This window comes from Alteromonas sp. ABH4_453 (assembly GCF_056160665.1).
The window spans coordinates 115,344-230,686 of the sequence record NZ_JBSWXP010000008.1; the positions used below are offsets into that span (position 1 = coordinate 115,344).

A 115,343-nucleotide genomic window follows, 5' to 3' on the forward strand; every position below is an offset into this window, starting at 1 on the left:
TGAGCTTAAGCATATGACAACGCAGTTGACCAAAGGCGCTGTTCGCGTAGCTGTAGGAGACTCAACTGCAGAGCATGGCGATATCGAACAGAAGTGCTTCTTTGCAGACAATGTTGATAACAAAGATCAAATTTTACAATCTGAGCTAGTAAATCGTACCTACAACCAAGCTATCGTATTTACAGCTACCCGTGAAGATACCGATAGAATTGCGGCACTGCTTAACGAACAGAACTTAGAAGCTATTGCGCTTCGTGGTGATATGCTACAAAGCCAACGCGCAGCAGTAATGAGTGCGTTTGCTCGTGGACAGCACAGTATCTTAGTTACTACTGACCTCGCATCTCGTGGTCTCGACCTTTCAAAAGTTGGTTTAGTTGTAAACTTCGACCTTCCTAAAAACGCAGATGAGTATATTCACCGCATAGGCCGTACAGGTCGAGCAGGCCAAAAAGGCGAAGCATTCTCGTTGATTGGCCCACGCGATTGGAACAGCTTTGAAGGGCTTAAGAATCACCTTCAATATGCTTTAGAATGTTCTGCACACGACGAATTCGCTGCCTCGTTCAAAGGGTTTAAACCTAAGAAAAAAGTGTCGAAGCAATCAAATGCGAAAAATGGCAAAAAGCGCGTAGCGAAACCAGCTAAACCTGGCACTAAAAAGCGTGTCGATACCATGTCTGGAGAAGATATAGGTATGGTTCCTGTTAAGCGTAAACCGAGGCAGTCACTCTCCAATGAGGACGAGTGAATATAAGCTCAATCATTAACATCGGTTCCATCGCTAATCACATTTTTCGTTGCTTAGCGGTGGACAACAGCCCCATCGTTTTTAAGCACAAATTCTTACACTCTTTAGCTGTAATCACATCCCAACACATGCTGTAATTTGCATGTAAGTCATAGAAGTGTCTTACGGCGTCAATAGTTTCCCTAAGTATTTTGAAGCTCTTTAGGCTTTTGTAGAAAACGGATTTTACAAACATGAAAGCACTCAAGCTAGTACCAATATTGCTCGTCACTGTATTACTTGTTGTCGTATTTTTTTATGAAAAAATAATAGCCAGTGTATTATTGCCTCAATACATCGAATGGGCGTATGAAACTGACCAGAAAGGTCTTAAAGCTGGTATTCCATTAAACGAAAAAGAAAGATTACTCGCATCAAAGATAGGCATAAAACACCCCGAAAAGGTAAGAATAGTATACGTTGATGAAGTGCCCTACCCCTACGATAACCTTGCTTTGAAAGTATTCGGTGAAGCAGTTGGGCTAATTGGAGAAGGTATCATTAATAACGCACAGGTCTTTGGTTATTCAATTTATGCGCGTAAAGACTTTGTACTTAATAGACCCAAGCTAGCCCACGAATTAGTGCATGTGTTACAAATTGAACGCGCCAGTTTAGATAAAGTTGTCACCCAACACTTCTTCGACATGGCTGAATATGGTTACGACAAAGCCCCCTTAGAAGTCGAAGCGGCAAAGGCTAATAAGTTATACGGTGCTGATTGGTAGCCTTAACAAGATAGCTTACTTTTCTTATTTTCTTTAGATTTCTCTTTGGTTTAGTCTCAAAGTTCTGCTAAAAACAAGGAATGAATATTCAGATAACGCGGAATCGTCCCTCCCAAATCGCATGTTAGTTCATTCTTCGCATAAGTCGCCCAATTCTTAGTAAGTACTCTTAGAATAAATTTAACTTTTTCTGAATTAATTGTTCGCGCTCTTTTTCACTTAAGTCTTCTCTAGCTAGCAGAATATTTAAATGTTTAAGCGCGTCTTGTTTTCTACCGACTTTCAACAGAGCATCAACTAAATGAAACCTTGAACGATAAGTTGTTGGTTCTCGTTTGATGTTGTAGTTGAAATACTTTATAGCTTCTTCGGGGTTGTCTAAAAACGCGAGTTGACCAAGCCCTTCATCGAACACCTGCCACTCTTTGGGCTCAATTTTATACCCGTATAACGTTGACAGTTTACTAAAATGCTCGAGAAAACTCTCATACCCTTCAACAGATGCTTTATATGGTACTGACCATTGCGGGTATAAACCTCTAAGTGCGCCGATAACACCATAGATTTGTGTGACCTGATGAGGTTGGTCAAGCAGGTATTCAAAGTTGTAGCGCATATTAGGTATGTTTGACTTCGCGAATTCACTTTCTATCTTTTTAATGCTGCTAAGCATCAGAACCCCTTCAGGCGAATCGGATTCTGGGTTCCCCTCATTGCCGATATTCATGTAGAGATAATTTTTGTGTGTGGGATTATCCTTTATGAACTGAATAATGTCTGAAGCTGTTTTACCGTCGTTCCAAAATATGGAAGGGCTACTGGAAAAGTGTGCTTGAAACAGATAGGGCTTTTTATGGAAACTGTGCGCCACGAGCAAACCGCCGTAAGAATGACCTGATACAATCCTAAATTTCTCTGTTCTAAATTGCCGTTCTATAAATGGAATTACGTCTTGTTCAAAGAACAATAAATACTTATCTGCCCCACCACTATTCTCGGCATAATCTTTATCTTGTGACGGTGTGAAATCTCGTTCTCTGTTTCCTGTAGCAATACCGACAATAATCATTTGAGGCGCATTATTGTATCCATTAAGAGGTTCTAGTATGCCTGATACAAGTGGTAGGCCTACAGGGGCGTCTAACATGTAAAGCACTGGGTAGCGATAGTTTTGACTAAACTCACTTTCATATTTAAACGGCAGTTGCACATAGATATCAACCGTTTCGTTTAACACAGAAGATGAAATTGAAAAACTTTTAATAGGTAGATGCCGCTCGACTGCATTATCTTTAAATGACTCTGATTCCACGCAAAATGATAGCGTGATAAGCAATGAAAAAGTGCAGAGGTACTTAAGCATGTGACATCCGTATTTAAATAAAACTTCCTTAATTTGCGCTTAACATTAAAGCAATGCTTGTACAGTGTCTAGGTAGGCAAATGGTTTGAAAACCGAAAACCCTTGAGTTAAAGCCATAAAAAAACGGGTGCTTTACAAAGCACCCGTTTTGACGACTTCTTTTTGCGTAGCTACAAGCCTTTGAGACACACTCAATAGAGCGTACACAAAACTTAGTGATGATATGGTTTTCTAAGTAGAACTTAGTATTCCCACCATCCTTCTTGCCACCACTCCAAAAACTCTTCAAAGTCGATGTAACCATCGTCGTTACTGTCGATAAGCTTAAAGCCTTCCTGTACGTGGCTAGCTTTCGTTTTTGGTGAAATAACGGTTAGAAGTTCGATGAACTCCGGCAAATCGATTTGGCCGTTGCCATCACGATCGAAAAAGCTGAAGTCCTTTCTAATTTCTTCAATTTTAGATTCTGAAAGTTGAGTGCTCACTCGCATTCCTTATTTCAACTGCAATAAACACGAGTTTAACGCCCTTCTTTCTGACTGTCTACGCCTGATTTTCTTTTGCTTTAAGTGCGCGTAAACGTTGAGCTTCTGCTTTTTCCTTACGCTTTTGTTCCATAGTTAAACGCGCTTCGGTACCTACGTGCTCTTGTTGACGTTCTTTCGCTAGCTGAACTTGCTTTTCACGTTCTCTAAAGCGTGCAATTTGGTCGTCGGTATGCGTGCCGTAGCAATGAGGGCAGCTTACCCCTGGCTCATATTTACCGCTTTGTTTGTCTTCTTCAGTAATAGGAAGTCGACACGCGTAGCACTGTTCGTAATGACTCTTTTCAAGGTCGTGGTTTACCGCAACGCGATTATCAAAAACAAAGCAGTCGCCTTCCCACATAGACTCTTCTTTTGGCACATCTTCAAGATACTGTAAAATGCCGCCCTCTAAGTGATAAACCTCTTCAAACCCCTGCTCTTTCAAATACGCAGTCGACTTCTCACAGCGAATGCCACCGGTACAGAACATGGCTACTTTTTTGTTTTTTGACGGATCGAGCTCTTTTTCTACGTACTCTGGGAATTCGCGAAACGTGTCGGTTTTAGGGTCAATGGCGTTCTTGAACGTACCAATTTCTATTTCATAGCCGTTTCGGGTGTCAATTACCGTTACATCTGGGTCGCTTATTAGTGAATTCCAATCTTTAGGCTTAACGTAAGTGCCTACGGTTTGGCGAGGGTCAATACCTTCAACGCCCATTGTCACGATTTCTTTTTTAAGTTTCACCTTAGTGCGGTAGAACGGCTGTTCGTCGTGAAGTGATTCTTTGTAAGAGATAGGATTGATACGTTCATCGCTATTCAGGTAAGCGAGCAATGCGTCGATACCTTCGCGAGTACCTGAAACAGTACCGTTAATCCCTTCGTGGGCAAGAAGAAGTGTACCTTTAATGCCATTAGCTTCCATTGCATCTAGAAGCGGTTGGCGGATTTCTTTGAAGTTTTCAAGCGCAACAAATTTATACATTGCGCATACAATATATTTAGACATATTTTAACCTTTGCTGATTGGAGCGTAAGACCAGTGCAAAAATGCGGCGCGCAATATAACAAAAACAAGCAGTAAAAACTAGGCCGGATCACCTAAGAAGCTATTAGGTGTACTAAGCAATGTTCTGAAAGGACGATGAATTTGCTTGAGCCTGTTTGTTACTGCCGTTATTCGTAGCTCGGCCTTCGTCTTGTGCCGAGAGAATATCGTAAAGTAGTGTATTATCTTCTTTTAGGGTATTCGCATACCGTTTTTTTAGTCGCTTCTGCGCAGATAGACTACAGTTTTGTACGACGTCATCAGGTAGTCGTTTTGCGTCATCGGTTTGCGCGAGTGGTAATGGTTTCATGTGAAGGAACAGTCGCGCGTTCTCGAAATCTTTAGATGCTAAACTTGAATATACCTGCATATTCTCCCACTCGCTTTCATTAGCCGATAATGATGGCCGCTTGTAATGATTAAGCGACGTGAGTTGCGCATCTATGCTGGTATTTGTTTCCTTGTTATATGCTACCGTTTCAATTTCGAAAGGCTCAGCAACACTGTGCTGTTGCATGGCAAGATATAAAGAGAATAAAGCCCCATCAGACGACGCTCTAGCTAGTACACCGCTTCGCTCCCAGTAAATACTGGGGTCGATTGTTGCTTGCTCATTCGCTGGGGTTATAGGTGATGACATTCGTATAAAACGGTTTGTATATATACGTATGTTTTCGGCAAGATAATGTTTTTCTTAAGCTTATTTTTAAAAGTTAGATATACTTATTAAAAGTAAATGCTGCGCTCATTCACGGATTTGAAATGCAATTTAGCAACAAACAAGTATTGATTGTTGAAGATCAACGCCCTTTCCTACTACTTTTGAAAGGGTTAATGCATTCGATGGGGGCATCCGATGTAGTCACTAAATCTTCCGCTGAACAAGCTGTATCACTGTGCAAAAAGCATAAGTTCGATATTGTCATCTGTGACTTACATTTGGGTGCAGAGAATAAGAATGGCTATGAACTTATTGAAGAACTGCGTACTCGCAGGCTTATAAGCCCCACATCTGTTTTCATTCTTATCAGCGCTGATAGCGCGCGGCCTGTGGTATTAGGCAGTATAGAGCGGCGCCCCGATGACTTTCTGATAAAACCCTTCTCACAAGTACAACTAAAATCTCGCATTATTCGAGCTTGGCAGAAAAGACAATTCCTTCAGCATGCATTCAATTTAATTGAGCAAGGTGAGATTAATAGCGCGATAGACCAGATTGAAACGCTTTTAGAAAACCCGCGTCATTACAAAGGGCACTGCGAGCAGCTTTTAGTGGAACTCTATTGGCGAATATCACAGCCTGAGAAAGCACTTGATGTTCTGCGTGATTATATAGATGGAAAACCAGTTTTATGGGCGCAAGTTGCCATTGGAAAGTCTTATGTTCTTCTTAATGAATATGAAAAAGCGATATCGGTTGCCAAGAAAATATTGAAGCGCAACAGGTTCAATGCAGACGCTCATGATATGCTTGCACAGGCGCATCAGGCTTTGGAAGCTGGTGAAAAGGCATTAGAAGCGATAAAAGAGGCCATAAAGCTGTCTCCCTTTTCATTACCTCGACATTTTAAAGCCTGCGAAATTGGTCGTCAGAATGACGATTTGATATTAGCCGCTACGTCAAGCCAGGCTATTTGGGACTTGTCTAAACGCACTGTCAATAAGAAAAGCTTACACTGGTGCGGCATTATTCGAAGTTTACTCGATGTTGCTGAGTTTGCAGAAGATAAAAAGCAGCGCAACAAATATCAACAAGAAGCCTTGCTCACTCTCCAGCGAGGTAAGTTTGATGAACATTTACAAAAAATAGACAGAGAGTTCGATGTTGATATTTTTGGCAATATTGTAAATGCCAGAATAAGTGCGATAGACGGTAAATTAATCGACGCTAAACGTCATTTAAATACATCTCAAACACTACTAGACGATAAATATACCGAGGTTCCCACTGCTTTTATTCCCGATAGCATTAATGTTATGTACAAGCTGGGAGAATATGACGACGCGCTGCAGCTAGACTCTCTACTGTCATCCAGAGGTAACGAACTCGATCAAAATAGCGTGAGCATGCTAGAGGCACAGGCTAAAAACGCGCAGAAAAATCTAGCTAGTTACCAACAGTTTAACCGCGAGGGTATTCAACACTACCAACAGCAAGACTACGAACGAGCAAAAGCTTCGTTTGCCCTTGCTCAGGGTTTCGCCCCCGTTAATACAGGCGTTGCACTAAATCTGCTTCAATGCCTTCTTCAGATAGCCATACAAGAAGATAAGGCGGAAATTAAATTAATAAACGAATGTAAGCGTTTATTTAAGCTTATTGATGACATGACACTCAAAGCGCCGTACAAAGAAAAGTACGAAAACATTAGAGATGAACTTTCTAAGTATATTGGCTTTTGATAGCCAAGAGGCATATTAGTTTTTATAAAGCAAACCCACCTTTTCTATCGCTAGCAACTTGTTGCCTATGCCCATTACTCTTTGTCGCAAGCCGCTTAGACTAACATTAAATCTTACTTCTTTATTACCATGCTTAATTGCACTGTATATATATACATGCTATAACGCAATACCACACAGCCTGTGCCAGAAAATGCTCGTATCAATTATTTGGAGTCAAATACTAGGCTGTTTACTGTGATTGGCTAAAGGAAGTATACATCTGCGATGCATGACAGACTGATACAAAAACTTGAAATTTTATCCGATGCGGCTAAATACGACGCGTCTTGCGCGAGCGGTTCCGCCGGTAAACGACAAGCAGGGAAAACCGAGAAGACAGGTATAGGATCACTTACGGGAGGCTCGGGTATATGCCATAGCTTTACGCCTGATGGAAGGTGTGTTTCGCTGCTTAAGATACTTATGACAAACTACTGTATTTATGATTGTCATTATTGCATCAACAGGGTTTCAAGCAATGTGCAACGAGCACGTTTTACGGTTAAAGAAACGGTAGAATTAACCCTTAACTTTTATAAACGCAATTATATTGAGGGGTTATTTTTAAGCTCGGGGATCGTGGGTTCACCCGATATCACTATGGAAAGCATGGTACGAATTGCGAAATCGCTGCGCCTTGACCACGGATTTAAAGGATATATTCATCTTAAAACTATCCCGAATGCGTCGCCAGAATTGCAAGTAGAAGCAGGCCTTTACGCTGACAGGCTGAGTATTAATGTAGAAATGCCCACCCAGTCTTCGCTAAACAAGTACGCACCAGAGAAAGACCTTAACGATATTCACGGTTCGATGAATACGTTAAAAGAAAAAATCGCAGAACATAAAGTAGACAAGACATATTCTGGAAAACGCCTTCCCCGTTTCGCACCGGGGGGACAGTCTACGCAAATGATTATAGGTGCCGATGGGTCAAACGATAAAACCATTTTAGGTACAAGCGTAAAGCTCTATGGTGACCAAAAACTTCGTCGTGTGTATTACTCGGCATTTTCCCCTATTCCTGATGCTTCGGAAGTTTTACCGTTAAAACCGGCGCCATTGATACGAGAACACCGTTTATATCAAGCGGATTGGCTTTTGCGATTTTACGGCTTTGGCTTAGATGAAATCTTGCAAGATGACATGTTAGATATGGACTACGACCCTAAGCTTGCATGGGCACTTCGCAATCGTCACATGTTTCCGATAGATTTAAATAAAGCTGATAAGCAAATGCTACTGCGCGTTCCCGGCCTTGGCGCGCGAACGGTACATAAGATTCTATCTATAAGGCGTAATACCAAGCTCAATTGGATCGACCTTACAAAAATGCGTCTGCCCCTTAAAAAGTTGAAGCCTTTTATCAGCGTGGGAGATTACTTCCCTGATATCCATTTACTCGACAGTAATAATTTCGAGCTTCAGTTTAAACAGCCTAAACAGTTTGAGTTGTTTAGCGCTTAATCATGTTGTAAACGCAAATAAGTTCAGACACAGACTAATAAGTCGCTTTATATGAAGACCATTACCATTAATTCAGTACCTGGCTTTGATGAATGGCGCGAAGCCTCGCGTCGATGCATCGCTGAGCGTATTCGCCCTGAACATCTTATCTGGCAGAACCCGCATTCAGTACAAAACGATCTGTTTGGTAGCGGTGCTGAGCCATGCGAAAGCAAAATGCCGCGAATAATACCGCAGAGTAAACTTAGTATTCCTAAACCTACATTGATGCTTTTAAAGTACGCCCTATGCCATAACGATGAAAATCGATTTGCCTTGTGTTACCGGGTGTTATGGCGTGTAGTTTATGAAAATAAGCAGCTCATTCAAATGAAAACTGATGACGATGTTATTCAGCTTTTTGCTATGGCGAAAGCGGTAAAACGCGATGCATACAAAATGAGTGCCTTCCTACGGTTCAGAGAAATGAGCGTAGAGGGGCAAGAGCATTTTGTTGCATGGTATGAACCCGAGCATTTCAGTTTAGAAATAAAACTTAACTTCTTCCAAACCCGGTTTAAGAATATGCGTTGGTCAATTTTAACACCCTATCGTGCAGCGCATTGGGATACTGAAACCCTAGTACTAGAAGATAACCCTGATCCAAGTGTTGTACCCGATGACGATCGCATTGAAAAATACTGGCTGACCTATTACGCCAATATATATAACCCTGCACGTATCAAGACGAGTGCGATGTTGAATCAAATGCCTAAGAAGTACTGGAAAAACATGCCTGAAACGACACTAATAGACGATATGATCAAACAATCAGACAAACGCACCCGGAAAATGATAAATGCTTGTAAGAATATCTAGACTCTTGCACATAAGTTTTAAATGTTTGAGTAAGATGCTATGTAGATAAGAAGCGCAGGCTCTTATTTTCAGCCTTGAAAACTCTCTACAGTATCAATGAGATCGTCTATATTTTCGATAAGGGTCTCTCGCTGCTTACTAGTTAGCGTGGTAAAGAGCTCGGAGATTAACGTAGCGCTGACCGTCATATTGTGGGCGCTACTTTGCTTATAAATATCACTTTTATAGCGATCTGGATTTTGCATTAGGTCAATCATTTCCTCTTCGAAATTATCGTTAAATTTACGGGTTACAAATAGCTTTCGTGCCGCATTTTGTATATCTCTGCGATAGGTTAGCCAATCATCCCCCGTTGAAATGAACTGCGTAGAATACGTGGCCACTATTTGCTTTTGTTCGCTAGTTAGTTTTCCAATGCGTTCACTGACAGTCTCCTCTATGCGCTCAATACGATCTTCTAGCCGCTCTTCTTCAGACTTTTCTAGCGACTCTTTTCGCTCCTCTTCTTCTTCTTTGTTATCTTTCTCAAGCGCAGCAAAAAGCGTAACGACTTGCTCATCATCGAGCGTTTTTGCTATTTCTGCTAATTCAGGGCTTACTTCATCACGCACTCTTTCCCAATGAGCTCTTGCGTTTGCAAGATGGTCATGGACAGAATTTGAATCTAAACGCCCTTCTCTAATTTGACGTTTAATATCGAGAAGTTGAGCTTGGTAGCGTTTTAATTCAGAGGTTTTGTGCCAGCGTAGCCAATTTTGAAGATAGTCATCAAATTTTTCTTCTTGCTCATCTTTAAGCTCGATATAGTCGTCCATGTACCAATAAACCCACCAATCTAAGTTGTTGTAGGCCAGTTTTGAACTGCATGATGCAAGAAACATCAAAGAAATAAATACTACCAGTACACGCATAACTCATCCTTTTTTGTTAATTACGTTAGTTGCTGCAAATTCGCTTAGTTATGATTCAAAATAAAAAGCAGTCGTAAATGGTGAAGCGCTCATGTCGTCGTGCTGTTTAATTCTTTTCAGTTATTTAAATTCTTTAATTTCTTCGCAACACACATGCGCACTTTACGTCTTACTACCTTAACGCTACCTTAACTGTAGTGCTGATAAATAGAAGGATTTTAATGTGTCAAAACGTGTCGCAATTTTAACTTCCGGTGGCGACGCACCAGGTATGAATGCATGTATACGTGCTGCAATTATCGCATGCCAAAAAGCTAACTATACATTGCTTGGCTATAAACATGGCTACAATGGATTATTACAACAAGAGTATATTCCCCTATCACTCGACTCTACTCACAACTTGATTCAACAAGGCGGAACCATACTACACAGTGCAAGATGCAAAGAGCTTAAAACCCAAGAAGGCATTAAAAAAGCAGCTAACAATTTAATGAAGGCAGAGATTGATACACTTATTGTGATTGGCGGCGACGGCTCATTTCGCGGCGCAGCTGAATTAGGAAAAGAGTGGGACGGTCAAATTTTAGGAATACCTGGCACGATAGATAACGATATTAGTGGCACCGATGCAACCATCGGATATTTTACCGCTATTGATACAGCGATGAGTTCTATCGATAAAGTTCGTGATACTGCTGATGCATTCGAACGTATTTTTCTCATAGAAGTCATGGGCAGAAACGCGGGCTTTTTAGCATTGAATGCGGCGCTCTCATCTGCAGCTGACTATGTGGTGGTACCGGAATTTTTTGAATGTGCTGACAAAGAGATAGAAAAGATTGTTACCCAAATAAAAGCCCAGCGCGCATTGAAAGGACCGGTTAGTTTTATCGTTGTTGTTGCTGAAAACGTATGGCTCAAAGGGTTATCTGGGCTCACAGAAGAACTAATGAAGCATGATATTAGTGATGTCAGGCCGGTAACGTTAGGTCATGTTCAGCGAGGCGGTTCGCCTGTTGCCCAAGACAGGTTGCTCGCAACGACACTCGGCGAATTTGCGATAAGTCTTGTCGGCAGTGACATTACCAATATTATGGTGGGTGAAGTAAATCAACGCCCTGTTACTGTTCCTCTTCATAAAACATGGGAAAATACCAAAACCCTTAATAAAGCCCATGTTGACGCTATGCGTACACTTATGAATGGGCGATACAGCAGCTGGTAAAAATACAAGGCGACGTGTAAACAGCGCAAAACCGGTTTAATACAAAAAAGGCGTTGTTTGTTCAAAACAACGCCTCTCATATCCCCCTTTAAGCGACACTACATCTTCATGGCCGCTTTTACTTTATCTCGATGGCTTCGGCTAACTTTGAGCTCTGTATCGTTCTGAAGTATTAAGTGGTACTCGCCACTGATGTGACTGACTAGCTTTTTAACAAAACGAATGTTGGCAATGGCTGAGCGATGCACGCGAACAAAAAATTGAGGGTTTAGCTCTTGCTCAAGCTCTTTCATGGTTTTACGCATTATGTGCATGCCGTCTAACGCATGTACACACATGTAATCACCCGCTGCATCAATCCATTGAATGTCTTGAACGTTAACACGTGTCACTTCTGAACCATCTTTAATTGCTAATACGTCCGGATACGGGTTCGTTTCAACCGGCTCACCGTTTGCCAATTTACGTAAAATTTCCTCACAATCATCACCAGTTAACTCAGCCACAAGGCTGACAAGCTTTTGTGATTGCTCGTCCTGATGCTGTGTCGAGAAGTATTCGCGTACTTTATTTAACGCGGCACCTAAGCGTTCGTCGTCTGCCGGCTTTAACAGGTAATCTAGCGCATGCACATCAAAGGCTTTAATAGCGTAACTGTCATACGCTGTTACAAAAACAATCATCGGAATAGGCTGCTTCAGTTCTCGAAGCTTGTGAATAACTTGAAAGCCATTCAAGCCAGGCATTTGTATATCGAGAAACACTAAATCTGGGCGGTGCTGAGAAATGCTGCTTACTGCTTCAAGGCCGTTTTGACACTCACCAAGCACCTGTACATCATCATGACGTTCTAGCCTGGCACGAAGACCTCTCCGTGCTAAGGGTTCGTCATCCACTACAATGGTTTTTATCACTTGCTTTGTCATGTTATACGTCCTTAACTTCATACGGAATGCGAAGTCTAACTCGCACACCGGAAGGCTGATTGTGTTCTATAGAGAATGCAAAATTACGATGATAAAGGGATTGCAAACGTTCTTTTATATTGGCTAAACCTACGCCATTTTCACGGCTAAGGGAGCCGTCTTTAATATCCGCGCCTGGACCATTGTCAGCAACGTCCATCAACAAGTCATTACCAAATGTACGTGCTGTAATCGCTATACGACCACCATTTTCCATCTTAGATATGGCGTGCTTTATTGAGTTTTCAATAATGGGCTGCAAGATCATGCTCGGTACAAGTGCACTTTCACACCCTTCATCGATGTCCCATAGCACTTCTAGACGATCGTCAAAACGTACCTTCTCTATCTCTAGATAGAGTCGTAATGCCTTTATTTCCTGACCTAGCGGTACTCGCTTTATCGGGTCGTTGTCTAATGAATAACGTAGAAAGTCACTCAAACGCGACACCATCGCTTCTGCTGTGTCGTTCTCTTTTAAAAGAATAAGGGTTGAAATAGCGTTCAGTGTGTTGAAGAGAAAATGCGGGTTGAGTTGATAGCGCAACATCTTTATGTGAGCTTGGTGCGCCATGGTACTCGCCTTTAACGCGTTCTGCTTCTCTTTCTGAAGCATTTGGAAGTTCTTGATGCCAAAGTACACACCACTCCAACAACCCACCATTATTAGCGAGTTAATAGTGTTGGTAAAATACATATACCATTCGTCTGGGCGATATCCGTGCTTGTAGATTTCCCAGTAGTTAATGTTTTTTACCACGGCCCATAGCAAAGCAATTAAGTAGCACGACACAATCACTATGATGATCATGTTGAGCGGTGATTGCTTTCTTGCCCATCGATAGATGTAGCGAAGCGGAATGGTTAGCAACCATCCTGCATAGGCATTAAGCATGATGATGAAAACCCAAATGGGTCGAACATCATGGAGAAAAGATCCGATGTAATAAATTATTGCGAACCCTGCCCAGCCTGCACTGTGCAATGTCCAAAATAAACGTTCATTACTTTCTATTACACGCTGAAAGCGACTCACAATATTACCAATTTAAAAACTTATATGAAGATTATACGCAAGCCTTGCTACGACCCAAGCGCCTTGGTCGTGCCCCTTATGCTTCTTGTCGCAGGGCAAAATCTTGAAATTAGACATGTTTTGGCTATATCAATTCGCTGATTAAGCTCAGTAACTGATATTCATTCTTTTCAGCCAGTGCACCCACCACCAGGCTGGGCCAACCAGCAAGAAGCGCAAATCGTCAAAAAACGAAGGCTTTTTGCCCTCGATATGATGGCCAATAAACTGCAAAATCCACATAACGACAAACAGTACAAGAGAAAATAACCATACTGAGATACTGAAGTGGTCTAGAGTATTAACTGCACCGAAACACAGTATAGTTAAGAGGGTCATTGCAGCCCCAATCGGACCAGACAACATAAAATAATAATACAATACGGGAACCGCTATGATATGCGCCCAGGTTATATCAAACTGCGCTATCATTTCAGGTACCGGCAAACTCCAAAGCAAACCTATCGTTACGAAATAGATGCTGGGTACGGCAATAGCATGGATGATAACGTTGATCTTGTTTTGGTGGCTTTCACCGTACTGCATTAAAAGTCGCTCAATACTTCTCATGTAGATCCCCTTAGCCTGTTATTTTGATTATTATCTAAAGAGCACCCAACTATTGTTTTCCTACGTTAACAATGTGTGTCGGGACAACAGCGTTTTTATCAATTTTTCTTCACAGGTAAAGGCGAGCCCATAATAAACCACATCACTATCAAGCTTATGATTTTTAACTTTTGCAGTAAGCGCTACTTCTTTACCGTCCAACGAATAGTTTAGCTTAACCTCAGCTTCATCGAGCATTACCGGCCAATTTGGCTTGACCTGTAACGCAACCTTGCACCCTTTTTCACTTAAATCGATGATGATCCCCGTTACGTTTTCGTCACTGGGATAAACGTCAGCTTCTAACGTTACTGAAACACCAAGTTGAGCACGCTTTACAGCGCGAAGCCCTATACTTTCAATGCGTTTCGGAAAGGTTGTAATAAGTAAGCCTGATGGCTTGGAAAGCAATTTGAGCACTTTCACTTTAAATGCAATAACCTGGCCCGTGTCACCCTCAAGCACAGAACGCACCACGATATCGTTGCCAACAGTTAGAGCATCCCTAACGGTAATCCACTTCGCGGATGTTGGAATATGAAAAAGCAAACATTCATCAATAAGCATGCCTATGTAACCAGTCTTCACACGCTTTTGCGCTGCAGGCATAGCAATTTGTAAATCTACTGTATCGCCGGGTACTAGCGTGCGCAACGATTCCAAATTATCTTCGCTAAGTACGTTGCTTTGTATTTTATCAGCCATTTGTATTTGTTATTGCTGGATTTAATGTCATTTAACTCAATGTACGCATCAAATAAAAACTTATCAATACTACGATTGAAAACCATGTTCAATAAACGTAAAAATTGCCCCTTAGTAGCAGGCAATCTATTGGGATTAACTGAATAGGTTGATATAGTTGAGGGATAGTTTTGCTTATCTTTTCGGACGTTTATGACCTCTGCTCTTCGCTATACGTTAACTATTTCCAATTGGCGTGCCCATCAATTTACTGTCGCGCTGCAAATACCTGAGCATTCTGGCTCATCAATTGAACTTAGCCTTCCAAGCTGGATCCCGGGAAGCTACATGGTCCGCGATTTTGCAAAAAGCATAATCGAGCTAACTGCAAACACTTCTGAAGGTCATAGTACTGAAAATGTTGGCGATAGAAGCGTTTATAGCCTTTCGGTAACTAAGCTCGATAAACAAACTTGGCGTGTAGAAACAGATGGAAAACCATGTACGGTCGTTTACTCGGTTTATGCCAACGACTTATCTATTCGCTCTGCTTTTATGAACGACCAATATGCGTTTATAAATGGTACTAGTGCGTTTCTAAACGTTTCCGGCTTCGAGAGTGTGCCTTGTGAGGTAGACATTGAGCTTAACGACAGCGATTCAGCAATTGCAAATTGGAAGGCTTATACGTCTATGCCTTCTCGTTGTGAGAGCACAAGCCCTTCGCGGTGGCACTTCATAGAAAAAAATTACGATGAGCTCATTGATCATCCAATTTATGTGGGTATTGCAGACACTCACAGCTTTGATGTTGAAGGCATTACGTTCACATTACTTTTCTCAGGTAACAATAATATTGATTATGAGCGCATAGCAAATGACTTAGCGCCAATTTGCAAGCACCACCTAGACTTGTTTGGTGCTCCGCAACCTATTGATAAATATCTGTTTATGACATTGCTTGCCGACAATGGGTTCGGCGGTTTAGAGCATAAGTATTCTACAGCCCTTCTTTACCCGCGTTTTGATTTGCCACAAATAGGTGAAAATGAGAAAAAAACCGACAGCTACATCACATTCTTAAGTCTGTGCAGCCATGAATTTTTCCACACATGGCATGTAAAGCGCATTAAACCTAGCGTAATGGTGAAACCAGACTTATCTCAAGAAACATACACAAATCAGCTGTGGATTTATGAAGGCTTTACCAGTTTCTATGATGACGTCACCCTTGCTAGAGCCGGCGTTATCGAACCACAGAAATACCTCGATATTGTTGCGCAAAATGTCAGTCGACTTTTGCAAAACGCTGGTCGCTTTAAACAGAGTGCAGCAGAAAGTAGCTTCGACGCATGGACAAAGTTTTATAAGCAAGACGCTAGCGCTACTAACAATATTGTCAGTTATTACACAAAGGGTGGCATTATAGCCCTTGGGTTAGATTTACTCCTTCGTAAACAGTCAAACGAACAAGTGAATTTAGACACCTTGATGCAATTACTTTGGAAACACTATGGCGTAGAGGAAAAAGGTACGCCTGATGACGTGATCCAATCTTTATGCAAAACCCACTTCGATATTGACGTTTCAGAATACTTGAACCGCGTGGTGTATGGCACAGACGATGTAGAATTAGCGACATTGGTATCTGAGATGGGCGTGAATTACGCTATTCGTGCTCGCGTATCAGGTGAAGATAAAGGTGGTGTTTCCACGCTGCCTGTTATTAAAAATCAGCTTGGGGCCACATTAAAACCAGCCACTTTTGGGCTTACTGTAATACAGGTATTTGAAGGCCTTGCCGCTATGAAGGCAGGTATTCTTTTAAACGATGTCATCATTGCGTTAGACGGTCATATCGTCAATGCCCAGAAACTTCAACGCCTATTAGATAATGCTCAAACGCCAAAGGTAGAATTAACGCTTATTCGTGACGGGCGCCTTCTAACGCTGCCTCTCGAGGTAACTGAGGCAAGAAAAGAAATGGCTTACTTTGAAATCACTGATGAAGAAAAGCTTAATCTGTGGCTGGGGAAATAGCTCTGCCCTGTCACGTAAAAACTAAAAAGGCGCTTTGAGGAATTACCTGAAAGCGCCTTTTGCTATGTGGTTGTTTAAGCATAATCAAATTTATGATCTATGCGGTCTGATATTACTGTTCGGGCGACCCCGAAATGATAGTCTGTGGGTCCAAACGAGTCTTGCCCAAATTTATTCGCCAATCCAGATGCGGGCCAGTGGAACGCCCTGTCGATCCTATTGTACCAATCTGCTCGCCTTGCTGAACGGTTTCACCCACTTCTACCGTTATAGAATCCATGTGAAGAAACGTCGAAAACACGCGCATGCCGTGATCTAAAATAAGCGTGTTACCCGAGTAGTAAAGGTCATCAGCCATGGTGACGACACCATCAACAGGTGCATAGACGGGTGTGCCTGTTTTATTGGCAATATCCAATCCATAATGCGGCCACTTTGGCACACCATTTAAAATGCGCTGACTCCCGTACACACCAGAGATCACGCCTTTGGTAGGCCATTCAAACCGGGTGAATAATGCATCTAAATCAGTATTACCACCTCGCGCGTTTGCTACGTTGATATTGTCTTTTTTAATACGCGCCGTCACTTCTGCTGGCGGCGTAACCATTTTTTGCTCTAGCCCGTCAATTCGCTGAATGTTGTATTCGCGCTTTTCAAGGGTAATGTCACGCTGCCACTTTTGACCGTTATCTAACTCTACAACCAACGTTTGCTGCAGCGGTGCTTCTCTTTCAAAACCAACCACAAATTTTCCGTCTTTATTGATTTGAACGGTTTCGCCATTAAGCGTTACTTTGGCCCCTACGGGTGCCTGACCGCGAAGCAGAGCACCTTGGGTAAACTTGCCGTTTAGCGTAACTTCTATTTGCTCTTGACCTGATGAAACATTGATCTGGTCGTTTACCTCTAAAGCCGCAGAAGCAAAAGACATAGAAGCAGCAGCGCTCAGCACCAATGTACATTTCAATATACGTACTACTGCAACGTTTAATGTGCCCTTTGAAAGCATGAATGCCATAGTTAATTCCCTTCTCTATAACTAGCAGTAATCGAACGTTAACCTTTTACCGTGGCGCCTTTACCGACGCCCTCGTAAGCGATAACTTGGCAAACACCATCGGGTGTACGCTTTTTTTGCTCTTCCAAAAGGTATTGCGCCAAACACTCAACGGTTGAGTCGGTTTCAATGACTTCGCAATCTGACTTAGGAATGAGTAGTTCAAAATAGCCCTGTGACGACTCGTATGCAAAGCAGTAGTAATCTGCGTCATTTGCTACTTCACCTTTAAGCTTTCTGTCACTGTAGGCAATTTCGTCTTCACGAGTTGCTATATAGATGTCGGCCCAACGGTCTGCCCAATACTTCTGGCTTTCAACGCTCACTTTGCCATCAAGAATAATATCAATACGAGACCGGTGACCGTGCGCTATGCGCTGACAATTACCGTCGTGCTTTTTAAGCCCGTGGGTATAGTGATAATACGGAGAATTAATGACTTCCTCACGTAAATGCAGCGTAATGTTTTCAACGTTTTCTGGAAGATGAGTCGCCAACACTTCTTTTAAGTAAACGCCAACAGATTCCATGTTTATCTCATCAGAATAAACAAATGCATAAGCTTCAGCGGGGCAATGTAGCATAATGCTACGCCCATCAGTACAGGTAAAACGAGTCTCTACCTGTTCAGAATCATCATCGTGAATAACTTCTGAGCCCTTGTACTCAGCAGGCACTAACAACTTGTGGTCAACATACTCATCGATTAGTCGCTTTAAGTTCTTTTTCACGTGACCAAAGTCTTGAACCATGCTCTCTTCGTTGAGTTCACCGTCCAAAATCACATCGACAATCCAACTTTCTCCAACCATGCCGCGTTTTGGGCAAAGGTAAGAAAAGTCCATCACTGTCAAATCATTTACAAATAATTGCATAACACCCTTGAATCGAGTTTATATTCTACCAACTAGTATACGTTGTTTATCTTTGCTTCGCAGCGACTAGTCCATTGAAGATTGGCGATTAAGCTGATCTTTTAAATTAGGTGGAATTCCACGGATTGTTAGCGTATCCGTAGCTGGGTCGTAAAACACCCTATCACCCATTAATTTGCGGTCGAAGCTAAGCGATATACCACCGCCCTGACCGGTAAATTTAGCAAGCTGTTTTAGCGCCGCAGGGTCTGGCTGAATTTCTTTCTCAAGCGGTACTTCCATAGACTGCGTGAACGCAGAAAAGTTACTGCTAGTTTCTTCATTTTGTGGAAGTCGGTTAGCTAGTTCATCTACCGATAAACTCTCGCCCGCATCAATCTTTTCTTTAAAGTACGATTTAACTTCTTCTCTATGCTGGTGCTGCTCTTGCGGCTCTAGTGACTCACTAGCAAGGTAGGCATCCACCGTAGAAATAAGTTGTTTATTTTGCTGTTTTACATCAACCAGCTCTTCACATCCGACGAACTGCATAAAGAAGTCTGATACCTTGCGTCCCATTCTACCTTTAATAAAACTAACGTAACGCTGCTGTTCTGGCTGAATATCCCACTGAGTGAGATCGAACCGAACAGCTAGCTGCATTTTTGCTAAATCTAAGTGTTCACGCGCGGAAAGGTCTAAAGAGTTTGTCACTTCAACGTGCGAACGAGTATTTAACAATGCAATCATCAAATACTGTGTGGCCAAATACTCATACTGACAGAAAATAAGAAAGCCGGTCTCAACCGTACCCGTCTCAGCCAAAGTGCGAACTAAGCGGTTGGTCGCTGATACCGAAAAGGCATGGAATGCATCTTCAACGTTATCACCCGCCGCTTTTTGAATATCCATGTATTGCTTAAGGCCTTCCGCGAACTCTGCTACGTTCTCGGTGCTTTTTTTCGTAGTCGCTTCGCCTTCTTCGTTTTCTACTTTTGCTTCACGGGTAACTTCCGTCACGAAGTGGCCAACCCCTTTTCCAGGTTTAGCATTGAAACTGTGGTTTATTTGATGGGCAAGAAGCTCGATTTCCGGAGTAACAGCTAAGCAGTTGTCACGTGGAATTGCTTCAATTTTCTCTTCTTTGTTTACAATCAAACGATGTACAACAAAGTGATGAATCAGTGCACTCATAGAGTATCGGGTGTCCTGTTGCTTAAAAAGTGTCAGAAATATCCAAAGAATTGCGGGATTTTAGAATGAATGATTGTACTCACTCAAACAACGATTATAATCATTTTACGTGTAAAACCATTCTTTTTATCAAAGAAATCATAAAAAAGAGGCGTAGCAATGCCCCAACAGAGCCGCTATAGCAACGACGAATTCGAAACGCTAATGAATAACGTTATTCTAACCCTTGAAGAAGGCGGTGCAAACCGCGATCTTTCACTTATGGTGTTAGGAAATGTCATTACGCACATTTTAAATACTCAGGTAGCCCCTGAAAATCGCGAAGCCATGGCAACGCAGTTTGCCGACGTACTGAAGAAAAGCGTTAAAAATAGCTAAGGGATTGCATGATACTTGCCGAATCACCTCGTCGCCAGCGTGTTACTAAACTGGTAAATTGGGGGCATTGGTTTGCCTTGGCGAACATTATCATCGCCATAGTTATTGCCTCGATTTTTGTTTTCTCATCACCTATGCCTGGCACAGGTGTCGGCACCTTGTATCTTCTCGCCAACTGGTTCGGTCATATTGGTTTTATGACCTTTTTTGGCTTTGTTATTTTTATCCTTCCCCTGTGCTACTTGGTTAATAACCCCAGAGTTATAAAGCTAAGTGCATCTATCATTGCTGCTGTAGGTTTAGCGCTGTTAGCTTTCGATGCGCTGCTATTTAATCGTACAGGCTTTCATATTAGCTTTCACGCCGCAGACTTACTCCGTAGTGAAGCTCAGTCGACAATGGCAATTGAAAGCTGGCAACAATGGGCATTTTTATTTCTGTTGTTTATTGTTTGGCTTGGCTTTCAGTTAGTCTTAGCCAATGCAATCTGGAAACGTGTTGAGCGTTTCACTCGCCATAAAGTGGGTATTCCTGTTACCACGTTTTTTGTTAGTTGTTTCGTAACAAGTCACGCTATCCATGTGTGGGCTGACGCCAAGCTTTATCAACCTATTATTGCCCAAGACAATATGTTTCCGCTTTCTTATCCTGCGACAGCTAAAACGACCATGTCACGTTATGGCCTACTTGACTTAGCGGCCTATGAAGAGCGAAAGCAACTACAGTTTAACACCGACATCCACAATATTACTTATCCTGCCGAGCCGGTTTATTGCTCAATAGAGACAAATAAAAACCTCACCGTAATTATGCAAGTTGACGGTGAAAGCGCCACCGATTTGAGCACCATTAAAGGTAAAGCACTCATTCAAGTTCCTAACTACTATTCTACGGCAAGTAGTACTGAAGGACTGATGACTTCAACCTTGTTTGGTGTGCCAGAGATTTATCAGGATGCATTGTCTAAGAAACGTCCAGTGCTGCTTGCCCTTCCACTGGGATCGGGTATGCCAGTATCTATTCATAGTGATATAACATTGCCGCTTCCACAATTGTCTGGCTATTTACAGCCCCTTAGTAACAACCATGAAGGGCTGCACATTGCTTTTATGAAGGGCGCAGACATAAAAAGCTACGTGGAAAATACACTAGATAGAAAACACGACGTCATTATCGCGACTGGATTTGGTAGTGAAGACGGAAAAGGGATGTTATACAGCACGCTAAATATCAAAGCTAAGCTGGCTAGTACAGAAGATTTGGCACCTACGATTTTAAATGCATTAGGCTGTAATGCACCGTCTACATTCTATTCCACCGGACAAAACTTATTGGCACCAGCACGACCTTGGTTAGTCAGCACGTCAGGCGAACGTATTGTGGTATTCCATGAAAATAAACGCACTGACGTTCTGAGTAACGGTAGCTATGAAATAAGTGATTTAACCACAGGGAAACGGAGTAAAGAGTCGTTGAATATTGACTTACTGAGCCAGGCTATAAAGCACTTGTCTCGCTTTTCCACCCAAAACTAGTTTTTCTCTATCGCAGTGATAGCCAATGCTATCGCTGCTCTCTATTTCCCGTATTGCTTTAGGTAACAGACGCTTAAGCGCGTTACGCGTAACCACTCGCTAATATTTCAGACAGTCTCGTGACCTGAGATACACGGTGAGATGAGCTAATGGTAGTCAACTGTTCAGCTGTAATACGATTATCTGACAAAAAATAACTCTTGGTTAATCCTGCGGCATTTGCAGCTTCGATGTCACGCCAACTGTCGCCTATTAACATACTGTTGGCTAAGTCTATATTTAGGTCTCTTGCGGCTTGGTTTAACATGCCAGGTGATGGTTTTCTGCATTTACAGGCAATGGCATATTCGGCAACGCTACCTTGCTTGTGATGTGGGCAGAAATATACAGGAATGTTTACAATACCGCGGGCGGAAAATTCTTTCTGAGCCTGCTCCATTAAACCATGAAAGTCTTTTTCGCTATAATATCCACGCGCTATTCCACTTTGGTTAGTGACAATAACCGGTAAAAAACCATCATTTTGAAATGTGTGAATAATATCGAAGATACCCTCTACAAATTCAAAATCTTCATAGCTACCCACATAGCCATGGTCAACATTAATTACGCCGTCTCGGTCTAAAAATAGCGCTTTTTGTTTGTTATCGGCCATCGTCTTTCCTTGCCTGCTCTCCCTCACTTTCACCTGTTAACACTTTTTTATTTGTATCTTTCTTCCATACTTGGATATGAAAGTCTGCGGTTACGCTATCTAGCGATGCGACGATAGCATCTATCTTGCCTTGTGGGAGCTTCCAGTAAAAAGGCGTCATCTTTATTAGAGCTAGAGCGTGGTCAGCGTGAGCAAACTTAATCGGAAATGAAAAGCATTCATTGTGAATGCGAATGAAGCCTTCCCGTGGTTCATCACTAATTTGGTGATGCCTCGCATTGTCGTAAACCTGCTGCTTTAATTCAAATAAATGATTCGGTGCAGGGTCAACCGTAATAAGTATCCCTTGTTCTTTCAAAACCCTTACATACTCTTCATTACTGCCCGGCGCAAATACTTGCATTACTACATTTTGCGTCTCGCTCTGAAGGGGTAGTTCGAAGCTGCTTGCCACAACAAACTGAGCGTATTTAAAAGCTTTAGCAGCCAAATCAACAGCAATTTTAGCTATGTCGCTGCCCGCACCTTTTACTGAAATGCCGTTACGTGAAAGCCCTTGAATCATGGCATCTAAATAGCTTCCTTCACCACAGCCCGCGTCGTAAATAGAAACAGTTTGGGTGGCATTACCTGCAACCTTATTCGCGGTACCTAATTGAGTGAGGGTTTGTTCCACCAGCGTATGCATTTTGTCTTTCAATGGTTTGTATGCGTTTAATTGATGAAACTCTCGTCTGGCTTTCACCATGTCTTTATCGTCACCGGGAAGTTTAGACTTTTTAAACTGAACGGGTAACAAGTTAACGTAACCAGATTTTGCAATATCGAAGCTGTGATTATTGACACAACGTATTGGCGTAGAATTTAAAGAGATTGATGATTTACAAAGTGGGCAATGCCACATGATGACGTCTTTTTTGTTAAGAATTTGCTGTACAGGATATCAAAATCGAAGCCTTAACGGCAATAATAGAGCACAAGTAGGCTTAGGACACATAGCGCACTTGTGCTGATTAGTTACGCTGGCCAGGTATTTCGATTACGGAACTACCTGCAACTACCATTTTATTACGCTTTTTAAAAAGTGAAGTTTTTACAACGCTGCTAGCGGATGGCTTTGTGCAGACCAAGGAGAACTAAAGAAGTGTTCGATCACGTCTTCAGGCACATCCTCAACCGTTCTGTATTTCCATTTAGGCGACATATCTTTGTCAATCAACAAAGCTCGTACACCCTCTTGAAACTCTCCGCTTTCACCGCAGCGACAAGACATATTAGCTTCCATTCGAAAGCAATCTGCCAGGGTCATTTCTGCCCCTTTCTGACACTGTTCATACACTAAATGCATGGTTATAGGAGACCCTTTAGCCAGGGTACTCTGAGCGCGTGAAAGCCATTTATCTTCTTTCATGTCGGCATGCAGAATCGCATTCACTACTTCACTCACACTATCTGCGGCGCATAGGCTATCGATAAGTGACATGTTTGGTTCTACGTTGCTGCTAGGCAACGAATCTGGCGTTTTCAAGCAATCGATAATCGTCGATACAGACCCTGCTAAGCTTTCGCTATCTGTTTCATTCCATGGATATTCAAGAAGAGAATTTAACAAATTACTTTTCTGTGAACTTGCGACTAACGCATCAGCGAGCCCTACGTAACGGGCATCGGTACCGTTCATCTGCCCACCTGTTAAGCCAAGGAACAAGCCAGATTTTCCTGGTAAGCGAGGCAGAAAATAGCTGCCCCCAACGTCGGGATATAAACCTATTGTGATTTCGGGCATAGCTAACCGCGACGTTTCGGTCACAACTCGGTGACTTGCGCCGCAAAGAAGCCCCATGCCACCGCCCATCACAATGCCGCTACCCCAAACAACAATCGGCTTACTGTAGTTATGAATGGTGTAATCTAACGTATACTCGGTTTTAAAAAATGTTTCTAAAAATTGTGGTATTTGCCCGTTAGCTTCCACCATCGATTTGTACATAGAAACAATGTCACCACCCGCACAAAAAGCTTTTTCGCCCGCTGCATCAATCACCACAGTCACTATATCGTTACGAGACTGCCATTGCTGAAGCGCGTCTAGCATAATGCCAGCCATTTCAAGATCTAAAGCGTTTAGCGCTTTAGGCTTGTTAAGCGTCAAACGGCCTATTGTATAATCATCGCTAGACGTTTTTAGCTCTTCAACAATGACCACTGGTTCTACGTCTGTCATTTCCACTCCTTTTTACAGTCCTTAAAATCATGTCTAATGATAGTATTTCCGAGATGTACTACAGTACACTTCTCTCGTCTGACAACAAACGTCTACCGATTATAACGCGCATAATTTCATTGGTACCTTCTAAAATTTGATGTACGCGAACATCTCTGAAATGGCGCTCTAGCGGATACTCTTTTATGTAACCATAGCCCCCGTGAAGCTGAAGAGCGTCGTTACAAACGTTAAAACCCACATCGGTAGCAAACCTTTTCGCCATAGCGCAGTAAGTGGTTTTGTCAGGGTCATTATTATCTAGTTTACAAGCTGCCATACGTACCATTTGTCTTGCCGCAACAAGTTCTGTCGCCATATCGGCTAGCTTGAACTGCAAAGCCTGGAAACCTGCAATTGGTTTACCAAACTGCTCACGCTCATTCATGTAGTCTCGCGCAACATTAAGCGCTTGCTGTGCAGTACCGACCGAGCAGGTTGCAATATTAATTCGACCGCCATCAAGCCCCTGCATAGCCATTTTAAAGCCTTGCCCTTCTTCACCGAGTAACCAACTTGCATCTAATTTCACGTTATCAAACGTGATCATGCGAGTGGGCTGGGCATTCCAACCCATTTTTTCTTCTGCTTTGCCGTATTCGATGCCTTCTGCATTAGCAGGTACTGCAAACGCTGAAACACCTTTAGGGCCATCTTCACCAGTACGGGCCATAACAACTAATACATCAGTGCTTCCCGCACCTGATATAAATACTTTTGAGCCGTTTAATACGTATCCGCCGTCAACTTTCATCGCTTTTGTTTTTAGCGATGCAGCATCTGAACCCGCGCCGGGTTCGGTTAAACAATAAGATGCTAGTTTATCGCCTGTCACCAACTGTTCACACCATGTGTGTTTTACATCATCGCTACCCCAAGTAGCAATCATCCACGTGGCCATATTGTGAATGGTTAACATAGCGGTGGTTGTGGTACATCCCATTGACAGCTGTTCAAAAATAATTGAAGAGTCGAGCCTTGATAGTCCAAGGCCACCGGCACTCTCTGGCGCATACAACCCACAAAAGCCTAATTCTCCCGCTTTTTTTAACGCCTCTACTGGGAAATAGTGCTCTCTGTCCCACATAGCTGCATTGGGCGCTAGTTCCTGTAGGGCAAACTGTCGGGCAGTATCTTCAAAGGCTAGTTGGTCATCGGTTAATTCAAAGTTCATTACACATACCTTCAATTACGTTGCTTTTAAACAACAATAACCAACACCTACCCCTTACGTAAACGTAAAGGTAAATATTTATTTAAAATTAGTGATAGATAGCGTAAATATTTTGTGACGAGATAGCTCTTTTTACTTGTAACGCGAGAAATAACTGATAAAAGTTGTCCTTTTTAATAATGCACTTTTATGCTGCCGCTGATAAGCTACATTGATGTAAGTTAACCCTGATTGGTCGTCGTGGAATTCAGAATAGCCATAGTAGAAGACAATGCCACTGCTCGAACTGCGCTTCGAGGTCACTTAATGTCTATCGCTAATTTATCTGTCAGCAGCTTTGCATCGGGAGTGGAACTTAAAGCGGCACTAAAAAAGCAAAATTTTGAGCTGCTTTTAATGGATTATCACCTTGGTCAAGGCAAGACTGGCGTTGAATGGGTACAAAGTTTAAGAGAAACGGGCTTTATTAGGCCAAGTACGGGCATAATATTTCTGACTTCAGACCGCTCTGGGCGAATAATCGGTCGGATCATGGATCTTCAACCCGACGTTTTGCTAATCAAACCTTACACTATCGCCTCTTTAACTCGCCAAATTAACCACTATTTAAGCTACCGTGATTTTGTCAAAAATGTTTTGCATTCCCTAGACAACAAACAGTTAGAACGCGCTATTGGCGTAATACGGGCGAAAATTTCAGAGGGCATTCCACCTCGCCTAGTTGCAGATATTCGCAAGCTTTATGCTCGGCTTCTATACGAAAGTGGCGACCTTCAAAGAGCCCAGAGCATTTATGAAGATGTGTTAACTCGGTCAGATAAAGTACTTTGGGCGCAATGGGGTAAAGTTAAGTGTCAATACGCCTCTGGGCAATGGCCGCATTGCAAGAGTCACTTAAGTCAGATGGTAAACTCTAGCTTAGCGCGTGATAAAGCATTCGAATGGCTTGCTTCTATATCTTTTGAACAAGATTCTTACGATCAGGTAGAAAAATACTTAAATGAAATTAAGTTCAGTGAATTAAGCCTACCCGCAGCCAAGCTAAAAACAATCGCCTATCAAAAGCAAGACAAGGTCGTTGAGGCCATTGATCTTTTGCAGAAAAAGCGAGCAATGCACCGTAGTGCTAAAGAGAACTTCAATGACTTTACCTTTGAATTAGCTGAGTTTTACTTGTTTCTGGCTGAAGAGTCACCTGAGACCAATAGAAAAGAAAGTTTATCCCAAGCAAGAAAGCTAGTAGGTATTGCAGGTAGAAGTCAGGGCGACCCACAAACATTACAGAAGCGAGACTACCTATTAGCGTTTTCAGCCGTGTTAGATGGAGATCTTGAAAAGGCAGAGCATCTGCTTGAAAGCGAACACATTGGTAACTACCTTCGCACCGAGCCCTCGATTCTGGTTATCGCTGCAAAAGTACACCACGGACTTGGCGATGAGCGTAAAGCGGGTGAACTGTTATTAATGGCTAAACAGAAGAATGCCGAACTGCAGGCGATATCCGAGCAAGTGATGAACGATGCGCTAATTTTTACAGGCGGTGAACGATTAGGCTTAAATCATGAGCAGGCTATTTCTATCAATGAGACGGGTACTCAGCTTTTCATAGAAGGCTTATTTACGAAGGCTATGAAGCATTTCTATGATGCATTCCAGCTTTCACCTGAAACCGCAGCTTTTGGATTAAACCTGCTCCAATGCATGATTGAAGCAGACGCGGGCGTATACCGTAAGTTTAGTATCAAACACCTACTCGACAAAATAACCAGTTTACCGCTCAACGACACAAACAAGGCGCGTTTAGCGCAGCTTACCTTATCCGCGCAAGAACAAGCACTTTAGCACCTCTAAACTGCTTGCTCTTGGCTAAGCTATTTTTGCACAAACGCGTCTACTTTAAGCGAGTGAGCAAGCTTGAGGTATCCCAACGACCGCCACCCAGTTTTTGAACGTCCGCATAGTATTGATCGACCAGTGCAGTTAACGCTAAAGTTGAACCGTTTTTTCGGGCTTCATCAAGTGCAATGTTTAAATCTTTACGCATCCAATCGACCGTAAAACCAAAATCAAAGTTATTGTTTAACATCGTACTTGCTCTGTTTTCCATTTGCCACGATTGCGCTGCACCTTTACTGATAACGTCAACTACCGCATTACAATCAAGTCCAGCACGTTGACCAAAATGCAGCGCTTCGGCCAAGCCTTGTACAATACCGGCAATGCAAATCTGATTCATCATTTTCGCCAATTGACCGCTGCCGCTTTTACCGAGTAACTGGCTATGTCGCGCGTAATGCGCCATTACTGGCTCTACAGTGCTATATACCGTTTCATCACCACCTACCATAATGGTTAACTGGCCATTCTCTGCTCCTGCCTGACCTCCAGAAACAGGGGCATCTAAAAAGCCAATCTGTTTATTCTTGCATGTCTCATATAATTCTCTGGCGATATCAGCAGACGCGGTAGTATGATCGACCAACACACTGCCCGCTTTCATTGCAGCTAATGCTTGAGTGCCAACATCTCTCACATCGTTATCGTTACCCACACACATAAAAACAATGTCAGCGTTTTCACACGCCTTGTCAACGGTATCGCTTGCGCTGACGGTAGCGCCATCTGTGTCATAAATCGACAGCCATTGCTGTGCTTTTTGGGAAGTTCGATTATAAACAGTGACCGCATAGCCGGCTTTGCTTAAGTGCCCGGCCATGGGGAAACCCATAACACCCAAGCCCAAAAAACTCACTTTCAAATTACTCATACAAAATATACTCTAGATACGTAACAAAGATGTTTGGATTACCTAAGAGTAACAGACTTAACGACAACAAAAATATAGGAAAATAATTTTGGCACTCTATGAACACCCAATTACGTTAAACAATGGTGTACAGACTACTCTAGAACAGTATAAAGGAAAGGTATTGCTCATCGTCAATACGGCAAGTAAATGCGGCTTTACTCCACAATACGAAGGGCTAGAGACACTGTACAAAAAATATAACGCTAAAGGCTTTGAGATTTTAGGATTCCCTTGTGATCAATTCGGACATCAGGAACCGGGTAGCGATGAGGATATCGCTCAGTTTTGTAGCCTCAATTTTGGTGTTTCTTTTCCTTTATTTAAGAAAACGAATGTCAATGGCCCAGATGCCAACCCGCTGTTTGAGGAATTAAAGGACGCAGCTCCAGGCCTTCTTGGTACTAAGCGAATAAAGTGGAATTTCACAAAGTTCTTAGTGACTGACCAAGGTGCGGTGCTAAAACGCTATGCCCCAACAGTAAAACCAGAAGCTATTGAAAAAGATATTATAAAGCTACTCCCAGCGTAATAATACGTTGGTAGAAATATCAAAATTAAACTGAGAAACAGCAATAAAAGCGCTTAGTAAGCGTACTGTGCGCTCTGCTCGATTTTTTGATCTGCATCTATGCTGTTGGGAAATTGACGTGGTAAATTTTAGCGGTCTATGTAACCCAATTGGGTACTAAAATGAAAACTGCTAAACACGAAAAAGTACACGTAAACCAAAGCGATCCACAGCACAAACATATCGCCTTTTTTAGTACTCGTCCTTATGAAATGGCTCTGTATCCTGAATTACTAGAAACAGTGAGCGTTGACAATGACAAACCTATAAAGGCTGTGTTTTTTGAACATCCTCTAAATGCGTCAACTTCGGCTAGCTGCAATGGATACAGTGATGTCGTTGTGTTTGTAAATGATGACATCAGTGCCGCCACTATAAACACACTTAAGCGCTGTGGGGTTAAACATATTGCGCTTCGATGCGCAGGCTTCAATAATGTTGATGTGGAAGCAGCAAAAAAGGCCGGTATTAAGGTAAGCCGTGTTCCCGCCTATAGTCCTGAAACAGTAGCAGAGCACACTCTCGCTCTCATTCTCACGTTAAACCGCAAAACGCACAAAGCTTATAACCGTGTTCGCGAGGGAAATTTCAATCTTGGCGGGTTAATGGGCTTCACGCTTCACGGTAAAACTGTAGGGGTAATAGGTACAGGAAAAATTGGAAAAGCGGTTATTCGCATACTCTTGGGGTTCGGGTGTCGTGTGCTTTGCTTCGATCCGCAACCTGATAGTAATGTGACTGCAAGTGGAGCACATTATGTGACGCTAAACGAACTGCTCGAAAAAAGCGTCATTGTCACCCTACACTGCCCACTAGACGAGAAGAGTCACCATATAATTAACGCAGAAAGCATTGATAAAATGCCCCAAGGCGTAATGCTTATTAATACGTCTCGAGGCGGGCTTGTTGATGATAACGCTATCATCAAAGGGCTTAAGTCGAAAAAAATTGGGTATTTAGGGCTAGATGTTTATGAAAGAGAGTCCGAACTTTTCTTTCATGACCATTCGCAGGAAATTATTCAGGATGATATTTTTCAGCGCTTAACAACTTTTCCTAACGTTTTAATAACGGGCCACCAAGGGTTCTTTACACTTGAAGCACTGCACGAAATTGCCGCCACTACGCTCAATAACATCATCACAGGGTCCAATACGCTCTAAGTTGCCACGATGACTGTTAAAACGCAGTGCATTTATGCTGAGATACGCTAATCGGTTTCTTTTTCTAAGATCAGTTGAAAGTACTTTCCAAGCCAAAGGTATGGTGCTCGTTTGTGATACTGGCGCTCCAACGCCAGTAATTCGTCAAACTTACTACTTTGATGGGTTATGTCGCGCATGTAATCATGGAAACAGCGAATGCCTGCTTTCTCGATAATCTTAAACCCCAATGACTCACAATGTTCAACCACACGCATTGCACTTAAGGGTTGCTTCGGGTTTAGCCTCACTTGCTTTTTTGCTTTCATTCCTTTTTCGATGTAATCAAAATTACCGTAAATGGCATTGGCAAACAAATTCGCATCTTGGTTGAAGAAACTCAGACTTAAACGGGCTCCGGGTTTCATGCTTTTATACATAAAGTCGATAGCATTGAAAGGCGCATCTAGCCATTCCAATACCGCATGACAAATCACCAAATCAAAACTGTTCATGTCTTCAATCTGTTGCAAATATTGATGCCTGATTGTAATGGTGGGCGCATCTGTTAGAAGCATCTCAGCTTGCTTCAGAACATCCTTAGACGCGTCGGTTAGTACCACAGAATGTCCTTTAGAAGCGATGTGCGCAGTCATGACCCCCGTGCCTCCGCCTATTTCGATGACGCGGACCGGCTTTATCAAATAAGGTTCAAGGACATCGCATAACAAGGTATGCCTAAGCTTGCCCTTCGTCGTGCCATAGATGTTATTAGAAAACTTTTCTGCAATACCATCGAAAATACGATCGTTGTTCATATACTACTGTCGTCGTTAAGCTGGGTTATTAATATCAATAAATTCAACATGCACGTCGAACTGCTGCGCGATATGTTCCCCTAAAGATTTCACACCGTAGCGTTCTGTCGCATGGTGACCAGCAGCAAAAAAGGTAATGCCCATTTCCCTTGCTGTATGAACAGTTTGTTCAGAGACTTCACCGGTAATGAATGCATCGACACCAAGTTCAACTGCTTTCTCAATAAAGCCTTGTCCACCACCTGTACACCAAGCAAGACTCGATATGAGTTTCGACGATGGCCCTTCAATCAGTACATCTCGCCCTAGCAATTGCTTCAATTTAGCCTGTAGCGCAACGCCTTCAGTCGCTTCCTCCAGATGACCTTGCATAACAACACCTACAGGTTTAACGCTGCTGACAGCACTTATATTTTGAATATCTAGAATCGATGCAAGCTGACGATTGTTGCCAAATTCTGGGTGAACATCTAAAGGAAGGTGGTAAGCAAACAGGTTAAGGTCATTTGCAAGCAAAGTAGAAAGACGACGCTTTTTCATGCCAGTCACAGCCTGCGACTCTCCTTTCCAAAAATACCCATGATGCACAATAAGCGCATCGGCGTTAGCTTCTATCGCTGCGTCTACTAAAGCCTGAGATGCTGTAACCCCTGTAACAATTTTTTCTATTTTGCTTGTGCCCTCTACCTGCAAACCATTGGGGCAATAATCACTGATTTCGCTAACCCTTAACATTCCATCAAGATAATTTTGTAGTTCTAGGCGGGTAATAGACACAAGTCCTCCGGTTGAAAGTTAGACAAATTGTTAAAAAAACGCTATAAAATACGCGAACGTTTCGTATAACACCTATAAGTCGACTGGCGTTTATCGCGGGAAAACGAAAAAAAGTGGATTGCTTAACGCATTACCTACTTTTTATTCACTTTATGGGGAGCTAAATGTGCTCTAACCAATCTGCCGTTACTTATTGGTGATACAAGTCAAAAACGTTCGTCATCTTAACAAAATAAAGAGCAAAAAAGCATGGCAAACTTAGACAAAGATGCAGTTATCGCGGCCTTTACTAAAGCATATGAAAAAGCTAACGGCAATGCGCCATCTATTGAAAGTAAAAGTGGTTGGTACAGCGTAGACGGCGGCAAAAATATGCGTCTAGCGCAACTTCAGGAAATGACAGAGATGCTAGCTTCGCATTCGTCTGAAGGAACAGAAACGAAAAAAGATAAAAGTGAGACTAAACTTGCGGCCAAACCTGCTAAGCAGAAAGCGTCTGCACCAAAAAAATCGGGTTTCTCGGTTAAGGACTTTTGGGCGGAAAAGCTAAACGCTGAAGTGCCTGGCGCGACCCTACCACGCTAGTTTAAAAAGCATTTCACACAATACCTAGTCGCCGCTCTGGGGGCTAGCGTATTGTTATGGCGTCGACAATTAAGTTTATTTATTTTCCAGCAAGTCCCTGCGCAACAAATGGAACAAGATGCTGGATGACCTCTTTAATATCTACGTGCTTGTGAAAATCAGACTCAGCAATTTCCGTTAATGCTTGGCTAGATGCCATCGAAAAGACAAAACTTCCCATCGCAAAATGCAGCCGCCAGAACAATTCTTCCTCAGGAAGTTCAGGTAAACAGCGTCTGATAGCGTCTACGAGGGCACGTATACATTCACCGTAATCATGCATCAAAAACTTACGCAAGTGACCCTGAGTTTCGTTATACCCTCGACCGAGCAATTTAACAAAGGTGGCAGTTCCTTGCTCTGAAATAGCGTTAAGGTTTAGCATAGGTGGAATTAGAGAATGTAAAAGCTGCTCGACGCCCTTAACTCCTTCAACGGGCGGAAGAGCGTCTAAGCAACTTTTTACCTGCGGCATTAGCTCATCAAAATATCGCTTAAACACGGCTTGAATTAAATTTTTCTTACTGCCGAAGTGATAGTTTACCGACGCCAGATTCACTTCTGCTCTTGCAGTAATTTCCCGCATTGAAGTTTGGGTAAATCCACTTTGAGAAAATAAGTACTCCGCCGCATCTAATATGTCGTTTTTAGTATGCCGTGCCATATTCTTTTTATTATCTTTTGTCGGTTAGAAGTTAAACGGCCATCTGTGCCCATTAACGATGTTAATTGCTACATTTTAATAAGCATAGATGGCCTGTAGGTATTAAAACCAATGACGTGCTTTGCTCATGCTTTTCATAAATACACGCTCTACTACATTCGCCGCTGACATACCCAACTTCTCTGCCACGTTTTTCTTCACCGCGTACTTTACACTAAATATTTCGCGGGCTGGATAGTGAGAGAGAATATAGTCATCAGACGTCGTAATGTCGTCAATCAAGCCCAGCGCCTTAGCTTTAACTCCTGGCCAGTACTCACCCGTAGCAACTTTGTCGATATCCATATCGGGGCGCTGACTTTGAACAAAGTCTTTAAACAACACATGAATTTCTTCAATTTCTTCTTTAAATTTTGCGCGGCCTTCATCATTATTTTCGCCAAAAACCGTTAGCGTGCGTTTAAACTCACCTGCCGTATGTTGTTCAAACTCAATATCGTTTTTCTTCAGAAGTTTGTTAAAGTTAGGCAACTGGGCGAGAACGCCTATGCTACCGATGTAGGCGAATTGAGAAGCGAGCAGTTTGTCAGCAACACAAGCCATCATATAGCCACCGCTTGCCGCAACCTTATCTACTGCAATGGTCAATTTGAGGCCCTTTTCTTTAATTCGCTGTAATTGCGAGGCTGCAAGTCCATACCCGTGTACCACACCACCGCCACTTTCAAGGCGAACCAAAACTTCGTCTTCTTTGTTTGCTACACATAAGATTGCAGTGATCTCTTCGCGCAAGTGCTCGACTTCATTGGCATCCATTGACCCTTTAAAGTCGATAACATATAACCGAGATTTTTCAGTCTCATCACCCTGGTCTTTCGCTTTGTTTTTAGCTTTGCTCTTAGCTTTTGCCTCTTTTTTCTGTTCTTTGGCTAACTTTTTTAACGCATTTTTATCCAATAGCACTTCTTTTGCGTAATTGGTAATGTCCTTTAACTGCTCAGATATAGAAACGATTTCAAGTTGTCCTTTCCCCTGTTTCTGCTTACTCGCTACACCAACAATAGTTGATACAACAACAACGAAGGCGACAACTAACGTTACTGCTTTGGCAACAAACAAACCGTATTCGTACAAAAACTCCAAACTTTACTCCTAGTAAAATAAACGGGTAAGCAACGTTGTTTACCCACAACGTAAAGAGCGGCTTTACCTAATATAAGGCAAAGCCGCCGATGTAATTACGTTATAATACCAGTCTCAACTTAGTCTGACGATAGCTTAACCTGCTCTATCTTGTTTGCTTCAATCTCTTCATCGGTGAAATAGATATCCCGCAGTGTAGGATGTGTAGAGTAAAGTTGGGTTTGGTCTAAGAAATGCTCACTGCCGAACTTACGAGACTGTGAGTAAGTCAATATACCTCGGCCTTTTGGCCCTTCATCAGTGAAGTTGATAACCATTGCCCAGCTTGTGCCATAGTTTATGTGGTAGCCCTCAGCTTCAGCACTCATTGCCGTGTTACTGCTTATTGTTTCGTAGCTATGTCTGGGCAACTGGGTTCCATTTCTACTGCTACTAACATCAAATACGTTAAAGCCACCTTCAATATTATGTGCACCAGCCCATGGTAGCTTAACACCTGAGGCAGAGCCATCAGGTAAGCTACGTTCAACAAATTGCACTTCACCTAGCGGCGCATCAAATGCTACCCCGGCTTGTTCAATAACCTGTGTAGCGCGTGCCAATTGTTCAAGGGTAGTATCGTTTTGAACTAAACCCGATGGCGTAGTTACAGGCGCATCAAGAGAGAATGGTACTTCCCATTGAGGCGCTTGGTTAAACTGAAAAGCAAATTCCCTGAAAACGTGTGCGCCAGTACTTGTAAGGTTCATTGTACCGTCCCAGTCCTCTAGGGCTGCACAGGCTTGCGATACATCTACGCTTGCGCCACCTACATCTACTGGCGTATCACCTTGCTCTGCGCATAGCTCAAGCAGAGATGGCAATATATTCTCTGCCAGGTAGCTTCGGTTGTTAAGTAATAGCCCTTCAACCTCCTCAGGTGTGAACGTGCCATCACTCCCCGCTTCATTTTCAATAAACTGCTGTCCCATGCGTGAGCGTAAAGACTGTGGATTCTCTACATTTCCAAATAGAGGGTTACTGACAACAATGGGAGCGTCCAAATTTGTCAGCCAATAGCTATTGTTTGAATTCTGAACCGAGTCTGTGCCCTCGTACTTAGGCGCCTCTTCATAGGGAACCGGGCCATCAAAATCAAACTGTGAAATGTTACCGGGTAATACGGTAAAGCCTGCAGCAGCTTTGGTTTGAATAAGCAGCGGGTTCGTTGTTAGTTGCTCAATTGCTGTTTCAGTTAAGTTCGGTACGGTAGAGTCGTCAATATAAAATACTTGGCCATCAGCCGAGGCAGCCATGGTGTTATTGAAGATTACACCATCATAGTCTTTAAATGCTTGCTTGAATTCGTCCATTGACGTGGCCATGTTCATAGCTAGCCAATGATCAACGACATCGAAGTTAGGAAGATTCGCATCTTTTATGGCAAACGCATTGTTTTCGTTCCAGTCAAAGTTACCCGGAACTTCAATCATTGGGCCGTAATTGGTGTAATACGCCGTTTTATCAAGTTTAATCGTTTGCCCGCCACCTATAGCAACGTCAATCTGAAGTTGCTTTTCATAAATAGTGCGCCTATTGCCATCAACTAAATGAGTGAGCCCTGAATCATCGTTTTCATCAAGAGTAAGCTGATAAACTACGAAGTGTTCAGCAGTCGAGAAAGTATGGGTCCAGGCTACGTTTTCATTGAAACCGATGTTTACCGCACCGGGTAGTCCCATCAGTGATCCACCTGTAACATTTAAATAACCAGGTACTTGGGCATGAAAATTCCAAAAACGAAGGTTACCTGTATGGGGGAAATGGGGGTTACCTAAAACCATCCCCTTGCCATTAGTCGTTCTATCGCTACCTAACCCCCATCCATTAGACCCCATTTCTTGAGGATTTCTGTCAGGCAGCCCTACAGCTGGCGAGATCTTAAATGAAGAGGCAACTTCACTTGACGACGCCGCCGCTGTGGGAAGATAACTCTCGCCTTGTGGCGCAGCAATAAACATTGGGCCTAAGAAATTAGCCGCACCGGGTAAAAGTGCTACGCCCAACGAGTATGTTAAAAGGTCGACGCTATCAATTTCTGTGACCCAAGGTTGCCCCGCACAGCTTTGATCTTGGTCTTCTAAAGGCGTTTCGTTTAAATATCTGTTATACCCTGCGGTATAGCCCTGAAACATTGCGCGAGAATTTGCAGACAAGCGGGGCAAATTCTCTTCTGCAAGTTCTCTGATACCCAATGTTAAAAAGCCAAAGTCGTTAATGAGGTGTTCAGAGTCGCCGCTACCAGGCACTTGGTCTGGGCCAAAAAACTTGGCCCGTTCAGAATTGTACTTAACAATTTGATCAGCCAGTACGCAAAGGTTATCTCTCGCAAAGGCATAACCTACCCCATATGCCATACTTTCTAAATTATCTGCTTTTACGTGCGGTACACCGTAGGTTGTCCATGTTACGTCAGCAGACAAGCTACCGTCCGGTGAAAAAGCAGGAATAGGCGTAGGCGTAGGTTCTGGGTTTGTGGACGTGGGCGGCGCTGGTTGTTCTACATTGGAAAAGTCGTTGTCGTTATCGCCACATGCGGTTAGTAGTCCGGCAAGTGAGAGTGCAATAAGCGTCCGCTTAGCTGTAAATGTGTTTTGGTTGGTCATCGCAAATGTTCCCTAAAGAATAAAAGATAAGGTCCTTCTCTCGTGCTTTTGTGATCGTCAACACATTGATTTTTATTACCAATGAAACTGATCGGACCTTAAATTTACACTACATTAACAACCGAAAACATTCAAACAACATTCGTCTTTTTCACACAAAAAAGCCGGCTTTTAAGCCGGCTTAAACTCACTAAAATGTAAGCAGTTGTTACACTGCTTTTCAGAACAAATTATGCCTGCCTAGTTAGCAACGACACTCTCGTCAGAAATGGGAAGCGCAAGCGCGTCAGACGCAATATATCCTGCCACCTCTTTTTGCATCTCTGTAGTTACCGCCGCGCTTGCCGCTGGACTTAAGCTAGAGGCATGTGCGCCGCTATTGAACTGCACAATACCGCTAATTGGGTCTGTACCAGGCCCTTGAGTAGTAGTAATTTGCTCTAGACCAATTGTAGCCGCTAACGGAAGCTGACCAGAAAGAGGTAATGCAGTCGAAACTGGAATAACCTGATCAGGTAAGTTTTCTTCGCTACCATCACCTACCACTGTCATCATGTGAACGGGTGTATTACTTCCTAGGGTTTGCGCATAATTAGTAGGATCACCAGCATCCATCACCGTTTGTGCAGCGAATGCAAATTCAGCAAATACAGCATTCACTTCTGCAGCTTGCTCTGCGGTTAGATTATCTTCAAAAATGGTAACTGCTGCACTAAGCTGCTCTTCACTGACATCTGTTGTTTCATAAAGCTGATTAAGCAATGCAACAAAGTCTTCAGACGCTTGTGATAGCAATAGGCCTTTAATTAGAGGTCCGAATGAAGGCGACTCTAATAAGAATTGCGCTACGCCGCCTCCTGGCGATTCAAGGGAGGCTTGTCTAACAGCAAACATACCATCAAGTGCTGCTAAATCGCCGCCCATTGACGTATTTGCCACCGCGGCAAAGTTACCACCTGTTATTGCACCAAGTGACACGCCCATGATAGATACACGAGACATATCAAACTTAACGTTTTGTGCTGCAGTTGTATCTACAACAGCATTAAGTCCTAAACGTAGACCCAATAAATCAGAGACGCTTTGACGTAAGTTATCGCGGGCAGTGGGTAGGCTAGCAAGGTTCATATAATGGGTTGCACTTACGCTTGTAGCGTTTAGGTCATCTGTACCGTCACCATCAAGGTCGAAGCCACGGCTACCGTGTAAAGGTTGGTCTATAGCAACTGATGCAATACCTGCAAGTGAGAGCGTACCTGTAATAGCAAGCATGTCTTCTTTTTGACTGGTAATACCGTGAGCCAATATAACTACTGGCCAACCAGCTTCAGGCATACTAATCGGGAAGCCTAACGCGCCCGCGATAGCTGGATCAGGAATAGTAACCTGCACATCTAGTGTTTCTGTTCCCATGTTCCCGCCTGTCGGCTGTGGATACGGGTTAAATTTGGTAATATTCCTTGCGCTATCAAGCATTTCGCCATTTATTCGAACGTCTGCAAGGCCTAGTGAAGAACACATTGCTGCATTTGGGCCTGGTTCAGCGTTAGCGAGTAACTCTTGCGGTGCACCTGCTAGCACAATGCCACTATCACACGCCGCTTTCCAGAAGTCATTAACCGGTGCTAATGGGTTTTCAGCACTAGGTACACCCAAGAAATAAGGTAATGCTATGTTGCCTTCATAACGTTGTGCGGCACAAAATGGTCCTGCTTGTGCAAGGATACCTGTGGATACCCCAACAGCAAATTCATTCAACGCGCCCCATTGTGCAGCAAGTTGACCCGACGCCGTACCGGCAAGGCCAGCACAGGTTTCAAGTAGGCTAAAGTCTGTCGCATCAATGGCTGCTTGGATATTATCTGGTAGGCCCTGCTTGCCTAGCTCAACGGCACCTGCTACAACAGCTTCGTTAACTAGTCCTAGCGCTTCCATGGCATTTGGCGCTGCAGACACATCGCTAACAGTAATAGCTGGTAGTGCAGCTGCGGCTGACGGATCGCCGCCAGCAGCGAGCTGAGCGAAGGTACCAATCATTACCTTTTTAATAGTATCAAGTGAATTCGCTACCGATTGCGTAGTGAAAGCAGAGACATACGTTATATCTTCGCGGGCAAAGCCGGCTCCAAGAAGCGGGTTAACATAAGAATTAACCAAAGCCTGAAGGTCTAACTGAGAAGCGCTTGATAGAGGGTCGGTGTTTATATCTTGTCTTACCAAATCCCATGTCGTTGAACCCTGCACTGACTTACCTGAAGAATCTTTCAAGTCTGTAGTCATAACCAGCATATAGCCTTGAGCAGGCTTAAGAGGCTTTAATGGAACAAATGTGATGGTATTGCTATCGGCAAGGCTAAGTACGTAATCCACGCCAAAGGTAAGTTGATCACCAAGCTTACAACCTGCAGAAGGTGTTGTTACCTGCGCACAGTCTGGGTCGTTTTGGTCAAGACCCAGCGTGGCTTCATATAACAATACACCAGAAGCTAGCGTGCTTTCGTCTAGCGAAGCGCCCGCTGGTGTTTCAACGTTGATAACGAAAGGATGCTGCGTCGACCAGCCGTCTAGCACATTAAGTGCATTTTGCGGGTCAGCAAAATCTGTGGGATCAGCCACTGGAATGTTGAGTGTATAATCAAAGAAACCGTCATCGCCAGGAAGCATTAGAAGGTCGTTAGGAATATTTAGGTTACCATTGGCAGGGTCAAAAAGGATCCGCGAAAATGGTGTTTGGACTACTGTTTCGGCCTGAATGTCGGAAAGGGTTTCATCGGAGCCACCACAGCCTGCTAGACCCAGCGCAAGGGCCACACTGGAACTTAATACGAGTTTTCTCATCTCTACTCCCTACAAGCATTGTTGTTATTCTGTGTCTAAAACTGAACTCTATTAAAAGTAGCTTGGTCTACCCTGTCTTTACAGGTGTAGATGATAGTTTTAAACATGTTAGACCAGTTGTATCTTCCTCAATCTTATTGACTTTGTTGCAACTTTGCAAAGTTTTGTTAACTACTTTTGTTAACTTTTTTTACGTTTGAAGAATTTTTCATTCATTGTTTTACTTGTGAGTCAGGCTGAGTATGATCTGACGTATGATTCTTAGCGGGGTCTACAAGCCCCATATAATGCGAAAAAATTAACCTTTTAAAGGAAAAAGATGAACGATTACAACGCACCAGCGGATTTGTTACGCGATAAAGTTATTCTTATCACCGGAGCTGGCGATGGAATTGGTGCTCAAGCTGCAAAGACGTATGCTGCACACGGCGCTATTTGTATTCTATTAGGGCGCACCGTGTCGAAACTTGAAGCCGTTTATGACGATATTATCGCCGCAGGCGGTCAGGAACCCGCAATTGTTCCTTTAGATATAAAAGGTGCAACGCCCTCTCATTATCAACAAATGACACAGACCATTATTGACCAGTTTGGTCGATTAGACGGTGTTCTTCATAACGCTAGCATTTTAGGCCATCTAAGTGCGTTTAAAGATATTGATGCGCAAGAGTGGCAAGATGTCATGCAAATAAACCTTAATGGTATGGTCTATATGACACAGGCGCTTATTCCAGCCTTAGAAAAGGCTGATATGGCTTCGATAATTTTTACTACTTCTAGTGTAGGTAGAAAAGGTCGCGCGTTTTGGGGAACATATGCTGTATCTAAGTTTGCTACAGAAGGCGTAATGCAAACTTTAGCAGATGAGTATCAAAATAAGACGTTGCGTTTTAACTGTATTAACCCAGGTGGCACTCGCACTCACATGCGTGCGCAAGCATTCCCTGCAGAAAATCCAGAAACACTCAAAACACCAGAAGATATTATGCCGATGTATCTTTATCTAATGGGTGATGGAAGTAAGGAAGTAAACGGTCAATCCCTTGATTGCCAGCCAAAGTAGGCAATTAAGCCCCATGCTTTAAAAACAAAAACCGCTTTAGTTTGCACTAAAGCGGTTTTTTCGTTTGAGCATATAGCGCGTAATCAATAGCGATATTTATTCGCCTATTTTTGCCCATGTGTCTCTTAAACCTACTGTGCGGTTGAAGACAGGCTTATCGTCTGTGCTGTCTTTGTCTACACAGAAATAGCCTGTGCGTTCAAACTGCCATGCGCCCACTTCTGGAACATTGTTAGCAAGCCCAGCTTCTACCCATCCCTGTTTTAGTTCCAACGAGTCTGGATTAATCGCATCGGTAAAGTTTTCTTCAGCCGCTGGGTTAGGCACGTTAAACAAACGGTCGTAAAGCCTAAACTCCGCGGCCTGTGCTGTTGCTGCATCAACCCAATGAATAACGCCTTTAACTTTGCGGCCATCAGCCGGATCCTTACCTAAAGTATCCGCATCATAAGTACAATAAACGGTTGTTACATTGCCGTTCTCATCTTTTTCAACGCGGTTAGCTTTAACAACATAGGCGTTGCGAAGACGAACTTCTTTATCAAGCACTAAGCGCTTAAACTTCTTATTCGCCGATTCTCGGAAGTCTTCTGCTTCTATATACACTTCGCGACTAAAGCCGATGTTACGCGTACCCATACTCTCATCGTTAGGATGGTTTGGCGCAACCAGCGTTTCTGTCTGGCCTTCCTCATAATTTTCGATAACAAGCTTTATTGGGTCGAGCACCGCCATTGCACGCGGAGCATTTGCATTTAGGTCGTCGCGAATACAGGCTTCCAACATAGACATTTCGACCATGTTGTCCATCTTAGTCACGCCAATACGCTTACAAAACTCAACAATTGAACCCGGTGTGTAGCCACGACGGCGCAGACCCGCAATGGTCGGCATGCGTGGGTCGTCCCAGCCATGTACATGGTTTTCGTCGACTAACTGAATAAGACGACGCTTGCTTAATACCGTATATTCTAGATTAAGACGTGAGAACTCATATTGTCTTGGCGTGCAGTCGATAGAAATGTTTTCGATAACCCAATCATATAGACGACGGTTATCTTGAAATTCTAGTGTACACAGGGAGTGCGTTATTCCTTCGATGGCGTCTGAGATACAATGTGTAAAATCGTACATTGGATACACGCACCATTTATCACCAGTCTGGTGGTGGTGAGCATGCTTAACGCGATAAATTACCGGGTCACGCATACACATAAATGGTGATGCCATATCAATTTTCGCACGCAGACTACACTCACCTTCTTTATATTCGCCTGCCGTCATCTTGGCAAACTCGCTAAGGTTAGTTTCAACGTTTGTATCGCGATAAGGGCTATTTTGACCAGGCTCTTTAAGTGTACCACGCATTTCGCGCACAACGTCTTGCGCTGAAAAATCTACATAAGCTAAGCCTTTTTCAATAAGTTCAACGGCGTATGCGTGTAGTTGGTCAAAGTAATTCGATGAATAGCGAGCTTCTCCGTCCCACGTAAACCCAAGCCATTGCACATCTTCCTTAATTGAATTAACGAAGGTAATGTCTTCTTTTGCAGGGTTGGTATCGTCAAAGCGTAAATTGCACGTACCTGTGTAGTCTTGAGCAATACCAAAATTTAAGCAGATAGACTTGGCATGGCCAATGTGTAAGAAGCCATTCGGCTCTGGTGGAAACCGTGTTTTAATTGCGTCATGTAGACCACTAGACAGGTCTTTATCAATAATCTGACGTATAAAATTGGTCGGACGGTGTTCAGTCTCGGCCATTCGCTTGTTCCCCTTATGCACGTAATATTTCAAAATCTCGCTGAGTATAACACTCTCGCAATTACTTCAACCATGTTTTATTCAAAGAAGCCTGACAAGTGATTGAATTAAGAGCGATCTGCAAATAATCTTTAAAACTTAATGCCGTTATGAAATCTAAAATATAAATAAGTTCTAACGAAATCCTAACTTTGCGCAGCATTTGTGCGACTGCGTTTCAAAATGCGCGCGTCATTGGAAAAATATGGTAATCTAGTTCGACGACAACATTGTCGTAGCAGCAAAACATGGTGTTTATGAAAGAAAAAGCAACCTCTTTTGATATTGCCCACTTGGCAGGGGTTTCGCAATCAACTGTCTCGCGAGCGCTAAACAACAGCCCGCTAGTCAACCAAGAAACTCGTGACCGCGTTCAGCGCATTGCCAGAGAACTCAATTACAAAGTGGATAAAAACGCAAGTAACTTGAGAAAGCAAAAGAGCAGCACAATCGCCCTTCTCTTGTTTGAAGACCCTACTTCTGACGATTCGATGATTAACCCGTTTTTCTTGGCGATGTTAGGAAGCATTACCCGTGCTTGTGCACAAGCAAATTATGATCTTCTCGTATCATTTCAGAATTTAGAAGATGACTGGCACGCTGAATACGAAGACTCAAATAAGGCTGACGGAATCATTCTTCTTGGGTACGGCGACTACACCGATTATCAAACCAAAGTTGCTCAACTAGAGTCTCAAGGCACTCACTTTGTTCGTTGGGGTGCACCAGATGAAGCCCACCCAGGGGTTAGTATCGGTTGTGATAACTATCAAGGTGGTCAAAGTATAACGTCACATTTAATTGGCTTGGGTAAAACTTCCTTTGCGTTTATTGGTGACAATGGCGACCACGCCCCTGAATTTAAAGCGCGCTTTAATGGTTATTTTGAAACACTTCAATCTCATGGCCTAGATCAGTCAAGTGTTCAACGCAATGCTATTTCGACCGAAGACGCGGGGTCAGAAGCATTAAAATCATTACTGCAAAGCGGTGAACTTCCCCAAGCAATTGTCTGCGCATCAGACCTTATTGCAATGGGCGTGTTAAGAGCGCTGCGCCAAGCAAAAGTGAATGTGCCTGATGATGTAGCCGTGGTTGGCTATGACAATATTGCGGTTTCAGCCTACACCACACCTTCGCTCACCACTGTTCAGCAAAATACCAAACTGGCGGGCGAGTTATTGGTAAACACCTTATTAAAAGCCATTAACAACGAAGACGTTCAGGATTATTTAATGCCTGCGGATATCATTATTAGGCAGTCATGTGGCAGTGAGTAAGCGTGTGCAAATTACACGCTAGAAATTAAGCAATCACTGATTAACAAAAAGCCCCGGGCGTTAAACAACCACGGGGCTTTTTTATTGTGCGCTAAACACGTTTTATTGGCGGGCCAACTGATGCTTAATTTGAGCAAGTAATGCACTGTTACTTACTTGACCTTCGCGCACCCATACCTGAACGCCATTAGGCTTAACCATTGCGGTTAACGCATCACCGAGTTCTACCGTTTGCGTTTCTCCAGATAATTGTTCCGTCCAGTCGCCCGATTGCATAAGGTCACTAACCTCAAAAGATTGTGCGGTATTACCCTTATTAAGTAATACAAGTGCAGTCTGCTGTGTTTCTGCAGTATCAACAACGCGATAAAACGCCGCTTGATGACCGTCAAGTTCAACGTTGACTTGAACACCGCGCTGCAGTGCTACCGTGTTTTTACGCACATTGGCAATCTTTGTAAGCGCCTGTTGAATAGGATGTGTCTTGGCTTGGTCTAGGCGCTCTTGGCCAACATAGTTACGATTGCCAGCATGTTCTGCCGTACCGCGCATGAAGCCAATTTCAGAACCCATGTATACAACCGGAATGCCTCTTACTGTAAACAACCAATTATGCGCATTAATAAAGCCTTCATCAGTGGCATTAATGCGCGCCATATCGTGGTTATCGTAGAACGTAGTTAATTCATAGGGGTTGTTATATGGCCCATGCGTAAGATGCAGCACCGTTTCTAAGTCAGCAAAATCACTCTCTAGCGGCTTTTCAAATACATTCAGCATGGCCTTTTGCATAGGGAAATCTAATACGCTGACGCCCCCATTTTTCGGTAACGTATGCTGTGCAATGTTGTTCGCCTCATAGTCAAAGGCCTCACCAAACATAAAGAAGTCTGGGTTTTCTTTGCGAATACGGTCAGACGCTTCACGCCAAAACGCATGAGGCACATGCCTGATTGTATCTATTCTAAATGCATCAGCACCTTGAGAAATCCAATACAAATAGCTGTTGATGAGATAATCGCGTACGGCGGGGTTTTCGTCATCTAGATTAGAAAGCTTTACTAAATCGGGATAGTTGTGAAAAAAGCTATGAAGCGGGTTGTTTTCAGGGTCAAGCTCTTCAGGCGCCAAGTTTTGATGATCAGCAACCAGATTTCCATCACTGTCATATATTTCCCCGTAGCCAGGTAAGTCCTTCTCCATGGTGAAGCTTGGTGTGCCATGATTTGCCACAATATCAAACACGGACTTAAGGCCATGCTGACGCATTTTCGCCGTATAGTCACTAACGCTTAAATTGGCGCTAACCAAATGCTCGTCAGCTTTATAGAAATTAGTTGCCCAATAGCCGTGATAACCCGTTTTACCACCGTCTTTAAAGGCACCGCCATAAGTAATGGGTTCATCGCCATTAAACGCATAGTCAGGGTTATCATGCACAGGCGTCATCCATACTGCTGTGAACCCCATTTCTTTAATATAATCGGCGTTGTTTAAGATACCCTGTAAATCACCGCCCATGTAACCCACATAGGCTTTCTTACCTTCAGGACCTTCTAAGGGCAGTTGCCACGTGAGATGATCGCCTCCCTGCTCTTCATGATTGTTCGAAGCGTCGCCGTCTACAAAACGATCTGTCACAACAAAGTACACCGCTTCGCTAGCAAACGGCGTAGTGGTACCCACGATAGCATGACTGTTTTCTTGTATATCGTTAGATGAAGGAACAGATGTGCTCGAGCAGGCTGAACAAAATAAACCAGCTAACGTTAATGCGATTGTCGTACGATTAAATGACATTTTAAGCTCCCTGCGCTTCTTCAATTTCTTGCTTATCGGCCTCGTGCACGAAGAAAACTGAAACCGCACCAATTAACATAGAAACTCCGGCAACAACGATAATGTACTTTGCGTCGTTGTCGAAAACAGAACTTAGAATCCAGCCAGCAGTTAGACCCGACACAATTTGAGGGGCGGCAACGGTAAAATTGAAGATACCCATATAAACACCCGTTTTATTTGCAGGTAACGCACCGGCTAACATAGCGTAAGGCATAGCAAGAATAGCAGCCCACGCAATACCTACGCCTACCATTGGAATGAGTAATTTTACCGCGCCCAAGGGCACGGTTACTTCAGTAATAAGCAAGTTTACATTGATCATCGTTAAATCTTGGAATAACAAGAAGCTTACGTAACTCAAGCCACCTAACGCTAAAGATGATGCGTAAACCGTTTTGCGACCAAACTTGTCAGCAAGTTTTGCCAAGAAGATAGAAAAAATAGCAGCAAATACCGAATACGCAGCAAATAGAATCCCTACCCAATCACCAGCAGCTCCCTTGGCCATGATGATGGTTTCAGGCACCATAGGCGCAGCAGCAATATAAGCTGGGTCAAACCACTGCTTATCTACATTCCATATATGCTGCGTAATAGCTGGCGTTGTGTAAACCCACATAATAAAAAGCGCAAACCAAGAGAAAAACTGAACAACAGCAAGTTGTTTCATCGTCTTTGGCATATCTTTTACTAAAACGAAAAATTCACCTAAGCGCTGACCAAGCGGTGCTTTAGGCGCTGTTTCAGCTGTAGGCTGCTCTTCGGTAAGCCCTTTATAGCGGTTGTATTCGTCAGGTGAGTATTCCTTGGTACGAACTACCGTCCAAATGACAGTACCAAGCAGTACTGTAGCGCCAATGTAAAATGCCCAAACAACAGATGGCGCAACCTCTCCCATTTGAGCTGTATTTTCTAGGCCTACCACATTGGTTAGAACGAACGGCAGTATTGAGCCAATTACTGCGCCGATATTGATAAGAAGCGACTGAATTGAATAACCCACGTTGCGTTGTGACGCAGGCACCATGTCTGATACTAACGAGCGAAATGGCTGAAAACACACATTAAACGAGGCGTCCATCAGCGCAACCATTAAAGCTCCCATAAGCATAGGTGCTAAGAAGGCAACGAAGATCGGAGCATTAGGTAACAAAATCATGCCTATCACTGCAGCTAGTGCACCAGCAAGTATAAACGGCCGACGGCGACCTAATCGATTCCACGTTCTATCAGATGCTGAGCCAACAATTGGCTGAACGATTAACCCCATTATTGGCGCTACAAGCCAAAATAATGATAGCGAGTGAAGGTCAGCCCCTAAGTCTGAAAGGATCCGGCTTACGTTTGCGTTTTGCAGTGCAAAACCGAATTGAACACCTAGAAAGCCAAAGCTGACGTTCCATATTTGCCAGAAAGAAAGGCGTGGTTGAGTTGCTTGCATATTTTGCTCTATTTATTGTTTTACTGTAATTAAAACGGTTACTGCACAATGAATACATTAGCCGACATTGCAGGAAGACTTAAGGTTTCAGAGGCGTTAAATGTTTGACCATCGCTTACCCGTGTTAACGATGTATCACTTCCCAATACCTCCGCGTATTTTGCTAAAGGCAACTCTACCGAGTTTTTATTAAGGATAACCATAAGCTTCTGGTCTGAAGTATCAGCTGTATCGTCGGCTACACGAAAATACGTGTAAACACCGTCAACAGGAGCATAGTGCTTAAGGTCGCCTTTGAATAGCTGAGGGTGAGATTGACGTAAGGCTAATAAGGTTTTTATACGCGCTTGAGCCCAAAGTTCGTCATCAGAAAGGCCTTTACCGATAAACGCATTTTTATCGCTATCCGATGGCCACCCGCCAGGAAAGTCAGAACGGATGATACCGTGATCTTCCGTCCCGTCGTTGCCCATTAAAATCTCAGTTCCATAGAATACTTGCGGTATACCTCGAGTAGTTAAAAACAACGTCATTGCCATATTCCATTTGGCCTTGTCGTTGTTTAATTGGGTGAAAATTCTGCTCATATCGTGGTTATCCGGAAAGATAACCAGGTTATTTGGATCACCATACAAGAAATCGGTGGCTAATGTCTCATAAACTGAAGTAAACCCAGAGTTCCAGCTTTCATCGCTATTAAGCGCCTTAACAACCGCAGCCTGAAGAGGAAAGTCCATTACAGATGGCAAAGCACTGTCGTAATCGTCGTGGCGTTTGCTACCTGCTTGCCAATAAGCCGTAATGGCAGGATTTACCGACCACTCTTCCCCAACAATATTAAAGTTAGGATATTCCTTCATAATACGGTTGGTCCACTGACTTAAAAACCCTTTGTCAGGGTAGGAATAAGTATCTACTCGTATGCCACTCAGATTTGCGGTTTCCACCCACCAAATGGCATTTTGAATCAAATAATTTGCCAAATGTGGGTTGCGCTGATTGAGATCTGGCATGGTTGGTACAAACCAACCGTCGCTAAACCCTTTGATATCGCTCGCTATGGCGTGAGGATCGTGAAGCGATTCACGCTTGTGGGTAGTGCCGACAAACTGACCGTTGTTGTTAATCCAATCAGAAGACGGCGTATCCTCCATCCATACATGCTCGCTACCGATATGATTAAGCACCATATCCATAATAACGCCAATGCCGTTTTCGTTGGCTTTTTTACTTAGTTCTATAAAAGCGTCATTAGAACCAAAGCGCGGGTCTATATTGTAATAGTCGGTGGTAGAGTAGCCATGGTAACTGTACTTTTCCATTGCATTTTCAAGCATGGGCATGGTCCATATTTGGGTGAAGCCCAATTCTTTTATATAGTCGAGATTATTAGCAATGCCCTCGATATCACCACCGTGGCGCCCACCTTTAAAAGTCCTGTCTACCTGATCCTGATACCCATCAATATTGTCGTTTTCCAAACTGCCATTGGCGAATCGGTCGGGAGCGATCAGATAGATGGCGTCTTCAGGACCAAAGCCTTCTCTTGTCATCGAGCCACTAACACGTTTTTCCAATGAGTAGTGAATGTTACGGGAACTACCGTCTTCATCTTTCAACGTTAGAACTAATTCTTGTGGACTAGCGTCAGTTAGGTCTAGCGTTACAAAAAGGTAGTTCTCGCTATCAAGCGCCTTGCTTTGATTTATTGTCACATTACCTTTGGTAACTGAAACCATATCATCAGCAACGCCCTTGCCCTTTATCATCAGTTCTACTTCAGCGTGTTCCATACCCGCCCACCAATTGGGCGGATAAACGTTAAGGTTATCTTCTTGTGAAGAAAAAGCAGAAAATGCAGGTAATAGCGTAGCAGCGCTAACTACAAGTGAGAGCCTGACATTACGCGATGGAAAAATAGAATTGGTTGCGCGGTTGCGATTAAACATATAGACACCAATGTTAAAAAGACGTTAAGTGCAAGATAATACCGAGATACTACATTGCATAGGCTTACTGACCAATGCTCTGCATACGTATTCACGAGACACCATGCCAATACTCATGGCATCTCGTTTAAATAAAGCCTTTGGTATTAGATTACTTTAATAGCGCTAAACACTACCTAGAAAGCAAACACTTTCGTCTCTAGACCGCCAAGAGATAACGAGGCTTTGTAGTTAACATTTTCCTTTTCTAAGCTGATGCTCTCATGTGAGAGGAGCGGCTCAAGGGAAACAGTTTCGCTATCTGAGCCTAGCACCATAGAAGGTATAGTAAATTCCATTGCTTCTACGGGTTCATCACTAAAGTTAGAAATGACCACAAACCCATGCTCATCTTTCATACGAGCGAAGGTAAATTGTCGCTCTGAGTAAGTTGAATTCTCGACGCCAAGGTTTAGTGCATGAAGACTTTGATATTCTCCTTTAATAGCAGGGTTACTCGCTACTATAGACATTACGCGTTTGTAAAAGTTATGAAGTTCCTTTTCGCTCTCTGTCGATTGACCGCCATCAAACTTGCCATTGTTCATAAACCGCTGATGCGCTGGAACGCCAACATAGTCGAAGATAGACGTACGAGTAGGGTCACCGAATCCTGTTTCTTCGCTTCCATCCTCACCCACATCTTGACCAAAATAAAGCAGCGTTGGTGAACTGCTTATAAGCGCACTTACAGCAAGCGCTGGCTTGCCTTTTTCAGCGCTACCAGCAAAATCAGGGCTAGAAATACGCTGCTCGTCATGGTTTTCTAGGAAGTGCAGCATGTGTGGTGCAATATCACTAATCTCTTGATGAACATTTACTAAGTCGCTAACGTTCCCCTTTCCCTGCATAATTGCTTTTAACGTATCGTAAAAGCCTACCTTGTCGTATAAATAGTCCATCTTGCCTTTATGCAGGTAATCACGATATTTGTCTGGCTGGTATACCTCTGCCAGTAAGAATGCATCAGGTGCTTTTTGCTTAATACTGCTGTTAAGAAAAGACCAGAACTCTACCGGCACCATTTCAGCCATATCAAAACGAAATCCATCGACGCCTTTATCAATCCAATAGTGAGCAATATCTCTGAACTTGTACCACGAGTCAGGAAGATCTTTACCTTGCCAAAACGCGGTGTGTTCTTCGATAGATTTTTGACTGTATTCGTCTGGTAGCATAGGAAAGTCATAGGTACCGTCTGGCTTTACGCCATAATTCACCTTTACCGTTTCATACCAGTCGTTAATATCTGGCTGCGCTGCTCTTGCCCCATTGCCGGTCCATTTAGCTGGGAACTCATCGAACTTACCATCTGACAATGGGTGTGCTTCACCACCTAGAACTTCGTAGTTGTCTGCGGTCGGCACTTTAAACGCTTGACCAACGACATAATAGAAGTTGTTATCTCGGGCGTACTCTACTGACGTGTCATCGTTTGCGCCAAAATCGCTTGTACCTTCTGGCGCTGAAAGCGAATGATAATCACGGGCAACGTGGTTAGGAACAATGTCGATGATAACTTTCATCCCCGCAGCATGAGTTCTTTCAATTAGAGCTTCGAATTCTTCTAGGCGCTTTTGTGGGTTGTCAGCTAGGTCAGGATTAACATTGTAGTAATCTTTAACAGCGTATGGTGAGCCTGCGCGGCCTTTCACTACGTCAGGGTCGTCATTCGATATACCGAAGTCGGTATAATCATTGATAACCGCATGATGCGGCACACCGGTATACCAAATATGGCTGGTACCTAAAGCCTTGATGGCTTCTAGGGCTTTAGGGGTAAAGTCGCTAAATTTACCTACGCCATTTTGCTCTATAGTACCCCATGGCTGATTACGCTCTTTTGTATTGCCAAATAGACGTGTAAAAACTTGATAAACGACGGGCTTGCCTTGTCTCTCCACCGTGTCATTTAACGCTGAAGCTTTATCCATTTGAGTAGATGCTTCTGAATTCGCATCTTCATTCACAGGGTGATGATTATTCACTGGAGATGATGGCCCTGAGCACGCTGACAAACCAACTGAAAGCATAGCAATAAACAAGGGTTTTAGACAAAAACGAAGTTGGAGGTTTGGCATATTAATCATTGTGATAAACGTAAATTATGCCGACAGGATACGCGTTAACTGGATGTTAAAAAACATGCATACGTATTCAAACTAAAAAAAGCCGCCATTATAGGCGGCTTTGTATTTGTAATGACGGACCGTTACGCTGCTCGGGCTACACGAAGCGGTTTTTGTTTATGATGAGTAGCTGGCGAGGCTAAATCGTCTATGGACTCTAGCGCACTATGCAGTTGTGTATGAATTCTTTTGTGAAATCCTTTGAGCGGTTTTGCCAAGTCTTCGAGCAAAACTTGGGGAGATAATCTGTAGGGCATACGATTTCCATTAAAATTTACCGCTTCTCCTACTGGATTAAAGTGGATACCAAAAGCTTTCATTCTCCTGGCTAATTTGGGCTCCATTAATACATATGCGTGTTTCACATTTAAGTGTTGGCAGATACTTGTTGCCATCAAATAAAGCGCTATAGAAAGGTACGGAAAGTGTTCGATATTAAAAGTCGTGTTCTTTTTTTGCTTTATTTTTTCGAGCTTTTCCAATGGCAGAATTTTAGAACGCATTTGGCGAACTCTGAACTCTCTTGGGATTGCTAAACGTGAAATTTCGCAAACACTGGAAGGGTTGCAGTTAGAAGGAAGCAATCGCTCGTCTTCAAATGCATCCGCGCATTTTTCTTCTACAGGCAAAGACAGGCCTGCTTCAGTAGGCAAAACTAAACGTATAGTACCCGCGCACTCTCCGGTTGGAAGATGCTTAATATAACAATTTATTGCGCGATCGTCGTATTGGTCTTTTTCAAGTGCAGAAGCATTTTTTTGCTCGAATTTCATCTCTTCGCAGTACACTTTGTGACGCGTTTTATAGCTTACTTGTTTCTCAGTTTCTTCGTTGGCTATAACAAGTTCGTAACGACTAAAAAAGAAGCTTGATATACTCTCTTCAAGTGACAAGCGACGTGGAAATACTTTTAGCAGTTGTCGAGGTAACTTATTTAACTTGTTCGTTACAGCACTATTTAGCGCACGAGCAGCGCTCATTGTTGTTGTCTTCAACGCAAAAGTCCCCTAATTTTAATTTATTGTTAGGCTTGTGGGTAACTTCCTGTTCGCAGCAATAGCCAATGGTGTATTGTTTTAAGGTAATAGTTAGAACGTTATTTTATTTTGGTTTTATTATTCGTATCTCTGCTTTGTCTGATAAGTGCATCCCCGCTTACAAAATCTGACTTAGACAGACGGTCATACAGCAACACGTTGGCTGTTGCCGCTAAATTCATGCATGAATAAGTAGGTACATAAACAACGTGGTCACACCAAGATAATATATCCTCGCCCACGCTTCCGTCCTCGGGGCCTAGGATATAGAACGCATTTTCTGGATGTTCAAACATTGGTAAAGGCGTAGCACCTTCAACTAACTCCACCGCAACTATAGTTGCGCCCTCTGGCACTATGTCCCTCAAATTATCTACGCCAACAGTCGGTATAACTTTATGGAATGCTTTCGTATCAGCATTAAAATCCTTGGCGAAACGATAACGCTGGCCAGTGTAAAATACACTTGCTACACCATAGCACCCAGCGGCTCTCAAAATAGAAGCAACGTTCACTGGGTTTTTCGGATTCACTAACCCGATTGAAGTTTTCTGAGTTTCTAATCGCACGTTTAATTTGGCTTATTTATTTATAATTCGATACTGCCACGTCTTTCAGCATGCTTCTATGCATAAACCCAAAAAGTAGCCATAAGTATTAAGCTTCATACACAATTGTAATAACGCAATATTAGGTTGCTATTATTAATGGCGGGGTTTTTGGTACAGCTAACGCCAATTATTAGGGCTAAAAAGTATTGTTTTTATGATATTTCTAAGAACATGTGCTTAGATGCAAACGCGCATTACAAATCATCTGTTTTTACGACTTGGAACGCCCTTGTGTATGAAAGCATATAACTTTACCTGATCTTATTCAGCAAAATACAGACCAATTCCATGAAAATTTTGCAAGTTAAGTGCAAATTTTACACGGTAATTATAAGAATTTGACTAAAGTTTACTAATATCAATAGTTTATACAAATGGCGAATGAAGCATTTATACTTGCTGTTGTAATAGTAGAATGTCTTATGTTTTCTTAAAGATAATCGAATAACGAAAGCAAGCGGGGCACTGACTCAAAAAGAGATGAGCCGCGAAAATTGTGTAGCCAATTTGAAACACCGTAAACCATTGATATATTGAGTTTTAAACTCTTAAAACAAAAAAGCTTGGATAAATCCAAGCCTTAAAGTGACACTGTTGCTTAATCACTACATGTGTAGCGAGTTGTCATGATAGGTTCACGCCGATTTTTGATTTGCGGTCGAATAAATAGCTTTTATGTAGCGTCTTGCCATACGTCGACCCTGACCATAGCCCCTTAATAACTTTATCTTATCCATAGTAAGGCGTTTTACACAGAAAGCTTCGTCTGGCGCAATTACTCTAACGGTGCAGTCGCCAGGTGGGTTATTTAAGAAATCGAGGGTTTCATTGTAAATGGCTGCACGCTGAAGCATTTTTTCTAAGATAGCAGGCTGGTTTCCATACATCTTCTGCATTAACCAGGTTGACTTTACTTCCGGCTTGGTGAATCCAAGTGGTTGAGAAAGTATTACGGTAATATCTCGTGCGCCCATATTGTAAGCTTTAATGGCTGGTATTGCATCGGCAACGCCGCCATCAAGATAGCGCGTACCGTTTATCATTATTTCATCTCGATATGCGGTGGGTAACGCACAAGAAGCTACCATCAAGTCATCGACGTTATCCTTGGTGGCCTGTATATATTCACACTCACCTGACTCGGCATTTGTTACCCCTACGTACAAAGGCATGCTGCTTTTTTCGCCAGGGGCGGGAATATTCATTGACTTCTTTGAGTGGTGCCATAACCAATGAACATCTGTCATGTGCCCTCCCTTTATAAATCGAAGGGGGCTAAAAAATTCGCGCTTTGTTGCATATTGGGTAATTATTGTCTTGCTAAAGCCATGCATTTTAGAGACGTAAGTCGATAAATTTGTCGCCCCAGCGGAAACCCCCAACGTGAAATCAAAGGGGTAATAATCTTGCTCCATGAATTTGTCTAGTACGCCAGCGGCAAATATTCCGCGCATCGCGCCACCTTCAACAACTAATGCACTTTTCATCCGCCCTCTCCTTGTTAACACGTTGACAATTATCTGGTATGACCACTTTCAATTACCGCTATCCTACAGGATTATCAATAGATGTGCCAAAAAGAAAAAACCGCGAACAAAGTCGCGGCTTTTAAACTGTTAACACTTAGATGTTAACTGAACTTTCTGATGAGTATTTATTTCACCGTTACAGTTAACATGGGCGCATTACCATCGGGGCCGGCAACCTTAAACTCATACAAACCAGATTCAGCTATTTCAATCATAAGGTTGTTATTGCTTGCTCCAAGTATTTTAGGCTCGCCAGGCGTGACAACGTTACTCGCGGCATCATTAGGATTACCCAGGTTTACCGTCGACCAATCTTCAGAGGCAACTTTGAACTCGATGCTGCCTGCGCTTAACTCAATGTTAGCTGTGTAGACACCTTCTCCTTGATATTCAAACATATCTACCGCTCCCCATCCGTTCATGCCACCACGGATGTAGACTTGAGTGTCACCCCAAAACGCTTCTTTGAACACACCTATTGTCGGTGCATCCGTGTCAGTTACATTAAACACAAAGACATAGCGGTCGGCCGTTTCAATGTTTAGAACAAGGTTGTCGTTAGAGGCAGCCAACCCAAGCGTTTGACCTGGCGCTAAGTTGCGATCGGCATCGTCGGCGGACAAAGCACCAAAGTTCACGGTACTCCAATCTTCAGAAGCCACTTTAAACTCGTAAGTGCCAGGCTCAATATCACGAGCGAAGGTATAGATTCGGCTACCTTGGTAAGTGAATTCCTCGTCTGTCCCCCAACCGTTCATTGCACCACGAAGAAACACAGACGTTCCAACATAGGGCTCTTCGTTTTCAACCATCAGAATAGGCGCTTCGTTGTCCGATGCGTCAATGGTAAACAAGTATGTTGCACTGATATCAGGGGTAAACGACAAGTTAGTGTTAGTACGCGCTAGTACTTTCTCTTCACCTGCGATCACCAACCCTTCTTCACCATCGGCAGCACCAAAGTTCACGGTGCTCCAATCTTCAGAGGCAAACTTGAACCCGTAAGTTACACCGCCTTCAAGTGCAGCTGTAGCCGTATATACACCGTCACCCTGATAGATAAACGCATCATTAGTTGACCAGCCGTTCATGTCTCCGCGAAGGTAAGCAGTGGTATCGCCGTAAGGCACAACGTCAGGTGCACCAGACGTGGCAAACGCTGATAGACCATAACCTTGAGCGCCAGACTGTGGCTTAACAAACACGGCAATAGTAAGTGCAGGTACAGTAAAGGTACCGTTACCGTCTTCACCCTCAACAAAAGTAGCACCACGTACCGCTGCATCAACTGAGTTCATTTGTGTAGCGTGAAGGGAAAAGCCCGTTGCCGTGTTTACTGTGATAGATTTCTCTTCGTAACCCGTGTTAACGAGTACCATCACCGCATCATTCATCATATCTAAGTCTTGACGAGGTACTTCGCTGTTAGCTGATACACCATCGTCGATACTCATAGCGATAAGACCACGCTGTTGGCGTGCGCCGATATTGTGAAACCCAATACGGTCGATAATCTCTTCTGCAGTGGTTAACCTAAACAATGGGCTCGTCATTCGAATGTTGAGCAATTCTGCAAACACATCAGAGGCAAACATAATATCAGCCATAGACGCTGCTCGATTCGGGTTATAAATGAACTCCCCCATTTCTTCCCAACGGGCTTCATTGTCTTGTGCTAACGGTAAACCCACATTCCAGTTATTACTCTCGTACGTGAAATCTACATAGTTAAACCAATCACCCGAGTCGTAGGTGTTTCGGTCCATTGATTTAGAGCGAAGCATGTCGCCGCCCATCTGTAGAAATGGAATACCCTGAGACACTAGGTTTATACCCATAGCCACGTTTTGTGCGCGAACCCGCTGCTCTAGGGTTATATCTTGTGGAAGCGTATAGTTCAATTGGTCCCACAGTGTTTCATTATCGTGCTTTGAAACGTAGTTAATGACATCAGCAGGGTCTTCCGCATAGCCACCTAAGTTACTGGTTGCGCCTGCACTCCCCGAAGAGGTTTCCAATACATAATCTTTAAGCGTACCAATCATGCCCATTTTTACACGGTCTTGTGCACTTAACAGCCCATCATCTTCGGGTCTAAATATAGCGCCTTGACGAATAGCTTCACGAATGCGATCGTTATAAGTACCAATTTCAGTACCGGCCATATTGAGTTGGCTGGCTTGCTCGTAACCGCGGTCTATTTTGGTCCAACCCTCGCCATAAAAGTAGTTGTCTTCATCAATAGCTTGAACAGCATCACGAAGGCGTACCATGGTATCCTTGGTCGCTTGGCTCATGATGTCAAAACGGAACGAGTCATATTTATAGTGTTCAGCCCACATTAGCAACGAGTCTTCCATGAATTTTTCCATCATGATGTTACGTGGCTCTGTGTCATCGCAGCAGGTTTCGCGTACTATCGCCCCAGTGTCCACTTCATAACGGTGGTAATATCCTGGTACAGCTTTATCTAGAACAGACTTGCTGAAAACACCAGATGCATTGGTATGGTTATAAACCACATCAAGTGCAACACGCAGGCCCATTTCATGAAGCGCTTGGATCATAGCGCGCATTTCTACAATACGCTCAACACCTTCTGCACTCGACGCATAGCTACCTTCAGGCGCATTAAAGTGATGCGGATCGTACCCCCAGTTAAACGTATCCAGATTGCGTAAGTCATTAGTCAACTGCTGAGCTTTTCCCGCTTGGGATAACGGGTCATATGAGTTGTAAACGTCGATTAGCAAGGTATTCGCGTTTTCTTCTTCACACACTGCCGCGCTGCTATTTAGGCGACAAAGTTTGCCCACTGTATCGTATAAATCTATGGTTTTTGTTGGATCCTCATCGATAGTTGCAATGTCATTTGTTGGAAGTATATGGAAGTAGGTAAGCCCTGCTTCTACCAACTTTTTAAGGTGCTCAACCGGTGCCGTGCCCTCTTCAGTAAAGGCAAGGTATTTCCCACGATTTTCTTCAGATGTAGACATATCGCGTACGCTAAAATCACGTATGTGACCTTCATAAATAACCGCGTCTTCATAATTTTCTACCGTAGGAATGGTGTGAGTATCCCAACCTTCTGGTTTTAAATCATCATCTGCTAGGTTTACAAAGCGAGAGAAACGGCCGTTGGTGCTTAGCGACACAGAGTATGGGTCTGTTACAAGCAGCGTTTCTACGTTACCTGTAATAGGGTGATATACCGTAACCTCATAGCGATAAAGCTGACGGTCTAGCGACATATCGCCTTCAAAACGCCATACGCCTGACGCGTCATCACGCAGCATATCTATACGCTGACTCAACGTTTTATCATCGTTATAAAGCAAAAGGTCGACATTTGAAGCGGTAGGCGCCCACAGTGCAGCGTTAATACCTGCGTCTGTGTAAATGCCACCTAGCTGTGCTTCGTCAGCATCGTCGTCACCCATGGTGTAAAGCGCATCAATTGCGTTTGCCAATTGAATACCGGTCGCTGCTACAAGGGAACCATCAGCATCATATCCACCAACGACAGCTTGTGTGGTCAATACACTTTTAGCATCTTCTACCGACCAGTCCCCTTCCCATGCCTGCATAGAAGATAAATGGGGTGCGCGAGCAGATTGCTCTTCGGTAAGTGTTGTACCTATTAGCGCTATTTCAGTACCATTGATACCCTCTTCCAAGGTGCTCTCTAAAACAGCCTGCGCTGAATAGTGAAGCTTTACCTCTGAAACCGTTTCAGGTACGTCCCATAAAATAGTGTTGGCGTCTAACCAGTGTGCACCAAAGCCTTCTATATCAACCGGCTGTGGACCAAGGGACATAATTGGAAATTCAAAGATCGTTGGCTCACCAGAAAGGGTAAAATTCATGCGTACAAAGGTTTCGTCGTCTTGAACAAGTGAGCCTTGGAAATCACCTCCCCCCATTTCTTTACCGGCGTCATCGGTACCTTTGTGTATGATAAAGTTATGACAGCTTCCGTAATCGTCTTTAAGGTCTAAGATCCAGTACGCACCATAGTTAGCATCGATGCCGCTATGAATACGACCGTTCGCCCAATCCGTGTCTGCGTCAGCATAAGCGTCACACTGGTCATTGTTCCAAGTATGTAACCTCCAACCTTCGTAGGCAGTGTCGTTACTTGAGTTATCCGCATCCACTGCAGCGCGGTTATAGTAAAGCACAGCTTGATTAGATGACGGTGTAAATACAGGAGCAGGGAGACTTGGGTCGGCACCCGCTTCACAGGCATCATTTGCTTCGTTAGGAACAAGCGGTGCATCACATTGAATAGGTGGTGGTGGCTCACACGCCGTACCTGTTGAATTAGGTACATTTGGAACCTCACAGGTAAGCAGATCGTTTGTACCCGACTCAACGCCAGAGCCTCCGCATCCTGCAAGTGTATAAGCGCCTACTAAAAGTAACGCTGCGCGCACTACTCTCTTTTTAGTAAACATAGAATTCTCCTGAATAATTTTGCTATTTTTAGCTACCGAATGTTTATGCGGGTCGCCAAATAAATGACCTAAGATGTTGTTTTTCATAGTTGGTAGGTCATTCCTAGGTAATATTGGGTGCCAAAGTACTGAATAGTGCCGGTTTGCTCTTCTGAGGCGAAATAGCTCTTAGTTGGCTCGTCGGTTAAGTTATTAACCTGAATCAGTAGGCTCCAGTTGTCGTTAATTTCGTATGATGCTTGGTAATCAATAACCAATTCATCGTCGAAGTTAACCACTTGATCGTTTACCGCTACCTGTTGCGAAACGAAAGCATCCCGATAGCGACTAGACAGGCGGGTTTCAAAACCTTCGTATTCCCAGAAAACCGTTAGCGTCGCTACGTTCTCAGAAAGACCAGGTAAATTTGCAGCGTAAACGCCATCGCCGAGAGTGCGCTGGATTTCGCTTTCCGTATAAGAGTAGCTAGCGCTGACACCTAACCCTGACCATAACCCAGGTAACATGCTATATATTTGCGTGTATGCGACTTCTAAGCCTCGAATGTAACCACCTTCTGCGTTATTAACCGCCGTGCTATAGCTACCATTTTCTGTAGGCACTGTCACAAAGATAGGGTCGCCGTTTTCATCCCGTGCTAGCTCGGCTTCTTGCCCAGTAAATTCTGGGGTTAAGTAGACTGGTACGCTAACGTTGTCAGGTATGACTATACCGTTTGCTTCAAAATCATAGGGCTCTATTTCAATGTCTTCTACAAACGACTCAATGTCCTTGTAGAAACCAGCGATAACCAAAGCACCTTCTGTATCAGAGAAGTAATATTCCCATGACACATCGTACTGTGTAGCGTAAAACGGTTCTAAGTACGGGCTATTACGGGCGTTACCACTGACCCTTGCGGTAGGGTTTGAAAGGGTAATTTCACCTGAATCTCTATCTTGAAAAGCGGTGACCGTTTCAATAGTCGTAGACGCATTCGCAGCAAAACGGTTGATTGGTGCTCTCCCCATAACCTTTGCAGCTGCCACTCGAAGTTGAGTATCATCAGTAAGTTTAAAGTTCAGGTTAATAGACGGCAGTACATCCGAATACTCGTGGCTGATTAACGCTGGACGATAAAAATTATTAATAAGCCCTACATCATCAACGATGTTTTGCGCACCTGCGGTTGGGTCGCTTACTTCAACCGACGTCCCCGTTTCTAAGTCTTGAATCAACTGGGTTGCACGCTGCAGTGTAGTTGAGCTTTGTTTACTTTTGACGTAGCGAACACCGATATTACCTGTAACAGGAATATTGCCAATTTCGGTATTTATGTTTGCCATTAAATAAGCTGAATTAACGGTTTCAAATACGTCACCACTTTCCTGTAGTGTCCACGCTGTTGCTGGGCCTGTTCCCGGGCCATTAACAACACCAGCTGCTCCCGGGCCCCATGTTTGAACAGGCTGAGGTCTACCGCCAGGGAACCAGGCATTGAGCGCACTGTTTAAATCAACCGATAAATAGCTAGGGAAATAGCCAAAGTCACCGCTCCAGTCAACTGTTTCAACCATGTCTGATGTTAGGCGAAGCGGAGGTTCACTGACTGAAAAGGCACTGTCATTACCGTATTCAAAGACAGAGCGATTGTTGTTGTACTCACGGTCTGAATAACGATAGCCAAATTCAAAACCAGAAATGATGGGTACGTCGACGTAATACTGGAAGTCGACACGGTATGCATCTAGCTCATCTTTATTTTCAAACGGATAAATACCATATTTACTCACCATGACTCGGTCTAAATCAGTAAAGGCATCAGTTTGGTTAAAGCCAATATCAGGAAGGTTTAACCCATTGAGTAAATAAGATATTTGTACGTTTTCATCAAACACTGGGTTTGCCGCTGTCGCATCTTCTCCTACAAGGGACCATAACAAACCATTTCTAAAGTCACTTTCGGCACTTGAGCGAGATACGTCAAACTGAACTGAAAAATCTGGTGATATTTCCCAGCTGGCATTGACACCTAAGTTAGTAACACTGTCGAAATCTTGATTGTCGTCGTTAACCAGTTCAACACGAGTAAAGCTATTGTCTGTGCGTGAAAAAGTACCTCCGATGACATTGTTATTCGCCACCACTGGATTGGTGATGCCAGCGTTAATGCCACCTAGCTTAACGCGAAACCCCCGAGCGAAAGCTTCAGAATCAAATTTAGAAATAAACGCATCAGCTTTTAGTGTAAACGTATCAATAGGCGCCCATTCAAACGCCGCAACGTAGCCATCGCGCGTTTCTTCACCGCCCTTGTGCTGCATCTCAAAACCTTCTGAAATGAGCTCACAGTTTGGACACTCTGCCGGGCCATCAGTATCCCCTTCCAAGCCATCAACATCTACCTGACCGTTATAAGCTAAACCGATGAACTGCGTAGAAACACTTGGCTGGAATAGACGTGCATAACCCAATGATACACCTAGGGTATCGTCTAGAAATTTACCTTGATAAGAAAAGCTCAGTCTATGACCGTATTCTGTAGCATCGCTTATTTCGGATGCTCTATCGTTATACATACCACGCATGTTAGCGCTAAATTTATGCTGCTCGTCAATGGCCAGTGGTGATGCTGTTTTTAGTTCTACCGTACCCGCAATACCGCCTTCAATTAGCGATGCCTTGGGAGATTTATAAACCGCTGCCTCGCTAATAAGCTCAGACGGATATTGGTCAAATTCAATAGCGCGACTTCCGCTGGTAGATACCTGCTCCCTACCGTTTAACGTAGAAAAAACAAAGTCGCCTGATAAACCGCGAATATTGATTTGTGCTGCTTGTCCGCCTGTACGCACTGCGGAAATACCTGGCAAGCGGGTCAAAGCATCTGCCATAGATACGTCGGGAAGCCCGCCAAGGTCATCTGCAGATATTTGCTCAGAAACTGTGTCAGAGAAACGTTTTTGATTTAGTGATTGAATTAAGCTGGTACTAAAACCACGTACTTCGATACGCTCTAAGGTATCTTCTTGCGGTCGTTCAACTTCATCTACGGGTGTGTCTGGTGACTCTTGAGCATAGAGTGGCAGCGCGCTAAACGCGACCCCACTACTGATCAAAGCCGCCATGATGGTGCTGGGTTTGAATGTTTTCATTGGTGTCCCATCCTTGTTTATTATCGACATTTTTAGGAATACCACACCCAAAAATGTCTCTTATGGTTCAACACCAAATACTACTGGTTTGTATAAAAAGGGAGCAATGCTATGCATACGTATTCATTTACATCTATTAAACATTTATGAAACAAATGGTGAAAGTTATTGTTTTTTATCGCATTTAAGTGGAGAGATTCGAGAGATTAGTGTGGTTACTTATGAGGAATTATACCAACCTTAAAAGTTATTCCTGACTTTCAAGGTTGCCACTTTTAGCTTTGTTGCGTTTTTAGCACGACATCATGTTGTTTAAAGTTCAAAGCACAACCCTGTACAAAACGTTCGATGTTTTGCTCTTTGTATAAGTCGCCTCGACCGGGTTGATTCTGTGCCAGCGGTGGAAAAGCACCATAACCCGCGAATAAACAATGCCATGATACCGAATCCCAGTGCATTCCTATATTTTGACGCTTAATCTCATTGGCGAGATCTTCACGTTGAAACCATGTATTAATAATTGATTTAAGTGAGTCTGACAGCACCATGTTATTTCTGTTTGCGCGCCAATAATCACTATCGTCACGGGTATTAAGTTTATAGTGCGCGACAATGTAGTCTCTCACTCTGTCGAAACGCGCTTTGGCAAACGCATTATAAGCGGCTCTCTCGGTGTTAGAGAAACCACCCTTTTCAAACATATCTGTGAAGTACTCAATGCAAATCTGCACAAGGTGAAGCGCCGTTGCTTCAAGCGGCTCTATAAACCCTTGAGATAGCCCTAAAGCCAAACAGTTGTTCTGCCAGTGCTGCTCAACTTGCCCTACTTTCATTTTAAGGTGTCTGGCTTCAATATCGCTGTTTTCAAGACCTAGGTGATGTCGCAATTCTTCTTCGGCCTTATCCTTCGATAAATGAGCAGCACTGTAAACGTAGCCATTACCTGTGCGGCTTTGTAACGGTATTGTCCAACACCAACCGTTAGAAAGTGCTGTAGACTGAGTTTCTACTTGAATATTCTCTTGTGCATGTGTGGGTAAAACTACTGCAGAATCGTTGAATAAGTTTTCAGAATAAGACTTAAATTTTACACCTAAAGCCTGCTGCAATAAGGTTGAAGAAAAGCCTGTACAGTCAACGAAAAAATCTCCTTCAATACTGCCTTTATCCGTTACGAGATGGCTAATATCGCCGCTAGGATGTAGCGCCACATCACTAATAATGCCACTAACGTGATTAACGCCTTGTCCAACCGCCACATCGTGCAGATAGTTGCCTAGCAACGCGCTGTCGAAGTGATAACCGTATTCCATTCTAAATGGAAAGTTTTCCGGAGTAAGCGGCGCTTTGTTTTGCTTTGCCAACACGCCATTTATCAAAAAGTCTTCAGGGCTAACGTGCGTATCAAGCCCTAATCTACGAGTCCGACAATTGACCTCAAAAGCACGTTGAGTAAAGGTATCAGTTTGAGAAATAAATGGATGCCGATATTGTTTTACACCGGACCCCGGACTCCAATCATTAAACTTAATGCTTGTCTTATACGTTGCATTGCACTTAGGCATCCAGTCGCTTTCGGCTATGCTGAGTTCCTCAAAGAAACGTTTAAGTGTGGGTGTAGATCCCTCCCCCACACCTATGATGCCAATCTCAGGAGACTCAACAAGGGTTACCTTAACCTTGTCCGATGACCATTTATGCGCAAAGTAATTTGCTGCCATCCAGCCGGCGGTGCCGCCCCCGGCTATAACGATATGGGTTGGTTTATTCATAGTTCGATTCTAACCACAGAACTGCTTTAAGAAGTCATCGTGAGTTGCAATTTTTCCGATAGGTTCGTTCTTAATGCGTTTAATGTTTTGCATCAACTCTTGCAACTTTTGTTCAGACAATGCATTGGCAAGTGGATGGTAGTCTTTCTGCATCACCCCTTGTCCCATCAGTACTTGCAGCCATGAGCTTTCAAGGAATAAATCATTTTGCTCTCTGAACAAATTTCCTGACTCTCTAAATAGCTCTATTTTATGGGTTAAACTGTCTGGTACATCCATTTCTCGTAAGTCTTTCCAAAAATGCGAGTCAGTTCTTTCATTGACGTGATAGTGCAAAATAATGAAATCACGTATTTGTTCATATTCAAGCTGAGACTGCTTGTTGTACTCATCTATCTGATATTGCTTAAACCCTTCGTGTGGGAATAAGTGAATTAACCTAACTACTGCAGACTGAATGAGATGAATACTGGTTGACTCAAGGGGCTCCAAAAATCCACTAGAAAGCCCTACAGCCACTACATTTTTATTCCATTGCTTACGTCTTCGCCCTGTTTTAAAGCGAATAAAATTAGGATCGGCAAGTGGTTTGGTATCTAAGTTACTTGATAGTATGTCTAGTGCTTGCTCGTCAGAAAAATAATTACTGCTGTATACTAAGCCATTACCATTGCGGTGCTGAAGCGGAATACGCCATTGCCAACCTGCAGAGTGCGCAATCGAACGAGTATAAGGACGGGTATGTTCGTGGCGCTCTGAAGGCATAGCCACTGCCCGGTCGCAAGGTAACCAATGCGACCAATCCTCGTAGCCGGTATTCAGTGTTTGCTGCGTAAGTAGCCCTTTAAACCCTGAACAGTCAATAAACAAGTCGCCTTCGATATGAGCACCGTCTTTAAGCGTCACCCCGGTAATAAAGCCGCTGTCTGCATCCTGTTTAACATCAGTAATAATGCCTTCTTTGCGAGTAACGCCCATCGCCTCACATTTTTTACGAAGGAATCGAGCATACAGCGACGCATCAAAATGATAGGCATACGGCATTTCTATAATTGGGTCGGGAGATTTGATATGGGCAAATTTACCCGCTTTACAGGCAAGGTAGTTTAGATCGTATTCCCATATCGAGTCAGATAGCCCTAACTCTTGAGCGCGTTTGAAATAATGATGAAAATGACAAAAAGCGTAGCTTTTACCCGGGGCGCCAAAAGTGTGGAAATAGCTTTCCCCTTCTACCCGCCAGTTTTCAAACTTAATCGCCAGTTTCATGGTGGCGTTTGTTTCGCGTAAGAACTCTTTCTCATCTATTCCTAAAACATTATTTAGTGTGATAATAGGTGGAATAGTTGCTTCGCCAACACCGACGGTACCGATCTCTTCAGACTCAACTAAGGTTACGTTTACGCCCGCACTGATAAGACGCTTAATTACCGCTGCTGAAATCCAACCTGCCGTGCCACCACCTACAATAACTACATTTTTTACCGCTTTGTTCATCATATTTCTGCCGTCAGCATTTTTTTGTGCCCACATTACTATCATCTCTAAATATCATGACATCTAGTGCTATACAACAAAAAGCCCCAATACATTACGTGAATTGGGGCTTGTTTAATGTTACTCGTTTAAGCGCTCGCATATAACAAGCGCTGTTTCAACAACCACTTAGAACGTGTAGTTGAAACCAAGTAGGAAGTTACGTCCGTAGCTCTGGTACTCAGTAATTTGACGACTGTCACCTGGGTTAACACGAACAGTAGGCTCGTCAGTCAGGTTCTGGCCTTGAAGCGTAACGCGAAGCCCTTCAAGATATTCAATGCCAGACTCACTGAAGTCGTAGCCAATCTGTGCGTCTATCTGCTTAACACCGTTATCTTCAATAGGTGCTAGAGAAAGGCTGACTGCACGGGTCTCAGTAGCAAACGCATCACGTTTAGTTCCAGATACACGAATTTCAAAACCATTGCTTTCATAGAAGGCGGTTAGTGAGTAGGTCTCTTCAGATAAACCTGGTACCGCTTCACCATTCTCTAATTCACCGTCAAGGAAGGTCGCACTAGCGAATACACCAAATCCTTCAAGTGAATCGTGGATCATGTCAAACGGTAGACTACCCTGCAGCTCCCAGCCACGTACAAACCCTTCAAGTCCATCTTCACGGAAGCTTACAATTCCGTTAAACGTACCTGGTGGTACGATATCGTTTTCATCAAGTACCTCATCACCATTGATGTCAGTTTCACCAGACGTCTCGTGGAAACCTTCAATGTAAGATTCACTAAAATCGCCAACAGTTTGTCCAGCTACGTGCCAGTTAGTCAGATCTTTATAGAAGAAGCTAGCGGCGAAGTAACCTGAGTCCGCGAAGTAATTTTCGTAAGCAATATCGAACTGGTTTGCTTCAAGCGGTCTAAGACGTGCATTACCCGCGCTTGCAGACCATGGGCCATTAGCAACATTTGTTGAAATAATTTGCTGGTCGTTAAAAGTAAAGCTTACTGTGTTGTTCGGGCGCATATCATCCATACGAGGACGGCTAATCACTTTCCCTAAAGCTGTACGAATAAACTGGTTCTCAGCAATTTCGAAGCTCAGGTTCAATGTAGGCAATACATCAGTGTAAGAGTCGCCATCCGATACTGGAGTAACCGCAGTAAATCCTGTTGGACCAGTAGTGGTGTTAAAACCAGTACCTACTTGGTCAACATTAACTACCTGTAGTCCAAGATTACCAAATACCAGTACATCACCAATTTCCGTTTCAATGTCTAATTTTGCATATGCGGTTAGAATATCTTCAGAGATGGTGTATGAGTCACCGAAGCGGCCATTTTCAAATAGTTCTGCTTCTGTCTCTATATAATAACCGCTTCTATATAGACCTAAGCCATCGTAAGCAATAACGCCATCAATACCAATGTGGCTTAAATCCGCTGTACCAATAGGGTTTGGAACCAGTTCTTGGTTTGGCCATTGCGGCGACGTTAGATAGGCACCGTTATTGTCTTTAGACTTTTCGCGCTCTTGATAGTTAACACCGGCTGTCAACTGAGTAAAAATGCCCCATTCAACAAAACCTTCAAGGTCAAGGCGAACAGCATCTAGTGTCTCTTCAAAAATAGGCTCGTTAACGAAACCGTCCTGCGCTGTATTTGGGCCAAAGCCATCTACGTTTCTGAAGCGCTCTACTGGAGTTAGTGCCCCACCCCAAGCCTGCGGTCCAGCTAGATAGATAGAGTTAGGATCTGTTAAATCGACACCGTCTAAAGTAGGGTGGTCACTGTATACTGCACCAGTAGATGTCATTGTCCATGCGCGTGGAGTAAGCGGGCGACCGTCAATTCCAGCACGACCAACACCTGAGTAACTTTCGATATCAGTGATAGTTTTGTCCACTTCACCCATAGATACGTCTAACGTTGCTGTCCAGTTGTCATTGATAATGTACTCAACATTTAGACCAAAGGTAGTAAGTTCAGCTTCTTGTTGACGAGCATCGTTTCGAATTACAGATAAGAAACCATCATAGTAACCAGAAGTTACTAGACCATCTTCAACACCAGTGATTGTGTAAGCACCTGTGCCCCACTCTGCGCCACCTTCTTCAACACCACGGCGTGCATCATTTTCTTCAAAATCAATGTAAAGGGCATCGAACTGAATCTTTAAATTATCTGTGGGTGCATATTCAATTACACCAGCAACTGATGTACGTTCTAACATAGCTGAACGCGTAAATGAATCATGACCACCAAGGATTACTGTCCCTTCAGGAACTTCAACACCTTCGGCTGCTTTTTCAGAATTAGCATCTGCATAACCCCAACCACGGAAGTACTGTTCTTGACGGGGTGATTCCATATCTGCGATAACTAACGCCACACCAAGCTTGTCGTCTGCGAACTGATCTACGTAGTTAAAAGACAGGCGATGACCTTCATTATCAAAATCAGGGTTACCCGCTTCCTCCTGGTTAGCCTCATACGTACCGTTGAATGTTACCGTTTTTTGCGCGCTTAGTGGACTGACAGTTTGAATATCAACAGTACCACCAATGCCCTGAGTCATTAGGCCGGCTTCAGGAGTTTTATAAACTAAGATATTTGAAACAATTTCCGTAGGGTAAAGGTCAAATTCCACACCACGGTTATCGCCCATACCTAATAGCTCGCGACCGTTCAGTGTAGTACCCACATAGTTTTCGTTGAAACCACGAACAGAGATACCGCTAGTACGACCGTTACGGCGTTCACCAGCTAGACCAGGAAGACGAGCGATTGACTCAGCAATACTTGTGTCTGGAAGCTTACCTATGTCTTCAGCAGATAACGCTTCTACAATTGACGTGTTATCCATTTTGATTGCTTGTGCACGCTGCAGACTGCCACGAATACCGCTTACTTGAATAACTTCAAGACTGGCTTCATCAACAGCATCGGTATCTGCTTCTTGCGCAAGTGCCGGCGCACTACCAAACGCCATACCGCCAGAGATAAGCGCAGCTTTTATTAAGTTGGGTTTAAATTGTTTCATAAAACGGGTGTCCCATACAGTTATAGTTGTTGTCTTTTTGTTGTTCTTATGACAAATAAATGACAATACATCTCACGGGGACAATGCTATAGACGAGCTAGGGTTTGCACAATTGCCTGCATACGTATTCAATAAAATTTATGCAACACAGTTTTAACAACCCACCATTTAAAAATTGAATTAAATTTACAAAATAAATGCTTAAACCCGCTAAAAACACGAATTAATGAAATTTTATTACATAAACGTTAAGTAACATTTTTTGATAAACGCTGAAAGGAAGGTTACAAAAGTGTTAGCAAAAGTAATACGATAGCTAGGCTACTAGTCAGCGTGTGGTAGTGTAAAACTGAGCAAACTCTCCTGCTGTGGCAAACCAAATTTCCTCACTACCCGCCAGCTCCTGAAGGACAGACTCGAAATAGTCCCAATTATTTTCTGGCAAGTTTTGGTCAAACTCCCAAGAGTGTCCCCACACTACAAAAACAGTGAGCTCATCCTTTTGCAATTCAACATACTCTTTGGCAAGCGATAACGCTTTACTGTGGTGAACAGACGGATGCCACTCAAACAGGTTATTTGGCAATGAAAAACTATGAGTGCTTCTCACTGTTCGGGCATTAGAAAAACCGGCAGCTTTAATAAGTTCAATAGTAGCGTCATTATAAGCACCCAGTGGGTATGCAAAAGACGTTATTGGATAAGATACAATTTCAGATAACAACGCCTTATCTCTCTCAACCTGGTTCTTCGCGTTACGCCGATTGAGATTTGGAAGTACAGGATGGGTATAACCGTGACTAGCGACTTCGTGATTTTTATAAAGAGAAGCAACTTGATCTCGACCGATATAATGACTGGGCTTTCCAATAAAATCATTCAACCAAAGTGCTTTTTGGTCAAATAATCCGGAGCTTAAGTTAAACGTTCCAACAAGATTATATTTATTAAATAGCTCGACTAATCTCGTGTCTTGTTCCAGTCCATCATCGAAGCTAAATATTACTGCTTTTTTATTTCCATCTGGATAACTAACTTCAGCTTTTAATTGATGAATACATAAAGTCAATGAGATGAAGACTAAGGTACGCACAATCATTTTAAATCATCCAAATAAGGCATAATTGCATTCCTCCAAACTTGGTAACCTGATTCATTTAAATGGGTTCCGTCAGTTGTTAGTTTGGGGTTCATCATTCCATCGACAGCAAACAAATCATGCAGATTTATAAAAGTGAAGTAAGCATCGCTCTGGTCAGATAGTTGTTTGTTTACTTCTTTTGCCAATACTGAAATAAAATCCCGGTGATCAGGGAGAAGGCTAAGTACATAAATTTTTGTGTTGGGAAGAGACGACTTCAACTGCTTAGCTATATTATGAATATTTTTTGCAGTATCCGATAGCTTCTCAATTTGATTTTCATAGACAATATTGAAAATATCATTTATACCGATCAAGAGGAAAATAGCTGATGGATTGCGTTGTTTTAACTCATCCAATCTCGCTAAAACACCATAGGTGGTGTCACCACGTATTCCTCTATTACGAACTTTCACATTCTCGAACCGGACAGCCCAGTTTGCACCCAATTCAGTAAGGCTATCACCAACGAATACAATATCCCCCGGATTTAACGGTTGTGTCGAGAAAAGCGCTAACCGGTGTTGATAGTGGGATTCTAGCCATTCGTTTTGATAGGGTACCCCATTCTCTGAAGCCGAGCTAACAGATGGTGCGAACAGGCTTAATAACGCAACGAGAAAAAGCGATAACGTCGTAACAGTTGACATACTATTCACCTTTCATACAGCGTTGATTTGCAAGCTTTTGATAAGAAACTCCGAAGTCCTTCCCCATTTGTAAAAAGCTTTCACTCGTATAGTGCCAAGGATCATCACCGTAGGTATAATTATCAGAATTAGACATATAGCTGGCGCAGCTGTCTGACTCGACAAATAATTGCTGAGCAAGGTGCACTCGTTCAATGTAGGGCATAATATCTTCTTCGCCCATTTCAGAATCGGTAATTTTGCCGATGACAACAGGCAGATCGTCTACCCTAAGTGCAGCACGAAACAAATTCATCATAGTTGTTAAATTGGTAAGGTACGCATTGGCTGACACTTCGCTTGCGTGCGCATCGGCTTCACCCTGCATCCAAATAATACCCATAGGTTTTAACGAGTCTGGCTTGCCATCGCCATCGATATCGTTAACTGCATAGGCGTTGTTAATTGTCTTTAATGCAAAATCGTACTGATTGAGGCCGCTACCCTCTGAAAAATTCGGGTTCCAGTTACTGTAACCTGTATTAAGCGCAAGACCTGTGCCTCCAACCGCATACTTTATAATGGCAATTTTTTTATCTGGATATTGCTGCTGTATTTGTTTTGCAAAGGTTAATTCAGCTCCGAATCGCTCTGAAAGTGTATTGGTTTTGCCATCCGATTTAAAACCTGTACCGTGGCCCGGTTGAAGTTTATCCCACTTCCCTACACCGCCGTTGTCTTGATTGTCGAAAACCCCATTCCCATGAAAAATCATTACGTCTTGTTCTTTTGCTAAATCGTTTGGCAGTTCAGAAACGTAGCCATAGCCATCCATATTGGATTGCCCTGCCATAAAAAAAGTCAGGTATTCATCAGCTATAGCTGAGCATGACAATAAGGAAGCGAAACAAGCTAACGCAGTTTTTTTCATAAAAATATCTTTATGTTATTCGGTTGGTAAAAATAGAGTACTTATAAACGCAACGTTAACAAGGTGAATACGTTTGCAAGCACATTAAAGCAACGCACGTTTTAATACAGGTATAAAAAAGCCCGCTTAAAGCGGGCTTTCAAACATATTAATAAGCGTTAGCTTACCAACCTGTAGTTTCGCGAAGCGCCTTGCCGATTTCAGCAAGTGAACGTACAGTCTTAACGCCTGCGTCTTCTAGTGCTTTGAATTTCTCGTCAGCAGTACCTTTACCGCCTGCGATGATTGCACCAGCGTGACCCATACGCTTGCCCGGAGGAGCAGTAACACCAGCAATGTAAGAAACAACTGGCTTAGTTACGTTCTCTTTAATGAACGCAGCCGCTTCTTCTTCTGCAGTACCACCGATCTCACCGATCATTACGATAGCTTCAGTTTGTGGATCGTCTTGGAACATCTGAAGGATGTCGATGAAGTTTGAACCAGGAATTGGGTCGCCACCGATACCAACACAAGTAGACTGGCCGAAACCTTCGTCAGTAGTTTGCTTAACCGCTTCGTACGTAAGTGTACCAGAGCGAGAAACAATACCTACTTTACCAGGCTTATGGATGTGACCAGGCATGATACCAATTTTACACTCTCCAGGAGTGATTACACCTGGGCAGTTTGGACCAATCATGCGAACGCCTTTCGCTTCTACGTATTCTTTAACGTAAAGCATATCTAGCGTTGGAATACCTTCAGTGATACATACGATTAGTTCGATACCCGCATCTGCAGCTTCAACGATTGAATCTTTACAGAAAGGTGCTGGTACGTAGATAACTGTTGCAGTTGCGCCAGTTGCTTCTACCGCTTCACGTACAGTATTAAATACTGGAAGACCTAGGTGCTCAGTACCGCCTTTACCTGGTGTTACACCACCAACCATTTGCGTACCGTAAGCAATTGCTTGCTCAGAGTGGAAAGTACCCTGACCGCCAGTAAAACCCTGACAAATTACTTTAGTATCTTTATTAATTAATACAGACATTATTTGCCCTCCGCTGCAGCAACAACTTTCTGCGCTGCATCAGTTAGCGATTCAGCAGCAATGATATCTAGACCAGAGTTCGCTAGAACTTCACGGCCAAGCTCTGCATTGGTACCTTCAAGACGTACAACTACCGGTACTTCTACGCCAACTTCTTTAACCGCACCAATGATACCTTCTGCAATCATGTCACAGCGAACGATACCACCGAAAATGTTAACCAATACCGCTTTAACATTGTCATCAGAAAGAATGATTTTGAATGCTTCAGCTACACGCTCTTTAGTCGCGCCGCCACCAACATCTAGGAAGTTAGCTGGCTTACCACCGTGTAGGTTTACGATGTCCATAGTACCCATTGCAAGGCCAGCACCGTTAACCATACAACCTACGTTACCGTCTAGTGCTACGTAGTTTAGTTCCCACTGAGCTGCGTGAGCTTCACGCGCATCTTCTTGTGAAGGATCTTGCATATCTTTCAGCTTAGGCTGACGATATAGTGCGTTACCATCGATACCTACTTTTGCGTCAAGGCAGTGTAGGTTACCGTCAGTTTTGATAACTAGCGGGTTGATTTCGATAAGCGCAACGTCAAGCTCTTCAAACATCTTAGCTAGGCCAAGGAAGATTTGAGTGAATTGCTTGATTTGTACGCCAGAAAGACCTAGAGCGAACGCCATTTCACGCGCTTGATAAGGCTGAGGACCAACAATTGGGTCGATTTCAGCTTTAAGGATTTTCTCTGGTGTTTCTTCTGCAACAGTTTCAATCTCAACGCCACCTTCAGTAGATGCCATAAATACAACGCGACGGGTTGTACGGTCAACTACTGCACCAAGGTAAAGCTCGTTAGCGATATCTGTGCAAGATTCTACAAGGATTTTGCTCACAGGCTGACCGTTTTCGTCAGTCTGGAAAGTCACCAAATTTTTGCCAAGCCAGTTTTCAGCGAAAGCGCGAATGTCGTCTTTGTTTTTAACTAGCTTTACACCGCCAGCTTTACCGCGACCGCCCGCGTGTACCTGACACTTAACTACCCACTCTTCACCGCCGATGCGGTCAGCCGCTTCTACAGCACCTTGAGCAGTGTCTGCTGCGTATCCTTCAGAAACAGGCAAGCCGTATTCTTTGAATAGCTGCTTACCTTGGTATTCATGCAAATTCATGGTGTTTCTATCCGATTTTTAGTAAGACAAAAGCCGCAAATGCGACTTGATTATTTAGACTGATATTATAGGGTAAATATCAGCGTTGCGTTAGGCGCTAAACAAGATAACACAAGCAAAGCGCCCAACCACAATTCCGTGAGACGAAAGTCTTATACGTCTAGTAGTAGACGTGTTGGATCTTCTAACATCTCTTTAACGGTTACCAAGAACCCTACTGATTCTTTACCATCGATAATACGGTGGTCATAAGAAAGCGCTAGGTACATCATTGGTAGAATTTCTACTTTACCATTAACAGCCATTGGGCGGTCTTGGATTTTGTGCATACCAAGAATTGCGCTTTGTGGCGGGTTAATGATTGGTGTAGACATTAGTGAACCAAACACACCACCGTTGGTGATTGTGAAGTTACCACCTTGTAGTTCAGCCAATGACAGCTTACCGTCACGACCTTTAAGTGCTAGTTCTTTAATTCCTTTTTCAACACCAGCCATACCTAGTGTATCAGTATCTTTAAGTACTGGTGTCACAAGGCCGCGTGGTGTAGAAACTGCGATAGATACGTCGAAGTAGTTGTGATAAACAATGTCATCACCGTCGATAGACGCGTTTACTTCAGGGAAACGCTTAAGAGCTTCAGTTACCGCTTTCACGTAAAAAGACATGAAGCCTAGACGAATACCGTGTCGCTTCTCGAAGCTTTCTTGGTACTGTTTACGAAGGTCCATGATTGGCTTCATGTTAACTTCGTTAAACGTTGTTAGCATTGCTGTTGAATTCTTCGCTTCAAGCAGACGGTTTGCAATCGTCTTGCGAAGACGCGTCATAGGAACACGCTTCTCGGTACGGTTGCCCGTTGGCAACTCTGCTGGTGCAGACTCAGAAGCAGGTGCTGCCTTCGCTGAGCTGTCGCCGCCTTTAAGATATTTTTCAACGTCTTCTTTAGTGATACGGCCATTTTTGCCCGTACCTTTCACTTTAGCTGCGTCTACGCCTTTTTCAGCAAGTAAACGACGTACTGACGGGCTAAGCGCATCGCTGCTGTCTTCACTGTCATCGCTTTCGCTTGATGCTGCTGGAGCAGAAGCGCCGCTTGCTGCACCTTCTACAAATTTAGCAATCACTTCTTCAGCTGTTACGGTGGCGCCCTCTTCTGCGATAATTTCAGCAAGAGAACCATCTGCTGGTGCAACAACTTCTAATACTACTTTGTCAGTTTCGATATCAACCAAATTTTGGTCGCGAGAAACTGCTTCACCTACAGCTACGTGCCAGGTTGCAATTGTCGCGTCAGCTACAGATTCAGGAAGTACTGGAACTTTAACATCAGATGTTTTTCCAGAAGCCGCTGGAGCCTCATCTGATTTCGAATCGTCTTTTGCCTTGCTCTCTGTTTTAGCCTCAGCCGGTGCTGCCGCACCGCCTTTTTCTAGTTTAGCAATAACTTGCTCGCCTAAAACAGTTGCACCCTCTTCATTTAGGATCTCACCAATTGTACCGTCCGCTGGCGCCACAACTTCTAAAACCACTTTATCAGTTTCAATATCAACCAGGTTCTGGTCTCGTTTAACTGCGTCACCGGCCTTTACGTGCCAGGTTGCAATGGTGGCATCGGCAACTGACTCAGGTAGAACCGGAACTTTTATCTCAATTGTCATTACTGTTCCTTATTTAATTGTGAGTGCGTTTTCAACCAGTGATTTCTGTTGCTGGTTGTGAACGGATACATAACCTACTGCAGGTGACGAGGATGCATCACGACCTGCATATGTTAATTTTGCACCATCTGGAATTGCTTGCCAGAAATGGTGTTGGCTACAGTACCAAGCGCCTTGGTTTTGAGGCTCTTCTTGACACCAAACCCAATCTTTTACGTGGCTGTATTGTGCCACAACTTTAGCGCATTCTTCTTGTGGGAATGGGTAAAGTTGCTCTAAACGAATGATTGCAACGTCTGTTTGCTCATTTTTACGGCGCTGGTCTAACAAATCGTAGTAAACCTTACCTGAACACATAACGACGCGCTTAACGTTCTTCGGATCGATTTCGTCAATTTCACCAATGACGTTATGGAATTTACCTTCCGCAAGTTCCTCTAACGAAGATACTGCCATTGGATGACGTAATAGTGACTTAGGTGACATCACGATAAGTGGTTTACGCATTGGGCGAACGACTTGGCGACGAAGCATGTTATATACCTGTGCAGGTGTGGAAGGCACACACACTTGCCAGTTGTGATCAGCACACATTTGAAGGAAACGTTCAAGGCGCGCAGAACTGTGCTCTGGCCCCTGACCTTCATACCCATGTGGAAGCAATACAGTTAAGCCACATAAACGGCCCCACTTAGCTTCACCTGAACTTAAGAACTGGTCGAATACTACCTGCGCACCGTTAGCGAAGTCACCAAACTGGGCTTCCCAAATGGTTAGGCACGTCGGCTCTGCTGTCGCATAACCATACTCGAATGCCATTACTGCTTCTTCTGAAAGCACAGAGTCGTAAATTTCTATCTCGCCCTGACCTTCACGAATATGCTGTAGAGGCATGTAAGTAGAAGCATCTTTCTGGTTATGAAGCACTGCGTGACGATGGAAGAAAGTACCACGACCAGAATCCTGACCTGTAATACGAATGTCTTCGCCTGCGTCTACAATCGTGGCATAAGCTAAGTTTTCTGCCATACCCCAATCAAGCTTTTTCTCTCCAGCTACCATAGCTTTACGATCTTGGTAAAGCTTGTTAACACGAGACTGAAGCTTGTGATCTTCAGGGATAGTGGTAATTGATTCACCTAACTCTTTAAGCTTTTCAACCGAAAGTGCACCGTCATATGGAGTATCCCAGTCGTGACCTAGATATGGAGACCAGTCTACACTATGCTCAGTCATTGGACGCCATTCTTCAACAACGCATGCACCGTGATCTAATGCTTCGCGGTATTCCTCAAGGTAGCGATCAGCATCACGTTGCTCAATCACCCCTTCAGCAATTAACTGGTCAGCATAAAGCGCACGTGGAACTGGGTGCTTTTTAATTTTTTGGTACATCAACGGCTGCGTGGCGTTTGGCTCATCCGCTTCGTTGTGGCCATGACGACGGTAACAAACTAGGTCAATTACTACGTCTTTCTTAAACTTATTACGATATTCAAGCGCAAGCTGTGTAACAAAGGCAACCGCTTCTGGGTCATCTGAGTTCACGTGGAAAATAGGCGCCTGAACCATCTTCGCGATGTCAGTACAGTATTGCGTTGAACGAGTATCTTCAGTCTTCGATGTGGTGAAACCAACTTGGTTGTTTACCACAATACGAACCGTACCGCCTACAGCAAAGCCGCGAGTTTGCGACATGTTAAAGGTTTCTTGTACTACACCCTGACCAGCAATTGCCGAATCACCGTGAATAGTGATAGGCAATACTGTATTCGTGTCATCGTTGCGGCGCGCTAGACGTGCACGTACAGAACCCATAACTACAGGGTTTACAATCTCAAGGTGAGACGGGTTAAACGCTAGTGCTAAGTGAACATTGCCGCCCGGAGTCGCGAAGTCTGAAGAGAAACCTGCGTGATATTTTACGTCACCTGCGCCTAGTGAGTCGTCGTGCTTACCAGAAAACTCGTCAAACAATACAGATGGGTTTTTACCCAACACGTTAACTAGCACGTTCAAACGGCCTCGGTGAGCCATGCCGATAACCACTTCTTTGGTACCCGCAGTGCCCGCTTTGGTAATTAACCCTTTAAGCATTGGAATAAGTGCGTCGCCACCTTCTAGAGAGAAACGCTTTGCACCTGGGAATTTAGAACCCAAATACTTTTCCATGCCATCAGCAGCAGTCAAACCTTTTAAAATGCTTAGCTTCTCATCACGTGAGATTTCAGGTTTAGCCTGTACTGACTCAATCTTTTGTTGTAACCAACGCTTTTGGTCGGTATCGGTGATATGCATATACTCAGCACCGATTGAACCGCAATACGTTCGATTAAGCGACTTGAACAATTCACCTAAAGACATAGAGTCTTTGCCGATGGCATAAGAGCCAACGTTGAAAACTGAATCAAAATCTTGCTCAGAAAGGCTGTGGTGAGAAAGCTCTATGTCGCGTACGCGTTCTTGTTTCCATAGACCTAGCGGATCTAGATTCGCATTCTGATGACCACGGAAGCGAAAAGCATTAATTAACTGGAGAACTTTAACTTGTCTATCATCAGAAACATTTGCTGAAGGCACTGATGGACTAGACATACGGGCCGTCGGCCCTAACGCAGCAAGTTGCCTAAACTGATTTTTAATTGCTGTATGATTAGTTTCTAACTCTACGCCATCGACTTTGGGGAGGTTATCGAAGATTTGCCGCCAAGTTTCAGAGACACTTTGAGGGTCTTCTAAATAGGCTTCATACAACTCTTCAACATAGGCAGCGTTGGCACCTGCCATGTGCGAGGAATCCCACCACGCTTTCATCACGCTTTCTTGCATTTAATTTGCCTTGCTACGTTTTATAAAATCTAGTTAACAATCAAGATGTATTATAAGGTTATTCTCAGCATAACCAAGTGTTATAACAGCGAATATATAAAAAAATAGCCATCCTTTTGGGATGGCTATTTAGAGCATCACTATCTGTAACTTTTAGTAAGTTATCAGAATATAGTACTAAACAGCCCGTTGTAAAAGCATAGACTTGATTTGGCCTATCGCTTTTGTTGGGTTTAAGCCCTTAGGACATACACTCACACAGTTCATGATACCGTGACAGCGGAATACGCTGAACGCATCATCAAGGTCGTTAAGACGTTCTTCAGTTGCCGTATCGCGGCTATCAATAAGGAAGCGATATGCGTGAAGAAGACCCGCAGGACCGATGAACTTATCAGGGTTCCACCAGAACGATGGGCATGACGTTGAACAACATGCACATAAAATACACTCGTAAAGACCGTCTAGCTTCGCACGCTCTTCTGGCGACTGTAAATGCTCGCGCGCTGGCGGCTGTTTACTGTCGTTAATCAAGAACGGCTTAATCTTTTCATACTGTGTATAAAATTGCGTCATATCTACAACAAGGTCGCGCACTACTGGCAGACCTGGAAGTGGACGAACGACTATTTTGCCTTTGCCCAGTGCAGAAAGCGGAGTGATACATGCAAGGCCGTTTTTGCCGTTCATGTTCACACCGTCTGAACCACAAACACCTTCACGACAAGAGCGACGGAAAGAAAGCGTCGGATCCTGCTCTTTTAGTGCAAGTAGCGCGTCTAGCACCATCATGTCTTGACCTTCCTCTACTTCTAGAGTGTAGTCTTGCATGCGAGGCTTCGCATCTACTTCAGGGTTGTAACGATAAATCGAAAAAGTTAATTGCATGATCGTTGCCTCTCTTAATATGAACGCACTTTAGGCGGGAATGCTTCCCTAAGCTTAGGCGCCATATTCACTTCACGTTTAAGCATTTTATCAGTGTTCGGATCGTAGATGCTATGGCATAACCAGTTGTCATCATCACGTTCCGGGAAGTCGAAGCGGCTGTGAGCACCACGGCTTTCCGTTCTGAAGTTCGCTGCTACTGCTGTGCTGTACGCAGTTTCCATTAGGTTATCAAGCTCTAAACATTCAATACGTTGAGTGTTGAAGTCTGAACTCTTATCGTCAAGGCGTGCATGCTTAAGGCGCTCGCGAATTTCGCTAAGTTCCTTAAGACCTTCCGCCATGGCTTCACCTTCACGGAATACTGAGAAGTTAAGCTGCATGCATTCTTGCAAGTCTTTCTTAATTTGAACAGGGTCTTCGCCCTTTCCTTTCTCTGAATTTTCCCAACGGTTGAAACGTGTCATAGAGGCTTCAAGATCAGACTCAGACGCGTCGCGTGATGGTGCCATTTCAGATAATGTCTTACCAAGGTGTAAACCAGTCGCTCGACCGAATACAACAAGGTCAAGTAGTGAGTTACCGCCAAGACGGTTTGCACCGTGTACAGATACACAAGCAATCTCACCACATGCAAATAGACCGTTAACTACCTTATCATTGCCGTTTTCATCAACCGTTAGACATTGGCCATCAACGTTTGTTGGAATACCACCCATCATATAGTGACAAGTAGGAATTACTGGAATCGGCTCTTTTACAGGGTCAACGTGTGCGAATGTACGCGATAGCTCAAGAATACCAGGTAGACGTGACTCAAGTACATCTTTACCAAGGTGGTCAAGCTTAAGCTTAATGTGAGTACCCCACGGGCCTTCACAACCACGACCTTCGCGAATTTCAGTCATCATTGAACGTGCTACAACGTCACGACCCGCTAGGTCTTTCGCGTTAGGTGCATAACGTTCCATGAAGCGTTCGCCGTCTTTATTGAGAAGGTAACCACCTTCACCACGACAGCCTTCAGTAACCAATGTACCCGCGCCAGCTATACCCGTTGGGTGGAACTGCCACATTTCCATATCCTGAACCGCAACACCAGCACGCAGTGCCATACCAACACCGTCACCGGTATTGATGTGCGCGTTCGTTGTTGATGCGTAGATACGACCCGCACCACCAGTTGCAAGAACAACTGCGCGCGATTTAAAGTAAACTACTTCGCCAGTTTCGATGTCGATTGCTGTACAACCTACGACGTCGCCGTCTTGGTTCTTAACCAGGTCAAGTGCATACCACTCAGAAAATACTTTGGTTTTGTTCTTTACGTTTTGCTGGTAAAGAAGGTGTAGAAGCGCGTGACCAGTACGGTCCGCTGCAGCTGCCGTACGAGCGCCCTGCTCGCCACCAAAATTTCTTGACTGACCGCCGAAAGGACGCTGGTAAATCTTACCATTCTCGAAGCGAGAAAAAGGTAGACCCATGTTCTCCATTTCGATAATAGCTTCTGGACCAGTTTTACACATGTACTCGATGGCGTCTTGGTCACCGATATAATCTGACCCTTTTACGGTGTCATACATGTGCCATTCCCAGTTATCTTCGTGTGAATTACCTAGTGCTACGGTAATACCACCCTGTGCAGACACAGTATGAGAACGGGTTGGAAATACTTTAGACAACAGTGCGCATGATTTACCAGATTCTGAAATCTGTAGTGCTGCGCGCATACCTGCACCGCCTGCACCAATTACAACTGCATCAAACTCGTGAACGGGTAAACTCATTTTACACTCCCCACAGTACGAATAGGCCAACAGCTACATAGCCGAACGCGATGATATTTAGAATATATTGTAATCCTGCGCGCAGACCTGCTGCTTTAACATAGTCTGTTAGCACCTGCCATAGGCCGATGCGCACGTGGATCATCACTGCTACTAGTGCTGCCAATGTGAAAACTTTCATAGCTAGGCCAGAGAACAACCCTCGCCATTCGATAAACGTTAGGTTATCGGTGGTAATAAAAAACCACGCCATGAAAACCGAGTACGCGAAAATAATTGCTGCTGTAGCGCGAAGTGATACGTAATCTTGTACGCCGTCACGCTTAATGCTTGCTTGGTTGGTTACCATAATGCAACTCCCAATACTACGGTCAGTACAACCCAAAGTGCGATTACTGCTTTTGCACTTGTGTTACCCGACTCTAATTCTTCCCAGTGACCTAAATCCATAACAACGTGTCTTAGGCCGCCTAGAATGTGATACGTCAGCGCTGAAGCTGTGCCAATTGCGACAAATTTTCCAAGGAAACCGTCCATGATTGCTTGAACGTCCGCGAAACCTTCCGGCGAGTGAACAGAAACTGCCCATGCCCAAATAACAAAAAGTAGCGCGAAGAACATTGCAACACCGGTTACACGGTGGAGAATTGACGAAATAGCAGAGGGCGGAAATTTAATAGTATTGAGTTCTAAATTTACTGGTCTTTGCTTTTTCACAATGTATGCCTGTTTAATCCGTAGGGGATAATGAATTTCTTACCTTTATTATGTCCTGAGTAAGTGAATTCGATTTTTAACCTGTTAATTGCCTCGTCCAATGAGTTGTTAACAATTTGTGAATTATTCTTTAATGCTTGTAACAGAATAAATATTCCGTTTTCCAAGCACCGCTGAGTATATCCAGCGTAGTATATAATTACAATTTTTTGTGCCGTAGTAAGACTTTAGTCGCTATATATACTTTAGAGATAATTATTTTGCTCAAAAAGCGATCAAAACTGTGCGCAACACGTTATAACAAGCGCAATAACAGTATATCGATTTTATCAGCAGCGAAATGGAATAACTATGCATATCAATAAGAAATTAAGCACTTTTAATCTGTATGCGTATTTATTCCACATCAAAAGGTTACTTTTTAAGCTAAGCTGTTAATATATTTATCGATCGGTGGTTTACCTTTGTCGAAAAGCCATTGATAATTGCACTGTATCGGGCAAAGTGAATTTCCAACGAGTTAATTGAACGTTATCTGATTGCTATTATTTTTTTAAGCAATTCGGAATATTTATTGTGCATATATGCAATTAAATTGACTTGTTGGTACATAATAAAGTACAAATACGCCCACTTTTCCCAACGGAGCGGATATTTTCGTCCGTTTTCGCTGCAAACAGAACCATTCTGAGGAGAGCATTTTATGGCAGATCAGAAAGCCATTCTTAAAGCCGGCGGTAAGGAAATCGAGCTTCCTATCTTGTCTGGCACCGAAGGACAAGATGTAATCGATGTCCGTACGTTAGGCCAACACGGTTATTTCACGTACGACCCAGGTTTTATGGCGACAGGATCTTGCGAGTCTTCAATTACCTACATTGATGGCGCTCAAGGTGTGTTATTACACCGCGGTTTCCCTATCGAAGAACTTGCACGTGACGCAGACTACCTAGAAGTTTGTCACATGCTTCTTCACGGTGATGCACCAACAAAAGAACAATACGAAGAATTTAAAGAGACAATTACACGTCACACCATGGTACACGAACAGATCAACATGTTCTTCCACGGTTTCCGCAACGACGCGCACCCTATGGCAATGCTATGTGGTACCGTTGGCGCTATGTCTTCGTTCTACCACAGTGATTTAGACGTTTCTAACGAAGAGCAACGCATTCGCAGCGCGCATCGTCTAATTGCAAAGATGCCAACGCTTGTTGCTATGTGCTACAAGTACAATATCGGTCAACCATTCGTTTACCCACGTAATGACCTTAGCTACGCAGCTAACTTCCTGAACATGATGTTTTCTGTTCCAGCAGAAGAATATCAAATCAGTCCAGCTGTTGAGCGCGCGATGGACCGTATCTTTACGCTTCACGCAGACCACGAACAGAATGCGTCAACGTCTACCGTTCGTCTTGCTGGTTCTTCTGGCGCGAACCCATATGCTTGTATTTCTGCTGGTGTTGCTTCACTTTGGGGCCCTGCTCACGGTGGTGCAAACGAAGCATGTCTAAACATGCTAGAAGAAATCGGCACAGTTGATCGTATCCCTGAGTTTATTGCACGCGCTAAAGACAAGAGCGATCCGTTCCGTCTTATGGGCTTCGGTCACCGTGTTTACAAAAACCACGACCCTCGTGCAACGGTAATGCGTGAAAGCTGTCACGAAGTACTAAGCGAACTTAACGTTAAAGATCCACTACTAGAAGTAGCAATGGAGCTTGAAAAGATTGCGTTGAGCGACCCGTATTTCGCAGAGAAGAAACTGTTCCCGAACGTTGATTTCTACTCAGGTATCGTTCTTAAGGCTATTGGTATTCCTACCAACATGTTTACGTGTATCTTCGCTCTGTCTCGTACAGTAGGCTGGATTTCACACTGGCATGAAATGATGAGCGACCCTAAACAGAAGATTGGCCGTCCTCGTCAGCTTTACACTGGTCACAACCAGCGTAAATACACGCCAATTAAGTAAAAATTTAGGTTTTACTGAACTAAGCATTACGCTTAATAGTAAAAATAGCGCCTTCATGGCGCTATTTTTGTTTATACAAGTTTACTTCAAGGAACAACAATGCCCTATTCAGCAGTTTTTCTAGGTATTGCCGGTCTTATTCCTTTTGTGGCAATGCCACTGGCTTATCAGCTTAACCTATTATCACTAACACAAAGCGCCGTTTACTTTATCCAATACTCTGCTGTGCTGTTATCTTTCTTTGGCGGTATTCATTGGTGGGACTCTGTAAGTAACCAGCGATATGACAAGCAAATGCTAATAGCAATGTTGCCCACTATTATTGGGTGGTTGTGTTTGGTGTTCTCTCACGACGTGAAAGTGTTTGGTGTTTTATCGCTAAGCTACGTCGCCGTGCTTATTTACGACAAGTTTATCCTTAGCCTTCCTAAAGAGCAGATTGTAAGTTACATAAGCCTGCGAATGGGGCTAACAAGTGTTGTCGTTATCTGTCACGCTTGGATGATTTACTTGCTTGTCTAGCGTTGCTACTAACAGTTTAGCGTTAAAGGCATGACATTAGTTAATTGCAAAAAAAGTAATAGAGGCAAAAGCCTGCGGTGTTTAAGCGAGTGTCTATCTCAATCAAACAGGTTACGCATAACCTTTATAAGCAATTGATAAACAAAGATTTAACAGGTATAAATCTCAAAAACAGAAAAGGCGATAATATCGCTATATTATCGCCTTCGTTTCTTACTTATCTAGCGGTATTAACGAAAAGTACCGTGGTTATTCAGCGCGAATAAGCGAAAGTAGCTCTTCGGTTTTTTGTTCCATCAACGCAATGTCGCCTTTACTTTCAACGTTTAAACGAATAACTGGCTCAGTATTCGATTTACGTAAATTAAAGCGCCATGTGCCAAACTCCAGACCCAAACCATCGGTAGTATCGATTACGCTGGCTAGTGGCTGGTATTTATTTGTAACGCGTTCCAGCGCTGCGTCAGCATCTTTCAGTTTACTGTTAATTTCACCAGAAGATGGAAACGCTTCAATTCGCGCCGTTACCATACTCGCTAATGTTTGCTTTTTCACACACACCAATTCGGCAATTAACAACCAAGGGATCATGCCTGAATCACAGTAGGCAAAATCTCTAAAGTAATGGTGCGCACTCATTTCACCGCCGTAGACCGCATCTTCTTTGCGCATACGCTCCTTAATAAACGCATGGCCGGTTTTCGACTTAATAGGTGTACCACCTGCATTCGCTACGATATCTTCTGTATTCCAGTATACGCGAGGGTCATAAATGATTTTACTGTCGGTGTTTTTCTCGATAAAGGCTTCAGCAAGCAAGCCAACGATATAATATCCTTCAATAAATTCACCATCAGCGTCAAACAAGAAGCAACGGTCGAAATCACCATCCCATGCAATGCCAAAATCAGCTCCCGACGCTCTAACAGCGTCAGCGGTGTCAGCACGGTTTTCAGGTAACAATGGATTGGGGATGCCGTTTGGAAATGTACCATCAGCATTGTGATGTACTTTAACAAACTCTATCGGAACGCCCTGCACTTTCATTTCTTTTTCAATAGCGTCAAGCGCGGGGCCTGCGGCACCATTACCTGCATTAACCACCACTTTTAACGGCGTAAAATTGCTCAAATTAACGTAAGAAAGCATGTGAGAAACATAGTCAGACATACACGATTTAACCGCATATTTATCGGTTTCAGAAAGCTTGTCTTCTTTTACATGGGCCGTACCGTTAAAAAACGCATCAGCATCAATCAACGCACCCTCAGTGTAGTGTGCTAATCGCTCTGACACGAAGCTATCTTCTAGTGCTTCCGCTTTCTCTTTTATCGCGTTTAGGCCTGTGTCGCCACTAATTGGAACAGAGCCTGACTTCACCAGTTTCATACCGTTGTAATTAATGGGGTTATGACTTGCCGTTACTTCAATACCACCATCAACGCCAAGGTGTTTGGTAGCGAAGTAAATTTCTTCTGTTCCTGCCATGCCAATATCGGTCACTGTTGCACCAGCATCGATTAGACCCGCGCTTAACGCTAATTTTAATGGTGTTGACGTAAGACGCACATCACTACCAACAACAACAGTTTTCGCATTTAATTCTTGCGCAAACGCATAGCCAATTCGATACGCTACATCTTCAGTCAGTTGTGAGTTCAATTCGCCACGAATATCGTACGCTTTAAAGCAGGTAATTGGGGTTGCCATTTGGATCGAAATTCCCTGTGTTTTAACTATTTATGATTACATAATCGCCTTTTACAACAAAAAAGCGCATACGCCCCTTTGTTATTGTCGTAAAAGAAATTAGACATACTGATATTAAATCATTAGAGGGAGTGAATTACTAATTCAATTTGAACAGCGCAACGTTTTGCTCACGCTGTTTTCAACCGATGAGTTTAAAGCGCGAGTTCTAAGTAGATACTGTTATGGAAAGCGCCTTGATGACGATACTTTCGGCGAAAGCACAGTGTAGGACTAAAACCATTCTTGATAAGAACTTTTTCAGAAACGGCATTATTATCCATGACTTCAGCAGTGAGCAATTTTATGCCTATGCTTTTGGCCTCCTCAATTAAAAATGAGACGCAGTGAGAAGCAATGCCCTTTCCACAATCCTTCTCTGCAACTCGATAGCCGATTTCCGCCTTGTCGCCTGCTCTATTTTTGATGTTAGCACGTGCTACAATCTGGTTATTTCGTTGCTCATCAACAAGTACATAACCCCAAGCTCTTTTCTGCTGTTGTAAGTAAAGCAATTCGCTAATGTGGTAGCCAACGCCATCCAATGAATAAAACGCTGCCTCTCTCGGTGCTATAGACAATTCAAAATAGGCTTTGTTACTACGCTCAAATTCTAAAAGTGATAGCACGTGTTTTTCGGCGACGCTTTCAAAATGCATTGGCAGTGCTACTCCTTGCTGAACCAAATGAAGAGGTATTGATTAAAAGCTCAGTCTAATACCAGCCCGCATAGATAATTACCCATAGTCGAATCAAGATAGACAAAACTTGTATCTATTTCGCTAGTGAACCGCTTTGGTAATCGTTAAATGCCTGAACAATTTCCTGCTGAGTGTTCATTACAAAAGGCCCATATTGGACCACAGGCTCTTCAATAGGTTTACCTGAGACCACTATAAATTTACAACCTGTATCAGCGGATACAGATAGCTGCTTGCCACTTTGTGACAAAACACCCAGCTCTCCCTGCGACACAATTGTTTCTTTGCTAATTTCGCTGCTATTAACGACCACGCTTCCCTCGAACACATAAATATAGGCAGCTTCATCCGAACCCAGTGTAATTTCAGAACTCCCGTTTCGTAGTGCAACGTCTAAAAAAGTAGGAGCAACCGCTGTTGTCTTCACAGGCCCTTTCACACCGTCAATTTCACCTGCTAACACTTTGATTACTGCATCTTGGATGTGTACTGAAGGCACACTATCTGGCTGTATGTCTTGATAGTTCGGCGCTGACATTTTCTCTACAGCCGGAAGATTCACCCACAGCTGAAAGCCTTGTAACAAGCCCTCCTCCTGCTCTGGCATTTCTTCATGTATTATGCCTCGGCCCGCATTCATCCATTGAATGCCACCAGCATCAATAACCCCCTCATTGCCTACAGAGTCTTTATGGCGCATTTTTCCTGCAAGCATATAAGTAACTGTCTGAAAACCACGGTGAGGATGTGGTGGAAAACCAGCAATGTATTCACCTGGATTATCTGAACCAAAAAAATCCAACATTAAAAAGGGATCGAGGCGAGGTAGTTCAGGCTGTCCGATAATACGAGTGAGCGACACGCCCGCGCCATCACTTGTTGGCATACCTGTAACCACTTTCTCTATCGATTTTTGTTCACTCACTTCCACTGACATAATGTGTATCTACCTTAAATCTTAGCCTTCACTATCTTTTACGAGCTTCACGTTTAGCTTTTTGTATTACTGACCTTTTGGGTGCTTCAACGTCCCATTTTATCGCGACCGTGAGGCGACATAAGATCTTGCTCTGGCCCAACGGGAATTACCTGCGTTGGATTTATCATAGTGTGGCTGTAGTAATAGTGCCTTTTGATATGGTCGAAGTTTACTGTTTCAGCAACACCCGGAACTTGATAAAGTTCTTTCATATAGCCGTAAATATTTGGATAGTCTGCAATTTGTTTTTTATTGCATTTAAAGTGCCCGTGATACACAGCGTCGAAGCGTATCAGCGTGGTAAATAAGCGCCAGTCAGCCTCTGTTATCTTACTTCCTACAAGATAACGTTGTTTACTTAACCTTTCCTCAACTCTATCCAGCGAATCAAACAATGCAGTTACTGCCTCTTCATAGGCCTCTTGCGTTGTAGCAAATCCAGCTTTGTACACGCCATTATTTATGTCGTGATACACCATATTGTTGATGGCATCAATTTCTTCACGTTGGGCGTTAGGATAATAATCGTCGCCATTATTAGTCAGTGAATTAAACCCACTGTTAAAAATACGGATAATTTCAGCTGATTCATTATTAACGATAGTTTCTGTCCGTTTATCCCAAAGGATTGGAACAGTGACACGGGTGGTTATCTCAGGTTCTGCCTTAGTATAAATTTGATGCGCATAATCAAAGTTATAAAGCTTATCTCCCGTTGATCCTGGGTAATCTTTAAACTCCCAGCCTTGATCAAGCATCTCAGGGTGTACCACCGAAACATCAATATGCGCCTCCAATCCCTTTAACTTTCTAAATATGAGCGCCCTGTGGGCCCAAGGACAAGCTAACGAAACGTATAGGTGATAGCGGCCTGACTCAGCCTGAAAGGTTGCGTCTTCGCTGTTGCTAATTGAGTCACGAAACTTAGATGCCTGACGTTCGAATTTGCCACCATTTTTACTGGTGTCATACCATTTATCTTGCCATTTTCCATCTACGAGTAAGCCCATATGCCTCTCCCTTTACAATATATAGTTAAACAATGATTTTATTTAAACATGTAATGGGTAGAACGTATGTTGCTTAAAATCGGATTTATTATTCGAAAAAACTGGAGTGTATTGATCTTTAGTGTTCACTTTTGAGATGATGCGCGCCCTGCTAGCGTGTTTGCACGTTTTTGTGTAAACACACGCCTTTGAGTTAGTTTATTTTTAAGTGAAGTGAAACATGTCTGATGATCCACGTTTAGGCGGTATTGTGCGTTTGTATGGCGCACAACAAACTAATAATTTAGCCAACAGTCATGTGGCTGTAGTCGGCATTGGCGGTGTGGGAAGTTGGACTGCAGAAGCACTAGCTCGTTCAGGCGTTGGTACTATAACCCTTATTGATTTAGACGATGTTTGCGTAACTAATACAAACCGCCAAATTCACGCGCTTTCCAATACTATAGGAGAAGCAAAGGTCGACGCCATTGCATCGAGAATTCACTTGATAAATCCTGCTTGCAAAGTGAATTGTATTGAGGATTTTGTCACCCCAGACAATACGGCCACACTTTTAACCAAAGAAATGCACGCTGTAGTCGATGCCACTGACAGTATTCGCGCTAAAGCGGCGATGATAGCTCACTGTAAACGCAACAAAATTCCCATTGTTACGGTTGGCGGTGCGGGCGGTCAAATAGACCCAACTCAAGTCACTAAAGGCGATTTAGCTAAAACAACACAAGATCCCCTAGCGGCTAAGCTACGCAGTGAGCTTAGACGTAACTATAACTTCAGTAAAAACCCAAAACGTCGCTTTGGCGTTGAGTGTATCTATTCAACAGAGCAATTGCGCTACCCACAACCAGACGGCTCGGTTTGTTATAACAAATCTGCAATGGAAGGTGGTACTCGACTAGACTGTGCGGGCGGCTTTGGTGCTGTGGTCACGGTAACCGCCACCTTCGGTATGTTCGCTGCTGCAAGTGTAATCAATAGATTAACTGGACAAAAATAGACTTTGGCCGATAACTTGCGCACAATAGTCAAAAACTTATAACACCTTGTCTTAACGACTTTTTAAGCGTTAGCTTGTTATAACAAAAGTATCGGTGAGAAGGAGAACAACATGTCACCTGATGAACTCAATAAATTAATGGCAGATTGCGCGAAGGACGCTGTAGTAACAGCAGCTGATGAGTTCGATATTGTACTCGACCACTCACCCGCTAGTGTAGCACTGGTGGACGACATTTTACTTAGTTTCGTAGATAAATATCACGATTTAGCGTTAGAAGATGAAGCAGTGTTCACCATCTGTAATATCTTTGGCGCTTACGTTGGAGAAATTTTAAAAGCGCAGCTAGATGGTGAATGGATTTACGATCAGTCAAATCCTAAAGCACCTGCCGTTTTTCTTCAGGTTGGTGAAAATACCTATGCCTTAGCGGGTATTTGCTATGAACGTTTGGTTAACGACAGTCAAATCAGCGTATTTGCCTACTATGAACAGGCGTTGGGAAACCACTTACGAAGCCACTAACGTTCTCACAAATTTTGCACTCAGTTTAACGTCTGTTCAATTGAGTGCATTAAACACATATCCAATAAGGATATTTTTGGAGAATGAGGTTCAGGGGTTAGGTGTTTCCCAATCCTCTACCATCCACTTTAAATGACGACTTTTTGAAATTGCGTACAAGGCTATACCGTAAAAAACGATCTTTACACCCGTAATAGTTTCAAACCCCCAGTGATGATGCATAGCGTAGTATAGCTGCACGCTTAATAGCGCCAACACACCCAATTGAGCCAGTGGTATAACCCACTTACGCCATACAAGGTACCCTTTTTTCCACAAGCGCTCTCGTTGACTTACCAAAGATAACGCAATTAACACAGGTAAACTTGCCGCTAACCCCAACCCTAACGTTTCTTTTTGTGGGTAAAAAAACGTAAGTAGCTCACTCGTTTGAGTGCGGGAAGCCAGAGAAAAGACGAACGCGAGCCAGTCAATGCATAGAAGTATAAACACGCTGTAAAGCCACCGGGGAGGTAGAATTCGCCCTGACTCATCATAAAAAGTTAGCGGTAATTTAAGCATGCATTCACTTCTATTTTGTTAATTTGAACCCTAAAGCGCATTCAAATTTGATAATGTTTATTTTCAAGAAGTGATAAACGTGGGGGTGAAAAAGGTATTTTTAAACCTTGTTCGTACTGCTTTTACAATGAAACCCGTGGCCGTTTAACCTTGTTTTCACAGTTAATGCCTAAATTACGGCTGCATTGTTAGAATGCGTCAATAATTTATATCTTGGTCGCTAATTATATATACTGCGTACAAGCGTGTTTTCCTGTATAATCCGCGGCCATTTTAAGCTCAGTCATTTTCCAGGTGATATTTTAGATGACAGTAGAAACGTTTAATCCAAACAAAGTAGTAAATAAAACCACCACGCTAGAAACGCCAGTGAAGGTATTAAGTGACAACAAACCTTCGCAACAAAGCAATGGCAGCAGAATTGGTTTTGTTAGCTTAGGTTGCCCTAAGAACTTAGTTGATTCAGAGCGTATTCTTACTCAACTTCGAACCGAAGGTTATGACGTAGTCCCTACTTATAACGATGCCGACTTGGTTATCGTTAACACCTGTGGGTTCATTGACGCGGCGGTAGAAGAGTCATTAGACACCATAGGCGAAGCACTTAAAGAAAACGGGAAAGTTATCGTTACCGGGTGTTTAGGTGTTAAAGAAGACGAAATTAGAGAGCTTCATCCAAATGTACTGGCTATCACGGGGCCTCATGCCTACGAAACGGTAGTTGAACAAGTACACGATCATCTTCCAAAACCTCAGCACAATCCGTTTGAAGATCTGATCCCTGACCATGGCGTAAAATTAACGCCTCGTCATTATGCTTACTTGAAGATTTCAGAAGGCTGTAACCACCGTTGCACGTTCTGTATCATTCCTTCTATGCGTGGCGACCTTGTTAGCCGCCCAGTGGGTAACGTACTCGATGAAGCTAAGCGTTTGAAAGAAGCTGGTGTTAAAGAGCTATTGGTTATTTCACAAGACACTAGCGCCTATGGTGTTGATGTTAAGCACAGAACGGGCTTTTGGGACGGCATGCCGGTTAAAGCACACATGCAGCAACTGTGTGAAAAGCTGGGCGAAATGGGCATTTGGGTCCGTTTACATTACGTGTACCCTTACCCGCATGTCGATGACCTAATTCCACTAATGAACGAAGGTAAAATCCTTCCTTACTTGGATATTCCGTTTCAACACGCCAACAAACGTATTCTTAAGTTAATGAAACGCCCAGGTAGTGCTGAGCGCGTATTAGAGCGCGTTAAAAAGTGGCGCGAACAGTGCCCATCATTAGTCATTCGTTCGACATTCATCGTCGGCTTTCCGGGCGAAACGGAAGAAGAGTTTGAAGAGTTATTGGACTTCCTTCGCGAAGCGCAGCTTGATCGCGTTGGTGCATTCGCCTATTCACCTGTTGAAGGAGCGAGAGCAAATGACCTCCCCGACCCAGTACCAGAAGAAGTGAAACAAGCTCGCCTTGCACGTTTTATGGAAGTACAGGGCGAAATCAGTGCCGCACGTTTACAAGCGCGGATAGGAAACGAATATCAAGTTGTTATCGACAGCGTTGATGCGGAAGGTGCCGTTGGCCGTACCTATGCAGACGCACCGGAAGTTGATGGTCTGGTTCATTTAAACGGCGTTTATGACGTAAAACCTGGCGATCGTGTATGGGCTGAAGTTATTCACGCTAACGAACACGACGTCTGGGCAGTATTGTCTGAAGACCAAGACGAAGAAGACGAAGGCGCTGATCCCGCGCTGTAACTTTCGATTAACTGCAATCTATACTCGAAAGTCATCTATTCGTTATTTTTGTAACCCTATCGGCTAATTGCCAGTCGATAGGGTTTTATGTATAACAGTCCTATACACAATTAAACAAGTAAAACTATCAACGCCATCTTCTGTGGTACGTGAATAAAATATGGCAATGTTACCCTACTCCAAACTGAAACACTGTTCCCGCCACATCTTGTCGTTTAGCATATTGCTCATTTTGACTTTTGTATTCAACCCTCGTGCACTTGCCAGTACTGAGTGTAAGACTTTACACACCGCGGGAGCACAACAGTGGTTTCCCTACGCATTTAACGAGTTTGAAGAAAGATTGAAAGCTACGGGGATAGCATTTGACGTTCTAACCCTGCTAGCACGGGATTTAGGTGTCACACTAAAGATAGAAACCGGGCTACCTTGGAAACGAATAGAATCCAAACTCGACGCGGGCGAGCTTGATATTTTGGCGGGAAACTATTGGAACGAAGCTCGTAGTCGAAAATGGCTTATCACTGCACCGTTTGCAGCAGAAGAGGTTTATGTTGTGCTTTCCCCTACACTTTCTCAAACGCGAGGTACCGATCTTTCGCTTAACGCACTCGCGCAATATATTGGTGTGATGCCTCGAGGAATAAGCTTAGGTGAAAAATTCGATAGCATTAAGTCAAACTTGAATATCATCGAAGTTAAAGACCACGACAAAATGTATGAAATGATGCGTCGACATCGCGCTGACTACGCAGTTTCTCCACAAAGCGCTGCACTAAGCCACTTGAACGCTTCAGAAAATGACGGCATGCAAATAAGCCGGTCACCTATATCATCAAACAATGTACATTTTGCTATCTCCGCCAAATCAAAGTGCGCATCACTATTTCCAGAGTTTAACCAAGCTCTTAGTGCTCGTTTAAATGACGGGTCTGTTAAGCAAATAATTGATACGTATGATTTAACGCGCTAAAGCAAGGACGCATTGAAACGATGTAGTTAAGGACACATGCAGTTTAAGACAGGTGTAGTTTAAAAGTAAAAGAGCGCTTTTCGTAAGCGCTCTGTTGGTGTGATACATTATTGATGGAGTTTGTGGCAAGCCAACATTAAACCTACCAAGGCAACTCATCACCATTTGAATGGATGAAGCGACCTGCGTTAGATACATTTAACTCATCTATACGATGTGACAAGCGTTCAGCGCAGGTATCAGCATCAATATCTCCCGCTCCATTGACCATTTCTGTTTGAACGAATCCAGGATGGAAAATACCTACTGCAATCCCCTTGGGTTTCAGATCATTCGCCATTGAAACTCCCGCAGCGTTTAGTGCGGCTTTGGACATTCGGTAGCCATAGTAGCCGCCTGAACCATTGTCTGCCATTGAACCCATGCGACTGGTAATCATGGCAATTTTACCGTCTTTTGCCATTGCGGGTAATAGTGTTTGAGTAACTAACAATGGACCTAATGCATTAACTCTAAATTGATAATCGATGGTATTTGGATCCCAATCGTTAATACTCTCGCGTCCGAGCACTCCGGCATTATTAATGAGCAAATCGATGTTAACATCCATTAAAGGTGCAAGCTTTTCAGCCAGCATTTCTGGTTGGGATACATCCACACCTTTGATGATTGTCACACCTGCACTGTTTAGCTCGTCGCAACTGTTTCGACAGGTAGCATAAACTTTCGCACCACGTGCTTTATATTGCTTGGTGAGCGCAAGGCCTATGCCTCTGTTGCCACCGGTAATAACTACGTTCATAACGGTTCCCTTGTTACTTTGTGTATGCGTTTAAAAGGTTTCACTCACCTTTTACAAGAACTGGCTGTTTAGATAAGGCTTCTTGCTAATTTACTACACAGCGTCAGCCCTATTTCAGCACTCATTTCTCACTAACTTATAGTCTTTAAAAGACGTTCTAGATCTTCCGGGGTATCAATTCCAACTGGCGGTGGAGCTATCGCCACCTCACAGTGAATCTTATCGCCATACCATATAGCTCGAAGCTGTTCTAAAGATTCAATTTGCTCCAGAGAGCTAGGCGCATAGGCAACATATTGCTTAACGTATTCAGCACGATAGGCATAAATACCTATATGGCGTTTGTACAGTGACGTATTTGCAGATTGCGGGTTTGCCATCATGTGATCGCGTTCAAAAGGAATAGGAGAACGTGAAAAATAGATAGATTCACCCTTTTCGTTTACCAACACCTTAACGATATTGGGGTTAAACACATCCTCAACACGTTCAATAGACGTAGATAACGTAGCCATCTGGCACTGAGGCGCATTGGCAAGATTTTCTGCAACCTGCCTGATGTTTTCGGCGGGAATAAATGGCTCATCCCCCTGTACGTTAACCACAATAGTAGAACTCGCAATGCCTTCTTTTTCGATAACCTCGGCAATACGCTCTGTTCCAGATTGGTGGTTGACAGACGTCATGCATACTTGAGCAAAACCAAGCACGACGTTTTGAATACGTTCATCGTCGGTGGCAACGATAACGTTATCGGCTCCAGCTTCTTTAGCACGTTCAACCACATGTTGAATCATCGGCTTTCCGTCAATAAGCGCTAAGGGTTTGCCAGGAAACCGACTTGAGCCGTATCGAGCAGGGATCACAACTGTAAATGACATAACTTTATATCGCCCTTATTTACCACTTAGTTTAACGTTTTATTACCGTGTTGCGTCTACATCGTCTAACGACAATGCCGTTGCTTTACTTTCGATAAGTACAGGGATGCCATCTTTAATATCGAAAGCCAATCTATCAAATCGACACACTAACTGGGTGCTATCATCACTCAGAACTAATTTTCCCTTACACACTGGGCAAGCCAAAACTTCTAAAAGCTTTTTATCAAAGGCCATTGTTATTATTCCTGTCCGTCTTGGTTGATCTTCAAACCTGCCTTGGCAAGTTTCACATTTATTAAATTAAAAAAGTCTGGCGCTAAATGCGCGGTAACAGGTAAAAACCAGCAGTCGTTATGAGCAAAAGGCGCAGCTTTAACGGCGTCTTTTTCTGTCATTAACACTCTGCCGTTCGGTATGTCTGACCGTGTGATCGCATGGTGATCCGCCAGCGGTGTAGACGAAGAAAGCTGAATACCCATTTCTTTAAGCTGAGAGAAAAATCGCTGAGGTGAACCTATTCCAGCAATTGCACTGCACGGCACTTTTTGTATCTCTTCAAGGGGACTGGTTCTTACTCTGTTTGAAACAGAGGTGAAGTCCCCTGCTACTAAGGTCATTAAATATTGAGGCGCTACAGCATGGCTAAATGTCGGCATTGAACGGCTATTATGTACAAGCGCATCAACGGCACCAAGGCGCCATTGTCCTTCGCGAAGGGGCCCCATTGGCAGCAAATAACCACTGCCTACTTTTCTATCGTCCATCACTACAATTTCAACGTCGCGATGAAGCGCGTAATGTTGAAGACCGTCATCACAAATAATTAAATCGCAGTGTAATTTGTCACTTAAGTACGCGGCTCCACGCGCGCGGACTGGATCGATAACAACGTCGCACTGGCTTCTAATGGCCAGTAAACGAGGTTCGTCACCCACTTCAGACGCATCATCTTCGCCTTTCACTAATCGCGGGTATTCTGGTGATTTAGCACCATAGCCACGACTTAAAATACCGACCTTAATGCCCTGCTTCTGGTAATAATCGGCTAAAGCTAATACGACTGGTGTTTTGCCGTTGCCGCCCACTGATATGTTGCCAACGACAATCACGGGAGCATTAGCCTTAAATGCTTTTTTGAGTCCAATTTTAAAAAGTAACCGGCGAATTGCCGAAATAAAGTAGAACAGCAGCGCAAATGGTGACAGCAGCCACACTAAAGGATGGCCGAAGTACCATTTATCGTGCTTGGTTTTACTTTGTGATTGACTCACTTAGTCTCACCAAATTGCAACGCGTGCAGTTGCGCGTAGTGACCACCTTTTTCAAGCAATTCGTTGTGTTTACCTTTTTCAATAATGCGCCCCTGCTCCACTACCATAATGCAATCTGCGTTTTCGATGGTAGACAAACGGTGCGCCACAACAATGCTGGTGCATCGTTTTTGCAGCGTTTCTAATGCATCTTGGATCAAACGCTCAGATTCTGTATCAAGGGCAGATGTCGCTTCGTCAAGAATAAGTATGGGAGCATCGGCGAGTATCGCCCGCGCAATGGCAATACGCTGACGCTGACCACCCGAAAGCATTAAGCCGTTTTCACCAATAACCGTATCTAACCCTTCTGGTAAGTTTGATAAGAACTCTTCGACATGCGCCATCTTTGCCGCATTCTCGATGTCTTTACGTGATACGTTTTGGCGCGCACCATAAGCAATATTGTTAGCTATGGTATCGTTAAACAGCGTAACGTTTTGCGATACCACGGCAAACTGCGCCCGCAGATCTTTAAGATCAATATCGTTGAGCGCCGTGTCATCCAAGCGAATTTCACCTTCTTGCGGCACGTAAAAGCGTGTAAGCAGCGACGAGATGGTCGATTTACCACTACCCGAGCGCCCTACCAAAGCAATCGACTGCCCTGGGTATGCAGTAAAGCTCACACTAGATAACGCAGGCGTCTGCTTTCCAGGGTAAGAGAATGTAACGTCGTCAAATTCAATTTTTCCTGTTGCGCGCTCTACTTTGGTTTGCCCTTTATCTTCTTCGTCAGCTTCATCAAGAATTTCAAAAATACTGGCGCAGGCTGCCATACCTTTTTGAAATTGGTTATTGATGGTAGTGAGCTGTTTAAGAGGTTTAAGCAGCATCACCATACAAAAGACCACATTAATAAATACGCCTGCTGTAAGCTTTTCAAGCATACCGGGCGTGCTGGCAATAAACAGAACAACGGCAAGGGCAATTGACGCTATTACTTGTATTGAAGACACACTCAAAATAGAAGTGACATTAAGCTTCATCGACTGTTGACGGTTGTGATTGTTTTTCTGCTCGAAACGCTTTTGCTCTATTTCTTGACCGCCAAACATGATCACAACTTTGTGACCTTTCACCGCTTGCTCTACCGACGATGTTAGGTTGCCCATTGATTGTTGAATGTTTTTACTTACAACGCGAAAACGCTTGCTGACGATAGAAACAATCACCGCCACAATGGGGCCAATTAAAAGAAATATGAGCGAAAGCTGCCATGAGTAATAGAACATGACACACAGTAAACCGATGACCAGTGCGCCTTCTCTCACCAACGTTAGCAGCGCCTTACCAGAGGCATTAGCCACTTGCTCTGTGTCGTAGGTGACTTTACTGATAAGCCCGCCAACCGCATGATTATCGTGAAATGCCACTGGAAGATGAATGTATTTTTCAAACAACTGCTGGCGCATGCGCATAACCACTTGAGCACCAATCCAGCTTAGCGTGTAACTACCTAAAAAGTTGAAAACACCCCGTAACAAAAACAGCGGCACAATCGCATAGGCGGCTAGACGTAGATAGTCATGGTCGTTTTTCCCTAATGATTCATCAATCATTGGCTGAAGCTGGGAAAATACGAAGGTATCTACCGCGGAATAACCAATCATACCGATGATGGCAAAAACGAAAGGCACTTTATACGCTTTTAGGTACTGTAAAAAGCGCTTAATTTGATAATCCGAGTTGTCGGCTTGTTGCATGTAGTTTTTTTAACCTGTTTGAAACGTTAACAAAAACGCGTTGGAAGTATTGTACTCGTTCTCGCTCTAATTCACTAATATAGCGGCAAAATTGGTTAGTCTGCCAACTAAGTGAATAATGTGTGGCCACTTCATACCTATTTAAAGGTATTCGTGCACATCTTCGTTTCGTTACAAGCTAATATTTTTTGGCATTTGGCGATATTACTTAGTCTTTGAGGTGTCGTGGTGCTATGCCTGGTAAATACCAGCGATTATTCAACGTTCCACGTTGGGAATCTATATGAAAAGAGTCCTTATCGAAGGTTGCGCTTATATATCCGTGATAGCTTGTTAAATATTGCGTTACGCCCAAACGCTCGTAACGTTTAGCCACAACATACGCAGGAAACTGCCATCGATTCTCATAACCTTGCGTAAAGATCACAGCTTTTGGTGCAACGTGCTCTATAAAAACATTAGTAGAAGACGTTTTGCTTCCGTGATGCGGCGCAATAAGAATGTCGGCACTTAGATTTGTAGAACTCGCTAAAGTATCCATTGAAGCCCCCTCTGAGAAACCATCCATGATTTCACGGGTTATCAACGCATACTCACTTGTTTTCTCAATGTCACCAGGAATTAACACGCTACCCGAGTCGCTTGTTATTTTAACCACACACGACATGGCATTGTTGTCTTCTTTGTTGCCATTTGGCGGCCATAGAAAATTAATTGTTAAATTCTGCCAGCGTATACGCTTTCCTCGCTCACAACCTAATGTTGGCGTGTAGAAAGTGGCTTTTTTAGCTAAGGCGTGTTGTTCAATGGCTACTGCGCCACCTGCATGATCGTTGTCACTATGAGTATGTACTACAACATCTATATTTGAAATATGCTTACTTTCCAAAAAAGGTAACAGATGTTTTCTTGCAGTATGAGCATTGCCATTAAACTGAGCGCCAGAATCAATAATCATAGCCCGACCTCCCGCAGTCACCGCAATAGCACTGGCCTGGCCCGCATCAAATACATGCAGCGCCCATATCGATTCATTGATAGGTAACCACTTTTGAAAAATGCTTAGCGATGGAAGCAAGAGAAGCGCTACGCAGATAGCTTTGTACCGCCATGTTGGCAAAAGAAAAATAAACAAAGCGACAATTAGACAAAGTGCCGCACCACTACCTATGTAAAAATTGATAGCGCTCCCAGAAAACTGATTAAGTACCTTCAAAAGCGATAACAAATACCCTAAACACACATCACTGTAATGCAAAAGCACACCCGTAACTTGTTGTGCGAAAGGCAACTCAGCAAAATGAAGGACTAACAACGAAATTAAACAAATAGGTAAAAGTAACGATATGACGGGCAAGGCGATTAAGTTGGTAACAACTGCAATAAAACTGGCGCTACCAAACCATATTAGGGTTAGGGGCATCATTATTACGGTAAGCGCTACTTGTAGTTTAAACAAAGACACATACCAGGGTGCTCGCTGTAGCCCCCAAACAACAACTAAAAACCAAATGCACAGTACAGCCCCTATGCTCAAGTAAAAGCTAGCGCTTAATATAGAAAGAGGAAACAGCAACAAGCTCAAAGTAAGCATTGTCAACGCAACATTTACTGGCCGCCATGCATGTCGAGAAAGAGACAGCACGCACCCCATAGTTACCAGTATCAGCGCACGCACAACCGGCAATGCGCTTCCACTAAGCAACGCGTAACAAAAACAAGCAGCGATAAGCACACAAAGTACAGAGGCTCTAATTGGCGCGCAGGTTTGAAACAACTCATTTATTTGCTGCTCTTTGTTCTTTTGACCTGTTGCCGGATAGTTGATGGAGGCTGAACGTATTAACCAATACTTCGCTCCGCCTAATAGGCTTGTAACATGCGTGAGTAAAAATATAACGGGGTTAAAAAACAATAAGCAACCCCCAGCGATAAGTGATAGATGCATGCCTGATATACTAAACATGTGTCCAGTGCCGGTGCGTTGTAACAGCGTCCAATCACCCAACGTAAAGCCCGTTTTATCCCCTAGCAGCAATGCGCGCCACCATTTTTCATGAACAAGGTCTAGCTTCTGCAATGTTGTAGCAAGTTCATAACGCACTGAGTGATTATGCTTTGTTTTATCGTGCTCTATCGACTTGATATATCCAGTTGCATGAATAAATTGGCTAACCAACTGCTGTTGTCGGCTAGCTCCAACAGGATTAGCCGTACCGTATGCAGGTTTAAGTTTTACAATTGCGGTGAAGGTATCGCCGTTGTGCAAACAATTTAATTTCACCTGGGACGGAGAAACTGATTGAGGCCGCACGCCTTTAGTTCCTTGTTGAGCGTATGCGATTTTCTTATTGGCTAAGCTTTCTCTTTTTAGATCATTTGGGAATTCATAATGTTGGTGAGTAAGACGAGCTTTGAAATTAAACGTGCTAGTTAAAACACGCTTAGGCAAGGGGGAAAGTATACCCTTGTCTAGAAATGTCGCTGTGCTTTCACGGTTGACCGACTCAATAGCAACAACATACTGATAAGTCGCATCCGGCGTACTAGCAGTGCCGAAGACACATCCCCCCGACACAACTCGACCTGAAATTGTGACATCTTGTTGAATTTTCCCTTGGGGCAGTTGCCAAGCGTAGTAAAAATGCCCTACACTCGCCACCCAAAGTACTCCAGACAGCATCCCGCTCACTGCCCAACATAGCAGCACCTCTGGAAATACATGATGTTCAGCGGGTTTTGTGGTCGAAATGAATATGATAATAGTCACAGATATTATTAAAATGGCAATCATCAATGCCATGCTGTGAGTACTTGGAAGTTTTTGCCAGGAAACTGCACTTATTGCGCTAGCGCAAAAACAGCTTAAGCAAATTGTGATACGATTGACCATGTTTTCACGTAGCAATTGACAGTGAGTAAATGTGGATGGTGCAAATTCATGTTGCGCAGTTCCGTTTACTGTTATTTTTTCTGTCTTTTTTGATTTTATTTTCGAGATGCATTGATATTTATGCCTAAGAAATTTATCCGACGTTTTTTGCCAGATCACCAAAGTATTAAGCAAAACAAAGCTTTAAAAATTTTTGGTAGCGTATTGCACGAGCCCAACCTTTGGCACTTAAACCGTCGTTCTGCATCTGGTGCATTTGGCATAGGTTTATTTTTCGCGTTTTGGCCGGTACCGTTTCAAATGTGGCTTTCTGCCGGTTTAGCTATTCCATTTCGCGCAAACCTTCCCTTATCTGTTGCAACTGTTTGGGTGACTAACCCATTTACTATTCCGCCTATATTCTATGGGGCATACAAGGTTGGTACTACTGTACTTGGGACTAAGCCTGAGCATTTTGAATTTCAGTTTAGTTGGCAGTGGGTTGTAGAAAGCATTAATACCATCGGCCCTGCATTTCTAGTCGGGTGTGGAATTTGCTCGGTTGTGTTTGGACTAGCGGGTTATTTCTCTTTGAACTGGGTTTGGCGCTTTCAAGTGAAAAAAGCCTGGGAAAGACGCAGACAAATGCGGAATCAAGAAGCCCACTAGCGTGAGAGCCCTACACTTATGGGTTTGTAGAAATATTTACCTTTTTTCAAGCCCCTTACAACGTTCAGTACAAAATACGTCGTAAAAGAAAGAGCAAGAATTACAAAAAAACGCCACTTCATAGAAGTGGCGTTTTTTTATTGGTAACAATCAATATAAGTTCGGCGTTAAACTACTAAGGAAAACCATTACGCCGAGCTCTCTTATTGAATTTAAGCCAAGCAGGCTACTTTTCATGCTCTGATAAAAAAGCGATAAGCGCAGCTTCGTCCCATACCTCCACATCTAGTTCCTGTGCTTTGGTTAGCTTGGAACCCGCTTTTTCTCCTGCAACTAGGAAGTCGGTATTCTTACTTACCGAGCCTGCCACTTTTGCACCAAGTAACTGCAAACGGGCTTTCGCGTCAGAACGCCCCATTTCGCTGAGCGTACCTGTAATAACGCACGTTTTGCCTTCAAGAGGCAAATTATCCGAATCTGGCTTTTCAATAGCTGGCCAATTAATTCCTTCTTTTAACAGCGTATCAATAACATCGGTATTGTGTGACTCGTTGAAGAAATTAAATATGTGGGTAGCCACCACTTCACCAACGTCTTGGACTTCAACCAGTGCTTCAAGCGACGCCTCGCGAATAGCCTCCAAGGTTTCGAAGTGCGCAGCCAAGTTTGCCGCAGTAGCTTCGCCAACCTCACGGATCCCCAATGCGTATAGGAACTTGGCGAGCGTGGTTTGCTTTGAAGCTTCAAGCGATGCCAGTAGCTTGCTGGCAGACTTTTCAGCCATACGTTCTAGCCCAACAACATCGCCTAACGAAAGCGTGAAAAAGTCGGCGGGACTGTGCACAAGATCAGCGTCAACTAACTGATCGACTAACTTGTCGCCCAGACCATCAATATCGAATGCTTTACGCGAAGCAAAATGCTTAAGCGCCTGTTTGCGTTGTGCGGCACAAATTAATCCACCGGTGCAACGAGCAACCGCTTCATCTTCTAGTTTTTCAACCTGCGAGTCACAAACTGGGCATTGGCTTGGGAAGGTAATGTCAGTTTCACTTCCCGTGCGATTGGCTTCTACCACAGACACCACCTGAGGAATAACGTCACCCGCACGGCGGATTACCACGGTGTCGCCAACTTTAACGCCTAACCGGGAAATTTCGTCCTGATTGTGAAGCGTAGCATTCGACACAGTTACTCCACCTACAAACACGGGCTCTAAACGAGCAACCGGCGTGATCGCACCAGTCCTTCCTACCTGAAACTCAACATCTAGTAACTTAGTCACTTCTTCTTGTGCAGGAAACTTCTGCGCAATCGCCCAGCGAGGCGCTCGAGCCACAAATCCAAGGGTATTTTGCAGGTCAATACGGTTAACCTTAAACACAACGCCGTCAATGTCATACGGTAAATTGTCGCGCTTTTCTAAAATGTGGTTGTAGTACGCCAAGCAGCCCTTGCCGCCCTCGGCGGTATCGATATCAGGGCACAGCGGCAGCCCCCAATTACCTAATTGCTTAAGGCGCTCGCTGTGTGTTGTGGGTAATTCAAAACTTTCGGGTTGCACAACGCCTAGCGAATAAGCATAAAACATCAGCGGGCGCTTGGCCGTAATTTTAGAGTCTAGCTGTCGTAAACTACCAGCCGCAGCATTACGAGGATTGGCAAAAACCTTACCCCCCGTTTCTTTTTGGTGTTCGTTGAGTTTTGCAAAGCCCTCACGAGGCATAAACACTTCACCGCGCACTTCTACGCGCTCAGGATAATGCTCACCACGAAGCGTTAACGGAACATTAGAAATGGTACGCACGTTAGCAGTGATATTCTCACCTACCTGGCCGTCACCACGGGTTGCAGCACGCACTAATTCGCCATTTTCATACAGAATACTTACCGCTAAACCATCTAGCTTGGGTTCGCAGCTAAAATCTAACGTTGCCGAATCTTTTAGTCTGTCTTTTAAACGTTTTTCGAAGGCAAGCAATGATTCTTCGTCAAAGGCGTTATCCAGCGACAGCATAGGAACATCATGGGTAACTTGTTCAAAGGCCGATAACGCTGCGCCCCCTACTTTTTGGCTAGGAGAATTCGGACTTTGAAGCGTAGGATATTGTTTTTCTAGCGCAATAAGCGCCTGCATATCTCTATCATATACTGCATCAGGAACCGAAGGGTCATCCATCACATAGTACTGATAGTTGTACTCATTAAGCGTATTACGTAGTTCTGCAATTTGTTGCTTTGCTTGTTCTAAAGAATCAGACATGGAGTTGTTGTCACGCCGTTTAAATAGTTAAAAATATTACAATTCGTTGCCAAGGCCTATTCGCCAAAGCCGCTGTTTGTTTCAAATGAGCTGCAAAAATCTGATCTATTTCAGTCAGGTTGTGAAAGGAACAGCCACGCTTCAATGCTATGGCTTGCTAGCCTTTGTTATACATCAAAGATCAACAGACCCTAATCAATAGAAAAGGACCTGGGTATGAGCCAAGTCCTTTTTTGTTTTTGCACCTACATGAATAATCCATAAGATTGAGGCGCAAGTGATAAATTAACGCTAGCTGCGCGCAATCATACGCTTGCGCTCGAACTCACGAATTTTCTCGACGTATTGCTGTAAGCCCTGCTTCGTTAATACGCTTCGGCGTCCATCAAGTACCTGTGCGCCGAACTCATCTGCCAATTTGCGGGCTGCATTGTGCATCATGTTAAACACTTGATGAGGGTCACCCTCAATAGGCAATATCATAAACAGTGAAATACCTTGGGTTTCAAAGTTCTCTAGGTTATCAATATCGAAAACCCCAGGCTTAAACATGTTAGCAAGGCTAAACAACACTGGCCCTTTGCCATTTGAGTTTACGTGGCGGTGGAAGATGTCTTGATCGCCAAATTTAAACCCTAATGTTAATAACATAGGTAATAGTGCAGCGCCTGAAATAGGCTCGCCTTCTGGCGTTCTTACATTTAATACTAAAACCTCGGGTTCAATCGACGACTTAGGGGTCTCGGATGTACTGCTAGCGCCATCATTGCCTGACTCATTAGCACTAAAGCTTTCATCGCCAAAATCAGCGCTAGCTGCTTCACTTGAGTCAAAATCAATACGCATTTGATCGTCACCAAAATTCGGCTCTTCACGTCTTTTCACTGGCGTTTTGCTTCGTTTATTACGTGCAAAACGTCGCGGCTGTTCATTTTCTTCATGAACATCGCTGGATGAAACAGACTCTTCGGGTGCATCTAAACTAAAATCAGCAACTTCTCTTTCGTTTTTAGCCGGCGGCTGCACTATTTCAGGCTCTTCCTCCAGCGTTGGGTCGACATAAAACTTCTGTGCAGAACGAACTGGCTCTGCACGCCCTCTTTCTTGATGACCGCCCGCCTGACTCTGAATTGAGACATGTGATTGCGCGTTATCCGCTCTCTCTTGATTACTTGGAGTATTTGGCTGTTCGCTTTCTTCACGCTGAGCATGTGACTCTAAAGACGCTTCCTCTTGCTCTTCGCCTTCGCGAAGTAAGAAGCCTGGAGGTTCAGGGAACGCGGCAAGGTTTTCGTCGCCTCTGTTAGCACCTTTTGTTGTTGCGCCATCGGGACGCGCTTGCCCTTTCATGTGTGGCTTCGGATTCGTAACCACAGAGCCATAGAGCTTTGGTGCATTCTCAGCATCTTCTTTCCCGTCAGACGGCATCGCTGAATTACCAACGCTGCTCGGGCGCTTATCAGCATGCTCACCGTGTGCGCCCTCTTTTCCATCACTGTGCTCTTTCGAGACGGCATGTTGAGACAAGCTATCGTCGACATCAACTTCTTCGCTGCTATAAGCATGTCTTTCATTGATATTGTGATGTGCAGGGCTATTTGCACTATTTGTCGATACGTTGCTTGCAGCCTCATACTCTTGGTTTCGCGATTTACTAACCACGCGCACCGCGCCAATGCCCAGCTCATCAAATTCTTCTTGCTCGTCAGATTCAACATCATTGTTATCATCTTGCCACTGACGGGGCTCTAAGCGCTCTTTTTCCGAAGGCTTACTGTTTTTACGAATTTTCCAAATACCATGGGCAAGCACTGCGATAATAAAAACCGTGCCTCCAAGGAGTAAAAATAGACGTAATTGATCTTCCATTTAATTTCTTTCGCCCTTTGTTATGCTTCTGCGAAGGCTACAGCCTCGTCCACATCTACCGCCACCATGCGCGAAACTCCCGGTTCCGCCATGGTAACACCGGTGAGGTGACTGGCCATTTCCATCGCTATTTTATTGTGGGTGATATAAATAAACTGCACTGTTTGTGACATTTCTGACACTAAGTTACAAAAGCGCCCTACATTTGCATCATCCAATGGTGCATCTACTTCATCCAGCAAACAAAATGGAGCCGGATTTAATCTGAAAATAGCAAACACCAATGATAAAGCGGTTAGTGCTTTTTCTCCACCGCTTAAGAGGTGAATCGTACTATTTTTCTTACCAGGGGGGCGAGCCATTATCGTCACCCCAGTTTCTAACAAATCGTCATCGGTAAGCGCAAGATACGCCGAACCGCCCCCAAACACTTTGGGAAATAACGTTTTAAGGTCTTCGTTAACCTGCTCAAAGGTGGTAGAAAAGCGTGTGCGGGTTTCTTTATCAATTTTTCGAATTGCCGATTGTAGCGTTTCCAAGGCTTCGGTAAGGTCGTTGTGCTGTGTATCTAAATGTGACTTTCTTTCCGACTGGGTTTCATATTCTTCAACCGCAGCTAAGTTCACAGCACCTAAGCGCTGCAAATTAGCCTGCGTTTTTTCAAGGTCTTCTTGCCAGCGCTTCTCTTCGGCATCTTCAGGTAAGGTTTCTAGAATGCTCTTCAGCGATTGCTGCGTTTCATCAAGCTGCTCTAAAATCGTATTTGCACGTACTCGGTAGCCTTCAATATCGATATTAAGTTTATCGATATTGGTTTGTCGCGTTTGAATGTCTTTACCCAGCGCTTGATGCCCTTTTTCGGCTTCTCGCAACCATTGCTCTATATCTTCAAGACTACTTTGCTTGGCACTTTTCAGCTGTTCTAATTCCGCTTTGTTTTCCAATAACGACTGAAGCTCTGCTTCTTGAATTTCTTCAGGAGACGTAAGCTGTGTAAGTTCTTTTTCCAGTCTTTCTTTATTTTTTATGTACTCTTCACGCTGCTGAAGGTTACGTGTAACCTGTTGGCTATATAAATTCTGATGGTTCTCTAGTTGCTGCTTTTTAAGTGCAAGCTCATGATTTTGCGATGTTAATGTATCAACTAACTCGCGCAGCTCTGACGTAGTTCGCTCATTTGCATCACGCTTAGCGTTCACATCGTCAATATGTACTTCGTGTTCAAGAATTTGCGCTTCTTGTAGCTCCAATTTTTCCGAAAGTTGGGCTAGTTGCTCTTCTTCTTTCGCTAACATTAACTCTTGCTTTGCTAACTCGTCATTAAGTTTGGCAGTGCGTGTAGACTGTTGCTCTTGCTGCATTTCAAGCAAAGAAAGTTTATTTTTAATCTGTGCGCGCTGGTTTTCTTTTTCACCCAAGGCGCTCTGAATAGCCTGCTTTTGACCTTTGCTCTGTTCAAGTTCCTGTTTGGCGCGCTCTAGTGAATGCTCAATCTCATCTATAAACCTTTCAGTTTCTTCAATGCTATCTACCAGGCCCTTAATTTTATTAGCTCGCTGCAACGCACCGTCGCTTGCTTCGCCAGGTTTCACTACCCACTGTGAGCTTGCCCACAACCCTGAAGGCGATATTGCGCTAGTAAACCCCTTGGCTATACCTTCAGGTTCATCTACATTGTTAAAAGCCCTTTCAATCGTTGCCACAAGTTCGTCATCGTTGCTACAAAGGTAAATGTCATTAAAAAATGCGGGAACACGCTGTGTTGACGATTCATTAGTGCTAGATTCAGCTAATAGTGCGTGTGCTAATGAACCCGAACTGGCAGTGCTTACAAACGCCTTATCGGTAAACACTTTAATACCGCTTGGCAAATAAGCGTGGTTTTGCAGCAGTGCCTGTATGTCATGGCTTTTAGCAACAACGGGGTCTTTTGCGTGTTGTAAAATAGATTCTACGCAAGGCGCAAGGGTTTGGTTAGAGCTAAACTGTTGCCACAGCTTTTCTATCCCTTCTAATAGTACGTCTTCATTATTTGAGGCATCTTGCTGAAGCGCTTCTAGCGCAGCTTTTGTGGACAGTGCAGTTTGCAACTGGCCCTGTGCATCACGGCGCTTCGCTTCTATTGCGTTGACTTCGTCTTGTTGCTGCGACACCTTTTGATTAGACTCTTGAAGTAATTGCTTAGCTTCATCAAGGTCAAAATCGAGTTCGCTACATTGCTCTTCTAAAAGCGTTATCTGACTGGCAAAATCTTCTTCATCTAGCTGTTTTAGCTCGTCTTGTAGTTCGCTGATACGCTGAGAAGTGCGTAACTGCATGCTCATAGTTGACTGAATTTGGCTATGGCATTGCTGAACATTTTGGCGAAGTTGATTGTAGGTCTGCTCTTGCGCTCGCGCTTGTGCGTTAAATTCTCTTAGCGCTTGTTCAGCGTCTTCGAAACTCTCTTTGGCATGCTCTAACTCTGCTTCCTTAAGGGCAAATTCAGGCTCAATATTTTCAAGTGCCTCGTTTGATACCGCAAGTGCTTCCCGTGCCTCGTCAATAGAGTGGTTAAGCAATTCGTGTTGCTCGCTAATTCGTGCTAACTCTTGCTCTACCTGCCCTTTGCGTTGTTTTGCGTGCAGCGCATTTTGCTCTAGTCGCGTTATTGCGTTACTGGTAGTAAACAGCTGCTGCTGAAGATCATCTATCGTTTGTTTTGTTTCCAGCTGCTTGGTTTTATACGACTCAAGCCCAGCTTCATCGCCCTGTAGTCGAGCCACTAAGTCGTCGACCTCTAACTGCAATGCCTGCTGCTGCTTTTGCAGCGCTTCTATGTGTTCACTATTTTTCAGAAAACGAAGGGCTGCTAACTGGCCTTTTAGCTCTCTAGCTTGCGCCCGTAGCGTTTTGTAACGAGTAGCCGCGGCAGCCTGGCGCTGTAATTTTTCAAGCTGCTTGCCCAATTCATCGCGCACATCATTTAAGCGTTCAAGGTTATCTTGCGTGTGCCTTATACGATTTTCTGTTTCTCTACGGCGCTCTTTGTACTTTGAAATACCCGCCGCTTCTTCTATGAATACACGCAATTCTTGAGGTTTGGACTCGATAAGCCGCGAGATCATACCTTGCTCAATGATGGCGTAAGACCGGGGGCCCAGCCCTGTTCCTAAAAACAGATCGGTCACATCCCGCCGGCGACATTTAGTGCCGTTTAGAAAATAGGTAGAGGTGGCGTCCCGTGTAACTAAGCGTTTAACAGACAGCTCATTGTAGTTGGCAAATTCGCCGGCTATCCGCCCTGCACTGTTATCGAAAACGAGTTCCACACTACATTGCCCAACGGGCTTACGTGACGAAGAGCCATTAAAAATAACGTCGGTCATTGCATCGCCGCGTAAGTTTTTGGCAGAACTTTCACCTAAAACCCAACGTACAGCATCGATAACGTTCGATTTACCGCAGCCGTTAGGGCCTACGATGGCCGTCATTTCACCGGGAAAGGGAATGGTAGTTGGCTCAACAAAGGACTTGAAACCCGCGAGCTTAATTTTTTTAAGCCTCACACATCATCCCTCTGATACACAAAGCTGCACGCGGTATCGCCTTGATATTAGCCAGAAACCAGCTAACCATCGGCTGAAATAGCAGTTGATGTAGAAATGATGCAATCACACGGAAGATTCTTTTGTTATTATGCTTCGACTCTACCAAATCTAACAGCTTGTAACAATTACCATTTCACTGAGATAGGCAGAGAATACGCCAAGCGCGTATGATAGAGCAGATAGTTAACAAACACAGCGTTTCAAACGCGAAGGAGTACGAATGAGTTCAGGCGGTGTACATTATTTCTTTGAAGGCTTTTCGCTTATAAAAACCAAAGGATTAAAGCGTTTTGTTTTTGTACCCCTAACAATAAACTTAGTGCTTTTTTCTGTGGCTTTTTACTTCTTATTTGGCCAAATAGAAATGGGCATCGCTTATATAATAGATCTTGTACCCGAATGGTTAGGCTGGATCAAAACAGCGATCAGCTTTTTCTTGTGGCCCCTAGCAGTCATTAGCGTATTGCTCATTTTCGCACTCATCTTTGGTACACTCGCAAACTGGATTGCAGCGCCGTTTAATGGCGTTCTATCAGAAAAGGTTGAGCGTCATTTAACGGGTCAAGATTTAGGTGACGAGGGCGTGATGGCGTTAGTTAAAGACATTCCTAGAACTGTAGGCCGCGAACTCACCAAGCTGGTTTGGTATTTACCTCGCGCTATTGGTTTTTTGTTATTGTTCTTTTTTCTGCCCATTATTGGGCAAGTCTTGTGGTTCTTATTTAACGCCTGGATGATGGCAATTCAGTACTGCGATTACCCATACGACAACCACAAAATAGATTTTACGCGCATGCGCCTGCACCTTGGCGAACACAAAGGGAAAGCGATGACGTTCGGAATGATGGTGAATATATTCTCACTTATTCCCGTTGTTAACTTTATCGTTATGCCCGTAGCAATTTGTGGTGCAACGTCTATGTGGGTGAGAGAGCTTAAAGATACACTCGCCAAATAGTGGCGAGTGTGTTGTTTTTTAAATGATAACCTCGGTTATTTTCCACCAGTAAAGGCTTCGTATTCGGCTAACCAGTGTGCGGCTTCTTTTTGGTTGCCGCTATTGTGAAACGCCTGGAAGAAATTCATTGAAATGGGTCGCTGAGCATTTTGTTTTTCCAGCTGCTGCTGCCAAAGTACCAAATATAAAGGCGGGATAACGCCGCTATCGTGATGTTCCATAAAGGTAATTCTGCGGCTGGGCTTATAGCTGTTTTCCCCCAATACGGTGCACGTTTTAGCGCGTGCAATAATGGTTGCAGGATCTATCTCTAGCCAATTTTCGACCGTTTCGTGAGGTGCATACCAATATTCAGAGTCTACGATTAGGTTTGGTGGTGCAAAATCACTTATTCCATCTTCATCGCACAGCCTATTCGCCATGCCCTTGCCAATAGGATATTCGTCCGCGAAGCCTGCGAAGTGCGCTAGCTCATGAACAAACACTGAATAAGCGTCGCTAATGTCTAAATACATTACGCCGTTTTGAACATTTGCCTTACCCTGCTCTGCCACCACTACCGCATGACTAAATTTCTGCTTTTTCGCGATGTTCGCTAACGGGGTAATATCGCAACCTAAAACTCCAGCATTTTTATAATCCGGATCGCAATTTAGTACATCGGGTTTAAGCCAAATAGGCGGAGCCAGGCAAATAGAAAGGTTCTGCAGGCGTTTGTCGTTATTGAATGAGTTATAAAGACTGTGAGCACGCATGATAGTAGCTAAGCTGGTAGCAAATGGCTGCACGCGCTGAAGACACTCTCCATCACTTCGCCAATTTGCTAAAGGAGCCTTTCTCATGGCTTGTTCTACCGAATAAGGAGTATAAAGACTAATTGCCTCTAAGGCTTTTTCTGCTTGAAGATGCCCTTTCTTCGCAGCAAAGCTAAAATGCAGCTTGGCCTCAGAAAATTCTCCTTCGTCCCACAGAAGGCGAGCATACTTAAACGCACTTTGCATGTCTAAGTTAGCGGTTGCTGCGAGTAGCGGTTTCGCTAACTGTTGCTGCCCATGTAGAAGATACCAATCGGCCAACGCAGCCTGTGCAGGTACATAGTTTTGCGAGGCAGCACGAACAAGCCACTTCTCACGTTTTTCTGGCGAATCAGTAGACATTGCAAACGCAAGCTGTGCTTCTGCGACCTCGCCGAGCGCCGCTAAGCGCATAAAGCGCTGTGACGCGCCTTCTTCACCCAATATTTGGTACAGCAACCATGCAGCGTCTGCATTTTCAAGATTAACTAGCTTCTCTAGAAAATAGGTTGCAGTGGCTTCATCAATAAAATTAGTAGAAGGGAAATTTGCTGCATGCGCACGCTCAAACTCATTAAGTAAGCGGGCCTGTGCATTTTCACTGCCCTGCTTTGCGGCTAACCATAGTAGCGCTAGCGCATCTTGCTTAAAGTGATAGTCAGAATTACTGAAACGTTCGGTAGTATCCGCGATTTGAGCGTCGGGAATAGATTCTGCGTTGTGCTGTGACATGCCGCCGGCGGAATTTACTGAAGCAGAGCTCGCCTTTTCAGTTTGGTCGCTATCTGACACTTGGCTCGACGTCGTAAGCACGCTGGCCGCATTGGCAATAAGCTGGGGGACGTAACGTCCGCTATCGCCCGCAACTATGAGCAGTGCGAACACTGCTAAAAATAAGCCTCGCATAACGCTTAATGCTTACTCTTCGCTAACCGGTTCGTTGCTAGCTTGTTCACGCAAACGGTTTAGCTCCATTCTTGCATAACGGTGCTCAACGTAATCAAACACATTTGTGCTTAATGCAAGTTTAAAATAGTTCGATGCAATCCCGCTGTTGCCCTGTTGGTTGTGGAACTTACCTAAGTAAAAATACGCTTCACAAAGCCTATCTGTTAATGCTTTTTGGCTTTGCACGCCGTCTAACAACGAGTTAAGTACGTCGTTTTCATTGACCGTGCCTAGAAACAAATCCACCAGCGCCGTTGCCCAGTGCTTGTTATCCAGCGTTGGTCGAATAGAGGCTAAATAGCTCTGCCCTTCAAGTTCTGACACGTCATGATGAGCAAAGTAAGCCCACAACGCACGAAATGGGTCGCTGTCGTCTTTCTCAAAAAAACGGTTTAGATCGTTGGTCGCGAGTTCGGCGCGACCGCCGTAATAAAGCGCTATACCACGATTTAAGAACGCGAAATCGTACTCTGGGTTAATTTCCAGTGTAGAGTCAAAGGCATCGTAAGCCTGAATAAAGTCACTCTGCTGTATATAGTGAATGCCCATAGAGTTATGGGCTTCTGCCAAATCTGGCTTTAAGTTGATTGCCTGGGTGTAGTCAAACTGCGCTAAGCCAGCAAGACCTACACTGTCATATAGCATGCCTCGTTGAAAATGCAGTTCAGCTTTGTCTTCATCCGAAAGTGCTGGGCTAGTAAGCACCTGATTGTATCGAGCAATAGCCATTTCAGAACGAGGGTTAATGGGCGCAGGTTCGGCTAAAAGCAGGTTTCCCATTTGTGTTTTTTCTGAAACAGTCGGTGTTTGCGCACAACCGGTCAAAATAGCAGCGAATAGAGAAAAAAAGATGAGACTAACGTTTCTGCACATGGTAAAAAAGCATTCTATAAAAAAAGAAAAAACCGCCTGAGTATTAAGTATACGCTTGTTGCGGCGCTAATGCCGCCAACCTTCTCGCATTTGATGATAAAAGTAAAGCGTATTGGGTGGTTAACACAGGTAGCTATGAAGAAAAATAATTTAGAACAACTATCACAACTTGCTTTTGACGCACAGAAAAACTCACACTCACCGTATTCCAATTTTAAAGTTGGAGCTGCGGTGCTTACTCCAAGTGGCGAAACCTTCTCTGGCTGTAATGTAGAAAGTGCTGCTTTTCCATTAGGACAATGCGCTGAGGCCACGGCCATTGGGAATATGGTTACAAATGGTCAAAGCCGTATATCACATATTGTTATTGTCAGTCCAAATGACGAGTTTTGCTTTCCGTGCGGTGGATGCAGACAGAAAATTGCTGAATTCGCTCCAGATGAAACTCCCGTAACCATGGTAAGTCAAAACGGCGAGACATTCGAAACCACCATTGGTGAGTTACTTCCAAATGCCTTTAGAGCGCACGATCTAGATAAATAAGTCATACCTAAAATACTGTTCGTAATCGAGGCTCGAGCAAGTTTCACCGCCCTCACCTCGTTTACGAACGCATCCAGCTAAACGCCCTATAAATCAGCACATCAACGGCTTACTCGACTGTTTAATAGAAAGTATTCTTCCTTGCGCATCAAAGGCGAGCGCCACATGCGTGCCAATATTGATATCCCCTTCTATGCGACCGTTAATATTTAATGATGCGATAAGGTTTTCGGAAACCACAACTTGCTGATTTTTGCAGCTCACCAAGCGCCAATAACCATTTTTCGCTGTAAGCGTGGCTGGCTCTAACGTAACTGCTCTAGCGACTAAATTGCTTTCAATATATTGTTGAGTATAGGCATTAAATCGCGCTTTGTAATCAGCTCCGGCTTTACCTGCTAGCAGCTTATTTTCCCCTTCGAATCCGTGATATTGAACAATGTCTACACGGTGTGCTGCCGTCTGCAGTGGCGACGAATGGTTACGTTGGAATGTTCCTATGTTGTATACGCCCAACATTGCGACAATAGCAAATGCCACAGCCGTGAAACGTAGGGTTGAAGAAGCGAAGTACGCACAAATATGAGCAGCCGTAGCAGCAAGCACGCGTTTAATTCCACTATCACTTTCTATTGCCTTGCTGTACGCGAGAACCCTTTCACGAATTCGAGCGTTAGCCTTCTCGCTCAATTCATCATTTTGCTTTTGTACCTGTTGGCTGCGTTTAAACGCATCTTGTAGCTCTTTATCTGATCTAGACATGATTACAGTTTCTCCAGCATGGCTTTAAGGCTGTCTTTCGCATAACGTATCCGGGTTTTAACCGTTTCTTTTTCAGCGCCGCAAATAGTGGCGATTTCCGCTAACGAAAAACCTTCAAACTGTAGCGAAAGCGCCTCTTTCTGTTTGTAGGGTAACTGCTGAATACATGCCTTAAACACGTCTTTTTCTATCCCTTTTGCTATGTCATCCTCTACCGAAGACTGTGCATTTTTAAGTAACTCGCTTAACGAAAACGACTCAACTGCCTCGTTGTTAAATTCAAGCTTGGCGTTTTTTCTGAATTCATCAATAAGCGTTCGCCTACCAATAGTGAAAAGCCAAGCCTGAAAATTATCGCCGCTTTTAAATAAGTGACGATTTTCGATAACCTTAACCCAAGTACGCTGACACATATCTTCTGCAACAGTGCTATCACTTAACACCTTCAAAAAATAAAATAGCTTATGGCTGTGTAAATCAAACAGCGCGGTTAACGATGCTTCATCACCTTTTGTGCTGTACCGCAACATTAGCCTTTCACTCACGCCCAGCGCTTTTTCGCGCTTACCTTGAAACAGGCTTTGCAAGCTTGCGCCTATACTCATAGGCATTCCTTATTGTTCTAGTTTGAAATCTAATACTACAACCATACCTGATTGACTAACAGGTTTACCGCCATTCAGCTTAGGTTTGTACTTCCATTTTTTAAGCGCTCTGCGTGCAGCTCTATCGAACACGCGCTTAGGCTCTGAATCTAGCACTGTAATATCAGACACTGAGCCACTAGCACTTATCGTAAACCCTAGCTTTACCCAGCCTTCAATACCGTCGCGACTGGCCTCAGGTGGATAAGTGGGGTCTACCCTAAATTGGGGTGTGGCTTGCATATCACCTTGCGCACTGTTCAAGTTAATCGACAAATCTAACGCCGTATTAGGGATGTGCGTTTTAATTTCAAAGCCGCCTGGGCCTTCATTGGGCTCAGGGTCAATCTCGATAACTTTTTGAGGTGGTGTTTTAATTACCTGCTCAATTGGCACCATAGGTTTTTTAGTGATGGTCCGTTCGTCTTCAGGTTGGTAAATAATGGGCTCAAAGAACACCGGTGGGGCTTCACTTATGTTTACTTTGTCTTGCTTAATGAGCTCTGCCATTAATACGAAAAGCCCTGCTGTAACGGTACATCCTGCAATAGCGATTGTGGCTGCGTTTAAAGCACGTTTAACGAAAGGCGCTTTTTCAAACGGTAGTATACTTTGGTGTGTTAAGTGCTTTGGGTTGGCGTTTGGTAAAATTGTTGTTTGCATAATGTTCCCCCTTTTTTCACTAAACGGGGGAACTGATATAAAGGGGTGAAAAAATGTGAACGCTTTTATTTAACGTTGACGTTTTACAATGAACGAAAGGTTAACTTTTATTTTGGTTACTCGGCTTTTCGCCTTCTCGAGTAGGCTC

91 protein-coding genes (2 of these 91 cut by a window edge) are annotated in these 115,343 nt (G+C 43.6%); 24 read left to right on the plus strand and 67 right to left on the minus strand.

From position 1 onward, the window contains the following. Both ACXAGV_RS16230 and ACXAGV_RS16235 read left to right on the plus strand, forming a co-directional pair. Positions 1 to 751: the 3' portion of a DEAD/DEAH box helicase gene (locus ACXAGV_RS16230; protein ID WP_474874131.1), read on the plus strand. The gene continues 575 nt to the left of window position 1, outside the view; 751 of the gene's 1,326 nt are visible here — the last part of the coding sequence; its start codon lies off the left edge, out of view; its stop codon occupies positions 749 to 751. 233 nt (positions 752 to 984) lie between these two features. Then, positions 985 to 1,518, plus strand: a complete 534-nt coding sequence (locus tag ACXAGV_RS16235; protein ID WP_474874132.1) for a hypothetical protein — start codon at positions 985 to 987, stop codon at positions 1,516 to 1,518. A 169-nt stretch (positions 1,519 to 1,687) separates the two neighbouring features. Here the strand turns inward: ACXAGV_RS16235 and ACXAGV_RS16240 are convergent, their stop codons facing one another. The 4 genes from ACXAGV_RS16240 to ACXAGV_RS16255 form a co-directional block, all read right to left on the minus strand. After that, complete coding sequence (locus tag ACXAGV_RS16240) at positions 1,688 to 2,881, minus strand: alpha/beta hydrolase-fold protein (protein WP_474874133.1); 1,194 nt, start codon at positions 2,879 to 2,881, stop codon at positions 1,688 to 1,690. A gap of 242 nt (positions 2,882 to 3,123) precedes the next feature. Continuing rightward, on the minus strand, positions 3,124 to 3,366 hold the full coding sequence (locus tag ACXAGV_RS16245) for an EF-hand domain-containing protein (protein WP_012518428.1): 243 nt from the start codon (positions 3,364 to 3,366) through the stop codon (positions 3,124 to 3,126). Between the two features lie 58 nt (positions 3,367 to 3,424). Then, positions 3,425 to 4,420, minus strand: coding sequence for an oxygen-dependent tRNA uridine(34) hydroxylase TrhO (gene trhO / locus ACXAGV_RS16250; RefSeq protein ID WP_474874134.1), 996 nt, complete (start codon positions 4,418 to 4,420; stop codon positions 3,425 to 3,427). A 112-nt stretch (positions 4,421 to 4,532) separates the two neighbouring features. Then, positions 4,533 to 5,099, minus strand: coding sequence for a VC2046/SO_2500 family protein (locus ACXAGV_RS16255; protein WP_474874135.1), 567 nt, complete (start codon positions 5,097 to 5,099; stop codon positions 4,533 to 4,535). A 122-nt stretch (positions 5,100 to 5,221) separates the two neighbouring features. On the opposite strand from ACXAGV_RS16255, the gene ACXAGV_RS16260 reads away from it, so the two are divergent. The 3 genes from ACXAGV_RS16260 (at position 5,222) to ACXAGV_RS16270 (ending at position 9,229) form a co-directional block, all read left to right on the plus strand. Further along, complete coding sequence (locus tag ACXAGV_RS16260; RefSeq protein ID WP_474874136.1) at positions 5,222 to 6,862, plus strand: response regulator; 1,641 nt, start codon at positions 5,222 to 5,224, stop codon at positions 6,860 to 6,862. 267 nt (positions 6,863 to 7,129) lie between these two features. After that, the gene (locus ACXAGV_RS16265; protein ID WP_474874137.1) at positions 7,130 to 8,371 is read left to right on the plus strand and encodes a putative DNA modification/repair radical SAM protein; all 1,242 of its coding nucleotides are present in this window, start codon (positions 7,130 to 7,132) and stop codon (positions 8,369 to 8,371) included. A 51-nt stretch (positions 8,372 to 8,422) separates the two neighbouring features. Beyond that, a complete protein-coding gene (locus ACXAGV_RS16270) occupies positions 8,423 to 9,229 on the plus strand; it encodes a TIGR03915 family putative DNA repair protein (protein ID WP_474874138.1) in 807 nt (268 codons plus the stop codon). Positions 9,230 to 9,297: 68 nt separating this feature from the next. Here the strand turns inward: ACXAGV_RS16270 and ACXAGV_RS16275 are convergent, their stop codons facing one another. After that, positions 9,298 to 10,140: a DUF6279 family lipoprotein gene (locus ACXAGV_RS16275; protein WP_474874139.1), complete on the minus strand. Its 843-nt coding sequence runs from the start codon at positions 10,138 to 10,140 to the stop codon at positions 9,298 to 9,300. 223 nt (positions 10,141 to 10,363) lie between these two features. Between ACXAGV_RS16275 and ACXAGV_RS16280 the strand changes: the two genes are divergently transcribed. Beyond that, on the plus strand, positions 10,364 to 11,368 hold the full coding sequence (locus ACXAGV_RS16280; RefSeq protein ID WP_474874140.1) for an ATP-dependent 6-phosphofructokinase: 1,005 nt from the start codon (positions 10,364 to 10,366) through the stop codon (positions 11,366 to 11,368). Between the two features lie 98 nt (positions 11,369 to 11,466). Here ACXAGV_RS16280 and ACXAGV_RS16285 read toward each other — a convergent pair whose 3' ends face one another. From ACXAGV_RS16285 to ACXAGV_RS16300, 4 genes are all read right to left on the minus strand, one after another. Continuing rightward, entirely contained in the window at positions 11,467 to 12,294 is an 828-nt protein-coding gene (locus tag ACXAGV_RS16285) for a LytR/AlgR family response regulator transcription factor (RefSeq protein ID WP_474874141.1), read from the minus strand. Between the two features lies 1 nt (position 12,295). Further along, positions 12,296 to 13,369 (minus strand): sensor histidine kinase, encoded by a 1,074-nt coding sequence (locus tag ACXAGV_RS16290; RefSeq protein ID WP_474874142.1) that lies wholly within the window; start codon positions 13,367 to 13,369, stop codon positions 12,296 to 12,298. A 147-nt stretch (positions 13,370 to 13,516) separates the two neighbouring features. Continuing rightward, a complete protein-coding gene (locus ACXAGV_RS16295) occupies positions 13,517 to 13,978 on the minus strand; it encodes an Mpo1 family 2-hydroxy fatty acid dioxygenase (RefSeq protein WP_474874143.1) in 462 nt (153 codons plus the stop codon). Between the two features lie 60 nt (positions 13,979 to 14,038). Then, entirely contained in the window at positions 14,039 to 14,722 is a 684-nt protein-coding gene (locus tag ACXAGV_RS16300; RefSeq protein WP_474874144.1) for a PilZ domain-containing protein, read from the minus strand. Between the two features lie 192 nt (positions 14,723 to 14,914). Here ACXAGV_RS16300 and ACXAGV_RS16305 point away from each other — a divergent pair, with 192 nt between their 5' ends. Continuing rightward, positions 14,915 to 16,741: a M61 family metallopeptidase gene (locus tag ACXAGV_RS16305; protein WP_474874145.1), complete on the plus strand. Its 1,827-nt coding sequence runs from the start codon at positions 14,915 to 14,917 to the stop codon at positions 16,739 to 16,741. A 112-nt stretch (positions 16,742 to 16,853) separates the two neighbouring features. On the opposite strand, the gene ACXAGV_RS16310 is transcribed toward ACXAGV_RS16305, so the two are convergent. The 3 genes from ACXAGV_RS16310 to yejK all read right to left on the minus strand — a co-directional run bounded on the left by ACXAGV_RS16310 (position 16,854) and on the right by yejK (position 19,849). After that, entirely contained in the window at positions 16,854 to 17,762 is a 909-nt protein-coding gene (locus ACXAGV_RS16310) for a M23 family metallopeptidase (RefSeq protein WP_474874146.1), read from the minus strand. Positions 17,763 to 17,800: 38 nt separating this feature from the next. Then, the gene (locus tag ACXAGV_RS16315) at positions 17,801 to 18,676 is read right to left on the minus strand and encodes a 6-carboxytetrahydropterin synthase (protein WP_474874147.1); all 876 of its coding nucleotides are present in this window, start codon (positions 18,674 to 18,676) and stop codon (positions 17,801 to 17,803) included. A gap of 66 nt (positions 18,677 to 18,742) precedes the next feature. After that, the gene (gene yejK / locus ACXAGV_RS16320) at positions 18,743 to 19,849 is read right to left on the minus strand and encodes a nucleoid-associated protein YejK (protein WP_474874148.1); all 1,107 of its coding nucleotides are present in this window, start codon (positions 19,847 to 19,849) and stop codon (positions 18,743 to 18,745) included. 159 nt (positions 19,850 to 20,008) lie between these two features. On the opposite strand from yejK, the gene ACXAGV_RS16325 reads away from it, so the two are divergent. Continuing rightward, the gene (locus ACXAGV_RS16325) at positions 20,009 to 20,227 is read left to right on the plus strand and encodes a YejL family protein (protein ID WP_014949499.1); all 219 of its coding nucleotides are present in this window, start codon (positions 20,009 to 20,011) and stop codon (positions 20,225 to 20,227) included. Between the two features lie 8 nt (positions 20,228 to 20,235). After that, the gene (locus ACXAGV_RS16330) at positions 20,236 to 21,762 is read left to right on the plus strand and encodes a DUF3413 domain-containing protein (RefSeq protein WP_474874149.1); all 1,527 of its coding nucleotides are present in this window, start codon (positions 20,236 to 20,238) and stop codon (positions 21,760 to 21,762) included. An 82-nt stretch (positions 21,763 to 21,844) separates the two neighbouring features. On the opposite strand, the gene ACXAGV_RS16335 is transcribed toward ACXAGV_RS16330, so the two are convergent. From ACXAGV_RS16335 to ACXAGV_RS16350, 4 genes are all read right to left on the minus strand, one after another. Beyond that, the gene (locus ACXAGV_RS16335) at positions 21,845 to 22,417 is read right to left on the minus strand and encodes a D-glycero-alpha-D-manno-heptose-1,7-bisphosphate 7-phosphatase (RefSeq protein ID WP_474874150.1); all 573 of its coding nucleotides are present in this window, start codon (positions 22,415 to 22,417) and stop codon (positions 21,845 to 21,847) included. Next, positions 22,407 to 23,321 (minus strand): putative RNA methyltransferase, encoded by a 915-nt coding sequence (locus ACXAGV_RS16340; protein WP_474874151.1) that lies wholly within the window; start codon positions 23,319 to 23,321, stop codon positions 22,407 to 22,409. Before ACXAGV_RS16340 ends, ACXAGV_RS16335 begins: the two co-directional genes overlap by 11 nt. Positions 23,322 to 23,510: 189 nt before the next feature. Next, positions 23,511 to 24,641 (minus strand): enoyl-CoA hydratase/isomerase family protein, encoded by a 1,131-nt coding sequence (locus tag ACXAGV_RS16345; RefSeq protein WP_474874152.1) that lies wholly within the window; start codon positions 24,639 to 24,641, stop codon positions 23,511 to 23,513. Positions 24,642 to 24,699: 58 nt separating this feature from the next. Further along, entirely contained in the window at positions 24,700 to 25,854 is a 1,155-nt protein-coding gene (locus ACXAGV_RS16350; RefSeq protein WP_474874153.1) for an acyl-CoA dehydrogenase family protein, read from the minus strand. 258 nt (positions 25,855 to 26,112) lie between these two features. Between ACXAGV_RS16350 and ACXAGV_RS16355 the strand changes: the two genes are divergently transcribed. Beyond that, a complete protein-coding gene (locus ACXAGV_RS16355) occupies positions 26,113 to 27,696 on the plus strand; it encodes a response regulator (protein ID WP_474874236.1) in 1,584 nt (527 codons plus the stop codon). Between the two features lie 49 nt (positions 27,697 to 27,745). On the opposite strand, the gene ACXAGV_RS16360 is transcribed toward ACXAGV_RS16355, so the two are convergent. After that, positions 27,746 to 28,621 (minus strand): NAD(P)-dependent oxidoreductase, encoded by an 876-nt coding sequence (locus ACXAGV_RS16360; protein WP_474874154.1) that lies wholly within the window; start codon positions 28,619 to 28,621, stop codon positions 27,746 to 27,748. An 88-nt stretch (positions 28,622 to 28,709) separates the two neighbouring features. Here ACXAGV_RS16360 and ACXAGV_RS16365 point away from each other — a divergent pair, with 88 nt between their 5' ends. Together ACXAGV_RS16365 and ACXAGV_RS16370 are read left to right on the plus strand one after the other, a co-directional pair. Further along, the gene (locus tag ACXAGV_RS16365; protein ID WP_474874155.1) at positions 28,710 to 29,192 is read left to right on the plus strand and encodes a glutathione peroxidase; all 483 of its coding nucleotides are present in this window, start codon (positions 28,710 to 28,712) and stop codon (positions 29,190 to 29,192) included. A 161-nt stretch (positions 29,193 to 29,353) separates the two neighbouring features. After that, positions 29,354 to 30,394 carry a 2-hydroxyacid dehydrogenase gene (locus ACXAGV_RS16370; protein ID WP_474874156.1) on the plus strand — a complete coding sequence of 347 codons (1,041 nt, stop codon included), beginning with the start codon at positions 29,354 to 29,356 and terminating at the stop codon, positions 30,392 to 30,394. Between the two features lie 47 nt (positions 30,395 to 30,441). Here the strand turns inward: ACXAGV_RS16370 and ACXAGV_RS16375 are convergent, their stop codons facing one another. Together ACXAGV_RS16375 and ACXAGV_RS16380 are read right to left on the minus strand one after the other, a co-directional pair. Then, positions 30,442 to 31,191 carry a methyltransferase domain-containing protein gene (locus tag ACXAGV_RS16375; protein ID WP_474874157.1) on the minus strand — a complete coding sequence of 250 codons (750 nt, stop codon included), beginning with the start codon at positions 31,189 to 31,191 and terminating at the stop codon, positions 30,442 to 30,444. A 15-nt stretch (positions 31,192 to 31,206) separates the two neighbouring features. Continuing rightward, the gene (locus ACXAGV_RS16380; protein ID WP_474874158.1) at positions 31,207 to 31,968 is read right to left on the minus strand and encodes a Nif3-like dinuclear metal center hexameric protein; all 762 of its coding nucleotides are present in this window, start codon (positions 31,966 to 31,968) and stop codon (positions 31,207 to 31,209) included. Positions 31,969 to 32,217: 249 nt separating this feature from the next. Between ACXAGV_RS16380 and ACXAGV_RS16385 the strand changes: the two genes are divergently transcribed. Further along, positions 32,218 to 32,553, plus strand: coding sequence for a hypothetical protein (locus tag ACXAGV_RS16385; RefSeq protein ID WP_474874159.1), 336 nt, complete (start codon positions 32,218 to 32,220; stop codon positions 32,551 to 32,553). Positions 32,554 to 32,632: 79 nt separating this feature from the next. On the opposite strand, the gene ACXAGV_RS16390 is transcribed toward ACXAGV_RS16385, so the two are convergent. The 4 genes from ACXAGV_RS16390 to ACXAGV_RS16405 all read right to left on the minus strand — a co-directional run bounded on the left by ACXAGV_RS16390 (position 32,633) and on the right by ACXAGV_RS16405 (position 39,882). After that, positions 32,633 to 33,256, minus strand: a complete 624-nt coding sequence (locus tag ACXAGV_RS16390) for a TetR/AcrR family transcriptional regulator (protein ID WP_474874160.1) — start codon at positions 33,254 to 33,256, stop codon at positions 32,633 to 32,635. A gap of 102 nt (positions 33,257 to 33,358) precedes the next feature. Continuing rightward, the gene (gene sohB / locus ACXAGV_RS16395) at positions 33,359 to 34,399 is read right to left on the minus strand and encodes a protease SohB (RefSeq protein ID WP_474874161.1); all 1,041 of its coding nucleotides are present in this window, start codon (positions 34,397 to 34,399) and stop codon (positions 33,359 to 33,361) included. Positions 34,400 to 34,518: 119 nt separating this feature from the next. Next, on the minus strand, positions 34,519 to 37,044 hold the full coding sequence (locus tag ACXAGV_RS16400) for an acylase (protein ID WP_474874162.1): 2,526 nt from the start codon (positions 37,042 to 37,044) through the stop codon (positions 34,519 to 34,521). Positions 37,045 to 37,284: 240 nt separating this feature from the next. Beyond that, positions 37,285 to 39,882, minus strand: a complete 2,598-nt coding sequence (locus tag ACXAGV_RS16405; RefSeq protein ID WP_474874163.1) for a VolA/Pla-1 family phospholipase — start codon at positions 39,880 to 39,882, stop codon at positions 37,285 to 37,287. 319 nt (positions 39,883 to 40,201) lie between these two features. On the opposite strand from ACXAGV_RS16405, the gene ACXAGV_RS16410 reads away from it, so the two are divergent. Beyond that, positions 40,202 to 40,945 (plus strand): YciK family oxidoreductase, encoded by a 744-nt coding sequence (locus ACXAGV_RS16410; RefSeq protein ID WP_474874164.1) that lies wholly within the window; start codon positions 40,202 to 40,204, stop codon positions 40,943 to 40,945. A gap of 96 nt (positions 40,946 to 41,041) precedes the next feature. Here ACXAGV_RS16410 and glnS read toward each other — a convergent pair whose 3' ends face one another. Next, positions 41,042 to 42,709 carry a glutamine--tRNA ligase gene (gene glnS, locus ACXAGV_RS16415; protein ID WP_474874165.1) on the minus strand — a complete coding sequence of 556 codons (1,668 nt, stop codon included), beginning with the start codon at positions 42,707 to 42,709 and terminating at the stop codon, positions 41,042 to 41,044. 296 nt (positions 42,710 to 43,005) lie between these two features. On the opposite strand from glnS, the gene ACXAGV_RS16420 reads away from it, so the two are divergent. Continuing rightward, positions 43,006 to 44,028, plus strand: coding sequence for a LacI family DNA-binding transcriptional regulator (locus tag ACXAGV_RS16420; RefSeq protein ID WP_474874237.1), 1,023 nt, complete (start codon positions 43,006 to 43,008; stop codon positions 44,026 to 44,028). A gap of 102 nt (positions 44,029 to 44,130) precedes the next feature. Here the strand turns inward: ACXAGV_RS16420 and ACXAGV_RS16425 are convergent, their stop codons facing one another. The 23 genes from ACXAGV_RS16425 to sdhC form a co-directional block, all read right to left on the minus strand. Next, on the minus strand, positions 44,131 to 45,828 hold the full coding sequence (locus ACXAGV_RS16425) for an alpha-amylase family glycosyl hydrolase (RefSeq protein ID WP_474874166.1): 1,698 nt from the start codon (positions 45,826 to 45,828) through the stop codon (positions 44,131 to 44,133). A 1-nt stretch (position 45,829) separates the two neighbouring features. Beyond that, positions 45,830 to 47,311, minus strand: a complete 1,482-nt coding sequence (locus tag ACXAGV_RS16430; RefSeq protein WP_474874167.1) for an MFS transporter — start codon at positions 47,309 to 47,311, stop codon at positions 45,830 to 45,832. 38 nt (positions 47,312 to 47,349) lie between these two features. Then, positions 47,350 to 49,260: a glycoside hydrolase family 13 protein gene (locus ACXAGV_RS16435; protein WP_474874168.1), complete on the minus strand. Its 1,911-nt coding sequence runs from the start codon at positions 49,258 to 49,260 to the stop codon at positions 47,350 to 47,352. 176 nt (positions 49,261 to 49,436) lie between these two features. Further along, entirely contained in the window at positions 49,437 to 51,389 is a 1,953-nt protein-coding gene (locus tag ACXAGV_RS16440; protein ID WP_474874169.1) for an alpha-amylase family protein, read from the minus strand. Between the two features lie 122 nt (positions 51,390 to 51,511). Next, the gene (locus ACXAGV_RS16445; protein WP_474874170.1) at positions 51,512 to 52,408 is read right to left on the minus strand and encodes a PEP-CTERM/exosortase system-associated acyltransferase; all 897 of its coding nucleotides are present in this window, start codon (positions 52,406 to 52,408) and stop codon (positions 51,512 to 51,514) included. A 116-nt stretch (positions 52,409 to 52,524) separates the two neighbouring features. Further along, on the minus strand, positions 52,525 to 53,034 hold the full coding sequence (locus ACXAGV_RS16450; protein ID WP_474874171.1) for an RNA methyltransferase: 510 nt from the start codon (positions 53,032 to 53,034) through the stop codon (positions 52,525 to 52,527). A 677-nt stretch (positions 53,035 to 53,711) separates the two neighbouring features. Further along, the gene (locus tag ACXAGV_RS16455) at positions 53,712 to 54,563 is read right to left on the minus strand and encodes a patatin-like phospholipase family protein (protein ID WP_474874172.1); all 852 of its coding nucleotides are present in this window, start codon (positions 54,561 to 54,563) and stop codon (positions 53,712 to 53,714) included. Positions 54,564 to 54,730: 167 nt separating this feature from the next. Continuing rightward, positions 54,731 to 59,062: an alpha-1,6-glucosidase domain-containing protein gene (locus ACXAGV_RS16460; RefSeq protein WP_474874173.1), complete on the minus strand. Its 4,332-nt coding sequence runs from the start codon at positions 59,060 to 59,062 to the stop codon at positions 54,731 to 54,733. A gap of 83 nt (positions 59,063 to 59,145) precedes the next feature. Then, positions 59,146 to 62,196, minus strand: a complete 3,051-nt coding sequence (locus ACXAGV_RS16465; RefSeq protein ID WP_474874174.1) for a TonB-dependent receptor — start codon at positions 62,194 to 62,196, stop codon at positions 59,146 to 59,148. A 275-nt stretch (positions 62,197 to 62,471) separates the two neighbouring features. Next, entirely contained in the window at positions 62,472 to 63,968 is a 1,497-nt protein-coding gene (locus ACXAGV_RS16470) for a tryptophan halogenase family protein (protein ID WP_474874175.1), read from the minus strand. 9 nt (positions 63,969 to 63,977) lie between these two features. Then, entirely contained in the window at positions 63,978 to 65,465 is a 1,488-nt protein-coding gene (locus tag ACXAGV_RS16475) for a tryptophan halogenase family protein (RefSeq protein ID WP_474874238.1), read from the minus strand. Positions 65,466 to 65,633: 168 nt separating this feature from the next. Then, complete coding sequence (locus ACXAGV_RS16480) at positions 65,634 to 68,501, minus strand: TonB-dependent receptor (protein WP_474874176.1); 2,868 nt, start codon at positions 68,499 to 68,501, stop codon at positions 65,634 to 65,636. 328 nt (positions 68,502 to 68,829) lie between these two features. Continuing rightward, a complete protein-coding gene (locus ACXAGV_RS16485; protein ID WP_474874177.1) occupies positions 68,830 to 69,600 on the minus strand; it encodes a polysaccharide deacetylase family protein in 771 nt (256 codons plus the stop codon). Beyond that, positions 69,597 to 70,292 (minus strand): GDSL-type esterase/lipase family protein, encoded by a 696-nt coding sequence (locus tag ACXAGV_RS16490; RefSeq protein WP_474874178.1) that lies wholly within the window; start codon positions 70,290 to 70,292, stop codon positions 69,597 to 69,599. The genes ACXAGV_RS16485 and ACXAGV_RS16490 overlap by 4 nt, the downstream gene beginning before the upstream one ends. 1 nt (position 70,293) lies before the next feature. Further along, entirely contained in the window at positions 70,294 to 71,202 is a 909-nt protein-coding gene (locus ACXAGV_RS16495; protein WP_474874179.1) for a sialate O-acetylesterase, read from the minus strand. Between the two features lie 163 nt (positions 71,203 to 71,365). Continuing rightward, positions 71,366 to 72,238 (minus strand): succinate--CoA ligase subunit alpha, encoded by an 873-nt coding sequence (sucD, locus tag ACXAGV_RS16500; RefSeq protein ID WP_025255209.1) that lies wholly within the window; start codon positions 72,236 to 72,238, stop codon positions 71,366 to 71,368. After that, on the minus strand, positions 72,238 to 73,404 hold the full coding sequence (gene sucC, locus ACXAGV_RS16505) for an ADP-forming succinate--CoA ligase subunit beta (protein ID WP_012518365.1): 1,167 nt from the start codon (positions 73,402 to 73,404) through the stop codon (positions 72,238 to 72,240). Before sucC ends, sucD begins: the two co-directional genes overlap by 1 nt. A 152-nt stretch (positions 73,405 to 73,556) precedes the next feature. Next, positions 73,557 to 75,065, minus strand: coding sequence for a 2-oxoglutarate dehydrogenase complex dihydrolipoyllysine-residue succinyltransferase (odhB, locus tag ACXAGV_RS16510; RefSeq protein WP_474874180.1), 1,509 nt, complete (start codon positions 75,063 to 75,065; stop codon positions 73,557 to 73,559). 9 nt (positions 75,066 to 75,074) lie between these two features. Further along, positions 75,075 to 77,894 (minus strand): 2-oxoglutarate dehydrogenase E1 component, encoded by a 2,820-nt coding sequence (gene sucA / locus ACXAGV_RS16515; protein WP_474874181.1) that lies wholly within the window; start codon positions 77,892 to 77,894, stop codon positions 75,075 to 75,077. Between the two features lie 177 nt (positions 77,895 to 78,071). Then, positions 78,072 to 78,782 carry a succinate dehydrogenase iron-sulfur subunit gene (locus ACXAGV_RS16520; protein WP_012518362.1) on the minus strand — a complete coding sequence of 237 codons (711 nt, stop codon included), beginning with the start codon at positions 78,780 to 78,782 and terminating at the stop codon, positions 78,072 to 78,074. A gap of 14 nt (positions 78,783 to 78,796) precedes the next feature. Continuing rightward, entirely contained in the window at positions 78,797 to 80,569 is a 1,773-nt protein-coding gene (gene sdhA, locus ACXAGV_RS16525; RefSeq protein ID WP_474835717.1) for a succinate dehydrogenase flavoprotein subunit, read from the minus strand. A gap of 1 nt (position 80,570) precedes the next feature. Further along, a complete protein-coding gene (gene sdhD / locus ACXAGV_RS16530; protein WP_474874182.1) occupies positions 80,571 to 80,918 on the minus strand; it encodes a succinate dehydrogenase, hydrophobic membrane anchor protein in 348 nt (115 codons plus the stop codon). Next, on the minus strand, positions 80,912 to 81,286 hold the full coding sequence (gene sdhC / locus ACXAGV_RS16535) for a succinate dehydrogenase, cytochrome b556 subunit (protein WP_014998321.1): 375 nt from the start codon (positions 81,284 to 81,286) through the stop codon (positions 80,912 to 80,914). The genes sdhD and sdhC overlap by 7 nt, the downstream gene beginning before the upstream one ends. Positions 81,287 to 81,989: 703 nt before the next feature. Here sdhC and ACXAGV_RS16540 point away from each other — a divergent pair. Together ACXAGV_RS16540 and ACXAGV_RS16545 are read left to right on the plus strand one after the other, a co-directional pair. After that, positions 81,990 to 83,267: a citrate synthase gene (locus ACXAGV_RS16540; protein WP_118494947.1), complete on the plus strand. Its 1,278-nt coding sequence runs from the start codon at positions 81,990 to 81,992 to the stop codon at positions 83,265 to 83,267. Between the two features lie 99 nt (positions 83,268 to 83,366). After that, entirely contained in the window at positions 83,367 to 83,789 is a 423-nt protein-coding gene (locus tag ACXAGV_RS16545) for a DUF3429 domain-containing protein (protein WP_474874183.1), read from the plus strand. Between the two features lie 249 nt (positions 83,790 to 84,038). Here ACXAGV_RS16545 and ACXAGV_RS16550 read toward each other — a convergent pair whose 3' ends face one another. From ACXAGV_RS16550 to ACXAGV_RS16565, 4 genes are all read right to left on the minus strand, one after another. Then, entirely contained in the window at positions 84,039 to 85,499 is a 1,461-nt protein-coding gene (locus tag ACXAGV_RS16550) for a phosphohexomutase domain-containing protein (protein ID WP_474874184.1), read from the minus strand. 194 nt (positions 85,500 to 85,693) lie between these two features. Then, a complete protein-coding gene (locus ACXAGV_RS16555; protein ID WP_474874185.1) occupies positions 85,694 to 86,197 on the minus strand; it encodes a GNAT family N-acetyltransferase in 504 nt (167 codons plus the stop codon). Positions 86,198 to 86,312: 115 nt separating this feature from the next. After that, positions 86,313 to 87,176: a pirin family protein gene (locus ACXAGV_RS16560; protein ID WP_474874186.1), complete on the minus strand. Its 864-nt coding sequence runs from the start codon at positions 87,174 to 87,176 to the stop codon at positions 86,313 to 86,315. An 86-nt stretch (positions 87,177 to 87,262) separates the two neighbouring features. Next, entirely contained in the window at positions 87,263 to 88,228 is a 966-nt protein-coding gene (locus ACXAGV_RS16565) for a glutathione S-transferase family protein (RefSeq protein ID WP_474874187.1), read from the minus strand. A 220-nt stretch (positions 88,229 to 88,448) separates the two neighbouring features. Here ACXAGV_RS16565 and tcdA point away from each other — a divergent pair, with 220 nt between their 5' ends. Together tcdA and ACXAGV_RS16575 are read left to right on the plus strand one after the other, a co-directional pair. Beyond that, on the plus strand, positions 88,449 to 89,225 hold the full coding sequence (gene tcdA / locus ACXAGV_RS16570) for a tRNA cyclic N6-threonylcarbamoyladenosine(37) synthase TcdA (protein WP_474874188.1): 777 nt from the start codon (positions 88,449 to 88,451) through the stop codon (positions 89,223 to 89,225). 111 nt (positions 89,226 to 89,336) lie between these two features. Further along, positions 89,337 to 89,750, plus strand: a complete 414-nt coding sequence (locus ACXAGV_RS16575; protein WP_014949436.1) for a hypothetical protein — start codon at positions 89,337 to 89,339, stop codon at positions 89,748 to 89,750. Positions 89,751 to 89,840: 90 nt separating this feature from the next. Here the strand turns inward: ACXAGV_RS16575 and ACXAGV_RS16580 are convergent, their stop codons facing one another. Further along, on the minus strand, positions 89,841 to 90,311 hold the full coding sequence (locus tag ACXAGV_RS16580; protein WP_474874189.1) for a DUF2919 family protein: 471 nt from the start codon (positions 90,309 to 90,311) through the stop codon (positions 89,841 to 89,843). A gap of 306 nt (positions 90,312 to 90,617) precedes the next feature. Between ACXAGV_RS16580 and rimO the strand changes: the two genes are divergently transcribed. Further along, complete coding sequence (gene rimO / locus ACXAGV_RS16585) at positions 90,618 to 92,072, plus strand: 30S ribosomal protein S12 methylthiotransferase RimO (RefSeq protein WP_474874190.1); 1,455 nt, start codon at positions 90,618 to 90,620, stop codon at positions 92,070 to 92,072. Between the two features lie 232 nt (positions 92,073 to 92,304). Then, positions 92,305 to 93,045 carry a substrate-binding periplasmic protein gene (locus ACXAGV_RS16590; RefSeq protein ID WP_474874191.1) on the plus strand — a complete coding sequence of 247 codons (741 nt, stop codon included), beginning with the start codon at positions 92,305 to 92,307 and terminating at the stop codon, positions 93,043 to 93,045. 142 nt (positions 93,046 to 93,187) lie between these two features. Here ACXAGV_RS16590 and ACXAGV_RS16595 read toward each other — a convergent pair whose 3' ends face one another. From ACXAGV_RS16595 to ACXAGV_RS16620, 6 genes are all read right to left on the minus strand, one after another. Next, entirely contained in the window at positions 93,188 to 93,847 is a 660-nt protein-coding gene (locus ACXAGV_RS16595) for an SDR family oxidoreductase (RefSeq protein ID WP_474874192.1), read from the minus strand. Positions 93,848 to 93,978: 131 nt separating this feature from the next. Next, on the minus strand, positions 93,979 to 94,728 hold the full coding sequence (gene kdsB / locus ACXAGV_RS16600; RefSeq protein ID WP_474874193.1) for a 3-deoxy-manno-octulosonate cytidylyltransferase: 750 nt from the start codon (positions 94,726 to 94,728) through the stop codon (positions 93,979 to 93,981). A gap of 42 nt (positions 94,729 to 94,770) precedes the next feature. After that, positions 94,771 to 94,965 carry a Trm112 family protein gene (locus ACXAGV_RS16605; protein ID WP_014949430.1) on the minus strand — a complete coding sequence of 65 codons (195 nt, stop codon included), beginning with the start codon at positions 94,963 to 94,965 and terminating at the stop codon, positions 94,771 to 94,773. Positions 94,966 to 94,970: 5 nt separating this feature from the next. Then, a complete protein-coding gene (lpxK, locus tag ACXAGV_RS16610; RefSeq protein WP_474874194.1) occupies positions 94,971 to 96,002 on the minus strand; it encodes a tetraacyldisaccharide 4'-kinase in 1,032 nt (343 codons plus the stop codon). Beyond that, entirely contained in the window at positions 95,999 to 97,747 is a 1,749-nt protein-coding gene (gene msbA, locus ACXAGV_RS16615; protein ID WP_474874195.1) for a lipid A export permease/ATP-binding protein MsbA, read from the minus strand. Before msbA ends, lpxK begins: the two co-directional genes overlap by 4 nt. Positions 97,748 to 97,955: 208 nt before the next feature. Beyond that, positions 97,956 to 100,550 (minus strand): DNA internalization-related competence protein ComEC/Rec2, encoded by a 2,595-nt coding sequence (locus tag ACXAGV_RS16620; protein WP_474874196.1) that lies wholly within the window; start codon positions 100,548 to 100,550, stop codon positions 97,956 to 97,958. A 210-nt stretch (positions 100,551 to 100,760) separates the two neighbouring features. Between ACXAGV_RS16620 and ACXAGV_RS16625 the strand changes: the two genes are divergently transcribed. Beyond that, the gene (locus tag ACXAGV_RS16625) at positions 100,761 to 101,288 is read left to right on the plus strand and encodes a DUF2062 domain-containing protein (RefSeq protein WP_014949426.1); all 528 of its coding nucleotides are present in this window, start codon (positions 100,761 to 100,763) and stop codon (positions 101,286 to 101,288) included. Positions 101,289 to 101,514: 226 nt separating this feature from the next. Here the strand turns inward: ACXAGV_RS16625 and ligA are convergent, their stop codons facing one another. From ligA to smc, 3 genes are all read right to left on the minus strand, one after another. Then, positions 101,515 to 103,551: an NAD-dependent DNA ligase LigA gene (gene ligA / locus ACXAGV_RS16630; RefSeq protein ID WP_474874197.1), complete on the minus strand. Its 2,037-nt coding sequence runs from the start codon at positions 103,549 to 103,551 to the stop codon at positions 101,515 to 101,517. Between the two features lie 291 nt (positions 103,552 to 103,842). Further along, the gene (gene zipA / locus ACXAGV_RS16635) at positions 103,843 to 105,420 is read right to left on the minus strand and encodes a cell division protein ZipA (RefSeq protein ID WP_474874198.1); all 1,578 of its coding nucleotides are present in this window, start codon (positions 105,418 to 105,420) and stop codon (positions 103,843 to 103,845) included. 20 nt (positions 105,421 to 105,440) lie between these two features. Next, on the minus strand, positions 105,441 to 108,968 hold the full coding sequence (smc, locus tag ACXAGV_RS16640) for a chromosome segregation protein SMC (protein WP_474874199.1): 3,528 nt from the start codon (positions 108,966 to 108,968) through the stop codon (positions 105,441 to 105,443). A gap of 262 nt (positions 108,969 to 109,230) precedes the next feature. Between smc and cysZ the strand changes: the two genes are divergently transcribed. Further along, positions 109,231 to 109,968 carry a sulfate transporter CysZ gene (gene cysZ, locus ACXAGV_RS16645; protein ID WP_474874200.1) on the plus strand — a complete coding sequence of 246 codons (738 nt, stop codon included), beginning with the start codon at positions 109,231 to 109,233 and terminating at the stop codon, positions 109,966 to 109,968. 35 nt (positions 109,969 to 110,003) lie between these two features. Here the strand turns inward: cysZ and ACXAGV_RS16650 are convergent, their stop codons facing one another. Beyond that, on the minus strand, positions 110,004 to 111,668 hold the full coding sequence (locus ACXAGV_RS16650) for an SEL1-like repeat protein (RefSeq protein ID WP_474874201.1): 1,665 nt from the start codon (positions 111,666 to 111,668) through the stop codon (positions 110,004 to 110,006). A 12-nt stretch (positions 111,669 to 111,680) separates the two neighbouring features. Continuing rightward, a complete protein-coding gene (gene nlpI / locus ACXAGV_RS16655; protein ID WP_474874202.1) occupies positions 111,681 to 112,583 on the minus strand; it encodes a lipoprotein NlpI in 903 nt (300 codons plus the stop codon). A gap of 135 nt (positions 112,584 to 112,718) precedes the next feature. On the opposite strand from nlpI, the gene cdd reads away from it, so the two are divergent. Beyond that, complete coding sequence (cdd, locus tag ACXAGV_RS16660; RefSeq protein ID WP_474874203.1) at positions 112,719 to 113,126, plus strand: cytidine deaminase; 408 nt, start codon at positions 112,719 to 112,721, stop codon at positions 113,124 to 113,126. Between the two features lie 93 nt (positions 113,127 to 113,219). Here the strand turns inward: cdd and ACXAGV_RS16665 are convergent, their stop codons facing one another. From ACXAGV_RS16665 to ACXAGV_RS16680, 4 genes are all read right to left on the minus strand, one after another. Continuing rightward, positions 113,220 to 113,888 carry a hypothetical protein gene (locus ACXAGV_RS16665; protein ID WP_474874204.1) on the minus strand — a complete coding sequence of 223 codons (669 nt, stop codon included), beginning with the start codon at positions 113,886 to 113,888 and terminating at the stop codon, positions 113,220 to 113,222. 2 nt (positions 113,889 to 113,890) lie between these two features. Continuing rightward, positions 113,891 to 114,493, minus strand: coding sequence for an RNA polymerase sigma factor (locus tag ACXAGV_RS16670; protein ID WP_474874205.1), 603 nt, complete (start codon positions 114,491 to 114,493; stop codon positions 113,891 to 113,893). Between the two features lie 9 nt (positions 114,494 to 114,502). Next, positions 114,503 to 115,195, minus strand: a complete 693-nt coding sequence (locus ACXAGV_RS16675) for a TonB family protein (protein ID WP_474874206.1) — start codon at positions 115,193 to 115,195, stop codon at positions 114,503 to 114,505. 100 nt (positions 115,196 to 115,295) lie between these two features. After that, positions 115,296 to 115,343, minus strand: partial view of a hypothetical protein gene (locus ACXAGV_RS16680; RefSeq protein WP_202942624.1) — the 3' end only. The gene runs 129 nt beyond the window's last position; the window shows 48 of its 177 coding nt (coding positions 130–177); the start codon falls outside the window, past its right edge; it ends in the stop codon at positions 115,296 to 115,298.

Bases quoted from the DNA above. Each gene is read 5' to 3' on its own strand.
- ACXAGV_RS16235 (WP_474874132.1), top strand. From the start codon at position 985: ATGAAAGCACTCAAGCTAGTACCAATATTGCTCGTCACTGTATTACTT.
- ACXAGV_RS16240 (WP_474874133.1), bottom strand. From the start codon at position 2,881: ATGCTTAAGTACCTCTGCACTTTTTCATTGCTTATCACGCTATCATTT.
- trhO (WP_474874134.1), bottom strand. From the start codon at position 4,420: ATGTCTAAATATATTGTATGCGCAATGTATAAATTTGTTGCGCTTGAA.
- ACXAGV_RS16255 (WP_474874135.1), bottom strand. From the start codon at position 5,099: ATGTCATCACCTATAACCCCAGCGAATGAGCAAGCAACAATCGACCCC.
- ACXAGV_RS16260 (WP_474874136.1), top strand. From the start codon at position 5,222: ATGCAATTTAGCAACAAACAAGTATTGATTGTTGAAGATCAACGCCCT.
- ACXAGV_RS16265 (WP_474874137.1), top strand. From the start codon at position 7,130: ATGCATGACAGACTGATACAAAAACTTGAAATTTTATCCGATGCGGCT.
- ACXAGV_RS16270 (WP_474874138.1), top strand. From the start codon at position 8,423: ATGAAGACCATTACCATTAATTCAGTACCTGGCTTTGATGAATGGCGC.
- ACXAGV_RS16275 (WP_474874139.1), bottom strand. From the start codon at position 10,140: ATGCGTGTACTGGTAGTATTTATTTCTTTGATGTTTCTTGCATCATGC.
- ACXAGV_RS16285 (WP_474874141.1), bottom strand. From the start codon at position 12,294: ATGACAAAGCAAGTGATAAAAACCATTGTAGTGGATGACGAACCCTTA.
- ACXAGV_RS16295 (WP_474874143.1), bottom strand. From the start codon at position 13,978: ATGAGAAGTATTGAGCGACTTTTAATGCAGTACGGTGAAAGCCACCAA.
- ACXAGV_RS16300 (WP_474874144.1), bottom strand. From the start codon at position 14,722: ATGGCTGATAAAATACAAAGCAACGTACTTAGCGAAGATAATTTGGAA.
- ACXAGV_RS16305 (WP_474874145.1), top strand. From the start codon at position 14,915: ATGACCTCTGCTCTTCGCTATACGTTAACTATTTCCAATTGGCGTGCC.
- ACXAGV_RS16310 (WP_474874146.1), bottom strand. From the start codon at position 17,762: ATGGCATTCATGCTTTCAAAGGGCACATTAAACGTTGCAGTAGTACGT.
- ACXAGV_RS16315 (WP_474874147.1), bottom strand. From the start codon at position 18,676: ATGCAATTATTTGTAAATGATTTGACAGTGATGGACTTTTCTTACCTT.
- yejK (WP_474874148.1), bottom strand. From the start codon at position 19,849: ATGAGTGCACTGATTCATCACTTTGTTGTACATCGTTTGATTGTAAAC.
- ACXAGV_RS16325 (WP_014949499.1), top strand. From the start codon at position 20,009: ATGCCCCAACAGAGCCGCTATAGCAACGACGAATTCGAAACGCTAATG.
- ACXAGV_RS16330 (WP_474874149.1), top strand. From the start codon at position 20,236: ATGATACTTGCCGAATCACCTCGTCGCCAGCGTGTTACTAAACTGGTA.
- ACXAGV_RS16335 (WP_474874150.1), bottom strand. From the start codon at position 22,417: ATGGCCGATAACAAACAAAAAGCGCTATTTTTAGACCGAGACGGCGTA.
- ACXAGV_RS16340 (WP_474874151.1), bottom strand. From the start codon at position 23,321: ATGTGGCATTGCCCACTTTGTAAATCATCAATCTCTTTAAATTCTACG.
- ACXAGV_RS16345 (WP_474874152.1), bottom strand. From the start codon at position 24,641: ATGACAGACGTAGAACCAGTGGTCATTGTTGAAGAGCTAAAAACGTCT.
- ACXAGV_RS16350 (WP_474874153.1), bottom strand. From the start codon at position 25,854: ATGAACTTTGAATTAACCGATGACCAACTAGCCTTTGAAGATACTGCC.
- ACXAGV_RS16360 (WP_474874154.1), bottom strand. From the start codon at position 28,621: ATGAGTAATTTGAAAGTGAGTTTTTTGGGCTTGGGTGTTATGGGTTTC.
- ACXAGV_RS16370 (WP_474874156.1), top strand. From the start codon at position 29,354: ATGAAAACTGCTAAACACGAAAAAGTACACGTAAACCAAAGCGATCCA.
- ACXAGV_RS16375 (WP_474874157.1), bottom strand. From the start codon at position 31,191: ATGAACAACGATCGTATTTTCGATGGTATTGCAGAAAAGTTTTCTAAT.
- ACXAGV_RS16385 (WP_474874159.1), top strand. From the start codon at position 32,218: ATGGCAAACTTAGACAAAGATGCAGTTATCGCGGCCTTTACTAAAGCA.
- ACXAGV_RS16390 (WP_474874160.1), bottom strand. From the start codon at position 33,256: ATGGCACGGCATACTAAAAACGACATATTAGATGCGGCGGAGTACTTA.
- ACXAGV_RS16400 (WP_474874162.1), bottom strand. From the start codon at position 37,044: ATGACCAACCAAAACACATTTACAGCTAAGCGGACGCTTATTGCACTC.
- ACXAGV_RS16405 (WP_474874163.1), bottom strand. From the start codon at position 39,882: ATGAGAAAACTCGTATTAAGTTCCAGTGTGGCCCTTGCGCTGGGTCTA.
- ACXAGV_RS16410 (WP_474874164.1), top strand. From the start codon at position 40,202: ATGAACGATTACAACGCACCAGCGGATTTGTTACGCGATAAAGTTATT.
- glnS (WP_474874165.1), bottom strand. From the start codon at position 42,709: ATGGCCGAGACTGAACACCGTCCGACCAATTTTATACGTCAGATTATT.
- ACXAGV_RS16420 (WP_474874237.1), top strand. From the start codon at position 43,006: ATGAAAGAAAAAGCAACCTCTTTTGATATTGCCCACTTGGCAGGGGTT.
- ACXAGV_RS16425 (WP_474874166.1), bottom strand. From the start codon at position 45,828: ATGTCATTTAATCGTACGACAATCGCATTAACGTTAGCTGGTTTATTT.
- ACXAGV_RS16430 (WP_474874167.1), bottom strand. From the start codon at position 47,311: ATGCAAGCAACTCAACCACGCCTTTCTTTCTGGCAAATATGGAACGTC.
- ACXAGV_RS16435 (WP_474874168.1), bottom strand. From the start codon at position 49,260: ATGTTTAATCGCAACCGCGCAACCAATTCTATTTTTCCATCGCGTAAT.
- ACXAGV_RS16440 (WP_474874169.1), bottom strand. From the start codon at position 51,389: ATGATTAATATGCCAAACCTCCAACTTCGTTTTTGTCTAAAACCCTTG.
- ACXAGV_RS16445 (WP_474874170.1), bottom strand. From the start codon at position 52,408: ATGAGCGCTGCTCGTGCGCTAAATAGTGCTGTAACGAACAAGTTAAAT.
- ACXAGV_RS16455 (WP_474874172.1), bottom strand. From the start codon at position 54,563: ATGAAAAGTGCATTAGTTGTTGAAGGTGGCGCGATGCGCGGAATATTT.
- ACXAGV_RS16460 (WP_474874173.1), bottom strand. From the start codon at position 59,062: ATGTTTACTAAAAAGAGAGTAGTGCGCGCAGCGTTACTTTTAGTAGGC.
- ACXAGV_RS16465 (WP_474874174.1), bottom strand. From the start codon at position 62,196: ATGAAAACATTCAAACCCAGCACCATCATGGCGGCTTTGATCAGTAGT.
- ACXAGV_RS16470 (WP_474874175.1), bottom strand. From the start codon at position 63,968: ATGAATAAACCAACCCATATCGTTATAGCCGGGGGCGGCACCGCCGGC.
- ACXAGV_RS16475 (WP_474874238.1), bottom strand. From the start codon at position 65,465: ATGAACAAAGCGGTAAAAAATGTAGTTATTGTAGGTGGTGGCACGGCA.
- ACXAGV_RS16480 (WP_474874176.1), bottom strand. From the start codon at position 68,501: ATGAAACAATTTAAACCCAACTTAATAAAAGCTGCGCTTATCTCTGGC.
- ACXAGV_RS16485 (WP_474874177.1), bottom strand. From the start codon at position 69,600: ATGATTGTGCGTACCTTAGTCTTCATCTCATTGACTTTATGTATTCAT.
- ACXAGV_RS16490 (WP_474874178.1), bottom strand. From the start codon at position 70,292: ATGTCAACTGTTACGACGTTATCGCTTTTTCTCGTTGCGTTATTAAGC.
- ACXAGV_RS16495 (WP_474874179.1), bottom strand. From the start codon at position 71,202: ATGAAAAAAACTGCGTTAGCTTGTTTCGCTTCCTTATTGTCATGCTCA.
- sucD (WP_025255209.1), bottom strand. From the start codon at position 72,238: ATGTCTGTATTAATTAATAAAGATACTAAAGTAATTTGTCAGGGTTTT.
- sucC (WP_012518365.1), bottom strand. From the start codon at position 73,404: ATGAATTTGCATGAATACCAAGGTAAGCAGCTATTCAAAGAATACGGC.
- odhB (WP_474874180.1), bottom strand. From the start codon at position 75,065: ATGACAATTGAGATAAAAGTTCCGGTTCTACCTGAGTCAGTTGCCGAT.
- sucA (WP_474874181.1), bottom strand. From the start codon at position 77,894: ATGCAAGAAAGCGTGATGAAAGCGTGGTGGGATTCCTCGCACATGGCA.
- ACXAGV_RS16520 (WP_012518362.1), bottom strand. From the start codon at position 78,782: ATGCAATTAACTTTTTCGATTTATCGTTACAACCCTGAAGTAGATGCG.
- sdhA (WP_474835717.1), bottom strand. From the start codon at position 80,569: ATGAGTTTACCCGTTCACGAGTTTGATGCAGTTGTAATTGGTGCAGGC.
- sdhD (WP_474874182.1), bottom strand. From the start codon at position 80,918: ATGGTAACCAACCAAGCAAGCATTAAGCGTGACGGCGTACAAGATTAC.
- ACXAGV_RS16540 (WP_118494947.1), top strand. From the start codon at position 81,990: ATGGCAGATCAGAAAGCCATTCTTAAAGCCGGCGGTAAGGAAATCGAG.
- ACXAGV_RS16545 (WP_474874183.1), top strand. From the start codon at position 83,367: ATGCCCTATTCAGCAGTTTTTCTAGGTATTGCCGGTCTTATTCCTTTT.
- ACXAGV_RS16550 (WP_474874184.1), bottom strand. From the start codon at position 85,499: ATGGCAACCCCAATTACCTGCTTTAAAGCGTACGATATTCGTGGCGAA.
- ACXAGV_RS16555 (WP_474874185.1), bottom strand. From the start codon at position 86,197: ATGCATTTTGAAAGCGTCGCCGAAAAACACGTGCTATCACTTTTAGAA.
- ACXAGV_RS16560 (WP_474874186.1), bottom strand. From the start codon at position 87,176: ATGTCAGTGGAAGTGAGTGAACAAAAATCGATAGAGAAAGTGGTTACA.
- ACXAGV_RS16565 (WP_474874187.1), bottom strand. From the start codon at position 88,228: ATGGGCTTACTCGTAGATGGAAAATGGCAAGATAAATGGTATGACACC.
- tcdA (WP_474874188.1), top strand. From the start codon at position 88,449: ATGTCTGATGATCCACGTTTAGGCGGTATTGTGCGTTTGTATGGCGCA.
- ACXAGV_RS16575 (WP_014949436.1), top strand. From the start codon at position 89,337: ATGTCACCTGATGAACTCAATAAATTAATGGCAGATTGCGCGAAGGAC.
- ACXAGV_RS16580 (WP_474874189.1), bottom strand. From the start codon at position 90,311: ATGCTTAAATTACCGCTAACTTTTTATGATGAGTCAGGGCGAATTCTA.
- rimO (WP_474874190.1), top strand. From the start codon at position 90,618: ATGACAGTAGAAACGTTTAATCCAAACAAAGTAGTAAATAAAACCACC.
- ACXAGV_RS16595 (WP_474874192.1), bottom strand. From the start codon at position 93,847: ATGAACGTAGTTATTACCGGTGGCAACAGAGGCATAGGCCTTGCGCTC.
- kdsB (WP_474874193.1), bottom strand. From the start codon at position 94,728: ATGTCATTTACAGTTGTGATCCCTGCTCGATACGGCTCAAGTCGGTTT.
- ACXAGV_RS16605 (WP_014949430.1), bottom strand. From the start codon at position 94,965: ATGGCCTTTGATAAAAAGCTTTTAGAAGTTTTGGCTTGCCCAGTGTGT.
- msbA (WP_474874195.1), bottom strand. From the start codon at position 97,747: ATGCAACAAGCCGACAACTCGGATTATCAAATTAAGCGCTTTTTACAG.
- ACXAGV_RS16620 (WP_474874196.1), bottom strand. From the start codon at position 100,550: ATGGCATTGATGATTGCCATTTTAATAATATCTGTGACTATTATCATA.
- ACXAGV_RS16625 (WP_014949426.1), top strand. From the start codon at position 100,761: ATGCCTAAGAAATTTATCCGACGTTTTTTGCCAGATCACCAAAGTATT.
- ligA (WP_474874197.1), bottom strand. From the start codon at position 103,551: ATGTCTGATTCTTTAGAACAAGCAAAGCAACAAATTGCAGAACTACGT.
- zipA (WP_474874198.1), bottom strand. From the start codon at position 105,420: ATGGAAGATCAATTACGTCTATTTTTACTCCTTGGAGGCACGGTTTTT.
- cysZ (WP_474874200.1), top strand. From the start codon at position 109,231: ATGAGTTCAGGCGGTGTACATTATTTCTTTGAAGGCTTTTCGCTTATA.
- ACXAGV_RS16650 (WP_474874201.1), bottom strand. From the start codon at position 111,668: ATGCGAGGCTTATTTTTAGCAGTGTTCGCACTGCTCATAGTTGCGGGC.
- nlpI (WP_474874202.1), bottom strand. From the start codon at position 112,583: ATGTGCAGAAACGTTAGTCTCATCTTTTTTTCTCTATTCGCTGCTATT.
- cdd (WP_474874203.1), top strand. From the start codon at position 112,719: ATGAAGAAAAATAATTTAGAACAACTATCACAACTTGCTTTTGACGCA.
- ACXAGV_RS16665 (WP_474874204.1), bottom strand. From the start codon at position 113,888: ATGTCTAGATCAGATAAAGAGCTACAAGATGCGTTTAAACGCAGCCAA.
- ACXAGV_RS16670 (WP_474874205.1), bottom strand. From the start codon at position 114,493: ATGAGTATAGGCGCAAGCTTGCAAAGCCTGTTTCAAGGTAAGCGCGAA.
- ACXAGV_RS16675 (WP_474874206.1), bottom strand. From the start codon at position 115,195: ATGCAAACAACAATTTTACCAAACGCCAACCCAAAGCACTTAACACAC.